This is a genomic window from Flavobacterium sp. 38-13 (assembly GCF_001899155.1).
GTDB classification, from domain to species: domain Bacteria; phylum Bacteroidota; class Bacteroidia; order Flavobacteriales; family Flavobacteriaceae; genus Flavobacterium; species Flavobacterium lindanitolerans.
Genome location: NZ_MKVG01000012.1, coordinates 183,842 through 293,194 on the forward strand (window position 1 = coordinate 183,842; position 109,353 = coordinate 293,194).

Here is a 109,353-nt window from a genome sequence, read left to right on the forward strand (position 1 = left end):
CTGATTGTTATTGCAACGGCGGTTTCAACGGTTGCTGCTTCTTTCTATCTTTATTTTGGACTCGAAGTATACCTGGTTATTGTTGTTGGAGCTATTTATAATATTGGTGTCAACTCTCATTTGGTATTGTTGGGCGGTGCCTATACAAAAACACCGGTTGATTTGGGTTCCAGCAAAGGTGCCTTTGGTGACAAGAAAGCATTTAATGTAAAAACCATGCTTATCTCTTTGCCAAAACTGTTATTACCTATGATTATTTATGCATTGGGTTATTACCTGATTAACCCAACAACAGGACTGGCTCTCGTTGCACTGACAGGTATTCTTGGCTTTGCTCTAAAAAACAAAGTTTTTAACCTGATTGAGAGAGTCTACAAGACAGAAAAATACAAAACGCTGGAAGCCTACAAGCAAAAAGCATAATCAAAAGAACAAAGTCTAACGATATAAAAATCGAAAAATGATACAAGCAAAAAATCTTTCAAAAACATATAACGGAACAACCGTATTAAAAATAGACCACCTTGAAATACAACAAGGAGAAAGTTTTGGATTAGTAGGGAATAATGGAGCAGGAAAAACAACCTTTTTCAGTTTGCTTCTTGACTTGATACAGCCTACAACCGGAGAAATAGTCAATAACGGTTTTAGGGTAGACCACAGCGAAAGCTGGAAATCACTAACGGCTTCTTTTTTAGATGAAAGCTTCCTGATTGGCTACCTGACTCCGGAAGAATATTTCTATTTTATTGGTGATTTGCGCGGACAAAATAAAGCTGATGTTGACGCCTTATTGCAGAAATATGAAGAATTTTTTAATGGGGAAATCCTGAACAGCAAAAAATACATTCGTGACTTCTCAAAAGGAAACCAGAAAAAAGTAGGGATTATTGCTACTTTAATCGGGAATCCAAAAGTTATCATATTGGATGAGCCTTTTGCAAATCTTGACCCGACAACTCAGTTCAGGCTTAAAAAAATAATCAAGGAATTAGCAGACAATCCTGAAATTACGGTTCTGGTTTCAAGCCATGACCTGCTTCACACGGTTGAGGTCTCCAATAGGATTGTTGCCCTGCAAAAAGGAGAAATAGTAAAAGACATACAAACATCATCTGAAACATTAGAAGAACTAGAACGATTTTTCGCTGTCTAGTTTTAGTATAGAGGCTCCGTAAAACGGAGCCTTTTTTTTACCTATAAAGTCAGGTCGTTTTAGGAGCCACAGCTATTCGGATTAGCAAAAAATCACCTATTTTTTTCCCTATATCAAAAAGAAACGTATTTTTACCAGTCATTATACTAAAATCGATTTTTAAAAGTTAAGGAATAAAACGCTTTTACATTGAAAACCAACATACTTAAATACGTCATTCTGTTTTGCCTTTTTGCCTTTTTGGTAGCTTGTTCTACCAAGAAAAATAACTTCGTGAACAGAAATATGCACGCCCTCAGCACAGAATACAATATTTTGTATAATGGCGATATTGCGCTTCAGGCCGGAATAAATGAACTGAAAGCACAATATAAGGACAATTTTTGGGAAATTCTTCCGGTAGAAAGGATGCAGCCAACCCAGGAAACGATGCTTCCGGGTGATAAAAAGAATCCCAATTTTGAACGTGCAGAAACCAAAGCCAATAAAGCCATCCAGAAACACTCCATGTATATTGAAGGTGGAGAAAAAAACCCGCAAATTGACGAAGCTCACCTTTTGCTTGGAAAGGCACGTTATTATGACCAGCGATTTGTACCGGCTTTAGAAGCTTTCAACTATATCTTATATAAATATCCGAACAGCGATAAGATTTACGAAGCAAAAATCTGGAGAGAAAAAACCAATATGCGTATGGAAAATGATGCATTGGCGGTAAAAAACCTTCGTAAGCTTTTGCAGGAAATAAAATTCAAAGACCAGATTTTTGCTGATGCCAATGCAACCCTGGCTCAGGCTTACCTTAATATTGAAGAAAAAGACAGTGCTATATCAAGACTAAAACTGGCCATCGAATATACCAGAGAAAACGAGGAAAAAGCAAGATACCATTTCATATTGGGGCAGCTTTACGATAGTGAGAAGAAGACAGACAGTGCCATGGCTGCCTACCAATCAGTAATTGATATGAGAAGAAAAGCACCTCGCCGTTATGTTATTCAGGCTCATGCCAAGCAGGCACAACATTTTGATTTCAAATCCGGTGATACGTTGGCTTTTGTAAAAAAATACAAAGATTTATTGGAAGACCGCGAAAACAGACCTTATCTGGATGTAGTCAACCACCAGATGGGACTATTCTATGATAATCTCGAAAAAGACAATATCGCTAAAAAATATTACAATAAATCATTAAAGGCCAATTCTCAGGACAATTACCAAATTGCTTCCAATTACAGAAATCTGGCAGAAATTTATTTCAATGATGCCAAATATTCTGTTGCAGGTCAATACTATGACAGTACTATGGTTCGTATGGACAACAGAACCCGAGAATATAAAGCGATCAAAAAGAAAAGAGAAAATCTGGTTGACGTTATCAAATACGAAGCCATTGCTAAAACAAATGACAGCATACTTCATGTTGTCTCTTTATCAGACGATGGTAAAAAAAGCTTTTTTGAAGACGTAATCGCTCGATTGAAAAAAGAAGATGAAGAGAAGGCCAAAAAAGCTTTAGTGTTAAATAATGGACAACCGGGAACAGCTGTTTTAATGAAAGACTCGGAAGGAAATGATGAAGAAGCCATGAAGCGTTCAGCAAAATTTGGCAGTAAAAGCAGAGAGGCAGCAGTCCTGGCAGATGAAATGAACATGGCACCTCCGGGAGTAGGAAGTTCAATTGCGTCGTCTAACTTCTATTACTATAATCCAAGTACTGTTGCTTATGGAAAAAATGAATTCCGTAAAACATGGGGCAATAGAGCATTAAAAGACAACTGGAGACTATCTCAAGGAAAAACCAAGATTGGATTTGGCGATGATGTTACTGATGACAGCGTAGCCTCAAATGAAGAAGGCGACACTAAAAAGGAAGACAAAATTGATGTGAGATATACGGTAGATTATTATCTGAAGCAATTGCCTACAGACCAGAAAGTAATCGACAGTCTTGCTAAAGAAAGAAACTTTGCATACTATCAATTGGGTCTTATTTATAAGGACAAATTCAAGAGATACGAGCTAGCGACAGGCAGACTCGAAAAATTATTGCAAAATGACCCGGAAGAAAGATTGATTTTACCATCAATGTACAATCTTTTCAAAATTTATGAAGTAACAGACAAGCAGAAGGCAGAAGCAATGAGACAGAGAATCCTGTCGCAATATCCGGAATCCCGCTATGCCACTATTTTACAAACATCTGCTTCAGATTTGACAAAAGCCAATGACACGCCCGATGCTGCTTATAACAAATTGTTCAAACTTTACGAAGCAGGCCAATATCAGGCAGTCATGAAAGAAAGTGAAGCGCTTATTGAGCTGTATGCAGGAGAAGATATCATACCAAAAATAGAATTGCTTAAAGCCAACACAACCGGAAAGCTGAAAGGGCTTGAAGAATACAAAGGTGCATTAAACTATGTAGCTTTGAATTACCCAAACAGTAAAGAAGGAAAAGAAGCAGAAAGTCTTTTGGCAACTAATATTCCGCAAATGGAAGCCATAGCTTTTGACAAAGAAATTCCGATAAGCTGGAAAATACTATATAAGGTAGGACCAAATCCGGATGAGAAAAACACAAAAGTACTTCAGGATAAAATAAAGAAATTTGTTTCGGAAAGAACAGTAGACAAACTGTCCATGTCTTTTGACGTCTATACCGCAAATGAGAGTTTTGTTACAATTCACGGAATCAAGACAGAAGAGAATGCAAAAGACATTGCCTCAATCCTAAAAGATTACAAAGACTATAAGATTCCTGACAACCCAATAATCATATCCAATGAAAATTATAAAGTTGTTCAGATAAAGAAAAATCTTGCCGATTACCTAACAATCAAAAAACCGTAAAAGATGTTTGATAAGAATCCCAAATCCTACACAGACCTTTTAGGAAAAACCAACAGGATTGTTGAAGGAACCATAATAAAAGGCGACATCATTTCCCAGGCCGATTTCCGTCTTGACGGTGAGCTCATAGGAAATTTCCAGTCAAAAGGAAAAATTGTCATTGGCCCGGCAGGAAAAGTAATTGGAGATATTATTTGCAGAAATGCCGACATAGAAGGAAAATTTGACGGCAAGATTGAAGTCATGGAAATCCTGAACGTAAAAGCCAAAGCAAAAATCTACGGAGAAGTTATCGTAGGAAAGCTGTCTGTTGAACCAGGAGCAGAATTTAGTGCTTCCTGTACGATGAAGGCCAATGTGAAAAACTTAAATCCGGGTGATGGAAAACAACGACCAGAAGAAAAAATCGCTTAGCAAATGGGCAGCATTGATGAATATTCCCTTCCAGATGGGAATTATCATTTTTGCGTTTACCTATCTGGGCATGTGGCTTGACGAAAAATATTCAAATAACTCTTCAACCTGGACAATTGTTCTGTCGCTTTTGTCTGTTTTTATAGCACTATATAATGTAATCCGGCAGGTAAAAAATCTAAACAAAAAATAATGCACAGGCTCTTCGCTTTTTTAAAGTATTTTATTCCTTTTTCAGTAATCCTTTTTATTGCGCAATATTTTATCACGGAAAAACTATTTCCGGATATGGCATTTTTTTATCAGGTATGGAGCATCTATACTTTCCATATCGCAGCGACCCTGCTAATCTATCTTTTTCTTCTTTTTGTAAACAAAAATTTTTTTGATAAGACCGGTTTTGCATTCCTTGCGGGGAGTGTTATCAAGATGATGGCGGCTGTAGTTTTTCTTATCCCATTAATAAAGGCTGACGTAAATGACCCGATAATCGATGTCACTGCCTTTTTTATCCCATATTTCCTATTCCTTTTTTTTGAAACTTTTTTTGCAATTCGTTTAATAAACAATCGCTAATTCCTTTGAATATTAAAGAATTATTATTCAAAAGCCAAATAACTAAAAATTATATTGATATATTTTCAAGTATGAATTAAATATGTACCTTTGCAAAAATTTTTGAAACGTAAAATTAGATACACAATTTAATAATGGTAATTTCAAATAAACCACTCCAATTCATTCTGGCTGCTTTTTTAGCGTGTATTCCCTTAGCAAGCTTCGGCAGTACAACGGTTGACAGTATTTATGTTAAAACGGAAGCGGCAAATCCGGTACACGGAAGCCACAAAGAATTAAATGCCCATGAGGAGAAAGAGTTTAATGCAAGTGAGTTGATTAACTCACACATTGGAGATTCGCACGATTTCCACATTGCAGATTGGAATGGCCATCCAATTTCGTTCAGCCTTCCTGTTATTTTATGGACAAACAATGGACTGACGATTTTTTCTTCAAAAGAATTTCACCATGATAATACAGGACATCACGTAGTGTCTGCAAACGGACAGGAATTCGTTCGTTATAATGAAGTGATTTTTTACGCAGATAAATTTGAAAAACTGACAGAAGAAGACAAAGGTGCTTTTAACTTTGAAGCAAGACCTTTGGATTTCTCAATCACTAAAAACGTTTTCTCGATGCTAATGTCGGCTATCGTACTTTTCTTGTTGTTCTCTGCTGTAGCACGTTCTTACAAGAAAAACAAGATGGCGCCTAAAGGACTGGCAGGTTTCCTGGAGCCGTTGGTTACTTTCGTGAGAGACGACATTGCTATTCCAAATATCGGTCACAAAAAATATGCGAAATACATGCCATATCTTTTAACGATATTCTTCTTTATCTGGATTAACAACCTTATCGGTTTGATTCCATTCTTCCCATTCAGCTCAAACTTGACAGGAAACATATTCTTTACTTTCGTAATGGCATTAATTACTTTTATAGTAACTACGCTAAGCGGAAACAAATATTACTGGAAACACATTTTGCTTCCTCCGGTTCCAAAAGCATTATACCCAATCATGGTTCCTATTGAAATCATCGGTATGCTTACAAAACCTTTCGCCTTGATGATTCGTTTATTTGCGAACATTACTGCGGGTCACATTATCATTTTAAGTTTGGTTTCATTGATATTCATCTTTAAAACAGTTGCGATTTCTCCGGTTTCCGGTGCATTCGTATTGTTCATGAGTGTCCTTGAAATGTTGGTTGCTGCATTGCAGGCTTATGTTTTCACATTGTTGTCGGCATTGTTTATCGGTCAGGCTGTTGAAGAGCACGACCACCATTAATTTGAGTTTTATTAATTATTAACTATATAAATTTATTACTATGGTATTAGCTGGAATCGGTGCTGGATTAGCTGCAATTGGTGCAGGTATTGGTATTGGAAAAATTGGTGGATCTGCAATGGATGCTATTGCTCGTCAGCCAGAAGCTACTTCAAAAATTCAAACTGCTATGATTATCGCAGCTGCACTTATCGAAGGTGTTGCTCTTTTCGCAGTAGTTGTTGCATTAATTGCAAAGTAATTTAAAGTAAACAAAACTTCCTGAAACGGTTGGTTTCAGGAAGTTTTTTAAAAACGACAAACAAATTAAATATATAAGTTTATGAATTTTACTGCACCAGAGAGTTTAGTTTTTTGGACAACAATTATCTTCATAGTTTTCTTTATTCTTTTAAGAAAATTCGCTTGGAAGCCTATTTTAGGAGCTGTAAAAGGACGTGAGGAATCAATCAACAACGCATTGGCATCTGCTGAAGCAGCGCGTAAGGAAATGCAAAACCTTACTGCAGACAATGAGCGTATCTTACACGAAGCTCGTATGGAGCGTGATGCTTTATTGAAAGAAGCTCGTGAAATGAGAGACAAAATGATTGCAGATTCTAAACACGAAGCACAAATTCAGGGAGAAAGAATGATTGAGCAGGCAAAAACTGCTATCGAAGCGGAGAAGAATGCAGCTATGGCTGAATTGAAATCTCAGGTTTCATCATTGTCTCTTGAAATTGCTGAAAAATTATTGAAAGACGAATTGTCTAACAAAGAAGCTCAAACCAAATTGGTTGAGAAAATGTTAGGTGACGTAAAATTGAACTAATATGTCAGGAACTAGAGCAGCAATCCGATACGCAAAAGCAATTTTAGATTCGGCGCTAACCAATGGAGCAGCGCAGGATGTCTATAATGATATGGCTTCAATTGCATCAACAATAGAAGGTAATGAAGAGCTTAATACCTTCATCCTTAATCCTACTATTGGAGTTGGTGTTAAAGAAGCTGCCCTGACAGAAGTTTTCGCAAATGTAAACGGAGTGACTAAAAGTCTTTTCCACTTGCTATTCGAAAACAAAAGATTTGAAATTCTTGCTGATGTTGCGTCACAGTACAAAATTCAGTTTGATGAAATGAACGGACTTGAAGTGGCTAAAGTAACTACAGCCATTCCAATGGATTCAGCTTTGGAAGCAAAAGTTTCTGAGAAAATCAAAGAATTTTCAGATAAGAAAATTACAATTCAAAATATAGTAGATCCATCTATCATTGGAGGATTTATTTTAAGAATAGGCGATAAGCAATACAATGCTTCAATTGCCAACAGATTACAAGTTTTAAAAAGAGAGTTTAGTAATTAGTTTTACCACACGAAAAGTGTATAAATTATAAAACAAAATGGCGGAAATCAAACCTGCTGAAATTTCAGCAATATTAAAAAAGCAATTATCAGGTTTTGAATCTGGTGCTACGCTGGAAGAAGTTGGAACAGTACTTCAAGTTGGAGATGGTATTGCTCGTGTGTACGGGCTTTCAAATGTTCAATACGGTGAGCTTGTAGAATTTGATAACGGTATGGAAGGTATCGTTTTGAACTTGGAAGAAGATAATGTGGGTGTCGTTCTTTTAGGACCATCAACAGGAATCAAAGAAGGTTCTACAGCAAAAAGAACACAACGTATTGCTTCGCTTAAAGTAGGTGAAGAAATGGTAGGACGTGTAGTAAACACTCTAGGTCAGCCAATCGATGGTAAAGGACCTATTGGCGGAACACTATATGAAATGCCATTGGAAAGAAAAGCTCCTGGAGTTATCTTCCGTCAGCCTGTAACTGAACCATTACAAACAGGTGTAAAAGCTATCGATGCGATGATTCCGGTTGGACGTGGACAAAGAGAGCTTGTAATTGGTGACCGTCAGACTGGTAAATCTACCGTTTGTATCGATACCATCCTGAACCAAAAAGAATTTTATGATGCAGGTCAGCCTGTATTCTGTATATATGTTGCAATCGGACAAAAAGCTTCGACTGTAGCAGGAATTGCAAAAACATTAGAAGAAAAAGGAGCAATGGCTTATACAATCATTGTTGCTGCTAACGCTTCTGACCCGGCTCCGATGCAGGTTTATGCTCCTTTCGCAGGTGCAGCTATTGGTGAGTACTTCAGAGATTCTGGACGTCCGGCATTGATTGTTTATGATGATTTGTCTAAGCAGGCAGTAGCTTACCGTGAGGTTTCCCTTCTTTTGAGAAGACCACCAGGACGTGAGGCTTATCCTGGAGACGTTTTCTACCTTCACTCCAGATTGTTAGAAAGAGCTTGTAAGGTTATCAATAATGATGACATCGCTAAAAACATGAACGATTTGCCAGATTCATTGAAGCCAATCGTAAAAGGTGGTGGTTCATTGACAGCTTTGCCAATCATTGAAACACAAGCGGGTGACGTTTCTGCCTATATTCCAACAAACGTAATTTCGATTACAGACGGGCAAATTTTCTTGGAGTCTGATTTGTTCAACTCTGGAGTTCGTCCTGCGATTAACGTTGGTATCTCTGTATCTCGTGTTGGAGGTAACGCACAAATCAAATCGATGAAAAAAGTAGCTGGTACCTTGAAGCTGGATCAGGCACAATTCCGTGAATTGGAAGCGTTCGCTAAATTCGGTTCAGATTTGGATGCCGTTACATTAAACGTAATTGAAAAAGGTAAGAGAAACGTTGAAATCCTGAAACAAGGTTTGAACGATCCTTACACTGTTGAAGATCAGGTTGCTATTATCTATGCGGGTTCTAAAAACTTATTGAGAAACGTTCCTGTTGATAAAGTAAAAGAATTCGAGAAAGACTTCCTGGAATTCATGAACAACAAACATAGAGATACTCTTGATGCTTTGAAAGCTGGAAAACTTGATGACAAGATTACTGATGTTATCGAGAATGTAGCTAAAGAAGTATCAGCGAAATATAACTAAAAATAGTCAAATGTCTTAAAGACAAAAGTAGAAAGCCAGATAGATGGGTTTCAATAAACTTTTGTCTTTATGACTTGGGACTTTTAGACTAATAAAAATGGCAAACTTAAAGGAAATCCGTAATAGAATTACTTCCGTTTCATCAACGATGCAGATTACATCGGCGATGAAAATGGTTTCTGCTGCAAAGCTTAAGAAAGCGCAAGACGCCATTACGGCAATGCGTCCTTATGCTGAAAAATTAACTGAATTGCTACAAAATGTTAGCGCTTCACTTGATGGGGAAAGCGGCGGAAAATATTCTGACCAAAGACCTGTAAATAAAGTTCTTATTGTTGTGATTACATCAAACAGAGGTTTGTGTGGTGCATTCAATTCTAACGTTGTAAAAGAAACTAAAAACCTTTTGCAAAACTATGCAGGAAAGCAGGTTGATTTTGTTACTATCGGTAAAAAAGGTAACGACATTGTCAGAAAGACAAATAACGTAATTATGAATAATAATGGCGTTTTCGACAATTTGACTTTCCATAATGTTGCTGAAATTGCGGAAGAATTGATGAAGCTATATGCTGAGGGAAGTTATGATAAGATTGAACTGGTTTATAACCAATTCAAAAATGCTGCAACCCAGGTTATCATTACGGAGCAGTTTTTACCAATCGTTCCGGTAAAGGCAGAAAGTAAAAATCAGGTAGATTACCTTTTTGAACCATCAAAAGAACAAATCGTTGAAGAATTGATTCCACGTTCATTGAAGACACAATTGTATAAAGCAGTCAGAGATTCTTTTGCTTCAGAGCACGGAGCCCGTATGACAGCAATGCACAAAGCGACTGATAATGCGACGGAATTGAGAAACCAATTGAAGTTGACATACAACAAAGCACGTCAGGCTGCTATTACCAACGAAATCTTAGAAATTGTTGGTGGAGCCGAAGCTTTGAATGCATAAAAAAGATGAATTTTAGATAAAAAGCCAGCATTTGCTGGCTTTTTTTATATATTCGTAATTGATCAAAATAATCTATTATGAAAAAAATTACTTTTTTATTAGCCCTTTTTGGGGCTGGAGCGTATGCTCAAAACTTTCCAAACCCTTATTGTGATATTACAGTTGTTGAAGATGTGGAAGAAATAACTTCAGTAAATTTTGCAGGCGCTTCTATTACAAATTCAGATGCGACGACAATACTTTTAAACCATACTTCTACAGTTGCGAATGTAACTCCTGGACAGTCTTATACGATTCAAGTACAAGGGAATTCTCATGGAGATTATGATAATGAATATATTGCTTATGTGGATTGGAATCAAAATGGGCTTTTAACTGATACAGGAGAGTACTATTATATCGGTAAGCTGACCGGTACTACGGGAAATGATGATGCTATAGCCTCAACATCTATACAGGTTCCTTCGACAGCAACGGTAGGTAATACACGTATCCGTGTTATTAAGGTTTGGACGGATGAATTGGAAGGTATTGTATTATATCCTACACCTTGTGCTATTGCTTTTGACTTTCCTGACTTTGAATTAGTTTTGGATTCTTATGGACAAGCATTGGACTTTACGGTAAATGTAGCGGCATTAGGTACAAACTCTTTCGATTTGAATTCTTTAGCGGTATATCCTAACCCTGCAAAAGACGTATTAAACATAAAATATAAATCAGACATACAAGATGTTAAGATTTATAACCTTTTGGGACAAGAAGTTCTATCACAAAAAGCAGGGCAGTCAGATTTCCAACTGAATACCGGTAAACTTTCTGCAGGAACTTATGTAGTTAAATTATTTGCTGAAGGCGGACAACACAATTTTAAATTGGTTAAAGAATAATCACAATATCTGATTTTCTAAAAGGTCGGCAACTTATTGTTGCCGACCTTTTTGTTTGATATTTTATGTGAAACTGCTACATAAAATTGATTCTGAAATCAAAGAATTAGCTATTTTTGTTAAATAAATTTGACCAAACCTATTTTGAGCTTATACAAAAATCTTTTCAAGCAGACAGCGATTTACGGACTTGCTACAGTTGTACCAAGAATGTTTAGCTTTTTTTTGGTGCCGCTTTATACGGAACTGTTACCAAAAGCAGAATATGGTCAGGTCAATATTATCTTTGCATATCTTATTTTTTTTAATGTCATTCTGGCCTACGGAATGGAAACGGCCTTTTTCAGGTTTTATAATACCGAAGACGATAAAAAAACAGTGGTAGAAACATCAACCGTTTCTATTTTTTGGACCAGTATTCTTTTTCTGGTTCTTGCCCTTCTTTTCAGAACTTCAGTAGCAGAATTTATTGATATTGAGGTGCAGTATGTAACCTATGTCATTTGGATATTAGTGCTCGATGCCCTGGTAATTATTCCTTTTTCGAAGCTGCGGGCCAGACAGAAGCCAATGTTTTATGCCGCGGTAAAGATTGGGAATGTGGCTGTAAATTTAGGATTGAACCTGTTCTTCCTGATTTATCTTCCCAAAATTGCCCAACAGAACCCTGAAAGCTTTGTAAGCTCCATGTATTTTGAGGATTTTCAGGTTGGCTATATTTTTGTGTCCAATATTGTCGCAAGTTTACTGACCTTGTTGGTATTTTTGCCCAACTATATGCATGTTCGCTGGCATTTTGATTTCCAACTATGGAAAAAAATGTTGCGCTACGGATTTCCAATCATGATTGCCGGTATTGCTTTTGCTATTAATGACCAATTCGATAAGATATTATTAAAATACCTGCTTCGGCCAGATATTGCCGAAGCAGAAGTAGGTATTTATTCCGCTTGTTATAAGTTAGGTCTCTTTATGGTACTGTTTCGTACGGCATATACTTTAGGCATTGAACCGTTCTTTTTTAGCCATGCCTCCAATGAAAATGCAAAACAGACATATGCAACAATTACAAAATACTTTGTAATATTTGGGTCTTTAATGACATTGGCAGTAATTGTTTTTGCTGATATACTAAAGCTAGTCATGATTCGTGATTCATCATTTTGGGATGCTATGGGAGTCGTGCCGCTGATTATTTTGGCTAATTTCTTTCTTGGTATCTATACTAATCTTTCTGTATGGTACAAACTTACCAACCAAACGCATATAGGAGCCTATATTTCCATTATTGGTGCGATTATAACCCTGGTGTTGAATTACCTGCTCATTCCGCCGTTTAGCTACTACGGTTCGGCAATTGCAACCATTGCAGCGTATGGTAGCATGATGTTTATATCGTATGTGTGGGGCAATAAATACTATCCGATTCCGTATGATAAAAAAGCAATAGGCGGTTATCTGATAATCTCTATTCTTTTCTCATTTATTTATTTTTACGGATATCGTGAAAATTATTGGGTGGGAATCCCAATGTTGATTGCATTCATGTATTTCATATATTACAACGAAAAAGAAACTATTCTTCGCATTATTAAAAGAAAAGCCTAAGACATAATAATTTTACCTTTTTATCTGATGACAATTAAAATCATAAACAAATCACAGCATCCGTTACCAAACTATGAAACTCTGGCTTCAGCCGGAATGGACCTGAGAGCTAATCTTTCTGAACCCATTACGCTGGGCCCGTTAGAAAGAGCTATTGTAAAAACCGGACTTTTCATAGAATTGCCTATTGGTTATGAAGCACAGGTACGTCCACGTAGCGGATTAGCTGCAAAGAAAGGAATAACCGTACTCAATTCTCCAGGAACAGTCGATGCCGATTATCGTGGTGAGATTGGAGTGATTTTAGTAAATTTATCAAATGAAGCTTTTGTAATCGAAAACGGCGAAAGAATTGCCCAACTCATTATAGCCAAACATGAAAGAGCAGTCTGGCTGGAAGCAGATGAACTGTCTGAAACATCAAGAGGGGAAGGCGGATTTGGAAGCACAGGAGTAAAATAAATAAAACAAACATGGTTGGATTTCCAACTTTAAAATAAAATACGAAAACTATATGAAGATAATAGTTCCTATGGCCGGACGAGGCTCTCGCTTAAGACCACATACATTAACAGTTCCAAAACCACTAATTCCGATAGCCGGAAAGCCAATAGTGCACAGGCTTGTTGAAGATATTGCCGGTGTAATCAATCAGGATATAGAAGAAATAGCCTTTATCATCCACAGAGATTTTGGAAAGCAGGTAGAAGTTGAGTTGGTCGAAATAGCAGAAAAATTGGGGGCCAAAGGCACAATTTATTATCAGGAACAGCCATTAGGAACAGCTCATGCCATTATGAGTGCAAAAGAATCAATGACCGGCCCTATAGTGGTGGCATATGCCGATACGCTTTTTCGTGCTGATTTTACCCTGGACACAGAGGCAGATAGTGTAATCTGGGTAAAACAAGTTGACGACCCGAGTGCTTTTGGTGTTGTGCAGTTAAACGGGCAGAATCAAATTGTTGATTTTGTAGAAAAACCAAAAGAGTTTGTCTCTGACCTGGCAATTATAGGTATCTATTATTTCAAATCCGGAGAAACTTTAAGAAATGAATTGCAATATTTATTGGATAATAATGTTGTAAAAGGAGGAGAGTACCAACTGACGGATGGTTTGGAGAACATGAAAGAGAAAGGATTGAAGTTTGTTCCGGGAAAAGTTGACGAATGGATGGATTGCGGTAACAAAAATGTTACTGTGGAGACCAATACAAGAATGTTAGGCTTCCTGCATAATGATGGCGAACATTTGGTAGACTATGATGTTAAGACAGAAAATTCGACAATCATTCCACCATGCTATATTGGTAAAGACGTAATCCTGATTAACGCAACAGTTGGTCCAAATGTATCTTTAGGCAAAGGATGTCACGTCATCAACAGTACCATAAAAAACAGTTTAATTCAAACGCATTCTCATATAAAAAATGCAAGTTTGGATAATGCAATGATTGGAAACCACGCCAGCTTTGACGGAAATTTCACAAGCATAAGCATAGGCGATTATTCCGTTTTGGAATAAAATTTGATAAAAAACCAATATGAAAATTAAAAGTTATCTCTTATCACTTCTTTTCTTCGGAATGTTATGCGTTCCGGCCAAAACTTTTGCCCAGGCTGAGCCGGACGATATAGCATTGGCAGAAGATGGTTTTCAGGATAGTTTTTATGAATCACTAAAGCAGAAAGGCATTGAAAATTATGACAAAGCTATAGCCGCTTTGGAAAAATGCCTTAAGCTACAGCCTCAAAATGCGGTCGTCTATTATGAATTGGGTAAAAATTACCTGAGCCTGAAAGATTATAAAAAAGCATACGAGTCGTTTTCACAGGCTTCCCTCATAGACCCTAAAAATAAATGGTTCTATGTTGGAATGTATGATGTGTGCTACCAGACAAAAGATTATACACAGGCAATAGTTGTTGTCAATAAATTAATTGGGCTTGATATAAAATATAAAGAGGACCTGACCTCGCTTTACATGTATACAGACCAATATGACAAGGCCTTGGCGCTCATAAAAGATTTGGATGATACGGTTGGTGAAACCCCTCAGAGAAATGCCTATAAGCAGCAAATCCTGAAAGATTCAAAGTACCGCATTGGAGAAAAAGACCAGCTTTTGGAAGCCATTAAAAAAAATCCAAAAGACGAGTCAAAATACATTGCCCTGATTTATCTTTATTCGGAAAGCAATCAGGAAGAAAAGGCATATGAAATCGCGAAAAAATTAGAAAAAGAAATTCCCGATTCAGAATTTGCCCAGGTAGGACTTTTCAAATTTCATCTTAATAATAACGATGGAGATAAAGCAGTTACGGCCATGAATAAGGTGTTGGAAAGCAAGAAGATTGATACGGAAGTAAAACGCAAAATCCTGAAAGAGTTTTTGGTTTTTGTCAAAAACAATCCGCAGTTCAATACTGATTTGGATAAGGCCGTTGGCTATTTTAGTAGTGAAGACCAGGCTCTGCTGACTAAAGAAGTAGGCAAGGTTTTTTATGCAAGAAAAAACTGGGAACGCGCCATCCACTATCTGGAAATCTATTCCAAAAATAATCCACAGGAAGTAGAGTCTAATATTTTCTTATTGCAGGCCTATACAGAAAACAAGCAGTTTGATGTGTTGGCAAAAAAAGCATCAGACCTGATTGATTTTTTCCCTATGCAACCGGATTTTTATTATTACTCGGGACTGGCGAACAACCAGATAAAAAATTATAAAAAAGCCAAAGACTTTTTGGAAATGGGTATGGACTATCTCGTTGACAACAGAGATTTGGAAATTAACTTTAATATCCAATTAGGTGAGGCTTTTAACGGACTTGGAGATGCGAAGAAGAAGGAATTTTATTTCCAGAAAGCAGACCAGTTACTAAAACAGAAAAAATAATGAAAAGATATATCTTCATAACTTTTGGAGCCCTTATGCTACTTTCATGCAATGCCAGGAAAGCAGTAATTGCAGAAGGAACAGCCAATGAAATGGTCGCCTCTTCAAAAGTAATTGAAAACCATTATAAGCTCAAGAGGAATTTTTCGACAGCCTATATCAAGGCCAGTGCAAAGTATAAAGACGACCACATGTCACAGGGCGTTTCTGCTGAAATCCGAATCAAGAAAGACGAACAGATTTTAATCAGTGTCCGTTTTTTAGGATTTACCATGGCCAAGGCACTCATTACGCCTCAGGAAGTAAAATATTATGAAAAGATAGGGAACAAGTTTTTTGAGGGCGATTATTCTACACTGAGCAAGTGGCTCGGGACCGAATTGGATTTCCAAAAAGTGCAGAACATGCTTATTGGTGAAGCCATGGATGACCTGACAAAAGGGAAATACACGACCACAATTGACGAAAGCTTGTACAAACTGCAAGATGCCTCAAATAAGAATACCGAAAAGGCTTTTTATTTTGAAGCGGCAAATTACTTGATAAAAAAACAGGAAGTTACCCAATCAAAAGAAGACAGGAGATTGCAGATTCTCTATCCCGGTCATAAAGAATATCCGGAAATGGTATTGCCATCACAAATTATAATTGATGCAGTCCAAAATGGTAAGAAAGTCAATATTAATATCGATTATAATTCAGTTTCATTCAACGAAAACCTTACTTTCCCGTACAGTGTTCCTGATGGCTATGAAAGAATATATATTGATTAGATTTGCACAAACATATCCAATTATGTCAAAAAACATATTTACTCTTTTTCTGCTGCTGGCCACTTCAATAGTTTGGGGCCAAACGGATATGCAGAGAAAATTGGAAGAACGCAAAGCACAGCTTCAGAAAGAAATCAGGGAAGCAGAAAATGCTTTGCAATCAGAAAAGAAAAAAGAAAAATCGGTCGTTACACAAATTAGCCAGCAGACTGCAAAAATCAAACTGCAGGAAAAACTTATTGCTACAACCGAAAAGCAAGCCAAGTTATTGAGTGATGACATTTATACAAATCAGTTAAAAATCAACGGACTGAAAAAAGACCTTGATGAGCTTAAAAAGGATTATGCCAAAATGATTGTCAAGTCCTATAAGAGCCGTTCCGAGCAGAGCAGGGCCATGTTTTTGCTTTCTTCGAAAAACTTCCTTCAGGCTTATAAAAGAGCCCAATACATGAAGCAATATTCAAATTATAGAAAAAATCAGGGAGAAGAGATTAAGGTAAAATCAGATGAGCTGGCAGCCTATAACGAAAAGTTAGGCATACAGAAAAAAGAAAAACAGAAGCTGATTGTCGAAAATGAAAAAGAAAAGCAGAATCTGGAAAAAGATAAGGAAGAGCAGGAAAAAATAATGAAGTCTATTAAAAAAGACGTCAAAAAATATACTGCCGAAATCAAGAAAAAACAACAAGAAACACGTGAAATTGACCGTAAGATTGACAAGTTAATTAGGGAAGCAATTGCCGAAGCCAACAGAAAAACAGCTGCAGCAAATAAAAAAGCGAATCCAAAAGCAACTGTTGCAGAAACAAAAGCCATCGAAAACTCTTCAAAAATTGTATTGACTCCGGAAGGAAAAATCATTTCGGATAATTTCAAGGCAAACAAAGGAAAATTATCATGGCCCGTTGCAAAAGGCTTTGTGTCTCTTAGGTATGGTGACCAACCGCACCCGCTGCAAAAATCACTTATCGTTCACAGTAGCGGTGTTGAAATTACGACAGATTCCGGTGCTTCAGTACGTTCTGTTTTTGCAGGTGAAGTAACAAGAGTACAGCTGATTTCTCCAAACAACATGGTAGTGTTCGTCCAGCATGGAGATTTCTACACCGTATACCAGAATCTGAGTTCTGTGAGCGTTTCCAAAGGAACTAAAGTAACGGCTATGCAGAATATAGGAAAAGTAACAACCAATGCAGCAGGCAAGACAGCCTTGAAATTTGTAATCATGCAAAACGCAACAACGTTAAATCCACAAGCCTGGTTAGCAAATATGTAAGCAAATAAAAAAGGAACCTAAACGGTTCCTTTTTTTATTCTATAAATAATGCTTTTAGTTCAGTAGCTTCATTTGGTTTCATTTTTCCGGCAAGAACAAGGCTAAGCTGCTTTCGTCTCAATGCGGCATCATAACGCTGTTTTTCCAGTTCGGTTTCAGGAAGTATGGCAGGAACTTCTACCGGACGACCGGTTTCATCGACAGCAACAAAAGTATATATGGCTTCGTTTGCCTTGTTTTTGATTCCTGACTCGCGGTCTTCAATCCATACATCAATATAAATCTCCATTGATGTTTTAAAAGTCCTCGAAACCTTAGCTTCAATAGTCACAACGCTGCCCAAAGGAATAGCACGGTTAAATGCCACGTGATTCACAGAAGCTGTAACAGTAATACGTCTCGAATGTCTCCTTGCCGCGATGCTTGCCGCTCTGTCCATTCGTGCCAGTAATTCACCGCCAAAAAGATTGTTTAAAGGATTGGTTTCGCCCGGTAAAACCAAATCAGTTAGAATTGCTACAGATTCAGAAGGAGTTTTCGCTTGCATCGTTTTTTTTGCAAAGGTAACAGATAGCAATTAAATCCGATAGTCAGTAATAAATTTTTTAGGGGAAAAATAAAAAATCCCGAACGAATCGGGATTGGACTTATAATTCCTGAATCAGAAGCCAGGCTTCCGGATTTTCTGTTTTCTGGATTTTTGACATTGCTTTTTGGGCTTCGGCATAATTAGAGAAACTTCCGTAAAGAACAGGATGCAATCCATGTTTGTTCTTTGCTATTTTTCTTGCCTTATATCCTTTTGCACTAAGCTTTTCGAATATTTTTTGTGCATTTTCTTCATTTCTAAAAGCACCCGCAACAATATGATAAGCTAACTTTTCCTCTTTGATATTCAGCTTTACGGCAGGTAGCGGACTTTCAATAAAAAAAGTAGCTTCCTGTATTTTATCCTGTACTTTTTTCTGAACCGTTTTTTGTACAATCAGGTTTTCAGAATCAATTTGTTTCTGATAATAGTCATTTCCAAAGAAACCTGCTGCTCCAAGTCCAAGTACAAAAATAGCGGCATATTTAAGATAAGGTCTACTATTTCTTCGTTCCGGAGTAAAAATTATTGGTGCTTTTTCTTCAAGCGCCTCAACTTCTTCCTTATAAACTTCTCTTTGGATTTTTGGAGCAACAAAAGTGCTCAATCCAAAAGAACTCGTAAGGTAATTCAGGCTATCTGACGGTTCAAAAACAATATTGTTTTCCGAATTTAAAGACAATTGGCCAATGTTTTTCAACTCCAGCAATTTGTGCAATTGCAAAGCCAGCTTCCATCCTGAAACAGTAGTTTCGATTTGGGCTACAGCATCTTCGTAGGAGATTTTTTCGGCCTGCGAAATATGGTTTGCCAATAAGCCATCATTATTCTTTAAATGAAAATTAAAAGAAACCACTTTTCTGGGCGGATAAAACGCCATAGTACTTTCATTGAGTCTTGCAGGTTGTATCTCCGTAAGGAATGCTCCAAAACCGGGAACCGCAACACATTGATATCTATATAAAAGTTGGGATATGTAAAATTCAATCTTCATAGAAACAAAGTTACTTATTCATTGGTCAGGTCAAAATTTTATCAACAAATTTTATTAACAATCTAAGTAAAATGTCTTTATATTTGAGATTCAATTATTTGCCATGAACCAGGAAGAATTATTTTATTTATTAGCCTTACAAAAAGTAGAATCGGTAGGCGACATACTTGCCAAAAAACTTCTCGCGCATTTTGGAAATGCCAAAGAAATCTTTCAATCCAAACCTTCAAAACTCCAAAGTATAGAAGGAATAGGAAGTATTTTGATTAGAAATCTCAAAGACCAGACGGTTTTTAAAAAGGCGGAAAAAGAGCTTGCGTTTATCACGTCAAATGCTATCGATGTGTTTTTTTATCAAAGTAAAAATTATCCGGAAAAGCTCAAACATTGTTTCGATGCCCCCATATTATTATTTGCTTCGGGAAACTTCGATTTCAATAACCGAAAAATTATAAGCATTGTCGGAACAAGACAGGCAACTCCGTATGGGGGAGAATGTTGCAGAAAGCTGATTTCTGACCTTGCACCGCTAAATCCGGTTATTGTTAGTGGTTTTGCCTATGGAATTGACATTATTGCACATCAGGCAGCAATGGAACACAATCTGCAAACGATTGGTATTATCGCCCATGGGCTAAACCAGATTTACCCGAAGGCTCATAAAAAATATGTTTCCAGGATGCAGGAAAAAGGTGGTTTTATGACCGACTTCTGGAGTTCTTCCAATCCTGACAGGGAAAATTTTATTCGTAGAAATCGTATTGTGGCCGGTATTTCCGAAGCAACTATCGTTATTGAATCGGCAGAAAAAGGAGGTTCCCTCATTACAGCCAACATGGCTAATGACTACAACAGGGATGTTTTTGCATTTCCGGGAAAAGCATCGGACAAATACAGTCAGGGATGCAACAACCTGATTAAATCTCAAAAAGCACAACTGCTGACTTCAGCGGCAGATTTGATTTATATGCTTAACTGGGATTTGGAAACGCAGAAAACCAGTGTGCAGAAACGCTTATTCGTAGAATTGGATAAGGAGGAGCAAACGGTTTATAATTATTTGCAGGCAAAAGAGAAAGAATTGATGGATGTTATTGCTTTAGAATGCAATTTCCCTGTTCACAAAATATCTTCCCTGTTATTGAACATGGAACTCAAAGGAGTGGTACGGCCGTTGCCAGGCAAATTGTTTGAAGTTATTTAAAAATAAAGCCCCGACAGTTCGGGGCTTTGATTAATATCCTAATTTTTTTCTGACTCTTTCCAGAACTTTGTCTGCAACAGCTCTTGCTTTTTCAGCACCTTGTTGCAGGGCCTTGTCCACCTCTTCCAGATTGTTCATATAGTAGTTGTATTTTTCTCTTTCTACTTTGAATCTTTCCAAAATAAGCTCGAACAGGGCTTGTTTCGCATGGCCCCAACCAAAATCACGATTTACGTTTTTATATTTTTCGGTCATGGCCGCCAATTGTTCTTCATTGGCAATCAGTTTATAAATAGCAAAAATTTTACAGTTCTCGGTGTCTTTCGGAGCTTCCAAAGGAGTGCTGTCGGTTTCGATAGACATGACCTGTTTACGCAACGATTTATCATCTAAAAAAATATTGATGATATTGTTGGCCGATTTGCTCATCTTTCCACCATTTGTTCCCGGAACATACTTTGTCTCTTCTTGAAGATACGAATCCGGAATTACGAAAGTTTCTCCCATCTGATGGTTAAAACGGGAAGCAACATCACGTGTGATTTCAATATGCTGCAATTGGTCTTTTCCAACAGGAACGAATTCAGCATCATACAAAAGAATGTCTGCTGCCATAAGCATCGGATAGGTAAACAATCCGGCATTAACGTCATCCAATCGGTCAGCCTTATCTTTGAAAGAATGGGCCAACGTTAGTCGCTGATAGGGGAAAAAACAGCTCAGATACCATGAAAGTTCTGTTGTTTGAGGAACATCAGACTGGCGATAAAAAGTGACTCTGTTAACATCAACTCCACAGGCAAGCCACGTTGCAGCAGTACTGTACGTATTATGACGTAATGTTTCTCCATTTTTAATCTGCGTGATTGAGTGCAAATCGGCAATGAAAAGAAAAGTTTCGTTTTCCGGCTTGTTTGATAATTCGATGGCCGGAAGAAGCGCACCAAGCAAATTTCCTAAATGCGGCGTTCCGGTACTTTGAATACCTGTGAGTATTTTTGACATAATAACTTAATTTTTGCAAAGGTAAATGTTTTGGCAAAATGTAAGGTTTGAATTCTTACATTTGGGAGACAAAATTTGAAAACCAGGTTTTGCCCTCATAAATAATTCTGATACACCACCTGCATGCGTATTTTTAAAATAGTTTTTTGGATTCTTTGGAGGATATGGTTCTATATTCTGATGGGTCTTCCTATCATTATTATGCTGCCTTTTTTGCTTATTTCTATCTCAAAAGAGAAATGGTATCCCTACTTTTTTGTTATGGCCAGAATTTGGGCTAAAATAATCCTTTTCGGAATGGGCTTCCATTATAAGGTTGAACGTGAACAGGAACTCGAAGAAGGAAAAAGTTATATGCTGGTGGCCAATCATACTTCCATGACGGATATTATGTTAATGCTTGCCCTGGTACGCAATCCGTTTGTTTTTGTCGGAAAGAAAGAACTGGTCAAGATTCCGTTATTTGGTTTCTTTTACAAAAGGACCTGTATTTTGGTTGACAGAAGCAGTTCCAAAAGCAGGATGGAGGTTTTCAACCGTGCCCAAAAACGATTGGCACAGGGACTTAGTATTTGTATTTTCCCGGAAGGAGGCGTTCCGGATGATGAGTCGGTTCTTTTGGATGAATTCAAAGACGGAGCTTTTCGTTTGGCGCTGGAACATCAGATACCCATTGTTCCTATGACTTTTGCAGATAATAAAAAACGATTCTCCTATACTTTTTTGAGTGGGAGCCCAGGCCTCATGCGAGCCAAAATTCATCGTTTTGTGGAAACAAAAGGCCACAATGCAGATAAGAAGGAAATCAAGCAGATAAAAGAATTAGTAAGGGAAATCATTTACAAACAACTCTTGAAATTCAGTAACAAAAAAAGCGCCTAACCACGACGCTTTTTTTTGTCATTAACGTATTTAATGACGAACCTAACTAAACTATAAAACCAACTATCTAAAAGTTAAAGCTGATTCCGGAATATAAGCCTATGAAATAAGGCTTAAATCCACCAGCATTTTCACTGAATGTATTAATCTGATACTTTAATTTTGGCTCAACATTCGCTTCGAATGATTTCCAAAACTTGTATTTGAATCCGATTCCGATATTGGAAGTAAAAGAAACGTCATTTAAATTTGATGCTTTTCCAATTGAGGTAGACATACCCGGAGATACTACGGATAGGCTGTTTTCATTTAAGAATAACGTGCTCATACCACCAATTAAAGAGATACCAAATTTATCATCCAGAATCTTATACGAAAGCTCAACCGGAACTTCCACATAACCCATAGTCTGATTTAACGAGCCAGCCTTTTTGCCCGGAACATTATCAAACGATACCGTATTGGCAGCTGTATTATCTTCAACAATTACCGTGACATTTCTGCTTTCCTGAATGTTGCTTGGCGAAAACACTTCGCCATTAGCAACAGCATCCGATAAGCCGGCATAATAAACAATATTGTTTGTATTATAACCTAAAGTCAGTTTGTTCACACCTCCGCGGATAGACCATTTTTTGTTTATTGCATAATTAACACCAACACCATAGCTCAGATTTTTCTCATAGCTTTTGCTGTTGTCTGCAAACTGCTGGTTAATTGGTGAACCTTTGGAAGCAGAACTAAAATAAATAGGGGCTACGTTTGACGTAATCTGCCACCTATTTACCTTAGTTTCTGTGACCGCTTGTTGTTTTTTTTCTTTTTCTTTTAGCAATTCTTCCAGCGGATTAGGCTCGGCAGTAGCAACAGCTGCCGAATCTTTTTTTTGTTTCTCGAATGCTTCGGTGTCAAAAGCGATTCGGGAATTATTATTTTTCTCTTTGTCAGACTGTTTGTTGCGTTCTGAAACATTGTCGTTTTTTCGCAAAAGGTCATTTGATTTTTTTTCAGAAACGGCCAATTGTTTTTCTCCTTCGTTTCGATTTTCCGGAATTGAAATTTTATTTGAATTCTGGTTTATAATTGATTTTGCCTGATTTTTTTCTTTATTTCCGGAATCTGCAATGCCAGCTTTGTTAAAAACATCTTCCTGGTTTTTGCCGTTGAATTTGTTTTGATTGGCATTTTTCGGACGGTTATGTTGTTGAGCAGGCCCTTGGCTGGCAAGTCCGGATTCTGTTTTCGTTTTTTGATTTGTAATAACAGGAAGATTTTTGTCGGCTGTATTTTTTAGGCGTTCCCGGTCAGTATTATCCTGACTGGCGATAGCCGTGTTTTTGGCCTTATTCTTTCCTGAAATAATTGACTTGTTCAGTTGGTCCTGCTCTGGATTTTCAGAATTTTTATGTTGTTGTGTCGGATTGTTTTTTTCTAAATCAGTATTCTTAGTTTCAGTAACGGCATTTTCATTTTCAGTAACGACCTCCTTGCTTTTGATTGGGCTTTGCATTGGTGTCAAATCTTTTGAACGGTCAACGTCCGTAGCATTTTGGTCAACGACTCCGTTATCAGTATCTGTTTTTATTGGGCTGTTTATGATTCCGTCGCCTATCATGAATCCGATAAGCAATATAGCCGCAACTCCCGAAAGCTTAAACCATAATGGAATAACCCTTCTTTTTTTCTTCTCTTTGAGCTTTGCTTCGATATTGTCCCAGACTTCAGGTGAAGGTATTGCTTCAAAGTCTTTGAACTTCTCTTGGAAAAGCCGTTCTATATTTTTTTTCTCACTCATTTTGCTGCTGTATAATTTCCGTTTCCGGCCTGAGCTTCTATTTTTTCTTTTAAAATCATCTTTGCGCGTGCAAGATTAGATTTTGTTGTTCCGGTTGTGATATCAAGCATTTCGGCAATTTCTTTGTGTGAATAGCCGTCCATTACATAAAGGTTAAAAACCAATCGGTATCTGTCAGGTAGTTCCTGTATAATTTTCATCAAAAATTCAAGAGAAACATTTTCATCATCAATCTCGACTTCTGCTTCGTCAGGAATAGTGTCATTGACGATTTCAAAAACGGAGTTCCCTCTGTATTTTTGGAGGATATTGTTAACCATTACCCTTTTTGCCCAACCTTCAAAAGACCCTTTGAAATTGAATTGGTTTATCTTGTTGAAAATAATAAGGAATCCGTCCTGAAGATTATCTTCGGCTTCTACATAATTCCGCGAATACTTCAAGCAAACACTGAACAATTTGGGTGATAATAGCTTATATAATTGTTCTTGAGCTTTGGTATCATGATCTCTGCAACCGTATATGAGTTGTTCTAAACTCAAAAGTTTTTCTTTATAAATTAAAAATTATTCTGGCACTACCGGTATTTCATATTCCAGAAAAAGATTTTGCCCGTATTGGTCTTTTCCTTTATAAAATTTAAAAATATATGTATTCTCGTTTGTAGGCATAAAATCAAATGTTGCTTCTACTGGCTCTTCATTCAATTCTGTACAATTACTGGCATTGAGTACGCCTGTTTGTACTGCTATTGTTCTGACATTTAAATTTTTTTCGTAATAGAACCCTTCGAAAAAATGACAGCTGGTAGGTCTTTTATAATATACTTTTATAGTATACGTTCTTCCAATCACAAAACTTTGAGGAAATACCGCACTTTCTGTAGGAATCAGCTCAAAATGGTAACTAACAGTATTATCATCATTTAATTCGCAGGAACTAAACGCACCGATTGTTATGACTGCTAAAAATAAAATCGAAATTAATTTTTTCATTCTCTGTATTCTGTTATGCTTTATTGTTTAGATGTGTATATAGGCCAAAGGTTGCGTTAGGATATAAAAAAACCCGAAAATTTTCGGGTTTTTTTAATTAATCATTATTTTCTTTAATCAGCGATTTGATTTTTTGTTCTAATTCTTCCGCTAATTCAGGATTGTCCTTAATCAGGGATTTTACGGCATCTCTACCTTGTCCAAGTTTGGTGTCGCCATAACTAAACCACGAACCGGACTTTTTCACAACTTCAAATTCTACTGCCAAATCAAGGATTTCTCCTGTTTTTGAAACGCCTTCGCCATACATGATGTCAAATTCTGCTGTTTTGAATGGAGGAGCAACCTTATTCTTTACTACTTTGACTTTCGTTCTGTTACCAATGACATTTTCACCTTCTTTAATCTGAGAAGACCTTCTGATGTCAAGACGAACAGATGCGTAGAATTTAAGTGCGTTACCACCCGTTGTTGTTTCAGGGTTTCCAAACATCACCCCAATTTTTTCACGAAGTTGGTTAATAAAGAAAACGGTACAATTTGTTTTGCTGATAGTTCCGGTCAATTTTCTCAATGCCTGTGACATTAATCGGGCGTGAAGACCCATTTTTGAATCACCCATTTCGCCTTCAATCTCACTTTTTGGAGTCAATGCGGCAACGGAGTCAATTACTACAATGTCAATAGCACCGGAGCGGATTAGGTTTTCTGCAATTTCCAGAGCCTGTTCACCATTGTCAGGCTGTGAAATAATCAGGTTTTCGATATCAACACCCAGTTTTTCTGCATAATTTCTGTCAAAAGCGTGTTCTGCATCAATAAAAGCAGCAATACCACCTGCTTTTTGAGCTTCGGCAATAGCATGCAATGTCAGGGTTGTTTTACCGGAAGATTCAGGACCATAAATCTCAATGATTCTTCCTTTAGGATATCCGTTAACTCCAAGAGCCAAATCCAATCCTAAAGACCCGGAAGGAATCGTTTCTACCTCTTCAACTGCCTGGTCACCAAGCTTCATTACGGTTCCTTTTCCGTAAGTTTTATCTAATTTGTCAAGCGTTAACTGTAACGCTTTTAATTTGGCTTCTTTCTCTGAACTCATTTTTCTTCCATTTATAATTGGCACTTATTTTTCGTAAAAATAGTTCTTTTTTTCTACGTGGCAAGAGTTATTTTTTGTTAGAAATTTGCTGTTTTTCGATTAAAATAAACAAAAATATAATTAGTACTTTTGCGGGGAATTATAACAATTATGGAAAAACTAATTTCATATCCGATTTCTGTTGTATACTATCTGATTTTCGGGCTTATTTTGGTGATTTTTCATCCCATCCAATGGCTGTGCTTTAACCTTTTTGGATACCAGGCACATAAAAAAAGTGTCGATTATCTGAATTTATGTTTGCTTAGGGCAACCCATCTTTTGGGAACAACCTATAAAGTGGAAGGAAGGGAATTGGTACCTAAAGGAGTTCCGGTAATTTTTGTTGCCAACCACCAAAGCATGTATGATATTGTTGCCATAATCTGGTTTTTCAGAAAATCCCACCCGAAATTTGTAAGCAAAAAAGAATTAGGCAAGGGAATTCCAAGTGTTTCTTATAATTTAAGGCATGGAGGCTCTGTATTAATCGACAGAAAAGATCCGAAACAGGCATTGCCTGTCATTAAAGGATTGGGAGAGTATATTGAAAAGCACAATCGGGCAGCAGTAATTTTTCCGGAAGGAACAAGAAGCAAAACCGGAAAACCGAAAGAATTTGCACAGACAGGATTGAAAATCTTATGCAAAAATGCACCTTCGGCAGTAGTAGTCCCAATAACCATAAACAACTCTTGGAAAATTGTTAAATATGGCTTTTTTCCTGTAGGTTTAGGAAATCGCCTTACCTTTACTGCTCATAAGCCAATTGCTGTGGCAGAAGTACCTTTTGATGAGTTGATGAAAGAAACAGAAAAGGCAGTAGTTGACGGAATAAAAAATTAAAATATGTCTGTAAAAAACATTCGTCTAGAAGTAATGCAGTTTCTAGAGAAAAATATTGATGCATTTGTTGACCAGTATTTGATTCCTGTGGAGGATATATGGCAGCCTTCTGACCTTTTGCCTGATTCCCGAAGCGAAACTTTTTTTGAAGACGTAAAAGAATTAAGAGAAATAGCAAAAGAACTACCGTATGATTTTTGGGTGGTTTTAGTTGGCGATACTATTACAGAAGAAGCACTTCCAACTTATGAATCCTGGTTGATGGATGTGGAAGGCGTAAATCAGGTTGACGAAGGTGGCAATGGCTGGTCAAAATGGGTAAGAAGCTGGACAGGGGAAGAAAACCGTCATGGCGATTTGCTAAACAAATACCTTTACCTTTCCGGACGTGTCAACATGCGTGAAATTGAAATGACGACACAGCATTTAATTAATGACGGATTTGATATTGGTACCGGAAGAGACCCTTATAAAAATTTTGTTTATACCAGTTTCCAGGAATTGGCAACCTATGTTTCGCACAACAGGGTTTCACAAATAGCGAAGAAGTTTGGAGATAAAAAACTTTCCAAATTATGCAAGCTGATAGCAGGTGATGAAATGCGCCACCATCATGCCTATTCGGAATTTGTACACAGAATTTTTCAGGTAGACCCAAGCGAAATGATGTTGGCTTTCCAATACATGATGAAACAAAAGATTGTCATGCCGGCTCATTTTTTAAGAGAATCAGGTGAAAAGATAAGCACCGCTTTTGAACTTTTTTCAGATTCGGCACAAAGAATTGGCGTATATACGGCAACTGATTATATTGACATTATGCAAAAACTGATTGACAAATGGGATATCAGCAAAATTACAGGATTAACAGACGAGGCAGAAAAAGCCAGAGATTACCTGATGAAGCTTCCGGCAAGAATGGCAAAGATTTCAGAACGATTGGTCATTCCTGCAGAATCGCATATTTTTAAATGGGTTGAACCTGCAACATTAAGATAATAAACCAAATCCTTTCTTTACAGAGAGGATTTTTTTTCTCACACAACTATGGATAAAATACTAATAGAAAAGACAATTGCTTTTGTAAAAGAAAAACTTAAAGATGCCGAAGGAGGCCATGATTGGTTCCACATTGAAAGAGTGTACAACAATGCCATGAACATTGCCAAAGATGAAAACTGTAATATCACAATCGTGGCTTTGGGAGCTTTGCTACACGACATAGCCGATAGCAAATTTCACGGCGGAGATGAAACAATCGGGCCTAAACTGGCCTGGGAGTTTTTAGAATCTCAGAATGTTCCGGAAGAAACAATAATTCATGTAGTAAACATCATCGAGAATATCTCTTTTAAGGGCGGCAATTTCGAGCGTAAATTTTCTTCAACAGAATTAGACGTTGTTCAGGATGCTGACCGTTTGGATGCCATTGGAGCGATAGGAATTGCCAGAGCATTTAATTACGGCGGATTTAAAAACAGGGCGCTGTATGACCCGACATTAGCGCCTAATATGAACATGAGTAAGGAGGAGTATAAAAGTGCCGTTTCACCTACAATCAATCATTTTTATGAAAAGCTATTGTTGCTGAAAGACAGGATGAATACCAAATCCGGTAAAGCAATAGCCGAAGAAAGACATACCTATATGGAAAAGTTCTTAGAACAGTTTTTTGCGGAATGTGAAGGGAAGAGATAATAAAAAAGCCAGAATTAAATTCTGGCTTTTTTATTCATTATAAACTGATTTTCAACAATTGCTTATCCTTTCCTTTTTTTCCTAAAAAGAATACGGATTCCTTGTTTACGATTCCTTGTGAAACCATAAATGGAACCTCGTTACTTTCATTATTTAAGACCTCCTGAAAGTCGAAATCACCATTTTTATTGATTCGGATAATATTCAAATTCGACTTATTTTTTCTGACATGTTTAAATAAGATTCGATCATTACTTAATTTTTTGATTTTTTCACTGGCATTGATGAAAAAATAAGTATCGTCATTTTTGATTGTTGAAGTGTATGAAATATAAGCATCAGTATCTGTAGTAAATTGAGCTTTGTTAATGTTTCTTGCCCAAACTAATTCTCCGTCAGTATTAATTTTTGCGCTGACGATATCGTCATAATTAAAAAAAGTTTGATTGTTATTTGAAGAAACATAAAATTCTTCTGCATTGAAAATAATATCATTATTCTTTGTGATATGGATTTTCTTGAAAATGAGATTTTTTAACTCTTTATCTTTTTCTTCACCATATTTGTCAATCATAAATTGTTGGCTAAATGGGTTAAACTTAGATTTTCGGATGGCCAATGAAACAGGATCCAGTTCAAAATAACTAATCCCTTTAAAATGGTTGTCATTTTGGTCAGAATAGAATCCTATACACGTAATTTTATCTGGAGAGGCTATTGTTGTCATGCTTCCTGAAAAATGTTCTTCGGTGTCAAAAACCTGAGTTTTTTGTCCTTCAAAAGAAAATCGTGTCAATTCATATTGGTACTTGCCTCCTGTTTTTTTGTTTTTCTTTTCATCGGCATAAACTTTTCCTAATAGATAAAGCGCATTTCCATCTTTTGAAACATCTACATTTTCATAGCGGAACTTTTTGTCCTTAATTTCTCTTACGAAAATGTGTTCAAATTTTTTGTTTAAGTTTTTATCAAAAAGGTACAGTTTTAAAGCTTCTGACTTTTCAGTTTTCATATCGATTGTGATTGCAAAAGCCGTTCGATCTTCATTTACAATCATTGAAACACCTGATTCATTCCCTGGCTCTTCATAAATTTTGGTGTCTTGCGAATAGAAGGTCTGATTCATAAAGAAATTTCCATATTGCTTTATTTCTTCACGAGACAACCTAAAGAGTTCTTTTTTGGATGTTTTTGAATTGTTAAAATCAACAATATAGGCTGAACAGATATAGGCTTTTTCATTAATATTGTAAAACATGTCAACAAACTGAATGTCTTTATCGCCTTTTATAATTCCTAAAACGGTTCCGTATTTTTCAAAATTGGCATATTTTAAAGGTTGTTCGTATTCCTTTACCAGTTTTAAGTTTGAGTCGTATTCTTCAATATAATAACCTCTTCCGGATGATAATCCACCGCTTACATAGGAACGGATAATTAAAATACCGCCATTTTCTGCCTCTTCAGCAAAAACTATATTGGACTCCTTGAATTCGTCTTTGAAAATTTCACTTTTTAAAACCTTAAAAGGAATATCCTGTGCTTTAGCGGAAATTGCAAAAGCAGAAATAAAAAGAAATTGTAAAAATAGTTTCATGTGTGGGGATTTTGCACCGAATATAAATAAAAAACCCCATCATTTCGATGGGGTCTTATTGAATTTATTTTCCTGTAAAAGAAGGCTTCCTTTTTTCTAAGAAAGCACCCGTGCCCTCTTTAAAATCGTCTGTTCCAAAAGCATCTCCAAAGTTTTTGATTTCTACAGCATAACCGTCCACACCGTCTTTAAAGTTGGCATTGATAGCCTCAATAGCTTTCCCGATAGCTACCGGAGAATTTTTCATGATTTTTTGTGCAATGTTGTTTGCCAGTTCCAGTAATTCAGATTGCGGCACGACATGGTTTACCAAGCCGGCTGTTTTGGCTTCTTCTGCGGTTAACATTCCGGCAGTCATGATAAGTTCCATCGCCTTTCCTTTTCCAACCAGTTGAGGTAGTCTTTGTGTTCCGCCATAACCCGGAATTACACCTAGAGAAACTTCCGGGAGTCCCATTTTTGCATTGTCTGAAGCGATTCTGAAGTGGCATGACATGGCCAGTTCCAATCCGCCACCAAGTGCAAATCCGTTTACTGCTGCAATAACAGGCGTTTTTAAATTTTCTACAAAATCAAATAAGGTAGCTTGTCCTTTTGCAGCCAGTTCAGCACCTTCTGAAACTGAAAAATTGGCAAATTCAGAAATATCAGCACCGGCAACAAAAGCCTTGTCACCACTTCCGGTCAATAGGATTACGCGAATAGAATGGTCTTTGTCGAATGCATCAAAAGCTGAATGAAGTTCTTCAATCGTAGCTTTATTTAAAGCATTTAATTTTGTTGGTCTGTTAATGGTTATCGTAGCAATGCCATTTTCAGAAGCTGCCAGAATATTTTCGTAATTCATGATTTATAAATTTATGGTTGTTATGTCTTTGTCGAAATTACATTTTAATTATAGGAAGGTAGACACTAAAAATGGTTCCTTTTCCTGATGCAGTTTCAAAAGTAATAGTTCCGTTATAATTTTCAATAATATTTTTGATGATTCCCAATCCCAATCCCATGCCGCTGTTTTTTGTGGTAAACTTGGGCTCGAAAATTCGGTTGAGGTTGTCTGTTTCTATTCCGGTTCCGTTATCCTGTACGCTGATTAAAACCTGTTCTCCTTCTTTTTTGACAGAAACAATTACTGATTTTTTGGTCTGATGTTCCGGAATAGCCTGAATGGCATTTTTGACCAGGTTTGTTACGATACGGATAAGCTGGGTGCGGTCCATAATCGTAATGATTTCCTTCTCATCGCTTCGGAATTCGATATAATCTTCATTGAAAATATCCAGTGTAAGCTGTACCACATCCACCACATTAAGGGTTTCGTTTTGCTGTGCAGGCATCGAGGCAAAATTTGAGAAAGCCGAAGCCACAGAACTCATGGTGTCAATTTGCTGGATAAGCGTATTGGAATAATCCGACATTTTTTGTTTTACTTCCGGGTCATTCGGGTCAAATTTTCTTTGGAAACTCTGTACGGTCAAACGCATAGGAGTCAAAGGATTTTTGATTTCGTGTGCTACCTGTTTTGCCATTTCACGCCAAGCCTGTTCTCTTTCACTTTGTGCCAATTTCGAGGCGCTTTCTTCCAGTTCTTCTACCATGGAGTTGTAGGCATGGACCAGCAAGGCAATTTCCTTGCTGCTTTCTTCGAGTTCAATCTTCTCGTTTTTCTGATTGAATCGGGTTTCTGTGATTTTATCGGTAATCGATTTTAAAAACTTTGTAATATAACTCGAAAGGAAATAAGCCAGCACAAATGCTATAATCAACATGATGGAATAGACCTGCCCCAGACTGATTAGGAAATTCCGAAGTTCTCTTTCGTAAAAACCATCATCCGGAATATAGGGGAGGTTCAAAATTCCCAAAGGCTTGAATTTGGTATCCTTGATTTGCGTATAGGAAGAACGGAATTTTTTTCCTTCAATACTTTGGACATCTACATATCGTTTGTCCATAGAAGACTGTACCAATTTCAAAATATAATTTGGAATAGGCGGCAAAATGGTATCCACCGTAAAGGAAGCCTTGGAAGATTTGAGCAATTTTCCGTCCAGACTATAGATATTAATGGCCAAACTATGGATGTCCGCCAGTTTATAAATCTCGTCTTTAAAAATAAGCGGCAGATTTTCCGTAGTCAACGGATAAGTAGTTGTGTTCAGTATGTAATTAATGTGCTCTTTAACAGCCGTTTCTCTACGCTCCAGACGTTCTTCATGATATTCTTTTGCTGCAGTCTTGAATTGGTAAACGGAAAGTGAAGCCATCAAAATGGACGAAATCAGGGTCAGGAAAATCATCGAAAGGAAGATTCTGACACGAAGTGATAAGCGTTTTATTTTGATAGGTTTCAGCATTAAGACTGGTTTCTTTCCCGTATTCTTTTATAAAATTTGAAGCCGAGCATAATCAGTATAGAAAACAGGAAAATCCCGACTACTCCATAAATCCAATTGACGGCATTCTTCAAAATTACCAAAAAAACTACAGCAAAAAGTATGATTGTAGCACCTTCATTCCAAAGACGCATAAAATTAGAAGTATGTTTTACCTCGTCATTTTGCAACTGTTTAAATATCTGATGGCATTTCAAATGGTACAGATACAAAGCAAAAACAAAGCCAAGTTTGACATGCATCCAGGATTGTTGCAGCCAAAAATTTCCCTGTGGTGTAAAAAACAGCATCCAGAATGCAAAAATACTGGCTAATACTGCCGATGGCCATGTGATGATATACCACAGGCGATAGGTCATTATTTTATACTGTTTTTGCAGGATTTCCTTTTCAGGAGATTCTTTTTGCGAAGCTTCAATTTGGTAGACAAACAAGCGGACGATATAAAACAATCCCGCAAACCAGGTGATTACAAAAATCAGGTGCAGGGATTTTAAGTATTCATAATAGTTTTCCATCGATCAGAATGTAAAAAAATTATCAGATTGTTGCTTTTTCTGAAGCCCAATCTTCAATCCAATTGTTTACGGTTTCTACCCAATTGTCATCATCATTCAGACATGGGATAGCCAAAAAATCTTCTCCACCGTTTTCTACAAAATCTTCGTTGGCACGCATTGCGATTTCTTCCAAAGTCTCCAAACAGTCGGTTACAAAGGCAGGTGTTACCACAGCAATCTTTTTGATTCCTTTGGCCGGCATATTGTTGATTTCAATATCAGTATAAGGTTCAAGCCATTTGTCTCCGGCAAGTCGGGATTGGAAGGTCAGGCAATACTTTTCTTTAGGAATATTGAGCTGTTCTACGACAAGTTTTGTGGTTTCGTAGCATTGATGGCGGTAGCAAAAAGCATGTGCTGCAGATGGGGTAGCACAACATGAGCCATCTATTTTACAGTGTGATTTTGTGACGTCAGTTTTTCGGATGTGGCGTTCCGGAATTCCATGATATGAAAATACGAGCATGTCATAATCAAACCCTTCCAGATGCTTCTTCATTAAATCTGCAAGATTTTTGATATAGTCCGGTTTATTATAGAAAGCAGGAACATCGGTAAACTTCATATGCGGGAATTTCTTCTTTCTGATTTCTTCTGCCAATACCAAAATAGTCAGTGTTGAAGCCATTGCATATTGCGGATATAATGGGAAAAGCAATACCTCGGTAACGCCTTGTTCATGCAGTTCCTGAAGTCCTTTTTCAATTGTCATTTCGCCATAACGCATAGCCAGGGCAACCGGAATCGTTGCTTTAGCCTGTACTTTTTTATGCATTCTTACGGAAAGTACCATTAATGGAGAGCCTTCCTCCCACCAGATTTTTTTGTAGGCATGGGCTGATTCTTCCGGACGTTTTCTTAAGATAATGCCACGCACTAATAAAGCTCTTAATAAATAAGGAACGTCGATAACGTATTTGTCCATTAAAAATTCATCAAGATAGGGTTTTACGTCTTTGGGATCGGGGCTTTTTGGAGAGCCAAGGTTTACTAATAATACGCCTTTCATTTGTTTGTTTTTATTCCTTTAATCAGGGGTTACGGATTGCACTTAGTTAGTTACGGCAATCGACATTAAATATTTTTTTGGAGTGGTGCCGAATTTTTTCTTGAATGCGGCAATAAAGTGGCTGGCTGTGCTGTAGCCTATTTTTAATCCGACTTCATTTACATTATACGAACCGCTGTCTAATAATTTTCGGGCAAATTCCATTTTATAATCAAAAAGAAAACTGTAAACACTGTCGCCATAAATCTGTTTGAAACCCATTTTTAGCTTTTTCAGGTTGATTCCTACCTGGTCAGCAAGCTCCTGTAATCCCGGTGGCTCTGCCATATTGGCTATGACAATATCTTTTGCTTTTCTGATTTTGAGAACGTTTTCTTCATCAACCAAAAACGGACATTGTTCTGCATTCGGGTCTTCGTTTCTGTTGAAATAAAGACTTAATAACTCATAAGCCTTACCTTTAAAGTAGAGGTTTTTTATGGACGGATGCAGGTTGAAGTTGAATAGCTGGTTCAGTACGATTGACATGGACGGGCTGATAGGTTCGTCTTTATAGTATTTCTTGTCTTTGTTTTCTTCACTTAAAAAAGGGATGTAGTCCGCTTCCGAAGAAAACAGGCCATGGAATTTTTTGATAGAAATCAATACGGAAATAGCCCAGGAATGGGGTGCAATTTCCAAATGTACAGGAAGCTCTTTTTGGGGGTTGTAAAGAAAAAGAGAAAGGTCTTCTCTGAGGTCTAAAGCATAACGCCCCTGATTAAAAATAAACTTTGCCCGCCCTTTGATACCAAAATGAAACTGTATAAGGTCAACATTTACCTCGCGTTCAAAGTGCGAAGTTTCGTCGCTGTCATTTTGAATCCGGATGATGATAAAATCATCTTCGATTTTGATTTCTTCGGCTGAACTCATAGCGGTATTTTTTATCGTAATAATTTTAAAACCGGAAAGATTTTTATTTAGAATGGTTCTAAACAAAAAAGCTGTCAAATGCTGATTTCACTGCAAATTTATAGTTTTTCTAATTTATAATGGCCAAAATTATCAAAATATCTCACAGCGACACAAATAGCACTTTTAGCGTTATTTTTATAAAACGTATACCTATAATTTTGTGGTGTTCGAAATGGAATCCGTTTAAGGTTCAGTTTCGTTATACTTTAAAGTGGCACTATGAATAAAAATAACTTGTCAAAGCATCATTACTTCTATGCAGTTGGATTGAGTTACAAGAAAGCTGATGCAGAGATTAGAGGGAAATTCAGTTTAGGAAATCAGGCTAAGTCCGATGTTTTGCAACAGGCAAAAGAAAACGGTATTGGCAGTCTGATTGTTACTTCTACTTGCAACAGAACCGAAATTTACGGTTTTGCGGAACACCCATTTCAGTTAATTAAATTACTTTGCGATAACAGCCTTGGTAGCGTGGATGAATTTCAAAAAGTAGGCTTTATCTATAAAAACCAGGAAGCGATACGCCATATTTTCAGAGTAGGAACCGGTTTGGATAGCCAGATTTTAGGTGACTTTGAAATCATTAGCCAGATAAAATCCAGTTTTTCGGAAGCAAAATCGCAAGGACTGGCCAATGCTTTTATGGAACGACTGGTAAACTCGGTGATACAGGCCAGCAAAAAAATCAAGAATGAAACCGAATTAAGTTCAGGAGCTACTTCTGTTTCTTTTGCTTCGGTACAATACATAATGAATAATGTTCCGGATATCAGGAATAAAAACATATTGCTTTTCGGAACAGGAAAAATAGGAAGAAATACGTGTGAAAACCTGGTAAAACATACCAAAAATGACCATATCACACTAATTAACCGTACCAAAGACAAGGCCGAAAAAATAGCCGGAAAATTCAACCTGATCGTAAAAGATTATGATTTGCTACCGTTGGAAATTCCAAAGGCAGATGTGCTGGTCGTGGCTACGGGAGCAAGCAATCCCACTGTTGACCAGGAGTTATTAAAGCTAAATAAGCCGCTTTTAATTCTCGATTTATCAATACCAAAAAATGTCCATGACAATGTTAAAAGTATTTCCGGTGTAACGGTTGTCCATCTGGATGATTTGTCAAAAATAACCGATGATACTTTAGAAAACAGAAAAAAACATATCCCTCAGGCGGAATCGATTATTGAAACAATGATGGAAGAATTCACAGAGTGGGTTAACGCTAGAAAATTCGCTCCAACGATTCATGCCTTAAAAGAAAAGCTAAACTCGATTAAGGATACAGAGCTAAGTTTTCAGCGAAAAAAAATCAGTAATTTTGATGAAGAGCAGGCTGAAATTATCAGTAAGAGAATAATCCAGAAAATAACGACTCATTTTGCCAATCATCTGAAAGATAGTGATACCATGGTAGATGAAAGCATCGAATGGATAGAGAAAGTTTTTCAGATTGAACCTTCCAGAAAATGAATAAAATAATCCGAATAGGAACCCGCGACAGTCAATTAGCGCTCTGGCAGGCTCACACGGTAGAAAAAAAACTCAACGATTTAGGGTACCAAACAGAAATTGTTGCCGTGAAATCTACAGGCGATGTCATTTTGGACATTCCGCTTTACGAATTCGGAATTACCGGAATCTTTACAAAAACATTAGACATAGCCATGATTAAGGGCGAAGTTGATATTGCGGTACATTCAATGAAAGACGTTCCGACAGCACTTCCTAAAGGCATTGTCCAGACCGCAGTTTTAAAAAGAGCCAATCACGAAGATATTTTAGTACATAAAGGCAATCTTGAATTTCTGCATTCCAGCGGAACGGTAGCTACCGGAAGCTTACGTCGCCAGGCACAATGGCTGCACAGATATCCAAATCATCAGGTGGTTGACCTGCGCGGCAACGTCAATACAAGATTGCAGAAATTAAAAGATAATGATTGGAACGGTGCCGTTTTTGCCAAAGCAGGATTGGAGCGAATTGAAATTTTACCGGAAAATCATACCGTTTTGGATTGGATGATTCCGGCTCCGGCACAAGGTGCAATGGTAATCGTTGCCATGGAAAGTGATGATTTTTGCAAAGAGGCCACAGCAAAACTAAACCATTTTGAAAGTGAAATCTGTACGCATATTGAGCGTCAGTTTTTAAGAACACTCGAGGGTGGATGTACTGCGCCTATAGGTGCTTTTGCGGAAGTATTGGATGGTAAAATCCGTTTTGAAGGCGTACTTTTTTCAATTGACGGAAAAGAAAAAATCGAGATAGAAAAGACAGTCGAAGTGACTCATTATAAAAATTTCGGACAGGAAGCAGCATCAGAGATTCTTGCCAATGGCGGACAGGAATTAATGGAAGTTATCAGGAGAGATTTAAAAAAATAAATTTCAATAAGATGCCCGAACCAATTCGAATTTTATCTACAAAAAAATTGTTGCCCAACCAGAGGCAGTTTTTGCTGAACGCAGGTTTTTCTGTAATAGAAGCCAATTTTATTCAGGCAGTAGGAAAGAAATTTGAGTTAGGAGATGAAGATGGAAACCTGATTTTTACCAGCCAGAATGCCGTGAAGAGTTTTTTAGAAAATGAGAAAGCTCAAAACCTGAAAAATAAAAAAATCTTTTGTGTTGGTACAAAAACAAAAGCCTTATTAGAACAAAATGGCTATAAGGTTCTGGCTACAAAAGAATATGCATCGGAACTGGCAGAAGTTATTGTAAACGATTTTAAGGATGAAAGTTTTTTGTTTTTTTCGGGAAGTCTGCGACGCGAGACCCTGCCGGAAGCCTTACAAAAAGCCAACATTAGCCTGAAAGAAATTGAAGTATATGAAACCATCCTGACGCCACAAAAGATAAATGGTCCGGTAGACGGAATACTTTTTTTCAGCCCGTCGGGAGTGCAAAGTTACCTGAAGGAAAATACGATAGAAAACCAGAGTTGCTTCTGTATTGGAACAACCACGGCTGAGCCTTTGGAACAACTAACAGATAAAATAATAATCGCAAAACAGCAAACGGTTGAAAATGTGATTATCCAGACAATAAATTATTACAGCAAAAAGCTTTAGGCAATAGGCCTAAGCAAATTTAACATAAATGAAAGCTTACAGCCTTACAGCTTACAGCCTAAAGTCAAATAAAATGATAAAAAACGACCTTTTTTTAAGAGCACTCAATAAGGAAACAGTAGAACGTCCGCCAGTTTGGATGATGCGTCAGGCCGGAAGATACTTGCCGGAATTCATCGCCCTTCGCGACAAATACGACTTTTTCACACGTTGCCAGACTCCTGAATTGGCGGCTGAAATTACAGTACAGCCAATCAGAAGAATTGCCCCGGATGCGGCTATTTTGTTTTCAGACATTCTGGTTGTGCCTCAGGCAATGGGAATTGAAGTCCTTATGAAAGAAAGTGTCGGGCCATTTCTGCCAAATCCAATCAGGACGATTCAGGATGTAGAAAAAGTGGTGGTTCCGGATATTCAGGAAACATTAGGTTATGTGATGGACGCTATCAAACTGACCAAAGAAATGCTGAACGATGAGGTTCCGTTAATTGGGTTTGCGGGTTCTCCATGGACTATTTTTTGCTATGCCGTAGAAGGTAAGGGTTCAAAAAGTTTTGACACAGCCAAAGGATTCTGCTTTACGCATCCGGAAGCAGCACACGTATTATTGCAAAAAATTACCGATACCACAATTGCTTACCTGAAAGAAAAAGTAAAGGCGGGTGTAAATGCAGTACAGGTTTTTGACAGTTGGGGCGGAATGCTTTCTCCAACCGACTATCAGGAGTTTTCATGGAAATACATCAACCAGATTGTTGAAGCATTGGCTCCGGAAACACATGTTATTGTTTTTGGAAAAGGCTGTTGGTTTGCCTTGAATGAAATGGGTAGAAGTAAAGCTTCTGCTTTGGGAGTAGACTGGACCTGTTCGCCAAGAAATGCCAGATATTTGTCTGGAGGAGAAATTACTTTACAAGGAAATTTTGACCCGTCAAGATTACTTTCGCCAATACCAACCATCAAAAAAATGGTTACGGAAATGATTAACGAATTTGGTAAAGATAAATTCATTGCCAATCTCGGACATGGAATTTTACCTAACATTCCGGTTGACCATGCCAAAGCATTTGTAGACGCTGTAAAAGAATATAAATAGATTGTTGATTTTTTGATTTAGGATTTCAGACCCAAATCCTAAATCAAAAATCCTAAATCAAAAATAAATAAAGATGTTAACCAAAGGATTACGTGACGAAGAAAATGAAAGGATCAACAACATCCTCAAACAGCTGATTTCGCTGGTTTATGTTCCGGAAAACTGGAATCTGGATGAATTGGAAAAGCATCTGAATTATTTAGCATTGACATTGGAAAAACTATTGGGTTTTTCGTCAGATGAATTGATTGACCATCTGGAAAAACTCCACTTTGATTGGGCCAATGCAGAACAGTTCGCAGATTTTATAGTATTGCTTTCTGACCGAAAAGAAGAAGAAAGAACACAATTAAGAGAAAAAGCAGTGTTGATTTACGAATACATACAGAGAGAAAGTAAAGTATTTTCTTTTGATATTTTCAACAAAATTGCCAAAGCCAAAGCATAGCCAGAATGAAAAATAAATTTTACGCATACATACAAACCCTTCAGGACAAAATTACTGCTGAACTGGAAAGAGTGGACGGACAGGCAACTTTCAGACAAGACCTTTGGGAACGTCCGGAAGGTGGCGGCGGAAGAACCCGAGTAATTGAAAACGGAGCCGTTTTTGAAAAAGGCGGAGTTAATATTTCTGCCGTTCACGGTTCGTTGCCGCAAGCCATGCAGACCTATTTTAAGGTGGGAGATGTTGATTTTTTTGCTTGTGGTTTGAGTCTGGTTATCCATCCTAAGAATCCAATGGTTCCAACGGTTCATGCCAACTGGAGGTATTTCGAAATGTATGACAAGGAAGGAAATACAGTCGACCAGTGGTTTGGCGGCGGACAGGATTTGACGCCTTATTACTTGTTTGAAGAAGATGCCAGACATTTTCACCAAACCTGCAAGTCTGCCTGCGATAAGCATCATCCGGATTTTTATTCAAAATTTAAAAAGCAATGTGATGCTTATTTCTGGAATGCACACAGGAATGAAGCCAGAGGTTTAGGCGGATTATTTTTTGACTATTGCAAAGCTTCTGAAGATTTTGCACTAGACAACTGGTATGATTTCGTAACGGAAGTAGGAAACAGCTTTTTGGAAGCCTATGTTCCGATTGTAGAAAAAAGAAAAAATTTAGAATACACACCAGAAAACAGAAACTGGCAGGAAATCCGCCGTGGACGTTATGTGGAGTTTAATCTGGTTCATGATAAAGGTACACTTTTCGGACTAAAAACCAACGGAAGGATAGAAAGTATCCTGATGAGTCTGCCGCCACATGTACAATGGGTTTATGACCATCATCCGGAAGCCGGAAGCGAAGAAGAGAAATTAATCAATATATTAGAAAATCCGATTGACTGGATTTAATTCAATATCAATTTTAGACGGCGGCACTCGCTAAAATCTAAAATCTAAAATCTGAAAATTATGTTTCCACTACAAAGAAACCGCCGTTTAAGAACCAATGATTCCATTCGAAGCCTGGTTCGGGAAACGCATCTGTCTCCTAACGATTTTATGTTCCCGATGTTTGTGGCAGAAGGAAAAGACTATAAGGTTGAAATTCCGTCAATGCCGGGCATTTACCGTCGTTCGTTGGATTTGACGGTTAAGGAAGTAAAAGAACTTTGGGATTTGGGAATCAAGGCGGTCAATATTTATGTGAAAGTAGACGACAAGCTGAAAGACAATACCGGAAAAGAAGCCTGGAATAAAAACGGACTGATGCAGCAGACTATTCGCGCTATCAAAGATGCTGTTCCGGGAATGATAGTAATGCCGGATGTGGCGCTTGACCCATATTCCGTTTATGGGCATGATGGAATTATCGAAAAAGGACAGGTAATCAATGATGCAACGGTTGATGCCCTTACTTTAATGAGTTTGAGCCATGCAGAAGCCGGAGCTGATTTTGTAGCACCAAGTGATATGATGGACGGACGTGTTTTGGCAATACGCAAAGCTTTGGAAGAAAACGGACATCACAATGTTGGAATCATGAGTTATAGTGCCAAATATGCCTCCTCATTTTATGGGCCGTTTCGTGAAGCTTTAGACAGCGCTCCGGTAGATAATATGGATGTTCCTAAGGATAAGAAAACTTACCAAATGGATTATGCCAACCGAATTGAAGCAATCAAGGAAGCATTGCATGATGTAGAAGAAGGAGCCGATATTGTAATGGTCAAACCGGGAATTGCTTATCTTGACATTGTAAGAGAAGTAAAAAATGCGGTAAATGTGCCGGTTTCGGTCTATCAGGTTTCCGGAGAATATGCGATGGTAAAAGCAGCTGCAGAAAGAGGATGGCTGGATCATGATAAAATTATGATTGAACAATTGCATTGTATCAAAAGGGCAGGAGCCGATATTATTTCGACTTACTTTGCTAAAGAAGCAGCAATCATTTTAAATAAATAATTAAAATTCAATACAACCCTGGCAGGGTTAAGGTTATTTACAACATGAAAAATCTATTTTTTATCCTTCCGGCCTTATTTCTTATTTCCTGTCAAAAGGAAACAAAAAAAGAATCACTTTATCCAGAGAAAACACTTTCTGCTGAAGAAAAACAGTTGGAATTGGGACGTGAAATTTTTGACGGAAAAGGGATGTGCTATTCCTGTCACAAACCGGACCAGAAGGTTATAGGTCCTAGTATTACTGAAATAGCGAAAATCTACAAGGAAAAGAATGCGGACATCAAATTATTCCTCAAAGAAAAAAGCGAGCCCATTGTTGACCCAAGTCAGTATTCTGTCATGAAGACCAACTTTGCCATTACCAAGACATTTTCTGATGAAGAACTAAAAGCTGTTGAAGCCTATTTTTACAGCCATCTGAAAAACGAAAAATAAAAAAAGCCATCTCTTGAGATGGCTTTCTTATTTTTAGAACGGGTCACAATTATGATTGTGGCTCGATAACTTTTCCTTTGATAGTCAAAATCTTTGGAGTTTCAGTATCGTTAGTTGTTACTGTAACAGATTTTGAGAATGGGCCAGGTGAAGCGGCATTATAAGTAGCAGTGATGCTGGCAGTTTCTCCTGGTTTGATAGGAGTTTTTGTATAATTTGTTGCTGTACAACCACAAGAAGCTTTTACATTCGTAATCAATACAGTTTGTTTTGTAGTGTTTTTGAAAGTAAAATCAAAAGAAGCCGGTTTTCCTTTTTGGATATCTCCAAAATCATGAACATCAGATGTCCAGGTTACTCCAGATACTTTTGCAGCTTGTTTTGCAGGAGCAGGTTGCGCTTTTGCAGGAGCAGCCGTTTGAGCAAATGAAGAAGCGCTTAGCAATAAAGCACCAGCTAGAGCAAAAAATGATAATTTTAATGTTTTCATAAATCAGATAAATTTTAAATTAATTTAGATTTCGTGATTGGTGTTTCAAATGAACAATACAAATGTATTTAGTTTTTTTAAGAAAGATGTTAAGCATTTCGCAACTCTTGTTAATGACTTGTTAACGGGTTGTTTCGCAGTCTAATTTATAGTAATATCGTGCTCTATTAACACTTCATGTATTGAAATTCAACAGATTAAATATTATTATCTTCATCGGGCTGTTAGCAATCGTAGGCGTTTTGTTTATGCAGTTGCTAACCTTGTCACAGGCCTATGCGTTTGAGAAAAAGGAATTTAGCGAGAAGATTCATTTCGCCTTGCAGGATGTAGTTGCCAAGATTCATAAAGACAATAAGACGGAAGTTCCTGTAACCAGCCAGATAAAAAAGATTACCGACGATTATTATATCGTAAATGTCGATGATGTTTTTGAGGCTTCGGTGTTAGAATATTATCTGAAGACCGAATTCCAGAAAGTAAAGCTGAATATTGATTATGAATATGCTATTTATGATTGCAGCTCGGACGAAATGATGTACGGAAAATACGTTTCCTCATCTGATAAAAAAGCACCGCGATGTGAAAAATGCTTTACCAAAAAAGAAGGTCTCGTTTATTATTTTGCAATCCGTTTTCCACAACTCAAATACAATTATATTACTTCGCTCCAGCAATATTGGATTTATACCGGTGTTCTCGTGCTGGTTCTGGTAATTTATGTTTATTCCGTGTTGCTTCTGATTAAACAGAAAAAATATACAGAACTCCAGACGGATTTTATCAATAATATGACACACGAATTCAAGACTCCAATATCTTCAATTCTTATAGCATCGAATTATGCCAAAAGTCAGGAAGAAATTACCAAAAATCCGAAACTTTCCAAATACGTACAGATTATAATCGAACAGAGTAATAAGCTAAATCAGCATATTGAAAAAATCCTGCATATTGCCAAAAGCGATTCACATATGCTGGAACTGGAAAAAACCAGATTCAATATGTTTGACGTCATAAGCCTGGCAAAAGAAACCATATTGCTTAAATATGGCAAGGAAATTTCGATTGAAATCCAAAGTGACAGGACAGAATATCAAATCGTTGCAGATGAATTTCACTTTTCGAATGTGGTCTATAATATTTTGGACAACGCCATAAAATACAATGACTCGACCCCAAAAATACTTATAGTAATTACCGAAAATCAAAAAGAAGTCAAACTCGAATTTATAGACAACGGAATTGGTATTGAAACTCCCGAATTAAATGCTATTTTTGATAAATTCTATCGCATTTCAAGTGCAAAAAGAAATGAAGTTGGCGGCTTTGGATTAGGACTTTTCTACGTAAAGAAAATCTGCACCTTACATCGATGGAAGATAAATGTTAAAAATAATCCGGATAACGGCATAACAGTAACAATCAGTATTCCGAAATAGATATATGGCAAAAAGCAAAATTTTTTATGTAGAAGACGATGCTACCCTGGCGTTTTTGACTGTAGATTATTTGGAACAGTTTTATGACATTACCCACTTTTCGGATGGTGCAGAAGCTGTAAAAAATTTTCATAAAGACAATTATGACCTGTGTATTCTGGATGTTATGCTTCCTAAAAAAGACGGTTTTGAAATTGCCCAGGAAATACGGAATGCCAACGCTGAAATACCCATACTGTTCCTTTCTGCCAAATCTTTAAAAGAAGACCGTATTAAAGGCTTAAAACTGGGAGCAGATGATTTTTTAGTTAAGCCTTTCAGTCTCGAGGAATTGAGCCTGAAAATAGAAGTCTTTCTAAAAAGAAGTTCCAAAGCTCCAATAGTAACCCAGAAAAGCTATGAGATTGGAAGTTTTCTCTTTTTTCCCAATGATTATTGCCTGACAAGGAATGCCGAAAAAGTAAACCTGACAGAACGGGAATCTGCTTTGTTGAAGCTGTTTTTAGACAATAAGAATGAGATACTGAAGCGCGAAAGAATCCTTACAGCCCTGTGGGGAGACGATGACTATTTTATGGGCAGAAGCCTCGACGTATTTATCTCACGTCTTCGAAAAATTTTCAAAGAAGAAAATAGCGTAAGAATTGAAAACATTCCAAGAATAGGCTTCAAGCTGGTAATGGAATAGCAAACCTACTTTACAGCCTGCTTTAAATCCGAAAGTTTTTTTTCATAACTTTAGATTTTAAATAATCCTCCATGTTACAAGCCTACATCAATACGCCATTGGGCATTGCTGAAATTAGCGGCGATGAAAACGGAATATCCAGTATTTTGGCATTAGACAAAGGAAGCCCTGTTTCTAAGACTATTCCTCCGGAACTTCAGGAAGCCGTACACCAATTGCAAGATTATTTTGATGGCAAAAGAAAAGATTTTACTTTTAAAATGAACCCGTCGGGCACAGAATTCCAGAAAAAAGTATGGAAAGGTCTGCTCGAAATTCCTTTTGGAAAAACATTGTCATATCAGGAATTTTCTATCCGGTTGGGTGATGTCAAGGCTATTCGTGCCGTAGCTTCTGCAAACGGAAGAAATCCGCTTTGGATAGCAGTTCCCTGCCATCGTGTTATTGGCTCTGATGGTTCGCTCACAGGATATGCAGGAGGATTATGGAGGAAAAAATGGCTTCTGGAACATGAAAATCCGGTAAAGCAGCAAAGTTTATTCTAAAACCTGATAAGTAAAGCGGTATGAGATTTCTGAAAAAATTCCTTTTGTGGTTTGCAATTGTATTGGCAACCCTTATTCTGTTGCTGTATATTTTTAATCTCGACTATCTTATACGTGCTGTCAGGATTACGTATTTAAATGGAGAGAAAACGGCTTTCCTTGAAGATTATACTGAATTTCCAAATCGCGAAATTAAGAAAGGAGCAGGGCAGCCCTGGACAATCAGTAAAGAGTATAACAAGCAAAAACCAACCGATATACTGGAAGAAACCCATAAGAAATTTGAAACAGTCGCTTTTCTAATTATCAAAAATGATAGTATTTGGTATGAAAGCTATTATGACGGCTATAATAAAGACAGCAAATCGAATTCCTTTTCTATGGCAAAAAGTATTGTTACTGCTGCTTTAGGTAAGGCAATCATGCAAGGAAAAATTAAAAGCCTGGACCAGAAAGTAACCGATTTTTTCCCTGAATTTGCCGGAAAATATGGTGATAAGATGACGGTTGGCGATTTGTCATCAATGGCATCAGGTTTGGATTGGGACGAGTCCTATTACAGTCCTTTTTCAATTACAACCAGAGCCTATTTTGACGACAACCTTACAGATTTGATGCTGGGCTTGAAAGTTGTGGGAGAACCGGGAAAAGAATTCAAATATTTGAGTGGAAACACACAACTCCTGTCTATGGTAATTGAAAAAGCAACGGGCGAACATCTTGCCGATTATGTTTCGGAACAATTCTGGAAACCTTTGGGAGCAGAACACGAAGCGCTTTGGCAAATTGACCGTCCGGATGGAGTTGAAAAGGCATATTGCTGTATTGCAAGCAATGCGAGAGATTTTGCCCGTTTCGGGAAATTATACAAGCAGCATGGAAAATGGAATGGCAAACAGATTCTGGATTCCGCTTTTGTGGAAAAGTGCGTTACGCCAAGATTTGCAGATGCGCCAATGTACGGTTATGGTTGGTGGATAAGCGATTATAGGGACAAACAGATTTATTATATGCAGGGACATTTGGGACAATATGTTATCGTAATTCCAAAGGACGACCTGATAATTGTACGGTTAGGTCGCAACAGGGACGAAAGAGCCGATGGGAATTTCCACAGGAATGATTTTTATGTATATATCGACGAAACCTACGAAATGATAAGCCATGATAGAAAAAATTAATCTGGAAAACATCCTTTTTTTAGATATCGAAACTGTTCCGGAAGAAGAAACCTTTACTGCATTAGACGAAGAAAAAAAGGAACTTTTTGACTTAAAAACACAATACCAGAGGAAAGAGCAATTTACGGCAGAAGAGTTTTATGACCGTGCCGGAATCTGGGCCGAATTTGGAAAAATAGTATGCATCTCTGTCGGATATTTTACATTTAAGGGAGATATCCGCCATTTCAGAGTTACTTCCTTTTTTGGTAATGAGAAGAAAATACTCGGAGATTTTACCAATCTTCTGGAGAACTATTTTGCACAGCCACAGCATATTTTATGTGGGCACAATGCCAAAGAATTTGATTTTCCTTTTATAGCAAGGAGGATGATTATCAATCAGGTAAAAATTCCGGGTAAGCTAAACCTTTTCGGTAAGAAGCCATGGGAAATCCCCCATTTAGACACAATGGAATTATGGAAGTTTGGCGATTTCAAACATTATACTTCCTTGAAATTGATGGCAAAAATCTTAGGCATCCCGTCGCCTAAAGACGATATTAGCGGAAGCGATGTAGGTCATGTATATTATGTTGAAAAAGACATCGACAGAATCATTACTTATTGTGAAAAGGACGTGATTACTGTTGCACAAATCCTGTTGCGTTTCAGGCGTGAGGACTTATTGATAGAAGAAGAAATAATTCACATATAAATAAAAAAAGCCTTGGAATTCCAAGGCTCTTTCTTTTTCAGAGCATTTTATTTTTCTTTTTCAGGCGTTTTTTCTGTTCTGTAATAATAGTTGTTATTTCCATATTGGTAACCGCTTCCGCTTCCGTAATAATAGTTTCCATTATTTACAGCATAATCATTAGCCTTAATACTTCCCACCATATCAACAATTTCACCGCGGCGGTTGTAAATAAGCTGCAATCCGCCAATTTGAGATAGGGCATAACGGTTATAGCTCATATAAACGGTACCTATTCTTTTGATTCTGTTATAAGCATCATAGTTAACAAATACGTTTCCAACTCTTCTGATTCTGCCTTGGCTGTCATGTTCAATTTTTACACCTTGCCCGTTTCGTACGCCAGGAGCACCATACGTTGTATTCACATTGGCACTAGAACTTCTTCTGCCGCTTTTATAATAGAACACATCATTAGCAACGGTTGGCTCTGTATTGAAATCGAATTGCCCGTCAGGAAATACGTAAAAAGTAATTCCTCTTTCAACGAAAGCAATCGGTTCGTCCATATCAAGGTTTGCACTGAAATTTTTTTCACCCAAATAATGAGTTGTTTCTGCATTCGCTATGTTTCCAACGAATAAAATGCTAGCCACTAAGAGAGTAATTTTTTTCATGATTCAAAAAGAATTAAAAATTTTGCCTACTCTTTCGATTTTCAGCTTTTTCGAACCTTAAAAAATCAAGGTTATTTATAGCTATCCAATTTACATGCCAAAACTTTTTGTAACTAACATCTTTAAAAAGAAAAATCCCGATATTTTTTTCTATCGGGATTATTATCAGGTATTTATGTTTTTAAAATAAAATTTGATTATCGGTTCAAAATAATCTTTTTTGTTGTTTTTAAAGTTCCGTTTTGGATAGTAAGGATATAAACTCCATCCGAAAAATTATCAATATTGAGCACCTCATTTGTGTTTGAGGTTTCTTTCGTGAGTATTCTTCTTCCCTGGATATCGTTCAGATATAGGGTAGTGTTACCGGAGTTGGCAGGCAAGTTTACATTTAAGATTCCTTTTGAAGGATTCGGATAAACAGAAATGTTGGCTAATTGGCTGTCTGCTACAGTAAGGCTGGAAGGAGTAACATTACAGAAGTTAAGACTGAAACTATTAATAACACCTCCATCGCCATTATATTTGTCGATGGCATATAATGTCCAGATTCCATCAGCAGGAAGATTATTAAAATTGCTCAAAGGCTCTAAAGGTTTGACAGTTCCGGAAATTGAAGGTGCTGTTGCGCCACATGAAAAAGCAATACCTGCATCGCTTAGAGTAGCTACAATATTATCATTATCACCGCAAGGTTCTTCAAATAATTTGATGTAAGGTGAGCCTATTGCTTCCGGTCCTTCCAAATAAATAGTCATATCTTCAATATAGGTATGAGAAATGTCTATTGTTGCCGTTAGTCCTCCAACTGTCATGCCGCCTGTAACAAGAACAGGAACAGAAGCCACAGCATTGGCTGTCGCAGCAATTGTTGCTTCAGAGAAATCTGTCGCAGAAAAAACCTGACCACAATTTAAAGCTCCGGTTTGGAAATTATATACCGTACTTGAGGTGGCGGTTGCACATCTGTTTTTTGGAAGAATTCGCCAATAATAATTGTATTGAGGTGTAAGATTATTTAAAAAATAAGTAGTTTCTGTTACTTCCTGATTGACCATCAGGGTTCCAAAACCAGAATCGGTTGCAACCTGAACAATATAAGATTCTGCATTTGCAGAAGGTGCCCAATCCAATTGTACAGTTGGCGCCACACCGCTTATGTTATTTGCCGGACTCAAAAGTGTACTGTTTTGGAACGTATTGCTATATACTCTTAAATCTACATATTTTGTTTCTACATCTGTTCCGCGTGTACCTCTGATACCAATTGTGTAATCACCAGCCGGGATATTGTTTAAGTTGGAAATTGTCATCGTCACGGTTTGATTTACAGATGAAGATGTAGTGCTTAAGTCGCCTGAAGCTCCTGCCGGAAGACCTACAATTGAAAAACCGGTGCTTTCTGATGTAGTTGTAGTATGTTGGAAATTATACACGGCTGCAGTATTGCTGCATACAATCTGGTCTTCAGAAAGAGACGTTACCGCAAAAGTTGAATTGGCACCCGTAACTATAAGTGAAAAACTTTGAGGGCCTAGTGCCAAAGTTCCCTTATGCGTTACCGTTATCGTATAGGTTCCTGATGCAGACGGAATGCTGATTTTTTCAACATTGTCAACATTATTATCGCCATTATTTACGGCATTGTCATTAGGATTACTTGTCAATTTCCAAGGGAAATAAGTTGAGGTTCCTTTTGTAATTCGTATATCCAAATCATTGACCAAAGCAGGCGTTGGGTCATTAAGGTTACCGTTGTTTGTTATTCCCGGTACATCCATCCACGCAATAGTTGCCTGTAATGGTTCTGTTCCATTTGAATTCACAGTCATTGTAAACGTTTGTCCCTGTTGAAGGATTTCTTCAGAAATAACAGTCCCCAATCCATTGGCAGTGATTGTTTCTGCTGCTTTTTTGGCATTCAGCAATCCCCATCCAAAAACAGCATCCGGTCCCGGATTTCCAGCATCATCGGCTGTATGACAGGCAAGTGCCTTTAGGGTTGCCGCTTTCATAAAGCGTTTGTTTTTTATCTTATAATATTGCTGCAAAAGCAATAATGTACCGGTTACGTTGGGAGATGCCATAGAAGTCCCCGATAGCGTTCCGTAAGCCGAATCGGAAGTTTCAAAAGTAGAATATAAGCTGGTGCCGTTTCCTGTAATATCGGGTTTTATCCTAAAATCATCCGTTGGTCCCTGGCTGCTGGCAGAATTAATTGATACGCTTATAAGGTTTCCATTGGCAGCAATAAATGCATCCTGTGCGTTGGCAACTACCAAATTGTTTTTGGCTGTTTTGTTTCCGGTCAGTTTGTCAAAACCTACAGCAAAAGGATTTGGATTTTCATCTTCTCCGTTATTTCCGGCCGATGCTACCATCAGGTAATAAGGAGCATTGTAAGCGATTTCATCCCATGCTCTTGCATCGGTAGTATAGGCTCCGATGTACCAGGAAGGAGCAAATTGTCCGTTATTGACAATTGGCACACCATAGGAATGATTGGAAAGTAACATTCCGGATTGGATTTCTGACAAAGCTTCACTTTGGTCATTGGTCCAGTTAAAAGTTCTGACCTGAGCCATTGGCGCCATACCTTTTGCATTGGCATCAACACCGGATGCAGCTATAGTTCCTGTAACGTGTGTGGCGTGAAAGTTATTTCCGGATGAGCCTGCAACGGCATCATTCACGGTAACTCTGCCGCCAAATTCTCTGTGTGAGGCTCTTACTTTGCCTCCATCCCAGACACGAGCCACCATGCCTTGTCCGTCTAAATTGAGTCCTAAAGCACCGCCGGTATTTAAAAAATTGGCTCTTGTAGATTTTGCCGCATTTTTATTGTTTACAGAATAATATAAAGGAAATCCGTCCGGAGTAAGCTTTATCAATTCGTCAACAGTACCGTTTTCGTTTTTAATAAACTCGGGCCAGTTATTTAATTTGGCAGCCTTTAGGGCTTGCTGTTTTTGAGAGGCAGCCTTTTTCCGATAAATTTCTTCTAATTCTTTTAGTTTTTTTAAATCGTAGTCTTTGGTGATTTGTTGGATATCATTTTTATCCTGACCAAAACCGATTGATGGAATTGAAAATAGAAATAATAAAGTAAGTACCTTAAAAGCGGAAGTAGAATTTTTTGTCACTTGATGTAATTAGGGGTTTTTTGAAAATTTCCCAAAGATAGGGAATTGTCTCATATTCAATAATGTTTTAAAATTTTTATTTCAAATCGGGCAAAATGCTGGTATGTTTAGATAAAAATGTAAGAATTTCCAATGTTTTATAGAATAATCATAAAGTATATACGGCCAAAAAGAAGTTGGGTTTTTATTTTTAGGAAAATCTTTTTGCTATTTTTATGACATGAAAAAACAGCCTTTGTTAGAAGTCAATGCCCTGGAAATTTCTTTTAAGAAAGATGGTGGCTTTAAGCCCATAATCAATTCTATAAGCTATGCGTTGCAAAGCAATGAAATTTTAGGGATTGTAGGAGAATCAGGTTCCGGAAAATCGGTCTCCTCTCTTGCTGTTATGGGATTGCTTCCTAAAAATATTTCTAAAATTACCAAAGGAGAAATTCTTTTTCAGGGCAAAGATGTGTCCCGGTTTTCAAAAGAGGAATTGCAGAATCTAAGAGGAAAGAACATTTCAATGATTTTTCAGGAACCGATGAGTTCTTTAAATCCTTCTTTGAAATGCGGTTTTCAGGTAGAAGAAATGCTTTTGCAGCACACTAAACTTTCCAAAAAAGAAATACGAAAAGAAACCCTTGATTTATTTGACAGGGTAAAACTGCCCAATCCGGAAAAAATTTATGAAAGTTATCCGCATCAGATTTCCGGCGGACAAAAACAGCGTGTCATGATTGCGATGGCAATAGCCTGTAAGCCAAAAATATTGATTGCCGATGAGCCAACCACAGCTTTGGACGTAACCGTCCAGAAGGAAATCATCCAACTGTTGAAAGACATACAGCAGAAAACAGGCATGAGTATTATGTTTATTTCACATGATTTGGCTTTGGTGTCTGAAATTGCAAATCGTGTATTGGTCATGTATAAAGGTGAAATTGTAGAACAAGGCAATGCTTCTGATGTTTTCCACAATCCGCAGCATATCTACACCAAAGCATTGGTCAGCTCAAGACCTTCACTCGATGTGCGTTTGAAAAGACTTCCTACCATACAGGATTATCTGAAGAATTCTGTCAGTGATGAAATTATCACCACTGATGAAAGGAAAAAAGCACATGAAAAATTATACAGCCAAACACCAATTCTGGAAGTCAGAAACGTAGAAAAGGAATATTTTTCTTCTGCCGGACTTTTTGGAAAAAGAATAGGCTTCAAAGCGGTCAATGATGTAAGTTTTAGGATATATGAAGGAGAGACATTAGGACTGGTAGGAGAATCCGGATGTGGGAAATCAACTTTAGGGAATGCCATCCTGCAATTGGACAAGGCAACTGCAGGTCAGATTTTTTATAGAGGCGTTGATATTATGAAATTGCCAAAAGAAGATATCCGGGCATTACGAAAAGAAATACAGATTATTTTCCAGGACCCATATTCGTCTTTAAATCCGAGGATTCCGGTTGGCAAAGCCATTATGGAACCGATGAAAGTTCATAAGCTGTATAAAAATGATGCCGAACGAAAAGCAAAGACAATAGAAATTTTGGAAAGGGTTGGCCTGGGTGCGGAATATTTCAATCGTTATCCACATGAATTTTCAGGTGGGCAAAGACAGCGAATAGGAATAGCCAGAACTATTGCCTTGCAGCCCAAATTAATTGTCTGTGACGAATCTGTTTCTGCCCTTGATATTTCTGTTCAGGCACAGGTTCTGAATCTTTTGAATGAGCTGAAAGAAAATTTTGGTTTTACCTACATTTTTATTTCTCATGACCTGGCTGTTGTAAAATATATGTCAGACCAGATTTTGGTAATGAACAAGGGTAAAATTGAAGAAATGGCCGACGCCGATGCATTATATGATAACCCTCAAAAAGAATATACTAAAAAATTAATCGCAGCAATTCCAAAAGGGAATTAATTAGACTTATGAAATATATACTTATTGTACTTTTTTTACTATGTGTTTCCTGTACGGATAAAAAAGAAGAAACGGCTGAAGTAGTAACTTCTTCAGAAGTAGAAGTGATTCCAACAAACGAATCCGCTTTCATAAATAAAGATTCATTGCTGTTGGATTCCAAGGGAATCTCTGCAGATAAGATTGTAATTACCGAAATAAAAAGAAGCTACGACAAAGACAGTATTGGTACTGCTTTTTTTGAAATAGGATTTTTTAAGAACAATAAAGCAATCTATACCTATCCTACAAAAATTGTTTTTGGTATGGATGAAGGAGCAGAATGGAATATCAATCAGGAATTCATGTCAGATTCAGAGAATGAAAATATTGATACGAGATTTATCCATTGCAACTATGGTATTGCCGCCTGCGGTTATACACATAACCACTTCTTGTTCTTTTTGGATGAGAAAGGCGTACAGTTGGTAACACAATGGGATTCTATGTGGGATGGCGGTTATGGTGTTGACCAACGCTTTGAGCCTGATTTTAAAACCAAGCCGATGAGGTCATTTTTTGCCAGAACAATTGATGTGTCTTCTGATGAAACCGTAAATGATTCGATAGAACGGGTAGAAGTTTCTTATACTGATTCTGTTCGGTATAATTTTGAAAACGGGAAATGGAAAAAAATCCAGCTTACACAAAAAGGGAAAATATACCGTAAGGAGAATTTTACTTTTGAGGAATATTACAAACAATAAAGACAAGAGCCACAAGTTAATTTGTGGCTTTTTTATTGCAGGGTCAGATTTGCTTTTTTTGTATTCCTTCATTATCTGATATTTAAGAATAATACTAAATAAAAAGTAAGACATATCTTAACAATTACTTTAAAATTTATATATTGCCGTAAATAACTATTCATAGATGGATTATACTATTTTAGGTTTTGTCGCAGATATAAAAAACGATATTATTAAAGAATTTTTAGATGAAACAAGTAATGATTTGTCTGTCTATTCCGGGAAATCCGGGGTATTGTGTTTTTTAATAGAATATTATGTCCTGACAAAAGACGAAAGTATTTTATCCCAGATTGATGACCTTATAAACTCAGATTTAAAAATTTATGAGGACAATAAAGTAAGCTCCTATGCTTTTTATACCGGGAATTCAGGATTTGCTTTTTTGCTGATTAAACTTTATGCTATTACAAAAGAAGAGAAGTATAAAGAATATAGTCTTCTGATTTTAAAGAATAGCAAATCACATTTTGACTTTATAAACAGGCCGCTAATCGAATTGATTTCTGGTGTTTCGGGAATTCTATTAGCATTACTACATGTGGCCAATTCAGGAATTGAAGAAGAATGGCTTTATGAAGATATTACATTTTATGTTGAGCTCATTTTAGAATCTGCCAATATTTCCAAAGAAGGAATTTTTTGGGATGTGACTCAAAAAAATATCCAGGGACTAACAGGTTTTTCACATGGAGCTTCCGGAATCGGGTTTGTTTTTTTTCAGATATATAAATTAACAAATATTGAGGCTTTTAAGGAAATTGCTTATTTAAGCTTTGAATATGAAGACAGTGCATTTATTGAAGAGAAAAAAAACTGGAGAGATTTCAGGCATTATCCTTATACGGAACCGGCAAGAAAAATATTTATACAGGAAGCCATTTCTGAAAACGCATCTTTTTTTACACCAGTCAAAACAATGAATGCCTGGTGTCATGGAGCACCGGGTATACTTCTTTCCCGTATTGAAACCCAATTCAAAGAAGAATTTACGAGAGAGGTGTTTAATTCTGTTCTTCCCTCCATTCATGAACCGGATAACCATTCTATTTGCCATAGCAGAATTGGAAATGCTTTGTGCTTCATACACGTTGCAGAATTTTTAGGAATTGATATAAAAGATGATATACAGAAAATAGGTTCTGAATTGATTGACTTTTATAAAAAAGAAGGAATCTTTTTAGATGGTTATAATAACGGCAAGAAAAACCATAACCTTTTTATGGGAACTCTGGGCACATTGTATTTTCTATTAAAAGCACAAGCCTATATAAACGGAATTGCAATAGGTTCAAGCATTGTTTTTCCAAAGTTGGAAAATACAGGAAACAATAATCATGCATTGGAACGATTAAAAAAATATGATGCAACAAATGCAGTCAAAATTATCCTGTCAAACAAGTATAAAAAAACATTTGAGCTTCTGGATAGAAGAAATATAAGTTTGAACTATTCAATTCCTAATTTCAAAAATGTGTTTGCACAGCAAATTGCAGAAGTAAAAGATGAGCAATTGTCAGCAATATATAACTTTGAACATTTGCTGATAGAAAATCAGGCACAAAGTATTCCATACAATTACAACTATTTTCTAATAGTCAAAGATGCAGAGCTATTGGAAAAAGCGGACAAAGATGGTTTTTTGAATATGGAAATTAAATTAAATACCAGCTTTAGATTACTGGACAGTAAAGTTTTACTGGATGATTTTAGTGATGTTGTAAAACTTGACTCGGTATTAATTTCAAATTTTCCAATGCCGTGTTTTTTCAGGTTAGAGAAATTTTCGCTGATACTGGTTAATTTTTTAAGAGAACATTCCAGTGTTGTAATTAAAGATGTCGTCAACTCTTTTTTATCTGATTTTTCTTCGGAACAGGATAAAAATCAGGCAGAAGTCTTACTGCTTGAAAACATCAAAAACTTCATATTAAAAGGTATAATCAGAATAAAACATGTTTAAAATATATAGACAAAAAAATGCTTTTGACTGTGGTCCTATATGCTTGAAAATGATTGCGAAGCATTATGGAAGAGAGGTTGATTTAGACTATATTAAAAAACTGTGTAAAACAAATTCTGAAGGAACTACATTATTAGATTTAAGTACCGCTTCTGAAAAAATAGGATTTAATACATTAAAAGCAAAAGTAAGCAAGTCTGATATAGATAAAATCCCACTACCTTTTATTGCACATTGGGATAACTTCCATTATATAATCGTATATAAAATTACCAGAAAGCACTTTTATGTTGCCGATCCGGCAAAAGGGAAAATCAAATACACCCGGGAAGATTTTTTTAATTATTGGGCTGTTAACGAAGGTGATGAAGGCTATGTACTGGGGCTGGAACCTTCTGCTGAATTTAATAAGGAGAAATCTTTAAAAATATCCTTTATTAAGGAAATATTGGTTTTTTTGACACCTCACAAAAAAATCTATTTTCAGGTTGTTTTTGCACTGCTGCTTGGTACCATAATACAGATAATCTTACCTGTATTATCGCAGCTATTTATAGATAGGGGTGTTGGCGAACGCGATACCAGCTTGTTGTTTTTGATAATTTGCGGTCAGTTTGTTTTGACTATTGGAGGAATATTCACAAACTTTATTCGCAGTATAACAAGCTTGCATCTGGGAACTATAGTGAATGTTTCTATTGTCTCAGATTTTATAAAGAGAATTTTAAAAATGCCAATTTCGTTTTTTGAGAATAAACAGGTTGGTGATATTTTACAGAGAATTAATGATAATGACAGGATAGAACAATTCCTCACAGAATCATTGGTAAATATTTTATTCTCTATCTTAAACCTTTTTATTTTTACTACGATACTTGCCATTTACAGCCTAAAGATATTTGTTGTCTTTTTGATAGGCAGCGTGCTTTATATGACATGGATTATACTTTTCCAAAAGAGAAGGAAAAAAATTGACAGGGAGCTATTTGGGTTAAATTCCAATAATACCAGTGCTCTGTTGGAAATATTTGAAGGAGTAAACGATATAAAATTCTTCAATATTGAAAAAAATAAAAGATGGGAATGGGAAAGGGAACAGGCCAGAATATATAAGGCTAACAGAAAAATGCTGATTGTGAATCAGATTCAAAGTTCAGGCTCGATAACAATAAATACCCTGAAGAATTTTATCATCTTATATATAGCTGCAACTTCAGTGATTAACGGGCAGATTTCTCTTGGGATGCTGTTTGCTATACAGTTCGTTTTAGGTCAGGCAAATGCTCCTATTGCCGGCATAATGGTTTTTGTGAGGGACCTTCAGTTTGCCAAATTAAGTTTTGAGAGATTAAATGAAATAAATAATGAAATCCAGACAGTAACATCGGAAGGTATTGAAGTAGTTGACCCGGAACCGATATCAGATGATATTAGCGTATCGAACGTGTCTTTTTCCTATTCACAAGACAATTCCGATTTTAGCTTTGAAAACTTATCAGTCACTTTTCCTAAAAACAGCATTACAGTAGTTGTGGGTGAAAGCGGCTCTGGTAAATCAACTATATTAAAATTATTGCTAAAATATTATGTTCCAAGCCAGGGTGAAATACGAATTGGAAATTCTGAAATAGGAAGTATTGATTCACAATGGTGGTATAAAAATACAGGAGCTGTTTTGCAGAATGGTTATATCTTTTCTGATACTATCAGGAATAATGTAGCATTGGGTGATGAAACGGTAGATGAAAAAAGGATGCAGGAAGCTATCGAAACGGTCAACTTAGATAAGTTCGTCCAATCCTTACCGGATAAGTACGATACTATGTTGGGAAAAGGTGGGAATGAACTGAGCCAGGGACAAAGACAAAGAATACTTATAGCCCGATTGGTTTATAAAAATCCAAAATATGTTTTCCTTGATGAAGCTACCAATTTCTTAGATTCAGAAAACGAAACGATTATTTTAAATAACCTGAAAACATTTCTTAAAGACAAGACCACAATCATTGTAGACCATAAATTGAGCGCTATTAAGAGTGCTAACAAAATAATTGTTGTCGATTCAGGAAAGATAGTTGAAGAAGGCACTCATGAAAGCCTGATGAAATTAAATTCAAAGTATTCAAACCTGATTAAACAGCAGAAAGAACTGAATAATACAGATTTTAACAAATAAAATCGCGTTTTGTCATTGCTGTTCCAATTTTTTTCATTTATTTGTAGTATTATTAATACTAAAACTTTAATTATGAAAGAAAAATTGAAATTAGAAGATTTGAAACTGGAAAGTTTTGTTACAGAGCTTGACAATTCTTTTTCCTTTGACATCAAGGGTGGTAAAGCGGCAACTTATGGTGCTTGTGATAACACTGGAAAAACACTTGATTGCTCAGGTTGGCTTTGTGACTCAACAGATGTATCTCAACAATCAGAATGTGAGACATGCGGTAGAGAATGTGGTGTAAAAACATTAGATCCAAGACCAAGACTTTAATTTGAATCACAAAAAGGCCATAATTTTAAAAAAATTATGGCCTTATAAAAAATATCAGATGCTACATCAAATTATCCATCCATTATCGGTAGAAGACTTTTTTTCTAAATATTTTGAAAAACAATACCTTTTAATAAAGAGAAATGATAAAGACTATTTTAAAGATGTCCTGAATGTTGATTCCTTAGATCAATTAATTTTCTCTTCATCAAACTACTACCCAACATTTAAAGCGGTAAGTCATTCCAAAGGAAAATTAGATCCGGCGAAATACTGTACAAATGTCAACGGAGGATATGTTATTGATTCATCTCAGTTTGTAAAATGTTATCAGGAGGGATATACTCTGGTTTTGTCTGATATCCAAAATAAAATATTGTCATTAAGAAATCTTACTAATGACGTAACAAAAGCATTAGGACACAGGACGGGAACCAATATTTACATAACCCCAAAAGATTCTCAAGGCTTTCCTGCGCATTATGATACGCATGATGTTTTTGTTCTGCAAATAAGCGGTACGAAAAAATGGAGGATTTATGATGTATTTGAGGAACTGCCTAATGGTGAAATGAAATTTGATAATAATTTTTCCGATACTGGTAATGTACTGGATGAGTTTTTGCTTGAGGAAGGAGATATGCTTTATATTCCCAGAGGGATGGTTCATGATGCCAATTGTGATGACGATTCTTCCATCCATATTACACTAGGGCTTTTTGGCAAATCCTGGGGTGAGATCATTAGCGAATACATCTCAGAAAGTACCCAGTTCCATAAAATATTAAGGAAATATCCAAAGTTGTATAATTCAGATTTTGACAGCCTAAACTCTGAAGATATCTCTGAAATAGCAGATTTGATTTCAAATCTGATAGTAAATATAAAATCTGATTTTAAAAAGCTGAATAATTTTGAAGAGCATGTAAGACCGGCAAACCTGGGCTTCTTTAAGCAAATTTATTCGTTAGATTCATTTAATTCTTCTTCTTTTATCTATCCAAGTAAGATGGAGAAATTTAATGTTATCGATAAAGAAAATGGTGCCATTAGTGTGCACAATTCTAAAATTCAATTAACCCTACCGGCTCCTTGTAAAGAATTTATACAAGAAGTATTTTCTTTAACAGAGCCAAAACAATTAAGTGCCATTGATTGTATTTTAGACGATGATTCTAAATTACAACTGGTAAGACAGCTTATAAATATGGGCGGTATTCAATTTGAGAACAATTAATTTTCAATACCCTATGAACAGTAATGAAAGCAATAACGAAAATTTGCATTGCGAAGAAATAAATGAACTTATAAATTATAGGTCTTCATGGATAATTCGGAATGGGATTTTTGCTTTTTTATGTTTATTGGTATTGTTGTCATTCGTTATCAAAATCCCCCAAAACAAGAGAGTAGAAAATTTTGCGATCATTGATAAAAATGATCCGCTTTATTTTGTAATGCCTCAAAAAGATAAGGCCTTTAAGGAAAAAATTTCAGATGAGAATCTAAATTATGAATTCCAGGGCAGAGGAATAATACATATTTCAAATCAAGACGAAATCAAGCAGGGACAGGAAGTAACTCTCAAATTTGAGAATGAAAATAAGCTGTATAAAGCCATCGTCGCAAACATTCAAAAAGAGAAAGATCCTAAAACTAACTATATATTAGATATAAACTTTAAAATGGATTCGTCCGGTGATGAAAAAGATTTTAAGGCTTTTAAATCTAATGACCATTTAACCGCTAAAGTCATAATAAAAGAGCAATCGCTTTTCACGTGTCTTTTTAAAGACGGTAAAAAACTTTTTTAATAATGGAAATCTATAAATATGGAATTGCGAGGCAATGCAATATTCCAGTCAATCATAATTTATTATTGCCGGAAAAACAGAGCAATAATCTCTTAGAAAAAATATACCTATCAAAAAAAGACATCTTAGATAAAAAGGCAGGCATAAAATTGATTTTAGAAGATTTTATTGGAAAATCTAAATCCATAAATCAAACGAATGTTTTAATAAACATACTAAGAAGCATTGAAGGCGATAAAAAAATTAAGGAAAAGGATATTCATAAATTAGAATCAGAATATGATTCTTTGAGAGAAGAAATATTCGGTTATCTCAGGCTTCAGGGACTTTATGCAACGTTAATTCAGGAGTTTCAAAATTATTATTCTGAATTATATACAACCAAAAAAAGCCATCTTAAGGAAATAGCTACAGATGAGATATTTTCCAATGCTCTGCTTTTTTCGAGCTATGACCTGTTCAATTCTTCTGTAAAATGGGATTATACAGAATCCAATAAAAAATCCAAACAGATAGAGGTAGGATTGCTTAAATACGCTATGAGAAGTATTTTCAAGCCAACCCCTTTTAGTTCATTTGCCAGTATAATGCTGTGTGATACTGAAATGACAGAAAAAGAGCTAATCGCTGATTCCGAGAGGGAAATTATTAGCTTTATGAGGATAAACAGTAAGTTTTTTCATGAAGTAAGAAAGTTTTTCTTAACCCATAAGAAGATTTACTATAATTTAAAAATTATACTCAACAGTACTATCCAGGTTGATGAGGAGAAAAATTCGTATCGTTTATTTATCAATAAAAACAATTATGAGTTTTTCAACTATATTCAGGTGAATCCGGTCATCCGGCTGATAAAATCATTTGTTGAAGAGAATGAACAAATCACATTTGGTGAGCTGGTTGAATATTGTATGAACCAAATTTCTGCACCGGAAGAAGAGATTTCGAAATATTTATACGAATTATTGATGTCCGGCTTTATCGAACTTAACTTAGAGGTTTACGGAGTCGATTTTCTCTGGCCGGAAAAGGTTGTTTCGATATTGGAGAAAATTGAAGATTCAGAAGAAAAAGAAACAATCTATACCTTTTTACAGAACCTTATAGCCATTAAAGAAGCTTTTTCCCTTAACTTTTTAAACAGTGAAGAGCGTTCTAGATTACTGGTTGAGGCTAATACTATAATTGCTGATTTTTACCAAAAATCAAATCAATTGGAAGGTAATCCGGAGGATGATGAGGAAATCAAAAAAGCCATATCCAACATAAAAAATAATGTCTTTTTTGAAGATACACGAATCGACAGTCAAGTTAGTCTGGACAGGCCTGTATTAGCAGCCAATCTTGAAAAGCTAACCAAACTATTTGATGTCAGCCTTAATTATTCGCAGGCAAAGAAAGAACCTCTTACTAATTTTTTTATTGATAATTATTCTGCTGAAGGCGATATCTCCTTATTGAAACTCTATGAAGATTATTACAAATATCTAAAAGAGAATAAAGACGATTCTCCAACGGCTCCTTTTTTAAATATCGAATTAGAAAATTTTGATATCAATTATAATTCAGAATTGCATACCGTATTTTTTGATTTCAAAGAGAACTATGTAAGGAACACAAAGCATAATTATTCTTCTTGTGCCGTTTTCCAGAATTTTAGTGAAAATGATACAGATGGAATAGTTGTCAACGCACTTAGCTGGGGTTACGGAAGGCCTATCAACAGGTTTTTATATATGTTTAATGATGAGGTTTTAGAAAGTCAGATCAATCTAAACAGGAAATTGCATAAGTCTAATGGTGACGTGAATGTAATATATTCTGAAGTTACAGACTCGTCCCTGTTTAATGCCAATTTACATGAACCGGTGTTTGATTATGAATGTTTTATGCCAGGCGGAAACAAAAGTCATGGCGTAAAAAATCCGATAAATGTCAAGTTTCTGAAGGTGAAATATGTTGATCAATCTTTGGTGCTTTATGATACTATGAATGGCAATGAGATTGTGATTCAGGACTCCTGCCTTCAGGGTACAAAAGGAAGGTCCAAATTATATTCCTTATTATTAAATTTTTCAGACAGGATAACACCGCATTATTTTTCTGTTATAAATCAGATAAACAATCTCTACTATAATGAGGAACAGGACGGAAACATAAAAATGTATCCAAGAATAACTTTTGGAGAGTCAATCGTCCTGCAAAGGAAATTCTGGATAATAAACCACTTGAATTTTCCTAAATTGGACAGGTTAGAAAGTGATGCTGTAAATTTTATTACGATTAATAACTGGATTGAAGAGAATAATTTACCGAAGCGGGCTTTTTTGACAATTAACTTTTTAAAATCGAAAGAAGAAGAATACAGGAAGGATGATTATAAGCCTCAATTTGTAGATTTTCAAAACCCTATTTTTTATAACTTCCTTGCTAAAGTATTTGCAAACAATAAGAGTATTGAATTATCGGAATGTTTGCCTGATAAGGAACAGGTTGGCGTTAAAGAAGATTACAAAATAAGAGAGTTTGTTATTCAATGGTATAATGGAGAAGCCTATGTCTGATAACAACAAAATCTGGATTTCACTCTATATCTTTTATCAGGACTTAAACTTCCTTTTAAAAGAAGGACTTATTCCGTTTGTCAATCATATATGTGAAACGGAAAGTATTGAAAAGTATTTCTTTATAAGATACAATCAGGAAGGTTCACATATCCGATTAAGGATGTATGTGTCAGAAAATGATAAAGCTCAGATAGAAGAAAAGACCAATCGTTTTTTCTCAAAATTTCTCAAGGAAAATGCTTCTACAAGACAGTTTGACCATGCTGATTTTAGGCCTAATAATACTTTTTCGTATCATGAATATATTCCGGAAATCTATCGTTACGGAGGTGAAAAAGCCATTCTTGAAGCAGAACATCATTTTTTTGAATCATCAAAGGCTGTTTTAAGCCTGATAGACAATCAGGATTCCTGGGATATAGGAATAGCGCAGGCTAAAGCAATTCAGCTATACACCATTTTTTTTAATGCTGTTGAGTTAACAGACGATGCCATTAAGAAAATGATGCATATCATGAATAACAATCACTGGAAAAGAAGAGCAATGGAAATTGCAAAAACAAATGATATCGACACAATCTTTTCAAATCTTTATGCCAGACAGAAAGAGATTATTGAAAGAAGCGTTGGCCTGGTCAAAACAATATTGGCGGAAGATGAAATTGAGCCGGAATGGGTGAAGCTGTTTCATGAATCTCTAGTAAAGACAGATGGCGAGCTTGACCGCATATTCTCAAACGGAGAAATTGTTTTTGATTCTGAAAGCAATATATTTGAGAACAACCAGTCTGATGCCAAAGCCAGAATATATGTAAGTTATCTCCATATGCTTAATAACAGATTGGGATTAAATAACCACGACGAATCCTATATGGCATTTGCATTAAACGAATTGATAAACAGTAATTTGATTAGAATTACATCATAAAACAGTAAATAGATAAAGATGAATAGTTTTCCGGTACATTTAAAAGAAAAGCAATTATTGAAGTTCGAAACGCATATTAAAGATTTTAATATTGCAGAAAGTACTTCTCTTAATGCCTTCAAGAATTTAATCGAAAATTCTGAACAGTATTTTCTTGAATGTTCTTGTAAGATAATAAATGGTGTAATTTCAGGCTCCAGATTTGCTTTATTGTTTAAGGACCACGAGCATGCCTACAACATTAAAAAATCCTTTGATTTTTTAAATTCCCTGAAAGACAATGGTGCCAAACTAAATTATGAATTATTAGATAAGGTGTCGTTTGAAGATTTGGACTTGTCTAAGGTTAAGGCATTAGGTTTGGGTATTGATTTAAGAGATGATGAGGCCGCTTCAAGGGCAAAATTCTGGGTAGCCATAGAAAATAGTAATTACAGGTTTTTTAATAGCGCACTTGACGTATTTGGTTATACAGACAATATGGCAAATCTTTTTAATAAGAATGAGCTATTAATTGGATTCGATTTTTATTTTAATGGAAAAACTAAAATGAAGGTGTATCCGCATTTTTATGAGTACGAATTGAAAAATGCGGTAATATCAAAGAGATTAGAGGCTACTTTCTCGCCTTTGATAATGGAAATGATCAATCAGTGTTATATGCTCTATGTTTCTTTTGAAGGAGCAGACAACTATAGATTATTACATTTTAATCCGCACAATTTGAAAAAATTGTGCGAATTAATAAATAATGATGATTTGAATAAATTGATTGAAAGAATCAGTTATAAATACAGTAATTGTATAGTGACGCTGATTGAAAATGAAATATTGGAAAATAATATAAAAACAATCAATGTTTATTATTAATCAATAACCATTTCTTTAATATCGCCTTCAACAATTAAATCAGCTTCTGTTGAGGCAATAATATGTTCTACAGTAACTCCAGGGGCACGCTCTAAAAGTTTAAAGCCTTTAGGAGTTACTTCCAAAACAGCCAATTCTGTTACTACTTTTTTCACACATCCAACACCTGTCAAAGGCAATGTACATCTTTTTAAGATTTTAGATTCACCTGCTTTATTCACGTGCATCATTGCCACGATAATGTTTTCAGCAGAAGCCACCAAATCCATAGCACCTCCCATTCCTTTTACCATCTTTCCCGGGATTTTCCAGTTGGCGATATCTCCGTTTTCTGCTACTTCCATAGCTCCAAGAATGGTAAGGTCTACTTTCTGGCTGCGAATCATTCCGAAGCTGAAAGCGGAATCAAAAAAACTGGCTCCGGGAAGTGTAGTGATAGTCTGTTTTCCGGCATTGATAATATCAGCGTCTTCTTCACCTTCAAAAGGGAAAGGTCCCATGCCTAATACACCATTTTCACTTTGGAATTCTACTGAAATATCTTCACGCACATAATTGGCAACCAAAGTTGGGATACCAATTCCAAGGTTAACAAAATATTTATCTTTTACTTCTTTGGCGATTCGTTTTGCAATATCTTCTTTAGTAAGTGCCATAATTAGTTTTTTTGTCTGACAGTTCGTTGTTCAATTCTCTTCTCAAATTTTTCGCCCTGGAAAATGCGCTGTACCATGATTCCCGGAATGTGAATCTGGTTCGGGTCCAATACTCCGGCCGGAACCAATTCTTCCACTTCCGCAATGGTGATTTTAGCGGCACCAGCCATACAGGCATTAAAATTTCTGGCAGTTCCTTTAAAGATGAGATTACCGGCTTCGTCTCCTTTCCATGCTTTTACAATAGAGAAATCAGCTTTGAAAGCTTCTTCCATGATATGCATTTTGCCGTTGAATTCACGAGCTTCCTTACCTTCTGCGACTTCTGTTCCATAACCTGCGGGTGTGAAAAAAGCAGGAATTCCGGCTTGTGCTGCACGGCATTTTTCAGCCAACGTTCCTTGTGGGGTCAGTTCAACTTCCAGTTCGCCTGAAAGCATCTGGCGCTCAAACTCGGCATTTTCTCCTACGTAGGAGGAAATCATTTTTTTGATTTGGCGTTTTTGAAGCAATAATCCCAATCCGAAATCATCAACTCCGGCATTGTTTGAAATACAGGTCAAATCTGTCACTTCAAGTTTTACTAATTCTGCAATACTGTTTTCCGGAATTCCGCACAGGCCAAAACCGCCAAGCATAATGGTCTGCCCATTTTGAATATCTTTCAGTGCATCAGAAACAGATGCTACTTTTTTATTAATCATATAAAGAATGTTTGTTTTGGAGGATAAATATATAAAAAAACGCCTTAAAAAAGGCGTTTCTATTAAAAATCAAATTCGGATGTGTTTTGTTCTTCCATATCGACATTTGTGGTGTCTTTTACGGCTGGTTTCCAACAATCCACTTTTATGGATAGGTTGGCCGGTCTTTCAAACGGTTCTTTGGAAACCTTAAGTTCTTTATCGGCATAACACTTCTTCATAAATAATCCCCAGATTGGTAAGGCCATAACGGCTCCCTGTCCATAGGTAATACTTTTGAAGTGCGCAGAACGGTCTTCGTTTCCAACCCATACACCAGTTGCCAGATTTGGAACCATACCCACAAACCAACCGTCAGATTGATTTTGAGTTGTTCCCGTTTTTCCTGCAATTGGATTTCTGAGCACATACGGATAACCGGTCATCATTTCGTATCCGAAACCACCACCGTCTGTTCTTAAACGTCCGCCCGAACCGGATTCAGTAACACCTTCGAGAAGCTTAATAACCGCATAAGCAATATCTTTGTTTAATACATCATGAGATTCCGGTACCGCTTCGTATAAAACGACTCCGTTTTTATCCTCGATTCTTGTAATTACCTGAGGCTTTATATAAACGCCCTGGTTGGCAAAAGTACTGTAAGCGGCAACCATGTCCTCAACGGTAATTTCAACGGCTCCTAAGGCAATAGAAGGCTGCGATGGTATGTTTGATTTGACACCCAGTTTTTTAACAAGGTCAATTACGGCATCCGGCCCTACCTTGTCAATCAATTTGGCTGAAACAGTATTGATAGACTGGGCCAGGGCATATTTCAGCGTTACCATTCCTTTGTAGGTTCCGTTAGAATTTCGCGGTGTCCAGGTTTCTGTTACATTGTGTCTTCCTTTTGGAATAGTATAAGGTGCATCAATAATAGAATCACATGGAGAATAACCTTGCTGTTCAATTGCTGCGGCATAAACAAAAGGCTTAAAGGTAGAACCTACCTGTCTTGCTCCCTGTCCTACGTGGTCGTATTGGAAATGCTTGTAATTAATACCTCCAACCCAAACTTTAACATGGCCTGTCTGCGGCTCCATTGCCATTACTCCGGTTTGAAGGAAATGCTTATAATATCTGATAGAATCGTTTGGAGTCATGATGGTGTCTTTCTCGCCTTTCCAGGTAAAGACTCTCATTTTTGTTTTTACCTTAAAGGACTTCAAAATGTCATCTTCACTTTTGCCTTCATTACTCATAATTCTCCATCTTTCAGAATTCTTTCTGGCACGCATCATTAATTTTTCAGTTTCAACTTCTGATAACCTGATGAATGGAGCATTTTTATTGTCCTTCGCCTGTTTGAAAAATTCTTTTTGAAGGTTTGCCAAATGTGCACTCACTGCTTCTTCAGCATACAGTTGCATTCTGGAATCGATAGTAGTGTAGATTTTAAGACCATCACGGTAAATGTCATATTCTTTACCATCTTTTTTAGGATTATTCTTTGCCCAATTTTTCATGAAATCCCTAAGATACTCCCTAAAATAGGTAGCGGTTCCTTCTTTGTGTGTCTGTAGTTGGAAATCCAGCTTAATAGGCAGTGCACTATATTTTTCTTTTTGGGCTTCGGTTATAATTTTAGCTTTAACCATTTGAGAAAGCACCACATTTCTTCTGTTTTTTACACCTTTCTCATTTCTGACAGGGTTGTAAAGGGATGAATTCTTAAACATTCCAACGAGCATAGCAGATTCGTCAACCGTTAAATCTTTTGGCTCTTTTGAAAAGTAGGTTTTAGCTGCCGAACGAATTCCAATGGCATAATTGTTAAAGTCATAAACATTGAAATACATTGTGATTATCTCACTTTTGGTGTATTGCCTTTCCAGACGGGTTGCAATTATCCATTCCTTAACCTTTTGAGTTAAAGCAACAATTATATTTTTAGACCTTTCACCATGAAATAACTGTTTGGCCAATTGCTGTGTAATTGTACTTGCTCCACCGCTGCTTCCAAAACCGACGATTGCTCTAAATGTACCTCTGGCATCGATTCCGGAATGTTCATAAAAACGTTCGTCTTCGGTAGCCACCAATGCATCAACCAGATGTTTTGGCAGGTCTGAGTATTTAATAGCTGTTCTGTTTTCGTTATAAAATTTCCCAATAGTTTCTCCATCGGAAGAAATGATTTCAGTTGCCAGGTTGGATTCCGGATTTTCAAGGTCTTCAAAGGATGGCATTGAACCAAAAAGTCCCCATGAAGCAAAAAGGAAAAATAGAATTACTCCTCCTGTTCCATAAAGAAATATTTTCCAGAATAGTCTATTGTAATAGGCGACATCCTTAACCTGTTGTGTATTGTTCTTTTTTTTAGTTGCCATAATTGCTAATCTAATTTTTCTACTCTAAAGCCGACTTCTGTTATTCCTGCCAGTGATTCTACTCCATTTACTTTTCCTGTCTGGCGGAGTGCCTGCATTATACCAATCTTGTAATCTCCTAAGGATTTGAATTTGTATTTTTCTTTAAAATAAAGCTTACTTTCTTTTACATCAGAAAAGCCTTCGCCTAATAAGGTTCCGTCCGGGTTCGCCATTTGGTATTCGAGCGTATCGACTTTGGTTAATCCGCCAGGCGCTTCCATAGCAACAATAAGGAAAATATTGTTGAAAGGATAGTCATTGTTAGAACGCAGGTTTATAAACAAATTATACGCCTTTGTAGTGTCCTGGTTGTTATAAGTAAAGGTTGCAATACTGTCTTTGTGCCATTCTTTTCCAACCGACTTATATTGGTCGAAAACCCTTTTCTTATCGCAGGAAACCAAAAGTATTGCTGCAAAAACAAATAGTAAGCTATTTTTTAGGCTCATTTTTTGGACGGTTGTTATTGTTGTTTTTGTTATCCGGTTTCTTTTCGTTTGCAGGTTTTTGTGGTCTGTTTTTATTGTGATTCCGGTTGTTGTTATTTTTATTCGGATTTGCGTTTGCGTTTGGATTTTTGTTTTCTTTTGCAGCCGGTTTTTCTACAACCGGGGTATCTGCCGTTGCCGCTTGCTTACGTTTTTTCGGTCTTTTCTTTTTCTTTGGCTGGTCAAAACGGGTTAAGCTTTCCTGTCCAACAGCATTGTTGAAATCTTTTTCCGGTTCCTGAGTTACTTCAAGCACATAATCTTCTAACGAAGAAACTTTCCTTTTCTGTTTATTTTCTGCAATAATTTCATTGACCTGTTCTACTTTAAGGACATGCCAGTTTGCAAAATTACTGGTGTATGCGAACCACATCAGGCCTTTAAAAATATCCTGTTTCTGGCAAATGGCATCACCTTTTTCTGTTATTAACTTGGTGTCAAAATCCGGAAAATGCTGCAATGCGTCCATATAAGTGTCCAACTCATAATTAAGACAGCATTTTAATTTTCCGCATTGTCCCGCCAATTTTTGTGGGTTTAATGACAGTTGCTGGTATCTTGCTGCTGAGGTGTTGACACTTCTGAAATCAGTCAGCCAGGTGGAACAGCAGAGTTCTCTTCCGCAGGAACCAATTCCTCCCAAACGGGCAGCTTCCTGACGGAAACCAACCTGTTTCATTTCAATTCTGGTGTTGAATTCTCTGGCAAAGTCTTTAATTAATTGTCTGAAATCAACACGGTCGTTGGCGGTATAGTAAAAAGTTGCTTTCGAACCGTCGCCCTGAAACTCAATATCTGAAATTTTCATTTCCAGTTTTAGTGCAATCGCAATTTCGCGCGCCCTTACTTTCATTGGTTCTTCCTTGGCACGTGCTTCAGACCAGATATCGATATCTTTTTGGGTAGCCTTGCGGTAAATTTTGAGAATCTCATTACTCGCAGGGTTAACCGACTTTTTCTTCATTTGTATCTTTACCAGTTCTCCGGTCAGGGTTACAATTCCAACATCATGTCCGGGAGAAGATTCCGTTGCCACAATATCTCCCATGCTAAGCGAAAGTTTTTCAGGATTTCTGTAAAATTCCTTCCTTCCATTTTTAAAACGTACTTCTACGCAGTCAAACGGAGCCTCGCCGTTAGGAAGGCTCATATTTGACAGCCAGTCAAATACGGTTAATTTGTTGCAGCTATCGGTGCCGCAAGTCCCTTTATTTTGACAGCCTTTTGGCGCACTGCCATCAGACGTTGAACAACTGGTACAAGCCATAATTTTATATAGATGTCACGATTAACGTAACTTAAAATTCGTAAAATGATTTTGTGCGTAAAGATAGCATTTTTAGTTTTAATGATACAAAGCCTTTAATTTGTTGCCGTTCAGTAAAAAACAAAACCTATTCCGGAATCCCGGAATAGGTTTAACGTAAATAGAGTAGAAATATTTTTAGTCCAGAACCTTGTATAATTTATCTGAAAGGCGAATTCTAAAAGGAAGAGCTAAGGTTACTTTATCTCCAGGCTTTGCAACTGCTGCTTCTGTGCCGTTTACAAACATTTGAGAGATTTGTAATTCCTGATTTCCTGTTGACGGACCTGAAATAATAATTTTATCATTGATTTTTAATTCGTCTTTTTCAATCAGAAATTGCCCGATTCCGGCTTTTACAAAATAATGCTCCGCTTTTCCAAGTAAAGTTTTCTTTATCTTGATTTTTTGTCGGATGTCCTTTGGTTTAACAGTTTCAGGAATATCGTTGCCGGCTTTTGCCAAAGGCATGTCAGACAATTCTCCGGAATGTTTGAATTTTAATTTTTCAGATTTTCCTTTTCTGAAAATCATGTTTCCGTTTTTCACACCGCGACGCAGTTTTACCTGTTCTACCAACGGCATATGGATGATTTCCTGGCATTCTGTCGAACAGCAGTTTTCCATGATGGCCTTACATTCATCACATTGGATGAATAATAAGTGGCAGCCTTCATTTTCGCAATTGGTGTGATTGTCACACGGTTTTCCGCATTGGTGGCATTGTGAAATGATATCATCGGTAATGCGTTCGCCCAACCTGTGGTCAAAAACAAAATTCTTCCCAATGAATTTGCTTTCCAGGTTTTCTTCCTTGATTTGTTTGGCATAATTGATAATACCGCCTTCCAACTGGAATACGTTCTTAAATCCCTGATGTTTGAAATAGGCGGAAGCTTTTTCACAACGGATTCCTCCGGTACAGTACATCACCAGATTTTTATCTTCTTTATAATCTTTTAATTGCTCGTTGATTATGGGTAATGACTCGCGGAATGTTTCTACATCAGGCGTTATGGCACCTTTGAAATGGCCGATTTCGCTTTCGTAGTGATTTCTGAAATCAACAACAATCGTATTTGGGTCTTCCAAAATCTGATTGAATTCTTTGGCCTTTAGGTGTACGCCAATATCGGTTACGTCAAAAGTATCATCATCTAATCCGTCAGCTACAATCTTATCACGTACTTTAACCGTCAGTTTCAGGAAAGAGTGGTCGTCCTGCTCCACAGCTACATTCAGGCGTATGTCTTTCATGAAATCATATTTTTCTAATGTTTCACGAAAAGCTTCCAAATTTTCCGCAGGAACAGACATTTGGGCGTTGATTCCTTCTTTGGCAACATAAGTTCGGCCAAGTGCATCAAGCTCGTTCCAGGCTATAAATAAATCGTCGCGAAATTTTTTCGGGTCTTCAATTTTGGCATACGCATAGAATGACAGCGTGAGTCGCTGTTTGCCGGCCTCATCAATAAGTGCCGCTCTTTCTTCTGCGCTTAAAGTGTTGTACAGTTGCATGCTATAAACGTTTTAAGTTGAGAGAATTATGTCGATTTTTTAAATCTGGTGCAAAAGTAGGACTTTTATCCAAGAATCGGAAATGACATTTATCATGTTTCGGAAATCCTTTTAAAAACAGAACCCTTTCAGAGTTTTTAAAAACTGAAAGGGTTTGTATAAAAAATTTTAAAAATTGTTTAGCAGAATTCTGCGTAAGCATCTTTTAGGTTCTCAGCAATCATTTCTGCCGGACGACCTTCAATATGGTGACGCTCCAACATGTGAACCAATTCACCATCTTTGAAAAGTGCCATACTAGGAGAAGAAGGAGGGAAAGGGAACATGAATCCACGTGCCGCATCTACAGCTTCCTTATCAACTCCTGCAAATACAGTTACTAAATGGTCTGGTTTTTTGCTGCCATCCAAACTCATTTTTGCTCCCGGACGTGCGTTTCTTGCAGCGCATCCGCAAACTGAATTTACAACAACCAAAGTGGTGCCCGGTTTTGCAATTGCGTTTTCAACTGCACCGGCACTATATAATTCTTCAAAACCTGCGTCAGCCAATTCAGCACGCATTGGTTTTACCATTTCTTCTGGATACATAACTTTTGTTAGTTTAAAGTTTAAAAGCACAAAGTTACGAAGTTTTGGAGTGTTGTAAAAAAATAGAGTATAAAGATTTGTTATAGTTTCATAGTCGGGTTTATATGCCAATTCTTTTGCCTAATGCCTGAAGAAAAGGTGTTTTTGGGCATCTGGAAATTACGCGTATGTCTTCAACGAATGAAGTTTCTTCATCCAGAAATTTGAAAATAATGGCAGGATTTCCTTTTTGAAACATGGTAGAAAATATTTGGCTTCCGAGGTAGTTTTTTCTATCCAATATGTCTAATAACAACAAATCATAAAACCAAAACCTTGTTTTTTTATGGAATTTTCTAAAATCGTTTCCAGTTGCCAAAAAAGCAACCAATTCTTTTGATTTTTTTGTGGCATTTTTAAAAGTATAGCCGGTACTGGCTTTTGTCCAGCCTCCGGCACTTCCAATGTGTACAAGGTTTTTAGTGTTTTTTTTCCAAAAAGGATAACAAGTCATTGGAATTGCGCCCTGTTCTTTTTCAATCAATTCGTAATTTGTAATTCCTAATTTTTTGAAATAGTCCTGAATTTCGTTTTCGTATTCATTTTCCGGAAGCAGTTCTTTCGAAAATAAAGTGTATTCCATCAAAGCTTCGGTTTTTGAAAAAGGCAATACATACATAAATCGCGTATTTCCTTTTTGGGCTATTGAGAAATCCATGAAAGTGGCTTTTTCTTGGTTGAAAACGGGTTCTTTAGCCTTGATTTTCCATCCAATAAAATGCTGTTGCAAGTAGGGATATTTATTTTGCCTAATAATTTCCTGTGGATTTAAAATACTATTGAAAAGTTTATCACAGTAGAATTTTTCTGTTTCTGTTTCTGCCAAAACCCCGCCATTATCTTCTTTGAAACGAATTATCTTTTGCTGTAAGAATTCGATATTGTGTTCTTTTGAAATTGCTTCAAAGACATGTTGGTAAAAATCCATTCCCTGTATCATCTTGTACTGATAAGGGCTTAGATTTAAATCACGCGTGAAATTTGCATCCGAAAAAATGGCCGTATTCCATTTTCTATAGACAAGGTGTTCGTAATCTCCATCTGGTTTTTCCCAAAAGCACCAGGTGCGGTCATTGTTTTTTTTAGAATCGGCATCCAAAAGAAGGATTTTCTTTTCTTTGAATTTCCCGGAAAGTATCATCTGGTAGACGGTCATCAATGCGGACAGTCCCGCCCCGGCAAAAATGTAGTCGTACTTTTTCATATTCCAAAAATAGCGAATATTTTATCGGATTTTATGCAACATCTGCAGCAGGTCTTTTGCATTTATGTAAGATTGGAGCTGTGCGGCTATAGAATAATCGGAATTTAGGATAACAATTGACGGATAGATCGTGTTTCCATTTTTTTCTGCCAATGCCGTAGCCAATTCATGAACGCCGGAATTATTTCCCTTTGGCTTGAATTTAAAAACAGTCCCGTTAAAAAAGATGTCTTTTTTATTTTCCGCATCAAAAGAAATAAAATAAAAGTTTTGGTTCAGGGCTGTTATAAGTTCTTTGTTTTTAAGAGTCGTGTTTTCCATCATCTTGCAGAATTTGCACCAATCCGTATGTATAAAAATGACATAAGGTTTGGAAGTGGCAGCGGCTAATTTTTCTGCTTCTTCAAAAGTGTGCGTTTTGAGTTGGGCAAAAGTTGGAACTGCCGTTACCAATGCTAGTATAAGAAACCACTTTTTCATAATTATTTCAAAGTATATCGCACTCCAAAAAAGCTTCGGATGCCTTGATTCGGGCCATAAACATAACTTGGGTCAAAAGTCAACGCATATGGATTGTCTGGCGTTGGCAGGACATTTCCCTGCGAGTCATATTGTACATTCTTATCAAAAGGGTCGTTAGCTCTTGCAATAATAAAAGGATTTCCTTTGTTTGGCGTCCAGTTTAATAGGTTCTTGATGCCCATATAAATTTCGACATCTTTTATTTTATTGTAAGTGAACTGGATGTTCTGTATGCTCCACGTTGGCGAGTATTCTTTTCTCGGGTCGAGTTCTCCAAGCAATGGCAAACGCATTGGACCGTAGACATTTCCCGTATAGTCAATGTCGAGAAACAATTTTGGAATGCGATATGAAATAGCCCAGGTTCCCGAAAACTTTTCAGTCAGAATCTGTCTTGTCTTGATGTCGTTTTCGGTTTTGGAAACATCCATATACGTAGCTCCCAGAATAAATTTCAGTCCGTTTTGGAAAACAATGTCTAAGTTAGCACTAACTCCTGTTGTCACGGCATGACCATCCAGATTTTTGTATATGATTTTATTCGGGTCTGTATCATAATCAGGCAGGATGGAATTTGTGAAATACGTATACCAAGCTGCCGTTTCCAGGCCAATATAGGTTCCGTTTTCTGTATAGATTTTCTTCAGGTAATTGATATTGGCATTATACGATTTCTCCGGTTTTAGCTCTTCTGCAATAACAACTTCTCTGGAACCGGTTAAGGCGGCATGTTCTTCGGTGAACAGGTTTACTACACGGAATCCGGTTCCGGCATTCAGGCGGATAATATCGTTATCGGTCGCTTTGAATTTATAAGCAAAACGGGGTGTGAAAATAGAACCGTGGTCACTGTTATAGTCATATCGTGCACCAAGAAGTATGCTGTGTTTATCGTTGAACCTGATTTCATCTTGTGCAAAAATGCTCGGAATCCAGGTTTTGTCGGCAGTGGAAGTAGCCGGAGTATTATCGTTGTAAAACTGATAGCGGATAGCGGTTCCAAAAAGCAGGTCATGGTTGGAAATTTTCTTGTCCCAGGTTAGCTGTCCGAAACCAATACGTTGTTGGGCCATATAGGGCGTATTTCCATATACAGAATTCTGGTCATGGTCTGTATACGAAAACGAAAACAGCATTTTCTCTTCAATAGGCAGTTCATAGGCTCCTAATAGTTCATATCTTTTAGTATAAATGCTTTCCCCATAGACTTCGTCTCCGCCACGGTATTTTTTCTCCCATTGCATTTCGCCACCCCAACGGTCTTCATAAAAATAACGCCCGGCCAGTGAAAACAATTTGTTGCTTTTCCTTCCTAAATTCCATTTTTGAAAGACTGAAATACGATGCTGTAGTGTAACGTCTGTGAAATTATCATGATTGTTGTCTATCGGATTGCTGTAATTGAAATAATTGACTCCCAATAAAACGGAAGAGTTTTTGCCGATGTTTCCTTTGAATCCGGCATCCAGGTTGACTTCGCCCCATGAATTGCTGAAACCGTCTATTGAAAACCGTGGAGCATTGGACGGATTTTTGGTGATAATATTGATTAAGCCTCCAACGGCCTCGCTTCCGTATAAAGAAGATGCCGGGCCTTTTACGATTTCAATCCGTTCCAATAGCGAATTTGGGATTCCGGACAACCCGTAAACGGTAGACAGTCCGCTAACGATTGGCATTCCGTCAATTAACACCAATGTATAAGGCCCTTCCAATCCGTTAATGTGAATATCGCCCGTGTTGCAGATATTGCAGTTGAGTTGTGGACGGACTCCGTTCACGTTCTGCATTGCTTCAAAAATATTGGCAGTTGGATTTTTCTTGAAATATGAGGGTTTGTATACTTCAACGGGAACGGGACTTTCCAAACGGCTGACAGGTTTTAAAGTGCCGCTTACAACTACTTCTTCCAAAGAATTTTTATCGTTTTCCAATTCTGCATCCCATTCCAGGGTTTCATTTTTTTTAATGGTTATGGCTTTTCTCTGTGTTTTGCTACCTACATAAGCTATCTGAATCTTATAATTTCCGGCAGGAATATTATCGATTTTATAATTACCTAAGCTGTCTGATGAAGTGCCAAAATTTGTTCCTAAGATTTTGATATCAGCATCGGTAACTGCAATCCCTTCGGAAGTTATTTTTCCGGAAATAGCACCTTTCTCTTGTGCATAAAAGTTTTGGAAAGAAAAGATTAGAAATAGTAGGGCTATATTTTTCATTAATTAGTAATTAATTTTTAGACAAAACTAAAAATTATATTTTACTAAGCAAATAAAATAATTATATTTGTATCAATAATTGTTTTGTATGAGTAAATCATTGGAAGAAGTACACGGGTCAGTGGCTACCCAAAATAAAAAATCGGCCTTTAGAAAAGTGCTGGCTTTTTTGGGACCGGCCTATTTGATTAGCGTTGGATATATGGACCCGGGGAACTGGGCAACTGATATAGCAGGAGGAAGTCAGTTTGGCTATACGCTTTTATGGGTACTTCTGATGAGTAATATTATGGCATTGCTTTTGCAAAGTTTGAGCGCTCGACTTGGAATTGTGACACAGCGTGATCTGGCACAGGCATCGCGGGAAACCTATTCGCCTTTCATTAACTATATCCTTTATTTTTTAGCAGAGATTGCCATTGCGGCCTGTGACCTTGCAGAAGTATTGGGAATGGCAATCGGGATTAACCTTTTATTTGATATTCCTTTGATTGAAGGTGTGTTGATTACGGTTCTCGATACTTTTCTTTTGCTGTTTCTTATTAATAAAGGTATCCGGAAAATGGAAGCTTTTATCATTGCTCTGGTAGCCATAATAGGATTCTCCTTTGTGTTTGAAATGGTATTTGCAGAACCGGAACTTGATAAGGTTGTATTGGGACTGATTCCATCCATACCTAATGAAGCGGCATTGTATATAGCCATCGGTATTATTGGTGCAACTGTAATGCCACATAATTTATACCTACATTCTTCTCTGGTGCAGACAAGAAAGTTTGATAGGACTGATAAGGGCATCAAACAGGCCTTAAAATACAATCTGATTGATTCTACCATAGCACTGAATCTGGCTTTTCTGGTCAATGCGGCTATTTTGATTCTGGCTGCGGCAACCTTCTACCGCAACGGGATGTTTCATGTTGCAGAGATTCAGGATGCACACCAGTTTCTGCAACCACTTTTAGGAACAAAATGGGCACCGATACTTTTTGCAGTTGCCTTAATCGCTGCCGGACAAAGCTCAACAATTACAGGAACATTGGCCGGGCAGATAGTTATGGAAGGTTATCTGAACTTAAGAATACAGCCTTGGGTTCGCCGAATAATTACACGATTGATTGCCATTGTGCCTGCTGTTATTGTCATCATGATTTATGGCGAGCAGGTTACGGGAAAACTGCTGATTTTTAGTCAGGTAATTTTGAGTCTCCAATTAGGATTTGCCATTATACCGCTAATCCATTTTGTAAGCGACAAACGAAAGATGAAAGGTTTCCATATTGGCAGGATTACCCAAATAGCGGCCTGGATTATCGCATCAACCATTGTTTCGCTCAATGCAAAACTGGTTTATGATGAAATTACCGGATGGATTGAAAATGCAGAGAATCCTTTGGTGCTTTGGTTGACAGTTGTTCCTTTGGCAATAGCATTTTTGGTACTGCTTTTATATATTGTTTTCAAACCGTTTATCGCCAAGTCAAAAGCGAAAAATTACAACCATTCACCACACAACCTCACGCTTAAGTTTTCAGAAAAGGCAACGTATACGAAAAAGAATATTGCTATTTCTGTTGATTTTTCGGAAGCAGATGAGGTTGCCATAAACAGTGCTTTTGAATTGGGAGGAATAGAAGCAAATTATACATTGATTCACGTAGTAGAAACTGTTGGAGCCATGATGTATGGCGAAAACATACAGGACCATGAAACCACAATCGATGAAAAATTGCTGAACGAATATAAGGAAATGCTTGTTCAAAAAGGGTTCAGGGTTGAAACCCAATTAGGTTTTGGAAAACCCGGCAAGGTGATTCCGGCAATAGTAAATACAGGAAGTTTTGATATTTTGGTGATGGGAACGCACGGGCATACCGGTTTCAAGGATTTGCTTTTTGGAACTACGGTTAATAAATTGCGCCATCAAATATCGATACCGTTATTTATTGTCAAGAAGTAGGCTACCTTTACACTCAAAATATTTTGCAATGACTTTTTCAGAAGAGAATTACCTAAAAACAATCTATCATCTTACAACAGCTTCAGATGCTGAAGTAAGCACAAATGCCATTGCTGAAAAAATGGAAACGAAAGCATCGTCAGTTACAGATATGCTGAAAAAGCTTGCTGAAAAAGGACTGATTAATTATAAAAAATATCAGGGAGTTTCATTAACGCAGGATGGAAAGCTCGCTGCAAAAATGATTGTTAGAAAACACCGTCTTTGGGAAGTTTTTCTGGTAGAAAAGCTTAGTTTTTCATGGGATGAGGTGCATGATATTGCCGAACAGTTAGAACATATCAAATCAGAAAAACTCATCAATAAGCTCGACGATTTTTTAGACAATCCTACAGAAGACCCCCATGGTGACCCTATACCGGACAGGGAAGGAAGAATTATAAAAATCGAAAAGCAATTGCTTTCGGAATTGTCAGAAAACCAGTCCGGGATTTGTGTTGGTGTAAAGGACACTTCTTCAGAATTTTTGAAATACCTCGACAAGCAGGAAATTGCTTTGGGTTCAAAAATCGAGTTTCTGTCCAGAGAAAGTTTTGATTTGTCCTTGAGAATAAAAGTGAATGGAAAAGAGCTTACGATTTCCAATAAAATTGCAAGCAATCTTTTTGTCAAGCTGCTTTAGTGGCATCCGCAATCGTCATTGCCGCAATTTCCTGCCTTTTTCTTTTTCCAAAAGAATTTCTTGACAAGAAAAGCAAAAGCTCCTGCTACAAGTAGGTATGCTATGATTTCCTGAATATTCATATCTCAAAGTTAAAAATTAAATTCTTCGGCTTATGCCAAGAAAATGATAAACCTTATTTCAAAATCTGATAAACAATTAATGAAACTCCGTAGGCAAATGAACTCATGAAAACCAGCTGAATGACAGGCCATTTCCAGGAGTTGGTTTCCTTCTTCGTAATTGCCAGCGTACTGATACACTGCATCGCAAAAGCATAAAAAAGTAACAGCGATATTCCCGTAGCAAAATTGAAAATCTTATCGCCTGTAACCGGATTGATTTCAGCTTCCATTCGGCTTTTTATGGTTGCTTCTTCTTCACTGTCTACGCTGTAAATAGAAGCCAGCGTACCAATAAATACTTCTCTTGCCGCAAAGGAAGTAATAACCGCGATGCCAATTTTCCAGTCATAACCTAATGGTTTGATGACAGGTTCTATGCCTTTTCCTAAAACTCCTATAAATGATTTTTCGAGCTTAAAACTGGAAATTTCCTGATTTTCTACTTTTTCAAAAAGTTCTATTTTTTTGGCAGCTATAGAATCAGCGATGTCCTGACTGTTAATCTTGTAAACGTTTTTGGCAACGCTGTCCTGCAATGCTGTATAATGCTCTGAAAGTGTATTGTCGATGTAATTTTGGTTGAATCGCGTTAAACCCTGCTTTTGTATTCTTTCTTTGACAATAGTTTCTGCATTAGCATATTCGTGAGACATACCGTGCGAACCCAGGAACCAAAGGATTATCGAAATGGCAAGGATGATTTTCCCTGCTCCAACCACAAAAGATTTTGTTTTTTCGATTACGTTAATGGCCACATTTTTAAACAAAGGCAGTCTGTAATTGGGCATCTCAATAACGAAATACGACTTGGATTTTATTTTTAATATTTTGTTTAGGATATAGGCGGCAAAAATAGCCATGGAAAAACCTAAAAGATACAATGCCATTAAAGTCAGCCCCTGTAGGTTTAAAAAACCAAGGATTCTTTTTTCGGGAATAATCAGGGCAATCAGAATAGCATATACAGGCAGTCTTGCTGAACAGGTTGTGAAAGGAGTAATCAGGATGGTTATCAATCGCTCTTTCCAGTTTTCGATATTTCTCGATGCCATGATAGCCGGAATAGCACAAGCCGTTCCCGAAATCAATGGAACAACACTTTTTCCGCTAAGTCCAAATCTTCTCATGATTTTATCCATAAGGAAAACCACACGGCTCATATAACCGCTTTCTTCCAATACAGAAATAAAAAGAAACAGGAAGGCAATTTGCGGTATGAAAATTACTACTCCGCCAATACCGGGTATGATTCCTTCGGAAATAAGGTCGGTTAGTAAGCCCGGAGCAAGATGTTCTTTTGAAAAGCTAGCCAGTTTTGCAAAAGTTTCATCGATAAAATCCATCGGAATACTTGACCATGAAAATACCGATTGGAAAATCAGCATCAGAATGGCAAAAAAGATGACATATCCAAAAACTTTGTGCATCAGGATTCTATCCAGTTTTGCTCTCAATCCTTTTGCTTTTGATGAATCGACCTTATATCCGACTTTAAGAACGTCATTGATAAACTGATACCTTTTGATGGTTTCTTTTTGCTGCATTTTTTTCAGCTCAGAATTGGATTTTGCAAAAGATTTTTCAGCAATCTCATTCCGTTCCAGTTCTCCAAAGTTCACGTCCTGTGTAATGACGAGCCATAATTTATAAAGCAATTCTTTCGGAAAAGCATGGCGGAGCCTGTTAAAATAATCAACATCAATGCTTGATGCATTCAGGCAAGGCTCTGTTGATAAGGTTTTATAATCGGCTATAAGCTGTTTGAGATTGTCAATACCAATGTTTTTGCGAGAGCTTATAAGAGCTATTTTGGTTTTTAATTGCTCTTCAAGATAAGGAATGTCCAGGCTGATGCCTTTATAATCCATTCTGTCCGACATGTTGATAGCCAGGATTGTCGGGATTTCCAAATCCTTAATCTGTGTAAAAAGAAGCAGGTTTCGTTTAAGATTTTCAACTTCGGTAACTACAACCGCAACATCCGGATAATTAGGGTCGTTTTTGTTGAGCAATAGTTCAATTACCACATTCTCATCAATAGAACTGGCGTTTAAACTATAGGTTCCGGGCAAGTCAAGAATGGTGGCTTTCAGATTTTCGGACAGCTTGCTGTAACCGATTTTCTTTTCAACGGTTATTCCCGGATAATTACCAACCTGTTGCTTCAATCCTGTAAGCTGATTAAAGACAGAAGTTTTCCCGGTATTAGGATTGCCTATAAGGGCTACTTTAAGATTTTTATGACTCATAGAGTTTCATTCACGACTTCAACAGTTATAGCAAGGGCAGTTTCTTTGCGAATGGCAACATGACTGTCATTGACATCAATATATAGCGGGTCGCCAAGAGGTGCAATCTGCAATAGCTCAACAAAATTGCCGGGAAGACATCCCATTTCAAGCAATTTTAAAGGAATCGTATCGATATTAACGTCGAGTATCTGTGCCTTCTGACCGATTTTGAGCTGTGCTAAAGTTTTCAAGCCTTATTTAGATTCAATTTAGATTGCAAAAATAGGAATTATTATTGAAGTAGGCCTGTTAAATAAAAAATAGCAGCATAACTCTACTGTTTTCATAGGGTTTTTATTTCAAACAATGGTTTTATAGAGAAAATTCCGCATTTAAGTTTTATAAAATTATAGTGCAATCCTATAAAATTACTCAGTTTTATAAGCTTACTTTTATACCATAATCAAAAATAAAAGTCATGAAAAAGCTAATTTATGCCACATTGATAGTGATTGTTTTCTCTGCATGTAAAGACACGGCCAGTGAAAATGCAATGCTGGAGCAACAGCGTGAGATAGATTCTATGAAAGTGGTGATGAAAGAACAGGAAGAAGCATTGGCCAAACAAAGAACAATTGATTCCATGAATGCCGTTGTAGCTGCAGCCGAAGCAAAAGCTGCTCGGGCTTCAGCAAATAAAGCTGCTCCGGTAACTGCTGAGCAGAAGAAAAAAGGATGGAGCAATACGGCAAAAGGTGCTGTGATTGGAGCCGGAGCCGGAGCCATTACAGGAGCTGCCGTTTCAAAGAAAAAAGGTGAAGGTGCTATTATTGGTGGTTTGGCCGGAGCAGCCGTAGGTGCCGGAACCGGAGCCATTATTGATGATAGCAAAAAGAAGAAAGAAAAACAATAAACCCGGAACAAACGAAAAAGAGAGGCTTAATGCCTCTCTTTTTTTATTCTGATTTTTCATTACTTAAATAATTAATGTCTTCAAGTAGTCTTTTGACTTCTTCGAGTTTGGTGCCGTCATAAAATCCGCGGATTCTTCTTTTGGCATCTACCAACACAAAATTTTCGGTATGTACCATATCATATAATTCGCTGGAATCTGTAGTTTTTACGGCGAGATATGATTTTCTGGCAATATAATAAATGTCTTTTTTATCGCCCGTAACCAGATTCCATTTGCTGTCAATTACGCCTTTTTTAACGGCATAAGCTTTTAAAACTTCCGGCGTGTCAATGTCTGGCATTACGGTATGGGAAAGCAGCATCACTTTAGGATTGTCCTTAATCTGTGCCTGAAGCCATGCCATATTTTCACCCATTGGTACGCAGATTGACGGGCAGGTCGTAAAGAAAAAGTCGGCTACATAGATTTTTCCTTCATAGTCTTTCTGGGTTATTGTTTTACCGTTTTGGTTGGTAAACGAAAAATCATCAATGGTATGGTATTTTTTTACATACTGTACCGTGGTGTCTACCATTTCAGGATTGACATCGGCAGGATTATATATCTTAAGCGTCTTTTTTGGCTTTAGTGCAAAATAGAAGAGTGTGATGATGGTCGCGGATAGCAGGAAAAGGACTAGAAAGAAAATTCTATATTTTTTAAAAAAGGTAAGCATGCAGAAGAAATTTTTGCAAAATTACAAAAGAAAGCATCATGCAGATTTTATTTTAACAGTTATATAAGTTGATGCAACTGGTTTACTTTTTAAATTTGTGACAACACAAACAGAGTTTTATATGAAAATAATTTCGAATAAGGGTATGCTGTCCGTAACGGCCATGATTTTGACCGCAATTTCGGCGAATGCCCAGGAAAAATCACCACATCCTGGTATTGAAATCCAATATATGGATTTGTCAGTAAGACCCAATGACGACTTCTTTAAATTTGTTAACGGAAAATGGGTTAAGGAAACCGAGATTCCTGCCGACAGGACTCGTTGGGGAAGTTTTGACGAACTTCGCCAGAGAACAGATGAAGATGCGTTAGCTATCCTTAAGAAAGCGGTCTCGGATAAAAAGCTGGACCCTAAATCAGACCAGGCCAAGGCTGTAAATCTTTACAGGTCTATTATGGACACGGTAACAAGGAACAAACAGGGAATTGCTCCTCTGAAACCGTATCTGGCAAAAATCAATGCGGTTAAAAATGTAAAAGACCTTCAAGCCCTGATGATTGAAATGGAGCCGGTAGGCGGAGTTGGGTTTACAGGAGCCGGAGTAGGTACTGATGCTAAAAACAGTAACAGAAATGTGGTAACCGTTGGTTTAGGAAGCTTAGGTCTTCCGGACAGAGATTATTATGTTTCCGATGAAGCCGATTCTAAAGAAAAAAGAGAAAAATACGAACAGCACGTTGCCAGAATGTTGCAGTATCTTGGCGAAAAACCAGACGAAGCAAAGAAAAATGCAGCGAAAATTGTAGCGTTAGAAATTGCTATGGCTAAGCCACGCTTGGATAGGGTAGAAAGAAGAGACAGAAGAAAGACATACAATCCGATGGCTATTGCTGATTTGCAGAAACTAACTCCTTCCATTAACTGGAATACTTATTTGACAGGAATCGGACTTCCAAAATTGGATTCGGTTATTGTGTCCCAGCCAAAATACATGACTGCTTTGGAAGAAATTTTCAAGCAAAACAAAGTTGATGATTGGAAAGAGTATATGAAATGGACGTTGCTGAACAAATCTGCCGGAACGCTTTCAACAGAAATTGAAACGGCAAACTGGGAATTCTATGGCAAAACCCTGACAGGAGCTGTGAAGCAAAGACCTCGCGACGAGAGAGCATTGCAGACAGTAAACGGAATGATTGGTGAAGCTTTAGGAAAACTCTATGTTGCTGAAAAATTCCCGCCAGAAGCAAAAGCGAAGGCAGAAATGATGATTAAAAACATTTTCCTGGCTTTTGAAAACAGAATCAACAGATTGCCTTGGATGACAAAAGCGACAAAAGCTAGTGCCATTGAAAAACTGCACAAGTCAAGAATCAAGATTGGATATCCGGACAAATGGAAAGATTATTCTGCATTGACAATCGTTGCTCCTGAAAAAGGAGGAACTTATTTTGAGAACATTAAAAATGCAGCGCGTTGGAACTACAAGGAAGACATCGAAAAATTAAACAAGCCAGTTGATAAAGATGAATGGTTTATGTCGCCACAGACTGTAAACGCGTATTACAACCCTTCATATAATGAAATCGTTTTCCCGGCAGCGATCCTTCAGCCGCCATTCTATGATTATAAAGCGGATGAAGCGGTTAATTATGGAGGGATTGGAGCAGTTATAGGGCATGAGATTTCACACGGATTTGACGATTCAGGATCCCGATATAATGCCGATGGAAATTTGGTAAACTGGTGGTCTGATGATGATTTGAAGCAGTTTACAGGATTGGGAGGCGCTTTGGCAGATCAATACAGTGCTTTGCAACCGCTACCAGGAATTTATGTTGACGGTAAATTTACCTTGGGTGAAAATATCGGAGATTTAGGTGGTGTAAATGCAGCTTATGATGGTTTGCAATTGTATTTAAAAGCAAATGGACGTCCGGCATTAATTGACGGATATACTCCGGAACAGCGTTTCTTTATTTCCTGGGCTACCATCTGGAGAACCAAAGCCCGTGATGAAGCTATCAAGAATCAGGTGAAAACAGACCCGCACTCACCGGGAATGTACAGGGCTTATGTGCCACTTCAAAATGTGGACGCATTCTATGAAGCATTCGGAATCAAAAAAGGAGACGGAATGTATGTAGAACCAGAAAAGAGAGTTAAAATCTGGTAATAATAAAATCCCAAGTGTGAGCTTGGGATTTTTTATTTATTGAATTTCTCCTGACTTTTCTTTAATATGTTTTTTATGTCTTCTTTCGATTCGAAATTTATACGTGTAGTATCCCACTCAACGTCATAGGGTAGGTAGGCCAAATTGTGGGTTTTATGGTAAATCACAATTTCTTCCTCCAAAGTTGTCCTCCGGACAAGAAATTTAGGCAATCTTTTTTTCGCAAAAGTAGAAAACATTTTTTCTAAAACAGGTGATTTTATAGTATCAGTATAAGAAGCAATGGCAATAGAATTAAACATTTCCTCTCTACTAAAATTTAACTCAATAAATTCTCCAATACTTGATGTGGGTAATTGTATTATGTCTCTTGGATGTAAATCAATGAATATAGGACGATTGTCTATAGTAGGAGCACATTGCGCAAAACTTGAATAATCCTTATAGAAGAAAACTTTATTGGTATCGACCAGAATAAAATTGGCGCTCGCATAATAAGTATGTTCGAGTTTAAAAGATAAATTTTGTATGCTATCTCTTTTTGAAATAATATATGTTTCTTTTTCCTTTCTTTCCAGAACCTGGTTGTCATTACAACTCACAATAAAAAAGACCAACCCAAAAGTTAGAAAAGCAAAGTACTTTCTCATATCCTACCAAATTTATAATACAAAACAGTTTCCGATTTACTGCTGTCTATTATCTTCCCAACTGATTTTTTTTCAACATTGAATCTCGGTACTTCCAAACCAAGGCTTTCCGCTTTTTGAGTATAATATTCTTTTCGCCCGGGATGAATGGGTGCTGCAGCATTAAATGTTTCGTTCCAAATATCTTTTTCAATAATCTTTTCAATAATCCCGATGCAATCTTGTTGATGAATAAGATTGACAGGTCCGTCAGGATTTTCAATGTTTTCTCTGCCTGAGAGAAATTTTACAGGATGGCGGTCTTCACCTATTAATCCTCCAAAACGCAAAACGGTAGTACTGAATTTAGGATTATTCAGTAAGAGGTTTTCAGATTCAAAAAGCTGCCTGCCACTTTCGGTATCCGGATTTGGAGTATTTTCTTCTGTGATAACGGGAGTATTTTCAGTATCAGCATATACCGATGTTGAACTTATAAACAGTACTTTTTTGATGGAAGATTTCTCAATTTCTAAAACCAGATTTTTAATTTTTGCTACAAAATTTTCATTTGTATCGCCTTTTAGTTTTGGCGGTATATCAATAATCAGAATTTCAGAACCATTCAAAAAATCATTTAGGTTTCCCTGAATTCCTTCAGAACTTACAGCAATTAAAAAAGGCTTTATTCCGGAATTTTCCAGAATACTAAGTTTGTTTTCGGAAGTTGTAGAGCCGTTTACTGAAAATCCTTTCTCTAGTAAAGCTTTAGCCAAAGGCAATCCAAGCCATCCGCAACCTAAGATACTAATTTGCTGCATTGGCATTGATTTCCAGATTTGTTGGCTGCTGCTCTAAACTATCTAATAGTTGTTCCGGGACGATTTCCTTTCTGAAATTAGGTTTTATCTTTTGCTTTATGACTACTGCATCATTTAGTACGAAAGGTGTTGGCATCATCCAGTTTTCACGCTTTGCAATGCTGAACATTTTGTTGCTCATCAGGTCGAAAGAAGATTCCATCAAATCCATGTCAAGCACCGCTTTTGAAGCAATACTGAACTGCAATTCCAAAGGCTCATTATCTGTTACATAATAGCTCAAAAGTTTTCTTCCTTTTCTCTTAAAAGCAGAACCTTTCTGGTTGATGTGTTTTACCCCATTGGCTCTCAGGTTATGGAAAGTAAGGTTTTCATGCGCAAAAATATCATAGCGGTTTACCTTACGGTTAGGACTGATTTTTATTTTAAGATGCCTTTGGGTTCCAATTACAGTATCACGCAGGAATTGGATAGTAGGTTCTTCCAGTTCTTTGGCAGGAGCAGAATTCGAATAGGTAAATTTGGAATTGTATTTACTAAACAGGTTATAAGGTTCCAATTGTTTGGCATCAGAAGGTTTTTCACCTAAGTATCCTTTAGTCCAGCTGTCAAGGTTTTGGTCATAGGTCACCCATAATGCTTTTCCGGTATCACCGTCGTAAACATACAGGAGGCTGTTTGGTTTTGCTTTTCCGGGTTCATAGCCAGACTCAAGGTGTGCTTTTATAAAAAAGCCAATTGCAATCAAAAGCATAGCCGTGGCCCAGATACCTTTTTTTGAATAATAGCCAAAAAAAGGAAGCAGAAGCGTAAATACCAAAACGGTTAATACTGCACTTCCGGCCAATAGTTTTAGTCCTAATCCGATTGGAAATGTAGTGATGAACGGAATGAAAATTATAAAAGCCGGAATACTGAGGATAAGGTTGAGTATCCAGTTCTTTTTCTGTGTAATTACATAATAAGCCAGCATGATAAGGGCACAAAAAACAGGAATTATAAAGAATCCTGCCCCAGGAAGATAAATCGCCAATACACTATTTATCAAAAGCCATAGGAACAAAGGTGCGATGGCAAAGTTCATCGTCTGGTTTTCGAAATAGTATTTTTTATAGAAAGCAAAACTAATGGCCAAACTGATAAATACAAAAAAGCCTATGTAATAATGGCCGTTATAGGTGAATCCGTGTAAAATATCTTTGTATTGAGGATAAAATTCATTCAGGATTTTCCATCCCAGAAAAGCAGCCGCACCCGAAATCAGAATAGAAGCAAAGAACGGAGCAAAACCGCGCCCGATTTCTTTAATAGATAAGGCTCTTTTACCTATACCGATAAAAACAATGAAAACAAAAAGGACTCCGGCAATAGTGACCAGAATATAGTTCCATGAAAAAGGATAACTTACAAAGTAAAAAGGAGTGTTGAAATAAACATAATCTTCGCTATTGTTAAGAGCACTCAGGTCGGTATTGGAAAAGTAATTAAGTAAAGGAACGATGTAGGTACCCTGGTGTGCTAAAGTAGTAGGACTCAGATGTTGTATATCATCCTGTTGGGTATGATAATTGAAATGGTCGTCAATAAAAGCAAAATTAAATCCCTGTATTTTTCCTTCTTCTCTGAAAACTGTCAGGTCTGTGTCGTTGGGAAGCATTTTGTAAATGCTGTACATCAGAGAGTTCGAAACAGGAAAACCCGGATTGGCTTTTGTGAATTCTTTCACCATGGCCGCATTTCCTTTGTTGGTTTCCATCAGCATATAAGACGGTCCGGCACTTCCTCTTGCTTCGAGATTCAGGACAAGCCCGACATCTTTGGCCCAGGGATGCTCCGTAACAAAAAGAGCAGCTCCATTCAGTCCCAGTTCCTCCGCATCAGAAAACAAAATGATAATGTCGTTTTTGTTGGCTGTTTTGTTCGCAAGAAATGCCCTTACACTTTCCAGTATGGTAGCAATTCCGGAAGCATCGTCAGCAGCACCCAGAGAAGAAGAATGTGGAGCGCTGTCGTAATGCGACAAAAGCATCAGTGCTTTGGAATTGTTAGAACCCTTTATCCGGGCAAGAATGTTTTTTGATTTTGCCAGATTTCCCCATTCTGTCAACGTATATCCTTCTTGGGTTGCCGTTTCGAGTCCTAGTTTTTGAAGTTCTTTTTCGAGAAGGGAAGCAACGGCTTTATGATTTTCTGAACCAACATAATGTGGAGATTTTGCTATAGAGGCGACTTGTTCAAGAGCTCTTTTGGTAGAAAATTCCGTCAGTGGGACTTCTTCTTCGGCAATGTTTTGGGGCATCATTGCAAAGAAAATCCCATAGATAATTCCTGCGACAAGTAAAGCAGAAATAAGGGAACTATATCTTTTTTTCATTCCGTTGAGATTATTTAGGTGGTGTTAAATATTCTTTCTTTACTACTATAAAGGAATCATCCTCTATAGGCAAATAGGCCTGGTCATACAGGAAATAGTAGGTATTTCCATTTTCTGTTGGCAGCGTACTGGTATAAAATTCAAAGTCAAAACCTTTAGTGAGCAATCTTGACCTGGAAACCTGTATTTTGCCATCAGAATTTATCCCCGATAAAATTCTGTAATTTTTGCGTAACTTGTTGTTAATGTTCCGCATTAAATTATTTGAATCTTTATTTATTTTATTATTATAAGCGTTCCTGCATCCATCACCGCAGAATTTTTTGTCTTCCCGACCCGTAATCCTCTCCTTACATTCTAAACATGATTTTGGCATATATTGTTCTTTTTTGGTGTAAATATTAATTAAATGGCATAAAGCTTATAACTTTTTATGGTTAAAACTTTTTACGGAAGCTAACTACATCTTTTTCTTACACAAACATCAGAAATTTTTTTCTATTTCAGCTTTTTTATTTTATATAAATCATCGCGCCTGTCTTTTAATATTCTGACACTTCCCTGTTCATGGAGTTTTTTCAGCAAGTCAAGGTCGACATCGGCAATGAGTGTCATTTCTGTATTGGGAGTAGCTTCAGCCTTGATTCCGTTAGAAGGAAAGGCAAAATCAGAAGGAGTGAAGACGGCTGCCTGTGCATATTGGATGTCCATGTTGTTTACCTTCGGAAGATTGCCTACACATCCGGCTATGGCCACATAACATTCATTTTCGATAGCTCTGGCCTGGGCGCAAAATTTTACGCGGGTATAAGCGTTTTGAGTGTCGGTAAGAAAAGGAACAAAAAGAATTTCCATTCCTTCATCTGCCATTAATCGTGATAACTCAGGAAATTCAACATCATAACAAATCATGATGCCGATTTTACCACAGTCTGTATCAAAAGTCCTGATTTCAGACCCACCTTTCATTCCCCAATATTGAACTTCGTTAGGAGTGATATGTATTTTAGTATACATTTCATAAGTTCCGTCCCTTTTGCATAAGAATCCTACATTATAAAGATTTCCATCTTCTGTGTAAGGCATGCTGCCGGTAATGATATTGATGTTGTATGAAATGGCAAATTCCTGGAATTTCTTGCGAATCGGTTCGCAGAAATGGGAAATTTCCCTGATGGCATCGGCTTCAGAAAGATGATTATAATCAGCCATCAAAGGAGCAATGAACAATTCTGGAAACAACACAAAATCACTACTGTAACCCGAAACAACATCGATGAAAAATTCCGACTGTTCAAAAAGGGCTTCCAGATTAGCAAGAGGGCGCATCTGCCATTGTACGAGTCCGAGCCTGATGACGCTTTTTTTGACATTGATAAGCTTAGGGCTTTTTTCGTAATAGATATTGTTCCATTCCAGCAGTACAGCATACTCCTGAGAACTGATATCGCCTTCAAGATAGTTTTTCATGATTTTCAATACGTGGAAATCATTACTTAACTGAAACGAAAGTACTGGGTCATACAATTCACTCAACCTTACCTTGTCAATATATTCTTTCGGGGTCATTTCTTCCGAATATTGAGAATATTTCGGAATCCTTCCGGCAAATATTATCGATTTCAGGTTTAAGGTTTCGCACAATTCTTTTCGGGCATCATAGAGTCTCCTTCCTAACCGTAGGCCACGGTATTCAGGGTCGATAAAGACATCAATACCATACAATACTTCTCCATCCGGGTCATGTGTGGAGAAAGAAAAATTTCCTGTGATTTTTTGGTATGTATGGTTGGAACTGGCTTTTTTGTAATTCACGAGAATGGAAAGAGCAGAGCCAACTACCTTGTCATCAACGAGAATGACGAGTTGTCCTTCCGGAAAAACCGAAAGCAATTTTTCTATTTCTTTTTCTTCCCAGTAGGGTTCGTCAAATTCATCATAAGCATGCAACATGGAAGTCTTGAGCTGCTTATAATCTTCTATCTGTAAGTTTCGTAATTCGACTTTATTAATTTCTGCCTGCATAAAAAAATTCATTTTCCGAAAGTTACGGCATTTTTTTCGGTTTACAAGCGGTTACAAACGTTTACAATCGAAAGTAAACGAATACTTACCGAATAAATTAAACAAAACGTTACATATTTGTGATATTAGTTAAACGTACGGTTTGATTTAATTTTGAAATAATTTAAACTTTAAAACGAAACGCCATGAACACATTAAGAAACAGAGTACAGCTTATAGGGCATACCGGAAAGGACCCGGACATCAAGAATTTTGACGGTGGGAAAAAACTGGCTTCCGTTACCATTGCTACCAATGAAGTTTATACTAATGATAAAGGCGAAAAAGTTACAGATACGCAATGGCATTCTGTAGCAGCCTGGGGAAAAACAGCCGAAATTATAGAAAAGTATGTCACAAAAGGTGACCAGATAGCCATTGAGGGAAAGTTAGTCCACCGGAGTTATGATGACAAAAACGGCGAAAAAAAATACATCTCAGAAATTGTGGTTAATGAGATTATATTGTTGGGTAAATAATTCTTTTGAAATTTTAAGATGTCGCAAATGTGCAGTTGAATTTTACCATAAAACAAAAACATTTAAGCGCCATCCAGATTAATTCCCCTCCAAACCATCTCAATGTTGAGATGGTTTTTTTATGAAAAGATATTCTTAGCTGTTCGATAGGTATTTGTATGTGCTTCAATAATAGTTTTTATTTCCGGGGAATAGCCTCCGCCCATACTGCATTGGACAGGGATTTCCAGCTTGTGACAAAGTGATAATACGATTTCATCTCTTTTTTTGCATCCGTTTATTGAACAGCCCAATTTTCCGAGTTTATCAGAATCCAGTATGTCTACTCCGCTAAGATAAAAGATGAAATCTGGTTTTTCACGGTCGATTAATTTGGCAACTGTGTCGTTTATAATGCGAAGGTATTCCTCATCTCCGGTCTTATCCGGTAGTGCAATATCCAGGTCAGAAGTTTCCTTTTTGAACGGATAATTCGATTTTCCATGGACAGAAAAAGTAAAAACATTAGAATTGTTCTGAAATATCTCCGCGGTTCCGTTGCCCTGGTGTACATCCAAATCAATAATAAGAATTTTTGATGCTAGTTTTTTGTCAAGAAGGTATTGTGCGCCAATGGCCTGGTCGTTCAACAGGCAAAAGGCCTCGCCACGATTCGAGTAGGCATGATGAGTGCCTCCTGCTATGTTAAAGGCTATGCCGTATTGCAATGCCTTTTCACAGCCCAGTATTGTGCCTTGCGCAATGCGGAGTTCGCGTTCAACCAATTCGGCAGAAAGCGGAAATCCTATTTTACGTGCGGCCCTTGCGTCTAAAGTCAGATTAACCAGCTCGTCAACATATGCTTTATCATGAACTGCCAGAATGTGTTGCAGGTCTGGGATTCCCGGTTTGAAAAAATCGCTTTCGGAAACAATTCCCTCATGGAGCAATTGTTGCGGAAGCAGTTCGTACTTCAACATCGGAAAACGATGTCCTTCCGGCAGAGGATGTTTGTATATGGGATGAAAAGCAATGGGAAGCATCAAACGGGATTACTCATTAAAATCTTCAAATTTCCGCATTGCATATTCTTTCTTTTTAGAATCATAATACCCCATGATAAAATAATCCTTATATGGGAAAACGGAAACAAGAGAAGCATTGTTTTCGTGCAGGAATTGTGATATGTAATCTACAGCCAATCCTTGCTGCGGGCCTTTTTTATGTTCAAATTTATCATCAAAAAGACTTTCAAAATAAATAGTTTGCATATTTTGGCTGTCAAATATATCCTCTGGAACATAATAGCTTCCGGAAATAGCCATCGCTACACCCGCTGTTATTCCCAGTAAGATTCCGCCACCTGAACTTACGTCTCTTATACCGCCAGCTGTCACCATCAAGGAAGCAGGAGTTTTATATACGGTAATTCCTAAAGAGGAATTGCTTAATTTATTGAAGAATTTTTTGGTGTTTTTTAATTGCTGTCCGCTTTGGTTTCCGGTTTGGGAATAGAGAGGAGAATTTCTAAACGAAATGGAATCTTTGGAACCGGCAGTATATTTTTTTAACTCTTCTCCGGTTGCTATATCAACTGCAGCTATTGCCAATTCTTCTCCATTGGCCCTGATTTGGTATAATTTATTGTCGTGGAAATAAGAGTTGGACTGGCCGCCACTTCCCTTTAATGTGAGTGATGGAATTGTTTTTTCATTTACAGCAAAAGTAGTAAGGTCGATGTTAAAAAGCTGTGTCCTACTTGATGAATCAATAGTAAGCATCATTTGTTTCCCGGTAATATAAAATTTTATTTTGGGAACACTCTGGAAAAGTGGATTTGAAGAACGGGTGTCGATTTTCTCAATCCCATTCTCTTTGATTAGACTGGAAAAAGTCGACGATTTTCCTTTTTCGTCCATGAATTTGTAAGAAGAAAAATCAATGATTTTTTCATCTAACCGCCCTTTATTAAAGCAGTAAAATTTCAGCTTATCTTCTTTTTGGGGCAACGACAGGATGTAGAATGAATTGTTTTCGCTAAAGACGGAAATGATACTTTCATTTTTGAGAGAAAGCTGGTGGGAAGCTGTTACTGATGTCCTGTTGTTGAAATCAAAATAGTGTGACTGGATTTTCGTATAATCATCAGAAGACCAATACAGGTAAGGATTTCCATTATCTTCAAAACTAAATCCTACCATAGCGGTATAGTTTTTATCAGGACGATTTACAGATAGACTGTCTTTGAAAAACAAGGCATTGTTGTATTTCAATACTTTTAATTTTTCTTTATCTGAGGCAAATACAAAAACCTGATTTTGGTCATTGACGGCATTAACTATCTGATGATAGCTTGTTGCCTTTTTTAGTTCCAAAGGATGCGAGGCAAGCAATGTCTGGCCGAAAGAAAGATTGACGCAGCAAAGAGTAAAAAGCGAAAGGAATATTTTTTTCATAAGCTGTTGTTTTTTAGTTTCTTTCTGCTCAAAAATAATACCAGTTTAAGAATCCATTAATTCCTGGAATTTATTGAAAAATTCCCCGACATGCAACCCGTCCATTAATCCGTGGTGAACGTGGACGGAAACGGCCATGGTTCTTTTCCCATTATCTTGCACAACCATCTTTCCGATAGAAATTTTAGGACAGCTATCCGGAAATGAAAAACTACGCGCATGTGACAGTGAAGTGAAATCTACCCAGGGAATAGCAGAAAAATGAATCAGGTTGTCTACTTCGAAGCTTCTTGTAAACAGACCCGGCGTATTCCTGACTCTTTCGATTTCTTCTTTGGCTTTAGCTTCAAAAAGTTCATAATCAGGAAAAAATTCGACCAATGAAAAACCGAAGGTATTGTCATCTCTAGTTAAAGTAGGTGAAGCATCAATTTTGTCATAGCGGTATACTTCTCCTTCCGAAATTCTGTAATGGAAATTCTCAACGGCATTGACCGCTGCCAATGTTTTGTGCAGGTAGTATAAAAAGAAAGAAGTGCCTTTTTTCTTGGCGGTTTCGTATGCTTTAGTACAGTCTATAGTGGCAGTTATACCAAAAAAAGGTTCCTCGAATTTGCTAAAGAATTCAAAGTGTTCTTTTCTTGGCCAGTTGTTTAGGTCTAATTTGGTTTTCATTATATTTCCAGCACAGATGCTGTTGTATTTTAATTATAGCAAAATAGGCAGAACCTCAGTAATCTTGTCTAAAGCCTTAAAATTCTTGTGTTCTACTTTATGGTCTATTTTTTCATGTGCCCAGGTCGTATGGAACGGTATGTGCACGGCATGGCCTCCTATTCCTAATACAGGTAACACGTCTGATTTCAGAGAATTTCCAATCATGAAAAATTCTTCGGGTTTTATTTCCAATCGGTTCAGCAGGTCGTGATAATCTTTTTCCTGTTTGTCTGACATGACTTCAATATGGTGGAAATAATGTCCCAGTCCTGAATTATGCAATTTACGACGTTGGTCAAGCAAATCACCTTTTGTGGCAACAACCAGTTTGTATTTTCCATGCAGGGCTTCCAATGTTTCTTCAACACCATCAAGGAGTTCTATAGGTTTTTGAAGCAATTCTTTGCCGTATTCAATGATTTTTTCAATGACATCAACGCTGATGGTCTTGTTTGAAATTTTCATGGCAGCTTCAATCATGGAAAGGATATATCCTTTGATTCCATAACCATATAAGGAAAGATTCTGGATTTCTACCCGAAACAATTCCTGGGATAATCCCTGATGGGATAGATAGTCCTGCATCAAGGCGCAGAACTTTTCTTCAGTTTCCTGAAAATAAGGCTCGTTTACAAATAAGGTATCGTCTGCGTCGAAAGCAATTACTTTTATATTCATTTTTTAGTAATCCTTTTCTACGACCCTGGCAGGGTTTAAACCCTGCCAGGGTCGTAGAAAAAAAGAGTTGAAGTTTATTAATTTATAGTTTCTCCGTTACCGGCTTCAGCATCCGGATTTACAAAAACGAGTTTTCCTTCCGGATTTGTCGTCATCAGAATCATTCCCTGACTTTCAACGCCACGAAGATTTCTTGGAGCCAGATTGGCCAAAACGGTAACTTTTTTTCCAATAATCTCTTCTGGTGTAAAGCTTTCTGCTATACCCGAAACAATAGTTCTGATATCGATTCCCGTGTCTATTTTGAGGACAAGAAGTTTATTTGCCTTAGGCATTTTTTCTGCTTCAAGAATAGTTCCGACACGCAGGTCCATTTTTGCAAAATCCTCATATTGAATCAGGTCTTTTTGAGGTTCTGCTTTTTTGTTTTCTGCCTTGTTGGCTGTTTTTGTAGCTTCCAATTTATCTACCTGTTTTTGTATTTCTTCGTCTTCGATTTTTGCAAAAAGCAATTCGGCTTCACCAATTTTATGTCCTGCAGAAATCAGGTCTGAATTTTCAGAAATGTCATTCCATGAAAGCTTGTTTTCTGTCTTTAAAATTCGGGCCAGTTTTTGGGCTGTAAAAGGCAGGAAAGGTTCTGCCAATACACTCAGTGCGCCTGCAATCTGCAAGGCAACATACATTTGGGTCTTTACTCTTTCCGGATTGTCTTTGATGACTTTCCAGGGCTCTTCGTCAGCCAGATATTTGTTTCCAAGACGGGCAACATTCATCAGTTCTCCTAATGCTTCTCTGAAACGGTAACGTTCCACAGAACTCGCAATTACTGCCGGATAGGCTTTTAATTCTGTCAAGGTAGCCTCGTCTATTTCTGAAAACTCATTTGGCTGAGGTACGATTCCATCATAATATTTGTTGGTCAGGACTACAACACGATTGATGAAGTTTCCAAAAATGGCAACTAATTCATTATTGTTTCTTGCCTGAAAATCTTTCCAGGTAAAGTCGTTATCTTTTGTTTCCGGAGCATTCGATGTCAGTGCATAACGCAATACATCTTGTTTTTCAGGAAAATCTTCCAGGTATTCATGTAACCAGACAGCCCAGTTTTTTGATGTTGAAAGTTTGTTTCCTTCCAGATTCAGGAATTCGTTTGCTGGAACATTATCCGGAAGTATATAGCTTCCTTCGGCTTTTAGCATGGCAGGGAAAATCACGCAATGGAATACGATATTGTCTTTTCCAATAAAATGTACCAGTTTCGTGTCATCAGATTTCCAATACGGTTCCCAGTCTTTTCCTTCACGCTGTGCCCATTCTTTTATAGAAGAGATATAGCCAATAGGAGCATCAAACCATACATACAAAACCTTACCTTCTGCACCTTCAACCGGAACCGGAATTCCCCAGTCTAAGTCTCTGGTAACAGCACGGGGTTTTAATCCATCTTCCAGCCATGATTTAACCTGGCCATAAACGTTAGGTTTCCAGTCGTTTTTATGTCCTACTAAAATCCATTCTCTCAGAAAGGCATCATACCGGTCTAAAGGCAGGAACCAGTGTTTTGTCGATTTTAATATTGGTGTTTCTCCTGTAATAGTCGATTTTGGATTGATAAGATCTGTAGCATTTAACGACGAACCACATCTTTCGCATTGGTCACCATAAGCTTCTTCGTTGCCGCATTTCGGACAGGTTCCTATAACAAAACGGTCTGCCAAAAACTGATTGGCTTTGGCATCATACAGTTGTTCTGTTACTTCTTCAATAAAATCGCCTTTGTCATATAAAGTCCTGAAAAACTGAGAAGCTGTATCATGGTGGATTTTCGCCGATGTTCTGGAATAGTTGTCAAAAGAAATTCCGAAATCTTCAAAAGATTTCTTGATTAGCGTATGATATTTGTCGATTACTTCCTGTGGTGTGATTCCTTCTTTTTTTGCTTTCATTGAAATAGCAACTCCGTGTTCATCGCTTCCGCAAATAAAAGCAACATCGCGACCTTGCAGACGCAGGAAACGGGCATAGATGTCCGAAGGAACATATACTCCTGCCAGGTGGCCAATGTGTATAGGTCCGTTGGTATAGGGCAAAGCAGCCGTAATCGTATATCTTTTTGGTTCTTGTATCATGGATTTTCTTTAATAAGTATGCAAAAATAATCTATTGGCGTTGAAATACCTAAAATGGCGTTACAAATCTAAGGGATAGGGCGGTAGGTTTCAAGGTGTCTTACTTGCAGATTATCCTGTTTATTTGTTTATTTGTTTAACAGAAACAAGATATTATGCAAAGGCCAAATCGATTTAAGTTACTTTTTACTCTTCTAACATTATTACATTTCTTAACCTTTCATGCACAAAACAAACTTATCATGCCAGAATATTTAAAAAAAGGAGATACGGTGGGGATTTTAGCTACTGCCAGAAAAATTGATTTAGCCACTATTGAACCGGGTATTAAATTGCTGGAAAGCTGGGGACTCAAAGTGGTAATAGGAAAGACGATTGGCAAGGAACAGAATCAATTGGCGGGAGCAGACTGGCAGCGTGCAACCGATTTTCAGGAAATGCTGGATAATCCAACAATCAAAGCCATCTGGGCAGCAAAAGGGGGTTACGGAACCGTGAGGATTGTCGACAGGATTAATTTTACGGAATTCAAGAAAAAACCAAAATGGATTATAGGATTCAGCGATATCACGGTATTGCATAGCCATATCAACAATATGGATATTGGTACGCTGCATGCGATTATGGCCATAAGTGCCAAAACGGCGACTCCTGAAGCCATAGAATCTTTTCGAAAAGCATTGTTTGGTGAAAAGTTGGAATATCATATTCCGGCCCATCCATTTAATAAAAAAGGAAAAGCGCAGGGCGAACTGGTAGGAGGAAATCTTTCAGTTTTATATAGTATTCAGGGTTCTAAATCTGCGGTTGATATGAAAGGAAAGATTCTTTTTCTGGAAGATTTGGATGAATACCTCTATCATATTGACAGGATGATGATGAACCTGAAAAGAAATGGTTCGCTTGACGGCCTAAAGGGTATCATCATTGGTGGAATGACTTCAATGAATGATAATGATATTCCCTGGGGAAAAGACGCCCTTGAAATTATAGAAGATGTTGTAAAAGACCTTAAAATACCTATTGCTTATAATTTTCCGGCAGGCCATATTAAAGATAACCGCGCTTTGATTTTAGGAAAAACCGTAACATTAGACGTTAATGACAAGGAAACGGTTTTGAAATTTGAATAGGTAGGTCATGGCGGTCCATAATGAACTTGGGAAACAGGGAGAAGCGCTTGCTGTAGAATATCTGCGGAAAGAAGGTTATGAAATTTTAGAAACCAATTGGGTTTTCCAAAAAGCAGAAGTCGATATTATAGCCTTAAAAGGGGATGTACTTGCCATTGTTGAAGTCAAGACCCGGTCCAGTTTAGAATACGGTTTGCCACAGGAATTTGTAAAGCCTAAAAAAATACAGCTTTTAGTAAAAGCGGTTAATGAGTACGTTATTGTTAAAAATTTAGATGTCAACGTTCGCTTTGATATCATTTCAATTCATAAAAATGCGGAAAATGTCACAATTAAACATCTGATTGATGCTTTTTTACATTTTTAACGGTTATGGTTTTAACAAATTGTTTTTAAATTGTATGTTTGTAAAACTATTACCACCAATTTACCCATTATGAAAACAATATCGTCTGTTGTAGAGCACTACATCAAGACAAAGCCTTTCCTCTTGAGCGCTTTGTCTCAAGGAATCATAAATCTGACATCATTGTCCAGAAATATGCTTCCTGATTTAAAACAAGAATTAGGAAAAGAGGTAAAACAAGGAGCCGTTGTTATGGCTCTGAAACGTCTTTCAGAAGATTTGGATTTTAGATTAAACCATAAAATCTTAAAAGTTTTGAAAGGCATCGGCGAAATTACGGTACGTTCATCACTTACTGATTTTACTTTTGCCGTTTCTGACAAGATTTTAGACAAACAGGCCAGCCTGATTTCTGAAATCAACACTTATTCGGATATTTTTTACACGTCTTCAAGAGGTGTAAGCGAAACCAATATTGTGGTCAGTGAAAGTGTAAGCCATTTGGTTGACAAACATTTTGTTGGCGAAAAAATGCTTCACAAATGGGAAAATCTGGCATCTATTACTGTCAAACTTCCAAAAGATAACGTTTCAACACCGGGCGTTTACTATTTCATTTTCCAGCGTCTTGCCTGGGAAGGAATCATTGTTAATGAAGTAATTTCAACATCTTATGAATTTACGATTCTTGTGAGCGAAGATGAAGTAGATGTTGCCTTCAAAGTTATCAAGGACCTGAAAAGTCTATAAACAAAAAGCCGTTTAATTTAATAAACGGCTTTTGTTTTTTAAATCATTTCCATTAACTCCAGAGCTTTCCGGACTGACTTGACATTCTCAAAAGTCAGCAGAAGGCGCAGACCGTTTTTGGTTTCTTTTTCTTTCATCTTGCAGAGGTTTCCATTGCGCTGTACAAATTGCAGTACTTTATGGAACTGGTTGGATGTGTAATATTCCGACTGCTGGTCTGAAACAAAATAAGCTACCATTTTGCCCTGTTTCAGAACCAGTTTTTCTATTCCTAAACGGGTGGCAATCCATTTGATTCGGATGCTGTTCAGCAAGGCAACGGCCTGTTTTGGCAAAGTTCCGAATCTGTCGATTAATTTTCTTTCGTAAGCCAACAGTTCTTCTTCATTTTTCACATTGCTTAGTTCATTGTACAGGTTGAGCCTTTCGGAAACGTTATTGATGTATTCATCAGGGAATAAGAGTTCGAAATCCGAATCAATTTGGATTTCTTTCACATATTCTTTTTCAGTGCCTTTGTCCTCTTCATATAAATCCTTGAACTCGTTTTCTTTCAGTTCTTCAATGGCCTCGTTCATGATTTTTTGGTAGGTTTCAAAACCAATTTCATTAATGAAACCGCTTTGTTCTCCGCCTAATAAATCTCCAGCACCTCTGATTTCCAAATCTTTCATGGCAATGTTGAATCCGCTTCCGAGTTCGCTGAATTGTTCCAGCGCCTGAATTCTCTTTCGGGCATCGTCTGTCATTGAAGAGTAAGGTGGTGTGATAAAATAACAGAAAGCCTTTTTGTTGCTTCGTCCTACGCGTCCGCGCATCTGGTGAAGGTCTGACAATCCAAAATTATTAGCATTGTTGATGAAAATGGTATTGGCATTTGGAACATCAAGTCCGCTTTCAATAATGGTCGTGGCAACCAAAACGTCGAATTCTCCGTTCATAAAGGCAAGCATCAGTTCTTCCAGTTTTTTTCCGTCCATCTGTCCGTGACCTACGCCAACTCTTGCGCCCGGAACCAAACGCTGAATCATTCCGGCAATTTCCTTAATGTTTTCAATACGGTTATTGATAAAGAAAACCTGTCCGTTTCTTTGTATTTCATAAGAAATAGCGTCACGGATTAGTTCTTCTCCAAATCGTACTACCTGTGTTTCTATAGGATAACGGTTTGGCGGCGGCGTTGTGATGACTGATAAATCACGGGCGGCCATTAACGAAAACTGTAAGGTTCTTGGAATTGGTGTTGCTGTTAGCGTGAGTGTATCGATATTGGTGCCTATTGTTTTGAGTTTGTCTTTTACGTTAACGCCAAATTTTTGTTCTTCGTCTACGATTAGCAGTCCCAAATCTTTGAATACGACATTTTTATTGACAAGTTGATGTGTACCGATAATGATATCCAATTTGCCCTCAGCCAATTGTTTTAAGGTTTCAGTTTTCTGTTTTGCTGTACGGAAACGGTTCAGATATCCTACAGAAACAGGCATGTCTTTTAAACGTTCCGAAAAAGTCTTGTAATGTTGGAAAGCCAGAATCGTAGTCGGAACCAAAACGGCAACCTGTTTTCCATTGTCTACAGCCTTGAATGCCGCACGGATAGCAACTTCGGTTTTTCCAAAGCCTACGTCACCGCAAACCAGTCGGTCCATTGGGCGCTCGTTTTCCATATCGGCCTTGACTTCCTGGGTGGCTTTAACCTGGTCCGGAGTGTCTTCATATATAAATGACGACTCCAATTCTGCCTGCAGATAGCTGTCGGGTGCAAATTGAAATCCTTTTTCGAGTCGCCGCTTTGCATATAACTGGATAAGGTTGAATGCAATATGTTTGACTCTTGCCTTGGTTTTCTGCTTTAGAACTTTCCATGCATTGGAACCCAGTTTGTATATTTTTGGTGGCGCTCCGTCCTTTCCGTTAAATTTCGAAATCTTGTGTAAGGAGTGGATGCTTACATATACGATGTCGTTATCTGCATAAACCAGTTTGATGGCTTCCTGTGTTTTCCCTTCGACCTGAATTTTCTGCAAACCTCCAAATTTTCCAATTCCATGGTCGATGTGTGTTACATAATCGCCTACAGAAAGTGTATTCAGTTCTTTAAGGGTAATTGTTTGCTTTTTGGAATAGCCGTTTTTGATACTGAATTTATGGTAACGCTCAAAAATCTGGTGGTCTGTATAGCAGGCAGTCTGATTTTCTTCATCGATGAATCCCTGGTATAATGGAAAAACGATGGTGTGGTATTGTTTCCTTATATTTTCGCTATTGGCTTCGTCTAATGATTCGAAAATATCATGGAAACGTTTTGTTTGCTGCTCATTCGAACAGAAAATAAAGTTTTTATAGCCGTTGAAGTGGTTGTCGTTGAGATTATTCAGCAATAAATCAAACTGTTTGTTGAAAGATGGCTGCGGAAGTATGTGGAATTCAAAAGTTTTCTGGGTTTTAAAAATAGCCCTCGGACTTATTTCTGCAATGGTAAAATCCAATGCTTTTTTAATAAATGCTTCCTGATTAAGGAACAATTCTTCGGGGGCGATATGATTTACTGTTGACTGCATGGAGCCAAAGATTTCTTTTGCTTTTCCGTAGAGTTGGTCCAGTTTTGAAAAAAGCAATTCTGTATTTTGAATAAAAAGAACTGTTTTTTCATTGATGTAATTTAAAAAGCTCTCGCGATTTTCCTGAAAAAATTTATTTTCTACATTGGGAATAATCGTGATTTTTTTCTGCTTTTCGATAGATAATTGGGTTTCAACATCAAAGGTTCTTATGCTGTCCACTTCATTGCCAAAAAATTCGATACGAAAAGGGTTTTCATTCGAAAACGAAAATACGTCGAGAATACCTCCACGGACAGAGAATTCACCCGGTTCTGTTATAAAGTCGACGCGCTTAAATTCATATTCAAAGAGTACTTCGTTTATAAAGTCTATAGAAATCTGGTCGCCAACGGCAACTTTCAGGGTGTTTTTATCTAATTCTTTTCGTGTCACGACCTTTTCAAAAAGGGCTTCTGGATAGGTCACGATAACAGCCGGTTTTTTTCTGGAGTTAATCCTGTTCAGTACTTCAGCACGAAGCAGTACGCTGGCGTTGTCCGTTTCTTCAATCTGATAAGGACGGCGATAGGAACCCGGATAAAAAAGTACATCTTCTTCACCAATGAGCTGCTCCAGGTCATTAAGGTAATAAGCGGCTTCTTCTTTATCCTGAAGTATAAGAAGGTAAGGAAGCTCGCTTTTTTCGAACAATGAGGCCACAACAAAAGAAAGCGAGGACCCAATAAGGCCCTTGAGCTGAATCTTGTTTTCCCTGACGGCAAGACTTTCAGAAATCTGCCTGACTTTTGGATTGCCGGCGTATGTTTTTAGAATATGTGGTTTCAAATTATATTATTGACTTTTTTGTTTTGGGTTTAAGGTTGGAACAATGCCTCCTTGTTGTGTAAAATTGCTTGGTTTTGGAAGGTTTCCAGGTTCATATTGTGGTTTTTGTAATGAATCTTTGGCCAATGAACGAAGCATTTCTGCTTCACCTTCTTCCAGACGGATTTGACTTTTTCTGACAATTTCATCCATTTGGGATTGAAGTGAAGCCAATTCTTCATTGATTTCCGGGATTAGCTTTATGACTTTCTGCTCCTGTATCTGGTTTAGATTTATAAACAAATCGAGTGAACGTACTTTGGTAATTAGTGTCATTATACGGCTCTTGATTTCAGGTTTGTCAAAAGCGGCCGGTATATTATTGTTCAGATTCATTGCTTTTTGAGACAAGGTTCTTGCTTTTTGCTGGAAAGCACCAATGGAACTTTTCGGTTTTTGCTGTAGTTCTGTCATAAACAATCGCCATTCGCTCCAATTTTGAATCATATTTACAACCGTAGGATTCATTGGCTGCGGATTAAAATTCCATGCTTTGTCAATAGAGGCAAAAATTTGCTCGTTTTTCTTGGTGTCTTTTGCATTGGCTTGCAGTCTGGCTGCTTCGTCATCTTTGCAGGAAACCAAAAAGCAAAACAGAACCAACAGGATATAGGAATAGATTTTCATCAGAATAATTTTGAAATGCAAAGTTAGCAAACAATTGTATAAGAAAAAGAGCGCCTATCAGGTCATATTCATAAAACTTCACTAAAATTTCAGTTTTACACAAATGAATAATTGGTAGTGAATGAGGTAATTAGGTGTGCTAAATTATGAAATCCTGATTTTTGCTAAACAGTAATCACAAATCTTTTAGATTTGACTCTGAAATCAAACGAAGCTAAACAAAATTTGTTTTGCGAAATCGTTATATTTGTGCCACAAAAAACAAGTGAGATGCATGCAAAAATCTTAATTATTGGGGCTTGTGGCCAAATTGGAACTGAATTGACAAAAAAGCTTCGAAGCCAGTATGGCAAGGACGCCGTAATCGCATCGGATGTGCGAAAAGGAAGTCCGGAGTTTGTAAATTCCGGTCCCTTTGAAGTGGTCAATGCCTTGGACTTTAACCAGGTAGAAACCGTAATTGAGAAATACCAGATCGAAGATGTTTATCTGATGGCTGCATTACTTTCTGCCACTGCAGAAAAAAATCCCGCTTTTGCCTGGGACCTTAATATGAATTCTCTTTTTCACGTTTTGAATTTGGCAAAAGCCGGAAAAATTAAAAAGATATTCTGGCCGTCGAGTATTGCGGTTTTTGGGCCTACAACTCCAAAAGACAATACACCTCAATATACGGTTATGGAACCTTCTACCGTTTATGGCATCAGCAAGCAGTCTGGCGAAAGATGGTGCGAATATTATCATAACATTTTTGGAGTAGATGTTCGAAGCATCCGTTATCCGGGATTAATCAGCTGGTCAACACCTCCGGGTGGTGGTACAACAGATTATGCTGTTGATATTTATTACAAGGCGTTAAGTGATGGAAAATACGAATGTTTTTTATCTGAAAATACGGAATTGCCAATGATGTATATGGATGATGCGATTCGTGCTACCATCAGTATCATGGATGCGCCGAAAGAAAACATTAAGATTCGTTCTTCTTATAATCTGGCAGGAATCAGTTTTACACCAAAAGAAATTGCAGCCGAAATAAAAAAGCATATCCTTGATTTTTCGATTTCGTATGAACCTGATTTCAGACAAAAGATTGCCGACAGCTGGCCTTCCAGTATTGATGATTCTTATGCGAGAAAAGATTGGGGCTGGAAACATGAATTTGATTTGGAAAGCATGACAAAAGATATGTTGGAACATTTATCAGAAAATGTTTAAGCAATAAAAAAAACCCGTTGAATTCAACGGGTTTTTTTATTTGTCGTTATTTCTTCTTTAGCGTTTCAATCAGCTTGTCTTCAATTGGTGTTTTAACCTTGATGACTTCATCTATAACATCGTTGGGCACAGTTGCAGACAGGACATAGTGTCGAATCATCCATTTGCCATTTATTTTTTCCAGAACACCTGAACCTCTGCATATTTTCATTTGAGTATCTAGAAGTTCGTCAAACCAGGCCAGCTTTCCGTCATTATTCAAAAAAATATTTCTTTCCAGAACTTTAAAGTCCCATGCTTTTCCTTTATCAAAATAAGGTTTGGCAAAAGCCTCAAATTCTTTTTTATTCCAATTTTCGGTGGCATCGGTTCCTATAAAAATGGAGTTTTCGGTCAGTTTTCCGAAATAGGCATTAAAGTCAGCACGACCAGCAGCGGCATGCCATTCATCCAAAAGTTTTGTGATTTTTTCTTTTTCTACCGTGTCTGCATTTTTCTTTTGTCCATAGACTGTTGCTGTAGCAATGAGAAAAAGGAGAAGTACTGTTTTTTTCATGTGTAATTTTTTTTAAAGATAAGAAATTGCTCGAAGTCTTTATTGGTGTGGAGTGTCCTGAAAGTATATTTTTTTATGGACATTTTCGATTTCTTTTTCGATAGTCCTAACGGTGGTGTATAGTTTTCGTTTTACGTCTTTACTCCAGAATCGAAGTACCAGCCATCCTTTTGAAGCGAGATATTCATTGACGATTTTGTCACGGTTTCTGTTTCTTTCAATTTTGGCAAGCCAGAATTCTTTATTGGTGTCGAGTCGTTGCTGTATACTTTCCCAATCTTTGCCATGGAAAAATTCGCCGTCTACAAAAATGGCAATTCTGTATTTTTTAAAAGAAAGGTCAGGGGTTCCAAAAACAGTGCGGTCATGTTTTCTGTATCGGTGTCCGCGACGCCATAGCGCTTTCGCCAAAAGCCGTTCTTCTTTGGTATCCTTGCTTTTGATGGCGCGCATGATTTTGCTTCGCTTCTCTTTTGTGAATATGTCCATTCTAAAAACTATTTGTGGCGCTAGTTTTTGAAGGCTAGTATAAGAGGATAATAGGGCGGTTAAGCGCGGTAAGAGAACAGCTAAATTAGTTAAAAAAGAAACGCGGGTCAATTGACCCGCGTTCTTCAAGATGTTATATATTCCTTAAAAAGTACAAGGACAATTGCTGACTCCCTGGAAAATATCAAGACCAAGCGTAATCATATGCGTCCCGCTGTTATATGCCATCAGCTCGTTGGTAGTGAGCTGGTAGGAATAAGCAAAATAAAAGTTGGATTTTTTTAATCCTGCCATTGGTCCGATGTTAATGGGTTCCATCAATTGGTCGTTCAGGAAGCGGTAGCTTAATCCGGCCCAGTAATAATCGTCATTATTATCTTTCCAGCGTAACTTTACATTCAGGTCTGTTGAGGAACGTCCGTCACTTTCAAAATATTGTACATAAGCTGAAGGCTCTACTTCGAAAGCACTATTTCGGTTTTCTCTAAAAATATAACCGGTATAAAACTGATAATTTCGGAGTTTTCCAGGTTCGTTGATGTTGAACTTGTCCAGGTTTTTATTTAGAATATTGCTGGCGTTGAAGCTGAAATAAAAATCCTGAATACGATACAATACGGATACATCAAAGTTATGGTTGATGAGAGCCCGGTCGTCTTTTACACCCATATCCGGGACATTGAAATTTTCGATTTCAAGTCGGAACTGGTTCAGGTTGTATGAAATCCCGAAAGACAGGAACTGGTCGTAATATTTATCCAGGATAAGGTGATGGGCAAAAGAAAACTTGCCTCCATACTGCCGTGTATTTCCGTTTTTGTCATTGTAAAGAAACAGCCCGATTCCGGAGTTGTCTGAAATCCTCATATCTGCGGCTAACGATTGCATATCCGGGGCATCCTTGATTCCGACCCATTGTGTGAGGCCATTCATTCGGATTTTCACATTGTCACCTATCCCTGCATAAGATGGCGAAATAACAAATGGGTTATCTGCCAGGTATTGGGTGAAGGTTGGTATCGACAGTTCTTGAGAATGTACTGTATGTATCGTCAAGAAAATCAACAGAAAGTGGTATATTTTTTTCATTTTATATCTTGTTTTTGGGGCACTTTAATTAAAACCGTTCCTACCCATTTCCGATAGGAACGGCTCTTCTCATTTATCTGTAAATAGTGAAGTTTCCGACAAATTCCCGGTTATCATTCGGATTTCCAAGTTTGATGATGTACCAGTAATCTCCTGAAGGCATTTCGGTACCATTGTATTTTCCGTCCCATGATTGTCCTTGTCTCAATGTTGCAAGTTTCCTTCCATACCTGTCAAAAATGTCTGTGGTAATGTTAGGATAGTTTTGCGTATTGCCAGGCGACCAGGTGTCATTGTCACCGTCCTCATTAGGGGTCGTTACGTTTGGAATCGTGATGTCGACAAAGACTACGTTGATTGTAGCCCGTGCTTCACATCCGTTACTGTCGGTTACTATAACTTCATAAGTGCCGGATTGATAGAAAACATATACGTTGTTTCTTCCGTTATCATAGCCGTTGAAAGTGTAAGTATAATTTCCTGTTCCTCCGAAAGCGGTTGCGGTAATTTTGTTAAGTCCGGTTTCTGCAAGAGTAACAGTCACAGGTACGGCATTGCTGATGAAGAATGAAACCGTATCTGTACAAGCAGAAGCATGAAGGACTTCAACCGTATGGCGTCCGTTGGTAAGGTCTGTAAATATATTTCCTGTTTGGGGTGTGCCGCCATCTAAGGAGTAGGTTACGTTATTGGCTACACCCGGACTTACTGATATTGTAACTGTATTTCCGTTACAGTTGTAAACTATATTTTCTCTTGCATCAATATCAACAGGAGCGTCCAGGGTTACCTGTACAGAAGTAGTACAGCCTCTTGAATCTTTTACATAAATGGTATAGGTCTGTCCTCCGTTCAGATTCTCGTATAAGAATTCATTTCGAACATAAGTACCATTTTCTGAAAGACTTGTTGAATAAGGAGCTGTTCCTCCGGTGACCGCAATTTCAATAGCTCCATTATCATCGTCTACGCAAATTTCCTGAAGTACATCTACTACGGTTGCCTGTAATGCATTAGGTTCTGTTACGGCAATAGTTACCTCTTTGTAACATCCTTTAGAATCGACAGCCCTAACAATATAGTTTCCTGCTGCAAGATTCTGGAATACATTGCTTGAAGTAAGGTTGAAATCAGGAGAAATTCCATATTGCAATGGTCCTGTTCCTCCGGAAGCCGTTACAGTGATTCGTCCGTTTGACAAGCCGTTACATGTTGCATTGACAGCTGTTGCGCTAGCTGTAATTGGTGTCACCGGATTTATCCTAACCGTTGTCGTTTTAGTACAGCCGTTTGTATGTCTGACATAAATAGTATGCGTACCAACCGGCAGGTTGTTGAATACATTTGAGCTTACATAATTAACTCCATCCAAGGAATACTGTACGCCATCTACAACCGCCGGATTTACAGAAACTGTTACCGTATTTCCTGGTGTATTACCGTTGCAATTCGTAGTTACGACCGCAGTAGGTTGCAGATTTAAGCCATCGTTTACACGGAAAACTGCCGGAGTAATCTGACATCCATTGGCATCTTTTACAAATACTGTATACTGCCTTCCTCCAATCAAGCCGGTGTAAGTCAGTGTAGTCGTAAAGTTGGCAGGATTGTTTGAGTTAAGGCTTGTATAATAAGGTGCTGTTCCTCCAGAAGGTATAATTGTTATAGTACCATCATCTAATCCGTCACAAGTTTCAGGAGTTCCGTTTACGACTGCTGTAAGCGCTGCCGCAGGTTGGGTTACCGTAATATTTGTAAGCGTGATTTCACAGCCATTCTGGTCTTTTACTTTAACGGAATAAGTTCCGGCAGCAAGATTGATGAATGTATTGGAAGAAGAGTAATTATAAGCAGGTGAAATCGCATATTGATATACACCCGTTCCTCCTGTGGCTGTTACCTGTATGCTTCCTGTTGACTGGCCAAAGCACAATACGTTGGCCGTTACATTGGCATTAGCCGTAACCGGTATTAGCGTATTGATGGTAAAAGGAACCGTTTTGGTACAGCCATTGGTGTGTTGTACGTAAGCGGTATGGCTTCCGGGAGCCACATTAGTAAACGTGTTGGAAGCCACATAGTTGATTCCGTCCAGTGAGTACTGAACCTGTGAGGCTACTGCAGGGTTTACGTTAATGGTAACCGTGTTTCCTGGTACGTTATTGGTACAGTTTGGTACTACCGTTGCTGTTGGTCGGATATCTACACCTCTGTTTATCGTGAATGTCTGGGGCGCAATCTCGCAACCGTTGGCATCTTTCACGTATACGGTGTAGGTCTGCCCTCCGTTCAGGTTGGAGTAGGCCAGTGCCGAGGTAAAGTCGGCCGGGTTGTTGGAATCGAGGCTTGTGGTGTAAGGCGCCGTT

The 109,353-nt window shown here is 37.4% G+C and carries 102 protein-coding genes (1 of these 102 running past the window's edge); 56 read left to right on the forward strand and 46 right to left on the reverse strand.

All coding sequences use genetic code 11. The features are described 5' to 3' along the window. The 19 genes from BGO88_RS07555 to BGO88_RS07645 form a co-directional block, all read left to right on the forward strand. Positions 1–423 carry the end of a DUF5687 family protein gene (locus tag BGO88_RS07555; RefSeq protein ID WP_286706486.1) on the forward strand. 1,050 nt of this gene lie to the left of the window's left edge, so only the last 423 of its 1,473 coding nucleotides appear in the window; its start codon lies beyond the left edge, outside the window; the stop codon is at positions 421–423. Positions 424–460: 37 nt separating this feature from the next. Further along, entirely contained in the window at positions 461–1,156 is a 696-nt protein-coding gene (locus BGO88_RS07560; RefSeq protein WP_101470963.1) for an ABC transporter ATP-binding protein, read from the forward strand. A 189-nt stretch (positions 1,157–1,345) separates the two neighbouring features. Then, positions 1,346–4,009, forward strand: a complete 2,664-nt coding sequence (porW, locus tag BGO88_RS07565; RefSeq protein ID WP_286706487.1) for a type IX secretion system periplasmic lipoprotein PorW/SprE — start codon at positions 1,346–1,348, stop codon at positions 4,007–4,009. A 3-nt stretch (positions 4,010–4,012) separates the two neighbouring features. Next, positions 4,013–4,423: a bactofilin family protein gene (locus tag BGO88_RS07570; protein WP_056067197.1), complete on the forward strand. Its 411-nt coding sequence runs from the start codon at positions 4,013–4,015 to the stop codon at positions 4,421–4,423. Continuing rightward, complete coding sequence (locus tag BGO88_RS07575; protein ID WP_056067199.1) at positions 4,389–4,616, forward strand: AtpZ/AtpI family protein; 228 nt, start codon at positions 4,389–4,391, stop codon at positions 4,614–4,616. Before BGO88_RS07570 ends, BGO88_RS07575 begins: the two co-directional genes overlap by 35 nt. Further along, positions 4,616–4,999, forward strand: coding sequence for a hypothetical protein (locus tag BGO88_RS07580; RefSeq protein WP_056067202.1), 384 nt, complete (start codon positions 4,616–4,618; stop codon positions 4,997–4,999). Before BGO88_RS07575 ends, BGO88_RS07580 begins: the two co-directional genes overlap by 1 nt. A 131-nt stretch (positions 5,000–5,130) precedes the next feature. After that, the gene (gene atpB / locus BGO88_RS07585) at positions 5,131–6,279 is read left to right on the forward strand and encodes a F0F1 ATP synthase subunit A (RefSeq protein ID WP_371417528.1); all 1,149 of its coding nucleotides are present in this window, start codon (positions 5,131–5,133) and stop codon (positions 6,277–6,279) included. Positions 6,280–6,319: 40 nt separating this feature from the next. Beyond that, a complete protein-coding gene (atpE, locus tag BGO88_RS07590) occupies positions 6,320–6,520 on the forward strand; it encodes an ATP synthase F0 subunit C (RefSeq protein ID WP_044401428.1) in 201 nt (66 codons plus the stop codon). An 81-nt stretch (positions 6,521–6,601) separates the two neighbouring features. Beyond that, complete coding sequence (locus tag BGO88_RS07595) at positions 6,602–7,093, forward strand: F0F1 ATP synthase subunit B (RefSeq protein WP_056067204.1); 492 nt, start codon at positions 6,602–6,604, stop codon at positions 7,091–7,093. A 1-nt stretch (position 7,094) separates the two neighbouring features. Then, the gene (gene atpH, locus BGO88_RS07600) at positions 7,095–7,628 is read left to right on the forward strand and encodes an ATP synthase F1 subunit delta (protein WP_056067205.1); all 534 of its coding nucleotides are present in this window, start codon (positions 7,095–7,097) and stop codon (positions 7,626–7,628) included. 37 nt (positions 7,629–7,665) lie between these two features. After that, complete coding sequence (gene atpA / locus BGO88_RS07605) at positions 7,666–9,243, forward strand: F0F1 ATP synthase subunit alpha (RefSeq protein WP_056067208.1); 1,578 nt, start codon at positions 7,666–7,668, stop codon at positions 9,241–9,243. Positions 9,244–9,340: 97 nt separating this feature from the next. Continuing rightward, positions 9,341–10,198, forward strand: a complete 858-nt coding sequence (gene atpG / locus BGO88_RS07610) for an ATP synthase F1 subunit gamma (RefSeq protein ID WP_056067210.1) — start codon at positions 9,341–9,343, stop codon at positions 10,196–10,198. 77 nt (positions 10,199–10,275) lie between these two features. After that, the gene (locus BGO88_RS07615; RefSeq protein ID WP_286706488.1) at positions 10,276–11,088 is read left to right on the forward strand and encodes a T9SS type A sorting domain-containing protein; all 813 of its coding nucleotides are present in this window, start codon (positions 10,276–10,278) and stop codon (positions 11,086–11,088) included. Between the two features lie 144 nt (positions 11,089–11,232). Further along, the gene (locus BGO88_RS07620; protein WP_286706489.1) at positions 11,233–12,696 is read left to right on the forward strand and encodes a lipopolysaccharide biosynthesis protein; all 1,464 of its coding nucleotides are present in this window, start codon (positions 11,233–11,235) and stop codon (positions 12,694–12,696) included. 27 nt (positions 12,697–12,723) lie between these two features. Then, complete coding sequence (gene dut, locus BGO88_RS07625) at positions 12,724–13,158, forward strand: dUTP diphosphatase (RefSeq protein WP_286706490.1); 435 nt, start codon at positions 12,724–12,726, stop codon at positions 13,156–13,158. A gap of 52 nt (positions 13,159–13,210) precedes the next feature. Further along, on the forward strand, positions 13,211–14,221 hold the full coding sequence (locus tag BGO88_RS07630; RefSeq protein WP_101470958.1) for a sugar phosphate nucleotidyltransferase: 1,011 nt from the start codon (positions 13,211–13,213) through the stop codon (positions 14,219–14,221). 19 nt (positions 14,222–14,240) lie between these two features. Further along, complete coding sequence (locus BGO88_RS07635) at positions 14,241–15,593, forward strand: tetratricopeptide repeat protein (protein WP_286706491.1); 1,353 nt, start codon at positions 14,241–14,243, stop codon at positions 15,591–15,593. Further along, positions 15,593–16,366: a lipoprotein insertase outer membrane protein LolB1 gene (gene lolB1, locus BGO88_RS07640; RefSeq protein WP_056067219.1), complete on the forward strand. Its 774-nt coding sequence runs from the start codon at positions 15,593–15,595 to the stop codon at positions 16,364–16,366. The genes BGO88_RS07635 and lolB1 overlap by 1 nt, the downstream gene beginning before the upstream one ends. A gap of 22 nt (positions 16,367–16,388) precedes the next feature. Further along, positions 16,389–17,645: a murein hydrolase activator EnvC family protein gene (locus BGO88_RS07645; protein ID WP_286706492.1), complete on the forward strand. Its 1,257-nt coding sequence runs from the start codon at positions 16,389–16,391 to the stop codon at positions 17,643–17,645. Positions 17,646–17,679: 34 nt separating this feature from the next. Here the strand turns inward: BGO88_RS07645 and BGO88_RS07650 are convergent, their stop codons facing one another. Then, positions 17,680–18,192 (reverse strand): acyl-CoA thioesterase, encoded by a 513-nt coding sequence (locus BGO88_RS07650; protein ID WP_056067221.1) that lies wholly within the window; start codon positions 18,190–18,192, stop codon positions 17,680–17,682. Between the two features lie 100 nt (positions 18,193–18,292). Further along, a complete protein-coding gene (locus tag BGO88_RS07655) occupies positions 18,293–19,228 on the reverse strand; it encodes an HU domain-containing protein (protein ID WP_056067224.1) in 936 nt (311 codons plus the stop codon). 103 nt (positions 19,229–19,331) lie between these two features. On the opposite strand from BGO88_RS07655, the gene dprA reads away from it, so the two are divergent. After that, positions 19,332–20,432 carry a DNA-processing protein DprA gene (dprA, locus tag BGO88_RS07660; RefSeq protein ID WP_286706493.1) on the forward strand — a complete coding sequence of 367 codons (1,101 nt, stop codon included), beginning with the start codon at positions 19,332–19,334 and terminating at the stop codon, positions 20,430–20,432. A 30-nt stretch (positions 20,433–20,462) separates the two neighbouring features. Here the strand turns inward: dprA and trpS are convergent, their stop codons facing one another. After that, entirely contained in the window at positions 20,463–21,437 is a 975-nt protein-coding gene (gene trpS, locus BGO88_RS07665; RefSeq protein ID WP_273237661.1) for a tryptophan--tRNA ligase, read from the reverse strand. 123 nt (positions 21,438–21,560) lie between these two features. Between trpS and BGO88_RS07670 the strand changes: the two genes are divergently transcribed. Beyond that, entirely contained in the window at positions 21,561–22,319 is a 759-nt protein-coding gene (locus tag BGO88_RS07670; protein WP_056067232.1) for a lysophospholipid acyltransferase family protein, read from the forward strand. 67 nt (positions 22,320–22,386) lie between these two features. On the opposite strand, the gene BGO88_RS07675 is transcribed toward BGO88_RS07670, so the two are convergent. From BGO88_RS07675 to recA, 4 genes are all read right to left on the reverse strand, one after another. After that, positions 22,387–24,114, reverse strand: coding sequence for a porin family protein (locus tag BGO88_RS07675; RefSeq protein WP_286706494.1), 1,728 nt, complete (start codon positions 24,112–24,114; stop codon positions 22,387–22,389). Continuing rightward, the gene (locus tag BGO88_RS07680; RefSeq protein WP_056067236.1) at positions 24,111–24,656 is read right to left on the reverse strand and encodes an RNA polymerase sigma factor; all 546 of its coding nucleotides are present in this window, start codon (positions 24,654–24,656) and stop codon (positions 24,111–24,113) included. Before BGO88_RS07680 ends, BGO88_RS07675 begins: the two co-directional genes overlap by 4 nt. A gap of 24 nt (positions 24,657–24,680) precedes the next feature. Continuing rightward, complete coding sequence (locus BGO88_RS07685) at positions 24,681–25,109, reverse strand: hypothetical protein (RefSeq protein WP_056067238.1); 429 nt, start codon at positions 25,107–25,109, stop codon at positions 24,681–24,683. 97 nt (positions 25,110–25,206) lie between these two features. Next, positions 25,207–26,211, reverse strand: a complete 1,005-nt coding sequence (recA, locus tag BGO88_RS07690) for a recombinase RecA (RefSeq protein ID WP_056067240.1) — start codon at positions 26,209–26,211, stop codon at positions 25,207–25,209. A 150-nt stretch (positions 26,212–26,361) separates the two neighbouring features. Here recA and BGO88_RS07695 point away from each other — a divergent pair, with 150 nt between their 5' ends. From BGO88_RS07695 to BGO88_RS07705, 3 genes are read left to right on the forward strand one after another with little or no spacing between them, the layout of a single operon-like run. Continuing rightward, positions 26,362–27,096: a lysophospholipid acyltransferase family protein gene (locus tag BGO88_RS07695; protein WP_056067242.1), complete on the forward strand. Its 735-nt coding sequence runs from the start codon at positions 26,362–26,364 to the stop codon at positions 27,094–27,096. Between the two features lie 3 nt (positions 27,097–27,099). Beyond that, the gene (locus tag BGO88_RS07700) at positions 27,100–28,095 is read left to right on the forward strand and encodes an acyl-ACP desaturase (RefSeq protein WP_286706495.1); all 996 of its coding nucleotides are present in this window, start codon (positions 27,100–27,102) and stop codon (positions 28,093–28,095) included. 48 nt (positions 28,096–28,143) lie between these two features. Continuing rightward, positions 28,144–28,794, forward strand: a complete 651-nt coding sequence (locus tag BGO88_RS07705; protein ID WP_286706496.1) for an HD domain-containing protein — start codon at positions 28,144–28,146, stop codon at positions 28,792–28,794. A 37-nt stretch (positions 28,795–28,831) separates the two neighbouring features. Here the strand turns inward: BGO88_RS07705 and BGO88_RS07710 are convergent, their stop codons facing one another. From BGO88_RS07710 to BGO88_RS07735, 6 genes are all read right to left on the reverse strand, one after another. Beyond that, on the reverse strand, positions 28,832–30,391 hold the full coding sequence (locus tag BGO88_RS07710) for a hypothetical protein (RefSeq protein ID WP_286706497.1): 1,560 nt from the start codon (positions 30,389–30,391) through the stop codon (positions 28,832–28,834). A gap of 64 nt (positions 30,392–30,455) precedes the next feature. Then, positions 30,456–31,238, reverse strand: coding sequence for an enoyl-CoA hydratase/isomerase family protein (locus BGO88_RS07715; RefSeq protein WP_286706498.1), 783 nt, complete (start codon positions 31,236–31,238; stop codon positions 30,456–30,458). 37 nt (positions 31,239–31,275) lie between these two features. Continuing rightward, a complete protein-coding gene (locus BGO88_RS07720) occupies positions 31,276–32,691 on the reverse strand; it encodes a sensor histidine kinase (RefSeq protein WP_286706545.1) in 1,416 nt (471 codons plus the stop codon). A 56-nt stretch (positions 32,692–32,747) separates the two neighbouring features. Then, complete coding sequence (locus BGO88_RS07725) at positions 32,748–33,305, reverse strand: CopD family protein (protein WP_273237670.1); 558 nt, start codon at positions 33,303–33,305, stop codon at positions 32,748–32,750. A 22-nt stretch (positions 33,306–33,327) separates the two neighbouring features. Further along, positions 33,328–34,356, reverse strand: a complete 1,029-nt coding sequence (gene hemH, locus BGO88_RS07730) for a ferrochelatase (protein WP_286706499.1) — start codon at positions 34,354–34,356, stop codon at positions 33,328–33,330. 42 nt (positions 34,357–34,398) lie between these two features. Continuing rightward, positions 34,399–35,271 carry an AraC family transcriptional regulator gene (locus BGO88_RS07735; protein WP_056067411.1) on the reverse strand — a complete coding sequence of 291 codons (873 nt, stop codon included), beginning with the start codon at positions 35,269–35,271 and terminating at the stop codon, positions 34,399–34,401. A 261-nt stretch (positions 35,272–35,532) separates the two neighbouring features. Here BGO88_RS07735 and hemA point away from each other — a divergent pair, with 261 nt between their 5' ends. From hemA to BGO88_RS07775, 8 genes are all read left to right on the forward strand, one after another. Then, on the forward strand, positions 35,533–36,789 hold the full coding sequence (gene hemA / locus BGO88_RS07740) for a glutamyl-tRNA reductase (protein WP_286706500.1): 1,257 nt from the start codon (positions 35,533–35,535) through the stop codon (positions 36,787–36,789). Beyond that, a complete protein-coding gene (hemC, locus tag BGO88_RS07745; protein WP_056067263.1) occupies positions 36,786–37,703 on the forward strand; it encodes a hydroxymethylbilane synthase in 918 nt (305 codons plus the stop codon). The genes hemA and hemC overlap by 4 nt, the downstream gene beginning before the upstream one ends. 11 nt (positions 37,704–37,714) lie before the next feature. Next, positions 37,715–38,389 (forward strand): uroporphyrinogen-III synthase, encoded by a 675-nt coding sequence (locus tag BGO88_RS07750; RefSeq protein WP_286706501.1) that lies wholly within the window; start codon positions 37,715–37,717, stop codon positions 38,387–38,389. Between the two features lie 73 nt (positions 38,390–38,462). Continuing rightward, a complete protein-coding gene (gene hemE, locus BGO88_RS07755; RefSeq protein WP_056067266.1) occupies positions 38,463–39,485 on the forward strand; it encodes a uroporphyrinogen decarboxylase in 1,023 nt (340 codons plus the stop codon). A gap of 73 nt (positions 39,486–39,558) precedes the next feature. Then, the gene (locus tag BGO88_RS07760) at positions 39,559–39,933 is read left to right on the forward strand and encodes a hypothetical protein (RefSeq protein WP_286706502.1); all 375 of its coding nucleotides are present in this window, start codon (positions 39,559–39,561) and stop codon (positions 39,931–39,933) included. 5 nt (positions 39,934–39,938) lie between these two features. Beyond that, the gene (hemF, locus tag BGO88_RS07765; protein ID WP_286706503.1) at positions 39,939–40,841 is read left to right on the forward strand and encodes an oxygen-dependent coproporphyrinogen oxidase; all 903 of its coding nucleotides are present in this window, start codon (positions 39,939–39,941) and stop codon (positions 40,839–40,841) included. A gap of 60 nt (positions 40,842–40,901) precedes the next feature. After that, positions 40,902–41,894 carry a porphobilinogen synthase gene (gene hemB / locus BGO88_RS07770; RefSeq protein WP_101470941.1) on the forward strand — a complete coding sequence of 331 codons (993 nt, stop codon included), beginning with the start codon at positions 40,902–40,904 and terminating at the stop codon, positions 41,892–41,894. A 44-nt stretch (positions 41,895–41,938) separates the two neighbouring features. Continuing rightward, entirely contained in the window at positions 41,939–42,331 is a 393-nt protein-coding gene (locus tag BGO88_RS07775; RefSeq protein WP_286706504.1) for a c-type cytochrome, read from the forward strand. Positions 42,332–42,380: 49 nt separating this feature from the next. On the opposite strand, the gene BGO88_RS07780 is transcribed toward BGO88_RS07775, so the two are convergent. Then, on the reverse strand, positions 42,381–42,821 hold the full coding sequence (locus BGO88_RS07780; protein WP_286706505.1) for a DUF1573 domain-containing protein: 441 nt from the start codon (positions 42,819–42,821) through the stop codon (positions 42,381–42,383). Positions 42,822–43,003: 182 nt separating this feature from the next. Between BGO88_RS07780 and BGO88_RS07785 the strand changes: the two genes are divergently transcribed. From BGO88_RS07785 to BGO88_RS07805, 5 genes are all read left to right on the forward strand, one after another. Further along, complete coding sequence (locus tag BGO88_RS07785) at positions 43,004–44,263, forward strand: sensor histidine kinase (protein ID WP_286706506.1); 1,260 nt, start codon at positions 43,004–43,006, stop codon at positions 44,261–44,263. A gap of 4 nt (positions 44,264–44,267) precedes the next feature. After that, positions 44,268–44,951 carry a response regulator transcription factor gene (locus BGO88_RS07790; RefSeq protein ID WP_273237675.1) on the forward strand — a complete coding sequence of 228 codons (684 nt, stop codon included), beginning with the start codon at positions 44,268–44,270 and terminating at the stop codon, positions 44,949–44,951. 71 nt (positions 44,952–45,022) lie between these two features. Beyond that, positions 45,023–45,496 carry a methylated-DNA--[protein]-cysteine S-methyltransferase gene (locus BGO88_RS07795; RefSeq protein WP_286706507.1) on the forward strand — a complete coding sequence of 158 codons (474 nt, stop codon included), beginning with the start codon at positions 45,023–45,025 and terminating at the stop codon, positions 45,494–45,496. A 20-nt stretch (positions 45,497–45,516) separates the two neighbouring features. After that, positions 45,517–46,677: a serine hydrolase domain-containing protein gene (locus BGO88_RS07800; protein WP_286706508.1), complete on the forward strand. Its 1,161-nt coding sequence runs from the start codon at positions 45,517–45,519 to the stop codon at positions 46,675–46,677. Continuing rightward, entirely contained in the window at positions 46,661–47,374 is a 714-nt protein-coding gene (locus BGO88_RS07805) for a 3'-5' exonuclease (RefSeq protein ID WP_286706509.1), read from the forward strand. Before BGO88_RS07800 ends, BGO88_RS07805 begins: the two co-directional genes overlap by 17 nt. Before the next feature lie 47 nt (positions 47,375–47,421). Here BGO88_RS07805 and BGO88_RS07810 read toward each other — a convergent pair whose 3' ends face one another. Both BGO88_RS07810 and BGO88_RS07815 read right to left on the reverse strand, forming a co-directional pair. Beyond that, positions 47,422–48,030, reverse strand: coding sequence for a hypothetical protein (locus BGO88_RS07810; protein ID WP_286706510.1), 609 nt, complete (start codon positions 48,028–48,030; stop codon positions 47,422–47,424). A 197-nt stretch (positions 48,031–48,227) separates the two neighbouring features. After that, the gene (locus BGO88_RS07815; protein WP_286706511.1) at positions 48,228–51,173 is read right to left on the reverse strand and encodes a S8 family serine peptidase; all 2,946 of its coding nucleotides are present in this window, start codon (positions 51,171–51,173) and stop codon (positions 48,228–48,230) included. 220 nt (positions 51,174–51,393) lie between these two features. On the opposite strand from BGO88_RS07815, the gene BGO88_RS07820 reads away from it, so the two are divergent. The 10 genes from BGO88_RS07820 (at position 51,394) to BGO88_RS07865 (ending at position 64,509) form a co-directional block, all read left to right on the forward strand. Next, entirely contained in the window at positions 51,394–53,085 is a 1,692-nt protein-coding gene (locus tag BGO88_RS07820; RefSeq protein ID WP_286706512.1) for an ABC transporter ATP-binding protein, read from the forward strand. Positions 53,086–53,093: 8 nt separating this feature from the next. Continuing rightward, positions 53,094–53,831: a hypothetical protein gene (locus tag BGO88_RS07825; protein ID WP_286706513.1), complete on the forward strand. Its 738-nt coding sequence runs from the start codon at positions 53,094–53,096 to the stop codon at positions 53,829–53,831. Positions 53,832–53,997: 166 nt separating this feature from the next. Further along, entirely contained in the window at positions 53,998–55,836 is a 1,839-nt protein-coding gene (locus BGO88_RS07830; RefSeq protein ID WP_286706514.1) for a lanthionine synthetase LanC family protein, read from the forward strand. 49 nt (positions 55,837–55,885) lie between these two features. Further along, positions 55,886–58,012: a peptidase domain-containing ABC transporter gene (locus BGO88_RS07835; RefSeq protein WP_286706515.1), complete on the forward strand. Its 2,127-nt coding sequence runs from the start codon at positions 55,886–55,888 to the stop codon at positions 58,010–58,012. A 72-nt stretch (positions 58,013–58,084) separates the two neighbouring features. Continuing rightward, a complete protein-coding gene (locus tag BGO88_RS07840) occupies positions 58,085–58,330 on the forward strand; it encodes a pinensin family lanthipeptide (RefSeq protein ID WP_273237684.1) in 246 nt (81 codons plus the stop codon). Positions 58,331–58,388: 58 nt separating this feature from the next. After that, positions 58,389–59,567, forward strand: coding sequence for a cupin domain-containing protein (locus BGO88_RS07845; RefSeq protein ID WP_273237685.1), 1,179 nt, complete (start codon positions 58,389–58,391; stop codon positions 59,565–59,567). Positions 59,568–59,580: 13 nt separating this feature from the next. Next, positions 59,581–60,144 (forward strand): hypothetical protein, encoded by a 564-nt coding sequence (locus BGO88_RS07850; protein ID WP_286706516.1) that lies wholly within the window; start codon positions 59,581–59,583, stop codon positions 60,142–60,144. Positions 60,145–60,146: 2 nt separating this feature from the next. Continuing rightward, positions 60,147–62,708: a lantibiotic dehydratase gene (locus BGO88_RS07855; protein WP_286706517.1), complete on the forward strand. Its 2,562-nt coding sequence runs from the start codon at positions 60,147–60,149 to the stop codon at positions 62,706–62,708. Beyond that, complete coding sequence (locus BGO88_RS07860) at positions 62,701–63,639, forward strand: thiopeptide-type bacteriocin biosynthesis protein (protein ID WP_286706518.1); 939 nt, start codon at positions 62,701–62,703, stop codon at positions 63,637–63,639. Before BGO88_RS07855 ends, BGO88_RS07860 begins: the two co-directional genes overlap by 8 nt. 18 nt (positions 63,640–63,657) lie before the next feature. Beyond that, entirely contained in the window at positions 63,658–64,509 is an 852-nt protein-coding gene (locus tag BGO88_RS07865; RefSeq protein WP_273237689.1) for a DUF5838 family protein, read from the forward strand. On the opposite strand, the gene BGO88_RS07870 is transcribed toward BGO88_RS07865, so the two are convergent. From BGO88_RS07870 to BGO88_RS07915, 10 genes are all read right to left on the reverse strand, one after another. Next, complete coding sequence (locus BGO88_RS07870; RefSeq protein ID WP_273237690.1) at positions 64,506–65,165, reverse strand: CoA transferase subunit B; 660 nt, start codon at positions 65,163–65,165, stop codon at positions 64,506–64,508. The genes BGO88_RS07865 and BGO88_RS07870 overlap by 4 nt on opposite strands. Positions 65,166–65,167: 2 nt before the next feature. Further along, positions 65,168–65,869 carry a CoA transferase subunit A gene (locus BGO88_RS07875; RefSeq protein ID WP_139999060.1) on the reverse strand — a complete coding sequence of 234 codons (702 nt, stop codon included), beginning with the start codon at positions 65,867–65,869 and terminating at the stop codon, positions 65,168–65,170. 62 nt (positions 65,870–65,931) lie between these two features. Further along, on the reverse strand, positions 65,932–68,241 hold the full coding sequence (locus BGO88_RS07880) for a penicillin-binding protein 1A (RefSeq protein WP_056067299.1): 2,310 nt from the start codon (positions 68,239–68,241) through the stop codon (positions 65,932–65,934). Positions 68,242–68,246: 5 nt separating this feature from the next. Beyond that, entirely contained in the window at positions 68,247–68,732 is a 486-nt protein-coding gene (locus tag BGO88_RS07885; RefSeq protein ID WP_286706519.1) for a gliding motility lipoprotein GldH, read from the reverse strand. Next, complete coding sequence (locus BGO88_RS07890; protein WP_273237693.1) at positions 68,716–70,038, reverse strand: PSP1 domain-containing protein; 1,323 nt, start codon at positions 70,036–70,038, stop codon at positions 68,716–68,718. Before BGO88_RS07890 ends, BGO88_RS07885 begins: the two co-directional genes overlap by 17 nt. 177 nt (positions 70,039–70,215) lie before the next feature. Then, positions 70,216–71,595, reverse strand: coding sequence for an oxygen-dependent tRNA uridine(34) hydroxylase TrhO (gene trhO / locus BGO88_RS07895; RefSeq protein ID WP_056067305.1), 1,380 nt, complete (start codon positions 71,593–71,595; stop codon positions 70,216–70,218). A 179-nt stretch (positions 71,596–71,774) separates the two neighbouring features. Beyond that, positions 71,775–72,185, reverse strand: a complete 411-nt coding sequence (locus BGO88_RS07900) for a BrxA/BrxB family bacilliredoxin (RefSeq protein ID WP_056067307.1) — start codon at positions 72,183–72,185, stop codon at positions 71,775–71,777. Positions 72,186–72,285: 100 nt separating this feature from the next. After that, positions 72,286–73,428 (reverse strand): lycopene cyclase family protein, encoded by a 1,143-nt coding sequence (locus BGO88_RS07905; protein ID WP_286706520.1) that lies wholly within the window; start codon positions 73,426–73,428, stop codon positions 72,286–72,288. Between the two features lie 21 nt (positions 73,429–73,449). After that, the gene (locus tag BGO88_RS07910; RefSeq protein WP_286706521.1) at positions 73,450–73,908 is read right to left on the reverse strand and encodes a thioredoxin family protein; all 459 of its coding nucleotides are present in this window, start codon (positions 73,906–73,908) and stop codon (positions 73,450–73,452) included. 2 nt (positions 73,909–73,910) lie between these two features. Continuing rightward, positions 73,911–76,172: a TonB-dependent receptor gene (locus tag BGO88_RS07915; protein ID WP_286706522.1), complete on the reverse strand. Its 2,262-nt coding sequence runs from the start codon at positions 76,170–76,172 to the stop codon at positions 73,911–73,913. Positions 76,173–76,260: 88 nt separating this feature from the next. Between BGO88_RS07915 and BGO88_RS07920 the strand changes: the two genes are divergently transcribed. Both BGO88_RS07920 and BGO88_RS07925 read left to right on the forward strand, forming a co-directional pair. After that, on the forward strand, positions 76,261–78,132 hold the full coding sequence (locus tag BGO88_RS07920; RefSeq protein WP_286706523.1) for an Nramp family divalent metal transporter: 1,872 nt from the start codon (positions 76,261–76,263) through the stop codon (positions 78,130–78,132). A gap of 28 nt (positions 78,133–78,160) precedes the next feature. Then, complete coding sequence (locus BGO88_RS07925) at positions 78,161–78,814, forward strand: metal-dependent transcriptional regulator (protein ID WP_286706524.1); 654 nt, start codon at positions 78,161–78,163, stop codon at positions 78,812–78,814. Here BGO88_RS07925 and BGO88_RS07930 read toward each other — a convergent pair. Genes BGO88_RS07930 through BGO88_RS07940 form a run of 3 tightly spaced genes read right to left on the reverse strand, consistent with a single transcriptional unit; the run spans position 78,811 to position 81,460 of the window. Continuing rightward, the gene (locus tag BGO88_RS07930; RefSeq protein ID WP_082482145.1) at positions 78,811–78,936 is read right to left on the reverse strand and encodes a FeoB-associated Cys-rich membrane protein; all 126 of its coding nucleotides are present in this window, start codon (positions 78,934–78,936) and stop codon (positions 78,811–78,813) included. The two genes, BGO88_RS07925 and BGO88_RS07930, sit on opposite strands and share 4 nt — an antisense overlap. Before the next feature lie 53 nt (positions 78,937–78,989). Continuing rightward, entirely contained in the window at positions 78,990–81,227 is a 2,238-nt protein-coding gene (gene feoB, locus BGO88_RS07935; RefSeq protein ID WP_286706525.1) for a ferrous iron transport protein B, read from the reverse strand. After that, a complete protein-coding gene (locus tag BGO88_RS07940; RefSeq protein ID WP_286706526.1) occupies positions 81,224–81,460 on the reverse strand; it encodes a FeoA family protein in 237 nt (78 codons plus the stop codon). Before BGO88_RS07940 ends, feoB begins: the two co-directional genes overlap by 4 nt. A 227-nt stretch (positions 81,461–81,687) precedes the next feature. On the opposite strand from BGO88_RS07940, the gene BGO88_RS07945 reads away from it, so the two are divergent. Then, the gene (locus BGO88_RS07945; protein ID WP_286706527.1) at positions 81,688–82,122 is read left to right on the forward strand and encodes a YMGG-like glycine zipper-containing protein; all 435 of its coding nucleotides are present in this window, start codon (positions 81,688–81,690) and stop codon (positions 82,120–82,122) included. A gap of 43 nt (positions 82,123–82,165) precedes the next feature. Here the strand turns inward: BGO88_RS07945 and BGO88_RS07950 are convergent, their stop codons facing one another. Further along, complete coding sequence (locus BGO88_RS07950) at positions 82,166–82,840, reverse strand: SCO family protein (RefSeq protein ID WP_286706528.1); 675 nt, start codon at positions 82,838–82,840, stop codon at positions 82,166–82,168. Between the two features lie 121 nt (positions 82,841–82,961). Between BGO88_RS07950 and BGO88_RS07955 the strand changes: the two genes are divergently transcribed. After that, complete coding sequence (locus BGO88_RS07955) at positions 82,962–85,019, forward strand: M13 family metallopeptidase (protein WP_286706529.1); 2,058 nt, start codon at positions 82,962–82,964, stop codon at positions 85,017–85,019. A gap of 32 nt (positions 85,020–85,051) precedes the next feature. On the opposite strand, the gene BGO88_RS07960 is transcribed toward BGO88_RS07955, so the two are convergent. The 5 genes from BGO88_RS07960 to BGO88_RS07980 all read right to left on the reverse strand — a co-directional run bounded on the left by BGO88_RS07960 (position 85,052) and on the right by BGO88_RS07980 (position 90,868). Further along, positions 85,052–85,669: a hypothetical protein gene (locus BGO88_RS07960; RefSeq protein ID WP_286706530.1), complete on the reverse strand. Its 618-nt coding sequence runs from the start codon at positions 85,667–85,669 to the stop codon at positions 85,052–85,054. Beyond that, on the reverse strand, positions 85,666–86,469 hold the full coding sequence (locus BGO88_RS07965) for a Rossmann-fold NAD(P)-binding domain-containing protein (RefSeq protein ID WP_286706531.1): 804 nt from the start codon (positions 86,467–86,469) through the stop codon (positions 85,666–85,668). Before BGO88_RS07965 ends, BGO88_RS07960 begins: the two co-directional genes overlap by 4 nt. Then, positions 86,456–88,843 (reverse strand): M28 family peptidase, encoded by a 2,388-nt coding sequence (locus tag BGO88_RS07970; protein WP_286706532.1) that lies wholly within the window; start codon positions 88,841–88,843, stop codon positions 86,456–86,458. The genes BGO88_RS07965 and BGO88_RS07970 overlap by 14 nt, the downstream gene beginning before the upstream one ends. 10 nt (positions 88,844–88,853) lie before the next feature. Then, positions 88,854–89,219 carry a hypothetical protein gene (locus BGO88_RS07975; protein WP_101470916.1) on the reverse strand — a complete coding sequence of 122 codons (366 nt, stop codon included), beginning with the start codon at positions 89,217–89,219 and terminating at the stop codon, positions 88,854–88,856. A 122-nt stretch (positions 89,220–89,341) separates the two neighbouring features. Beyond that, complete coding sequence (locus tag BGO88_RS07980; RefSeq protein ID WP_056067340.1) at positions 89,342–90,868, reverse strand: bifunctional GNAT family N-acetyltransferase/carbon-nitrogen hydrolase family protein; 1,527 nt, start codon at positions 90,866–90,868, stop codon at positions 89,342–89,344. Positions 90,869–91,053: 185 nt separating this feature from the next. Between BGO88_RS07980 and BGO88_RS07985 the strand changes: the two genes are divergently transcribed. Beyond that, positions 91,054–91,386, forward strand: coding sequence for a single-stranded DNA-binding protein (locus BGO88_RS07985; protein ID WP_286706533.1), 333 nt, complete (start codon positions 91,054–91,056; stop codon positions 91,384–91,386). Positions 91,387–91,505: 119 nt separating this feature from the next. Here BGO88_RS07985 and BGO88_RS07990 read toward each other — a convergent pair whose 3' ends face one another. From BGO88_RS07990 to metG, 5 genes are all read right to left on the reverse strand, one after another. Continuing rightward, positions 91,506–92,408: a histone deacetylase family protein gene (locus BGO88_RS07990; protein WP_286706534.1), complete on the reverse strand. Its 903-nt coding sequence runs from the start codon at positions 92,406–92,408 to the stop codon at positions 91,506–91,508. Between the two features lie 9 nt (positions 92,409–92,417). Then, positions 92,418–93,821, reverse strand: a complete 1,404-nt coding sequence (locus tag BGO88_RS07995; protein ID WP_286706535.1) for a hypothetical protein — start codon at positions 93,819–93,821, stop codon at positions 92,418–92,420. 45 nt (positions 93,822–93,866) lie between these two features. Further along, complete coding sequence (locus BGO88_RS08000) at positions 93,867–94,496, reverse strand: chloramphenicol acetyltransferase (RefSeq protein ID WP_273237707.1); 630 nt, start codon at positions 94,494–94,496, stop codon at positions 93,867–93,869. Positions 94,497–94,529: 33 nt separating this feature from the next. Next, the gene (locus BGO88_RS08005) at positions 94,530–95,216 is read right to left on the reverse strand and encodes an HAD family hydrolase (RefSeq protein WP_286706536.1); all 687 of its coding nucleotides are present in this window, start codon (positions 95,214–95,216) and stop codon (positions 94,530–94,532) included. 77 nt (positions 95,217–95,293) lie between these two features. Continuing rightward, a complete protein-coding gene (gene metG, locus BGO88_RS08010) occupies positions 95,294–97,351 on the reverse strand; it encodes a methionine--tRNA ligase (RefSeq protein WP_286706537.1) in 2,058 nt (685 codons plus the stop codon). Between the two features lie 242 nt (positions 97,352–97,593). Here metG and BGO88_RS08015 point away from each other — a divergent pair, with 242 nt between their 5' ends. From BGO88_RS08015 to BGO88_RS08025, 3 genes are all read left to right on the forward strand, one after another. After that, positions 97,594–98,484 carry a S66 peptidase family protein gene (locus BGO88_RS08015; protein ID WP_235498560.1) on the forward strand — a complete coding sequence of 297 codons (891 nt, stop codon included), beginning with the start codon at positions 97,594–97,596 and terminating at the stop codon, positions 98,482–98,484. A gap of 7 nt (positions 98,485–98,491) precedes the next feature. Continuing rightward, entirely contained in the window at positions 98,492–98,851 is a 360-nt protein-coding gene (locus tag BGO88_RS08020) for a YraN family protein (RefSeq protein WP_056067353.1), read from the forward strand. 69 nt (positions 98,852–98,920) lie between these two features. After that, the gene (locus BGO88_RS08025; protein ID WP_056067355.1) at positions 98,921–99,580 is read left to right on the forward strand and encodes an aspartate kinase; all 660 of its coding nucleotides are present in this window, start codon (positions 98,921–98,923) and stop codon (positions 99,578–99,580) included. A gap of 38 nt (positions 99,581–99,618) precedes the next feature. Here BGO88_RS08025 and mfd read toward each other — a convergent pair whose 3' ends face one another. Together mfd and BGO88_RS08035 are read right to left on the reverse strand one after the other, a co-directional pair. Further along, positions 99,619–102,918: a transcription-repair coupling factor gene (mfd, locus tag BGO88_RS08030; RefSeq protein ID WP_502686504.1), complete on the reverse strand. Its 3,300-nt coding sequence runs from the start codon at positions 102,916–102,918 to the stop codon at positions 99,619–99,621. Positions 102,919–102,975: 57 nt separating this feature from the next. Then, a complete protein-coding gene (locus BGO88_RS08035; protein WP_286706539.1) occupies positions 102,976–103,635 on the reverse strand; it encodes a hypothetical protein in 660 nt (219 codons plus the stop codon). A gap of 270 nt (positions 103,636–103,905) precedes the next feature. Between BGO88_RS08035 and BGO88_RS08040 the strand changes: the two genes are divergently transcribed. After that, entirely contained in the window at positions 103,906–104,853 is a 948-nt protein-coding gene (locus tag BGO88_RS08040) for an L-threonine 3-dehydrogenase (protein ID WP_286706540.1), read from the forward strand. 46 nt (positions 104,854–104,899) lie between these two features. Here BGO88_RS08040 and BGO88_RS08045 read toward each other — a convergent pair whose 3' ends face one another. The 4 genes from BGO88_RS08045 to BGO88_RS08060 all read right to left on the reverse strand — a co-directional run. Then, positions 104,900–105,409 carry a nuclear transport factor 2 family protein gene (locus BGO88_RS08045; protein WP_286706541.1) on the reverse strand — a complete coding sequence of 170 codons (510 nt, stop codon included), beginning with the start codon at positions 105,407–105,409 and terminating at the stop codon, positions 104,900–104,902. Between the two features lie 39 nt (positions 105,410–105,448). Continuing rightward, positions 105,449–105,898: a very short patch repair endonuclease gene (locus tag BGO88_RS08050; protein ID WP_286706542.1), complete on the reverse strand. Its 450-nt coding sequence runs from the start codon at positions 105,896–105,898 to the stop codon at positions 105,449–105,451. Between the two features lie 144 nt (positions 105,899–106,042). Beyond that, positions 106,043–106,987 carry a PorP/SprF family type IX secretion system membrane protein gene (locus BGO88_RS08055; protein ID WP_277013077.1) on the reverse strand — a complete coding sequence of 315 codons (945 nt, stop codon included), beginning with the start codon at positions 106,985–106,987 and terminating at the stop codon, positions 106,043–106,045. A gap of 73 nt (positions 106,988–107,060) precedes the next feature. Further along, a partial coding sequence (locus BGO88_RS08060; RefSeq protein WP_286706543.1) for a T9SS type B sorting domain-containing protein occupies positions 107,061–109,353 on the reverse strand: 2,293 nt, incomplete at its 5' end.

Bases quoted from the DNA above. Each gene is read 5' to 3' on its own strand.
- BGO88_RS07560 (WP_101470963.1), top strand. From the start codon at position 461: ATGATACAAGCAAAAAATCTTTCAAAAACATATAACGGAACAACCGTA.
- BGO88_RS07570 (WP_056067197.1), top strand. From the start codon at position 4,013: ATGTTTGATAAGAATCCCAAATCCTACACAGACCTTTTAGGAAAAACC.
- BGO88_RS07575 (WP_056067199.1), top strand. From the start codon at position 4,389: ATGGAAAACAACGACCAGAAGAAAAAATCGCTTAGCAAATGGGCAGCA.
- BGO88_RS07580 (WP_056067202.1), top strand. From the start codon at position 4,616: ATGCACAGGCTCTTCGCTTTTTTAAAGTATTTTATTCCTTTTTCAGTA.
- atpE (WP_044401428.1), top strand. From the start codon at position 6,320: ATGGTATTAGCTGGAATCGGTGCTGGATTAGCTGCAATTGGTGCAGGT.
- BGO88_RS07595 (WP_056067204.1), top strand. From the start codon at position 6,602: ATGAATTTTACTGCACCAGAGAGTTTAGTTTTTTGGACAACAATTATC.
- atpH (WP_056067205.1), top strand. From the start codon at position 7,095: ATGTCAGGAACTAGAGCAGCAATCCGATACGCAAAAGCAATTTTAGAT.
- atpA (WP_056067208.1), top strand. From the start codon at position 7,666: ATGGCGGAAATCAAACCTGCTGAAATTTCAGCAATATTAAAAAAGCAA.
- atpG (WP_056067210.1), top strand. From the start codon at position 9,341: ATGGCAAACTTAAAGGAAATCCGTAATAGAATTACTTCCGTTTCATCA.
- BGO88_RS07615 (WP_286706488.1), top strand. From the start codon at position 10,276: ATGAAAAAAATTACTTTTTTATTAGCCCTTTTTGGGGCTGGAGCGTAT.
- dut (WP_286706490.1), top strand. From the start codon at position 12,724: ATGACAATTAAAATCATAAACAAATCACAGCATCCGTTACCAAACTAT.
- BGO88_RS07630 (WP_101470958.1), top strand. From the start codon at position 13,211: ATGAAGATAATAGTTCCTATGGCCGGACGAGGCTCTCGCTTAAGACCA.
- BGO88_RS07635 (WP_286706491.1), top strand. From the start codon at position 14,241: ATGAAAATTAAAAGTTATCTCTTATCACTTCTTTTCTTCGGAATGTTA.
- lolB1 (WP_056067219.1), top strand. From the start codon at position 15,593: ATGAAAAGATATATCTTCATAACTTTTGGAGCCCTTATGCTACTTTCA.
- BGO88_RS07645 (WP_286706492.1), top strand. From the start codon at position 16,389: ATGTCAAAAAACATATTTACTCTTTTTCTGCTGCTGGCCACTTCAATA.
- BGO88_RS07650 (WP_056067221.1), bottom strand. From the start codon at position 18,192: ATGCAAGCGAAAACTCCTTCTGAATCTGTAGCAATTCTAACTGATTTG.
- BGO88_RS07655 (WP_056067224.1), bottom strand. From the start codon at position 19,228: ATGAAGATTGAATTTTACATATCCCAACTTTTATATAGATATCAATGT.
- dprA (WP_286706493.1), top strand. From the start codon at position 19,332: ATGAACCAGGAAGAATTATTTTATTTATTAGCCTTACAAAAAGTAGAA.
- trpS (WP_273237661.1), bottom strand. From the start codon at position 21,437: ATGTCAAAAATACTCACAGGTATTCAAAGTACCGGAACGCCGCATTTA.
- BGO88_RS07670 (WP_056067232.1), top strand. From the start codon at position 21,561: ATGCGTATTTTTAAAATAGTTTTTTGGATTCTTTGGAGGATATGGTTC.
- BGO88_RS07675 (WP_286706494.1), bottom strand. From the start codon at position 24,114: ATGAGTGAGAAAAAAAATATAGAACGGCTTTTCCAAGAGAAGTTCAAA.
- BGO88_RS07685 (WP_056067238.1), bottom strand. From the start codon at position 25,109: ATGAAAAAATTAATTTCGATTTTATTTTTAGCAGTCATAACAATCGGT.
- recA (WP_056067240.1), bottom strand. From the start codon at position 26,211: ATGAGTTCAGAGAAAGAAGCCAAATTAAAAGCGTTACAGTTAACGCTT.
- BGO88_RS07695 (WP_056067242.1), top strand. From the start codon at position 26,362: ATGGAAAAACTAATTTCATATCCGATTTCTGTTGTATACTATCTGATT.
- BGO88_RS07700 (WP_286706495.1), top strand. From the start codon at position 27,100: ATGTCTGTAAAAAACATTCGTCTAGAAGTAATGCAGTTTCTAGAGAAA.
- BGO88_RS07705 (WP_286706496.1), top strand. From the start codon at position 28,144: ATGGATAAAATACTAATAGAAAAGACAATTGCTTTTGTAAAAGAAAAA.
- BGO88_RS07710 (WP_286706497.1), bottom strand. From the start codon at position 30,391: ATGAAACTATTTTTACAATTTCTTTTTATTTCTGCTTTTGCAATTTCC.
- BGO88_RS07715 (WP_286706498.1), bottom strand. From the start codon at position 31,238: ATGAATTACGAAAATATTCTGGCAGCTTCTGAAAATGGCATTGCTACG.
- BGO88_RS07720 (WP_286706545.1), bottom strand. From the start codon at position 32,691: ATGATTTTCCTGACCCTGATTTCGTCCATTTTGATGGCTTCACTTTCC.
- BGO88_RS07725 (WP_273237670.1), bottom strand. From the start codon at position 33,305: ATGGAAAACTATTATGAATACTTAAAATCCCTGCACCTGATTTTTGTA.
- hemH (WP_286706499.1), bottom strand. From the start codon at position 34,356: ATGAAAGGCGTATTATTAGTAAACCTTGGCTCTCCAAAAAGCCCCGAT.
- BGO88_RS07735 (WP_056067411.1), bottom strand. From the start codon at position 35,271: ATGAGTTCAGCCGAAGAAATCAAAATCGAAGATGATTTTATCATCATC.
- hemA (WP_286706500.1), top strand. From the start codon at position 35,533: ATGAATAAAAATAACTTGTCAAAGCATCATTACTTCTATGCAGTTGGA.
- hemC (WP_056067263.1), top strand. From the start codon at position 36,786: ATGAATAAAATAATCCGAATAGGAACCCGCGACAGTCAATTAGCGCTC.
- BGO88_RS07750 (WP_286706501.1), top strand. From the start codon at position 37,715: ATGCCCGAACCAATTCGAATTTTATCTACAAAAAAATTGTTGCCCAAC.
- hemE (WP_056067266.1), top strand. From the start codon at position 38,463: ATGATAAAAAACGACCTTTTTTTAAGAGCACTCAATAAGGAAACAGTA.
- BGO88_RS07760 (WP_286706502.1), top strand. From the start codon at position 39,559: ATGTTAACCAAAGGATTACGTGACGAAGAAAATGAAAGGATCAACAAC.
- hemF (WP_286706503.1), top strand. From the start codon at position 39,939: ATGAAAAATAAATTTTACGCATACATACAAACCCTTCAGGACAAAATT.
- hemB (WP_101470941.1), top strand. From the start codon at position 40,902: ATGTTTCCACTACAAAGAAACCGCCGTTTAAGAACCAATGATTCCATT.
- BGO88_RS07775 (WP_286706504.1), top strand. From the start codon at position 41,939: ATGAAAAATCTATTTTTTATCCTTCCGGCCTTATTTCTTATTTCCTGT.
- BGO88_RS07780 (WP_286706505.1), bottom strand. From the start codon at position 42,821: ATGAAAACATTAAAATTATCATTTTTTGCTCTAGCTGGTGCTTTATTG.
- BGO88_RS07790 (WP_273237675.1), top strand. From the start codon at position 44,268: ATGGCAAAAAGCAAAATTTTTTATGTAGAAGACGATGCTACCCTGGCG.
- BGO88_RS07795 (WP_286706507.1), top strand. From the start codon at position 45,023: ATGTTACAAGCCTACATCAATACGCCATTGGGCATTGCTGAAATTAGC.
- BGO88_RS07800 (WP_286706508.1), top strand. From the start codon at position 45,517: ATGAGATTTCTGAAAAAATTCCTTTTGTGGTTTGCAATTGTATTGGCA.
- BGO88_RS07805 (WP_286706509.1), top strand. From the start codon at position 46,661: ATGATAGAAAAAATTAATCTGGAAAACATCCTTTTTTTAGATATCGAA.
- BGO88_RS07810 (WP_286706510.1), bottom strand. From the start codon at position 48,030: ATGAAAAAAATTACTCTCTTAGTGGCTAGCATTTTATTCGTTGGAAAC.
- BGO88_RS07820 (WP_286706512.1), top strand. From the start codon at position 51,394: ATGAAAAAACAGCCTTTGTTAGAAGTCAATGCCCTGGAAATTTCTTTT.
- BGO88_RS07825 (WP_286706513.1), top strand. From the start codon at position 53,094: ATGAAATATATACTTATTGTACTTTTTTTACTATGTGTTTCCTGTACG.
- BGO88_RS07830 (WP_286706514.1), top strand. From the start codon at position 53,998: ATGGATTATACTATTTTAGGTTTTGTCGCAGATATAAAAAACGATATT.
- BGO88_RS07835 (WP_286706515.1), top strand. From the start codon at position 55,886: ATGATTGCGAAGCATTATGGAAGAGAGGTTGATTTAGACTATATTAAA.
- BGO88_RS07840 (WP_273237684.1), top strand. From the start codon at position 58,085: ATGAAAGAAAAATTGAAATTAGAAGATTTGAAACTGGAAAGTTTTGTT.
- BGO88_RS07845 (WP_273237685.1), top strand. From the start codon at position 58,389: ATGCTACATCAAATTATCCATCCATTATCGGTAGAAGACTTTTTTTCT.
- BGO88_RS07850 (WP_286706516.1), top strand. From the start codon at position 59,581: ATGAACAGTAATGAAAGCAATAACGAAAATTTGCATTGCGAAGAAATA.
- BGO88_RS07855 (WP_286706517.1), top strand. From the start codon at position 60,147: ATGGAAATCTATAAATATGGAATTGCGAGGCAATGCAATATTCCAGTC.
- BGO88_RS07860 (WP_286706518.1), top strand. From the start codon at position 62,701: ATGTCTGATAACAACAAAATCTGGATTTCACTCTATATCTTTTATCAG.
- BGO88_RS07865 (WP_273237689.1), top strand. From the start codon at position 63,658: ATGAATAGTTTTCCGGTACATTTAAAAGAAAAGCAATTATTGAAGTTC.
- BGO88_RS07870 (WP_273237690.1), bottom strand. From the start codon at position 65,165: ATGGCACTTACTAAAGAAGATATTGCAAAACGAATCGCCAAAGAAGTA.
- BGO88_RS07875 (WP_139999060.1), bottom strand. From the start codon at position 65,869: ATGATTAATAAAAAAGTAGCATCTGTTTCTGATGCACTGAAAGATATT.
- BGO88_RS07880 (WP_056067299.1), bottom strand. From the start codon at position 68,241: ATGGCAACTAAAAAAAAGAACAATACACAACAGGTTAAGGATGTCGCC.
- BGO88_RS07885 (WP_286706519.1), bottom strand. From the start codon at position 68,732: ATGAGCCTAAAAAATAGCTTACTATTTGTTTTTGCAGCAATACTTTTG.
- BGO88_RS07890 (WP_273237693.1), bottom strand. From the start codon at position 70,038: ATGGCTTGTACCAGTTGTTCAACGTCTGATGGCAGTGCGCCAAAAGGC.
- trhO (WP_056067305.1), bottom strand. From the start codon at position 71,595: ATGCAACTGTACAACACTTTAAGCGCAGAAGAAAGAGCGGCACTTATT.
- BGO88_RS07900 (WP_056067307.1), bottom strand. From the start codon at position 72,185: ATGTATCCAGAAGAAATGGTAAAACCAATGCGTGCTGAATTGGCTGAC.
- BGO88_RS07905 (WP_286706520.1), bottom strand. From the start codon at position 73,428: ATGAAAAAGTACGACTACATTTTTGCCGGGGCGGGACTGTCCGCATTG.
- BGO88_RS07910 (WP_286706521.1), bottom strand. From the start codon at position 73,908: ATGAAAAAGTGGTTTCTTATACTAGCATTGGTAACGGCAGTTCCAACT.
- BGO88_RS07915 (WP_286706522.1), bottom strand. From the start codon at position 76,172: ATGAAAAATATAGCCCTACTATTTCTAATCTTTTCTTTCCAAAACTTT.
- BGO88_RS07920 (WP_286706523.1), top strand. From the start codon at position 76,261: ATGAGTAAATCATTGGAAGAAGTACACGGGTCAGTGGCTACCCAAAAT.
- BGO88_RS07925 (WP_286706524.1), top strand. From the start codon at position 78,161: ATGACTTTTTCAGAAGAGAATTACCTAAAAACAATCTATCATCTTACA.
- BGO88_RS07930 (WP_082482145.1), bottom strand. From the start codon at position 78,936: ATGAATATTCAGGAAATCATAGCATACCTACTTGTAGCAGGAGCTTTT.
- feoB (WP_286706525.1), bottom strand. From the start codon at position 81,227: ATGAGTCATAAAAATCTTAAAGTAGCCCTTATAGGCAATCCTAATACC.
- BGO88_RS07945 (WP_286706527.1), top strand. From the start codon at position 81,688: ATGAAAAAGCTAATTTATGCCACATTGATAGTGATTGTTTTCTCTGCA.
- BGO88_RS07950 (WP_286706528.1), bottom strand. From the start codon at position 82,840: ATGCTTACCTTTTTTAAAAAATATAGAATTTTCTTTCTAGTCCTTTTC.
- BGO88_RS07955 (WP_286706529.1), top strand. From the start codon at position 82,962: ATGAAAATAATTTCGAATAAGGGTATGCTGTCCGTAACGGCCATGATT.
- BGO88_RS07960 (WP_286706530.1), bottom strand. From the start codon at position 85,669: ATGAGAAAGTACTTTGCTTTTCTAACTTTTGGGTTGGTCTTTTTTATT.
- BGO88_RS07965 (WP_286706531.1), bottom strand. From the start codon at position 86,469: ATGCAGCAAATTAGTATCTTAGGTTGCGGATGGCTTGGATTGCCTTTG.
- BGO88_RS07970 (WP_286706532.1), bottom strand. From the start codon at position 88,843: ATGAAAAAAAGATATAGTTCCCTTATTTCTGCTTTACTTGTCGCAGGA.
- BGO88_RS07975 (WP_101470916.1), bottom strand. From the start codon at position 89,219: ATGCCAAAATCATGTTTAGAATGTAAGGAGAGGATTACGGGTCGGGAA.
- BGO88_RS07980 (WP_056067340.1), bottom strand. From the start codon at position 90,868: ATGCAGGCAGAAATTAATAAAGTCGAATTACGAAACTTACAGATAGAA.
- BGO88_RS07985 (WP_286706533.1), top strand. From the start codon at position 91,054: ATGAACACATTAAGAAACAGAGTACAGCTTATAGGGCATACCGGAAAG.
- BGO88_RS07990 (WP_286706534.1), bottom strand. From the start codon at position 92,408: ATGCTTCCCATTGCTTTTCATCCCATATACAAACATCCTCTGCCGGAA.
- BGO88_RS07995 (WP_286706535.1), bottom strand. From the start codon at position 93,821: ATGAAAAAAATATTCCTTTCGCTTTTTACTCTTTGCTGCGTCAATCTT.
- BGO88_RS08000 (WP_273237707.1), bottom strand. From the start codon at position 94,496: ATGAAAACCAAATTAGACCTAAACAACTGGCCAAGAAAAGAACACTTT.
- BGO88_RS08005 (WP_286706536.1), bottom strand. From the start codon at position 95,216: ATGAATATAAAAGTAATTGCTTTCGACGCAGACGATACCTTATTTGTA.
- metG (WP_286706537.1), bottom strand. From the start codon at position 97,351: ATGATACAAGAACCAAAAAGATATACGATTACGGCTGCTTTGCCCTAT.
- BGO88_RS08015 (WP_235498560.1), top strand. From the start codon at position 97,594: ATGCCAGAATATTTAAAAAAAGGAGATACGGTGGGGATTTTAGCTACT.
- BGO88_RS08020 (WP_056067353.1), top strand. From the start codon at position 98,492: ATGGCGGTCCATAATGAACTTGGGAAACAGGGAGAAGCGCTTGCTGTA.
- BGO88_RS08025 (WP_056067355.1), top strand. From the start codon at position 98,921: ATGAAAACAATATCGTCTGTTGTAGAGCACTACATCAAGACAAAGCCT.
- BGO88_RS08035 (WP_286706539.1), bottom strand. From the start codon at position 103,635: ATGAAAATCTATTCCTATATCCTGTTGGTTCTGTTTTGCTTTTTGGTT.
- BGO88_RS08040 (WP_286706540.1), top strand. From the start codon at position 103,906: ATGCATGCAAAAATCTTAATTATTGGGGCTTGTGGCCAAATTGGAACT.
- BGO88_RS08045 (WP_286706541.1), bottom strand. From the start codon at position 105,409: ATGAAAAAAACAGTACTTCTCCTTTTTCTCATTGCTACAGCAACAGTC.
- BGO88_RS08050 (WP_286706542.1), bottom strand. From the start codon at position 105,898: ATGGACATATTCACAAAAGAGAAGCGAAGCAAAATCATGCGCGCCATC.
- BGO88_RS08055 (WP_277013077.1), bottom strand. From the start codon at position 106,987: ATGAAAAAAATATACCACTTTCTGTTGATTTTCTTGACGATACATACA.